General features: G+C 66.1%; 108 protein-coding genes and 2 pseudogenes (2 of these 110 cut by a window edge). 61 read left to right on the forward strand and 49 right to left on the reverse strand.

The features are described from left to right. A protein-coding gene (locus tag B9C43_RS39265; protein ID WP_200825901.1) for an O-acetyl-ADP-ribose deacetylase crosses the window boundary here: on the reverse strand, positions 1-48 show its beginning. The gene continues 489 nt to the left of window position 1, outside the view; the window shows 48 of its 537 coding nt (coding positions 1-48); the start codon lies at positions 46-48; its stop codon lies beyond the left edge, outside the window. A 90-nt stretch (positions 49-138) separates the two neighbouring features. Between B9C43_RS39265 and B9C43_RS39270 the strand changes: the two genes are divergently transcribed. From B9C43_RS39270 to B9C43_RS39275, 3 genes are read left to right on the forward strand one after another with little or no spacing between them, the layout of a single operon-like run. Then, positions 139-591 carry an ADP-ribosylglycohydrolase family protein gene (locus B9C43_RS39270; protein ID WP_235039103.1) on the forward strand — a complete coding sequence of 151 codons (453 nt, stop codon included), beginning with the start codon at positions 139-141 and terminating at the stop codon, positions 589-591. Next, positions 588-833: an ADP-ribosylglycohydrolase family protein gene (locus B9C43_RS58940; protein ID WP_235039104.1), complete on the forward strand. Its 246-nt coding sequence runs from the start codon at positions 588-590 to the stop codon at positions 831-833. Before B9C43_RS39270 ends, B9C43_RS58940 begins: the two co-directional genes overlap by 4 nt. A 16-nt stretch (positions 834-849) precedes the next feature. Then, positions 850-1,728 carry a nuclear transport factor 2 family protein gene (locus tag B9C43_RS39275; protein ID WP_084432340.1) on the forward strand — a complete coding sequence of 293 codons (879 nt, stop codon included), beginning with the start codon at positions 850-852 and terminating at the stop codon, positions 1,726-1,728. A gap of 398 nt (positions 1,729-2,126) precedes the next feature. On the opposite strand, the gene B9C43_RS39280 is transcribed toward B9C43_RS39275, so the two are convergent. Continuing rightward, positions 2,127-2,858: a DUF7873 family protein gene (locus tag B9C43_RS39280; RefSeq protein WP_084432343.1), complete on the reverse strand. Its 732-nt coding sequence runs from the start codon at positions 2,856-2,858 to the stop codon at positions 2,127-2,129. A gap of 46 nt (positions 2,859-2,904) precedes the next feature. Next, positions 2,905-3,453: an AAA family ATPase gene (locus B9C43_RS39285; protein ID WP_084432346.1), complete on the reverse strand. Its 549-nt coding sequence runs from the start codon at positions 3,451-3,453 to the stop codon at positions 2,905-2,907. A gap of 36 nt (positions 3,454-3,489) precedes the next feature. On the opposite strand from B9C43_RS39285, the gene B9C43_RS39290 reads away from it, so the two are divergent. Continuing rightward, entirely contained in the window at positions 3,490-4,317 is an 828-nt protein-coding gene (locus tag B9C43_RS39290) for an urea carboxylase-associated family protein (protein ID WP_084432349.1), read from the forward strand. Here the strand turns inward: B9C43_RS39290 and B9C43_RS39295 are convergent. Next, entirely contained in the window at positions 4,294-4,887 is a 594-nt protein-coding gene (locus tag B9C43_RS39295) for a TetR/AcrR family transcriptional regulator (RefSeq protein ID WP_084432352.1), read from the reverse strand. The genes B9C43_RS39290 and B9C43_RS39295 overlap by 24 nt on opposite strands. A gap of 83 nt (positions 4,888-4,970) precedes the next feature. On the opposite strand from B9C43_RS39295, the gene B9C43_RS39300 reads away from it, so the two are divergent. After that, positions 4,971-5,729: an MBL fold metallo-hydrolase gene (locus tag B9C43_RS39300; protein ID WP_084432778.1), complete on the forward strand. Its 759-nt coding sequence runs from the start codon at positions 4,971-4,973 to the stop codon at positions 5,727-5,729. Here the strand turns inward: B9C43_RS39300 and B9C43_RS39305 are convergent. Continuing rightward, positions 5,726-6,463, reverse strand: coding sequence for a TetR/AcrR family transcriptional regulator (locus B9C43_RS39305; protein WP_051897623.1), 738 nt, complete (start codon positions 6,461-6,463; stop codon positions 5,726-5,728). The genes B9C43_RS39300 and B9C43_RS39305 overlap by 4 nt on opposite strands. 125 nt (positions 6,464-6,588) lie before the next feature. On the opposite strand from B9C43_RS39305, the gene B9C43_RS39310 reads away from it, so the two are divergent. Then, the gene (locus B9C43_RS39310; RefSeq protein WP_033392751.1) at positions 6,589-7,008 is read left to right on the forward strand and encodes a YciI family protein; all 420 of its coding nucleotides are present in this window, start codon (positions 6,589-6,591) and stop codon (positions 7,006-7,008) included. A 43-nt stretch (positions 7,009-7,051) separates the two neighbouring features. On the opposite strand, the gene B9C43_RS39315 is transcribed toward B9C43_RS39310, so the two are convergent. Next, a complete protein-coding gene (locus B9C43_RS39315) occupies positions 7,052-7,297 on the reverse strand; it encodes a DUF2630 family protein (protein ID WP_033392750.1) in 246 nt (81 codons plus the stop codon). An 88-nt stretch (positions 7,298-7,385) separates the two neighbouring features. On the opposite strand from B9C43_RS39315, the gene B9C43_RS39320 reads away from it, so the two are divergent. Together B9C43_RS39320 and B9C43_RS39325 are read left to right on the forward strand one after the other, a co-directional pair. Next, entirely contained in the window at positions 7,386-8,633 is a 1,248-nt protein-coding gene (locus B9C43_RS39320) for a cytochrome P450 (protein WP_084432355.1), read from the forward strand. 210 nt (positions 8,634-8,843) lie between these two features. Continuing rightward, positions 8,844-10,541, forward strand: a complete 1,698-nt coding sequence (locus tag B9C43_RS39325; RefSeq protein ID WP_084432358.1) for an SdrD B-like domain-containing protein — start codon at positions 8,844-8,846, stop codon at positions 10,539-10,541. A gap of 76 nt (positions 10,542-10,617) precedes the next feature. Here the strand turns inward: B9C43_RS39325 and B9C43_RS39330 are convergent, their stop codons facing one another. Next, positions 10,618-11,268 (reverse strand): SRPBCC domain-containing protein, encoded by a 651-nt coding sequence (locus B9C43_RS39330; protein WP_235039105.1) that lies wholly within the window; start codon positions 11,266-11,268, stop codon positions 10,618-10,620. A gap of 233 nt (positions 11,269-11,501) precedes the next feature. On the opposite strand from B9C43_RS39330, the gene B9C43_RS39335 reads away from it, so the two are divergent. Further along, on the forward strand, positions 11,502-12,182 hold the full coding sequence (locus tag B9C43_RS39335; protein ID WP_084432361.1) for a SanA/YdcF family protein: 681 nt from the start codon (positions 11,502-11,504) through the stop codon (positions 12,180-12,182). A 32-nt stretch (positions 12,183-12,214) separates the two neighbouring features. Then, entirely contained in the window at positions 12,215-13,216 is a 1,002-nt protein-coding gene (locus tag B9C43_RS39340; RefSeq protein ID WP_084432364.1) for a neutral zinc metallopeptidase, read from the forward strand. Here the strand turns inward: B9C43_RS39340 and B9C43_RS39345 are convergent. Continuing rightward, entirely contained in the window at positions 13,209-15,224 is a 2,016-nt protein-coding gene (locus B9C43_RS39345) for a prolyl oligopeptidase family serine peptidase (RefSeq protein WP_084432367.1), read from the reverse strand. The genes B9C43_RS39340 and B9C43_RS39345 overlap by 8 nt on opposite strands. Positions 15,225-15,236: 12 nt before the next feature. Next, positions 15,237-16,301: a DUF2293 domain-containing protein gene (locus B9C43_RS39350; protein WP_084432370.1), complete on the reverse strand. Its 1,065-nt coding sequence runs from the start codon at positions 16,299-16,301 to the stop codon at positions 15,237-15,239. Positions 16,302-16,338: 37 nt separating this feature from the next. Between B9C43_RS39350 and B9C43_RS39355 the strand changes: the two genes are divergently transcribed. Continuing rightward, positions 16,339-16,827: a GNAT family N-acetyltransferase gene (locus B9C43_RS39355; RefSeq protein ID WP_084432373.1), complete on the forward strand. Its 489-nt coding sequence runs from the start codon at positions 16,339-16,341 to the stop codon at positions 16,825-16,827. A gap of 92 nt (positions 16,828-16,919) precedes the next feature. Next, the gene (locus B9C43_RS39360; protein ID WP_033392739.1) at positions 16,920-17,351 is read left to right on the forward strand and encodes a CBS domain-containing protein; all 432 of its coding nucleotides are present in this window, start codon (positions 16,920-16,922) and stop codon (positions 17,349-17,351) included. Here the strand turns inward: B9C43_RS39360 and B9C43_RS39365 are convergent. Together B9C43_RS39365 and B9C43_RS39370 are read right to left on the reverse strand one after the other, a co-directional pair. Next, a complete protein-coding gene (locus B9C43_RS39365) occupies positions 17,348-18,133 on the reverse strand; it encodes an arylamine N-acetyltransferase family protein (protein ID WP_200825902.1) in 786 nt (261 codons plus the stop codon). The two genes, B9C43_RS39360 and B9C43_RS39365, sit on opposite strands and share 4 nt — an antisense overlap. After that, positions 18,130-19,683 carry a mucoidy inhibitor MuiA family protein gene (locus B9C43_RS39370; RefSeq protein ID WP_084432379.1) on the reverse strand — a complete coding sequence of 518 codons (1,554 nt, stop codon included), beginning with the start codon at positions 19,681-19,683 and terminating at the stop codon, positions 18,130-18,132. Before B9C43_RS39370 ends, B9C43_RS39365 begins: the two co-directional genes overlap by 4 nt. Before the next feature lie 243 nt (positions 19,684-19,926). Between B9C43_RS39370 and B9C43_RS39375 the strand changes: the two genes are divergently transcribed. The 6 genes from B9C43_RS39375 to B9C43_RS56015 all read left to right on the forward strand — a co-directional run bounded on the left by B9C43_RS39375 (position 19,927) and on the right by B9C43_RS56015 (position 27,502). Next, positions 19,927-22,035 carry an AbfB domain-containing protein gene (locus B9C43_RS39375; RefSeq protein ID WP_084432382.1) on the forward strand — a complete coding sequence of 703 codons (2,109 nt, stop codon included), beginning with the start codon at positions 19,927-19,929 and terminating at the stop codon, positions 22,033-22,035. Between the two features lie 61 nt (positions 22,036-22,096). Then, positions 22,097-25,747: a hypothetical protein gene (locus B9C43_RS57030; protein WP_160097014.1), complete on the forward strand. Its 3,651-nt coding sequence runs from the start codon at positions 22,097-22,099 to the stop codon at positions 25,745-25,747. Next, positions 25,747-26,064 carry a hypothetical protein gene (locus B9C43_RS39385; protein WP_084432387.1) on the forward strand — a complete coding sequence of 106 codons (318 nt, stop codon included), beginning with the start codon at positions 25,747-25,749 and terminating at the stop codon, positions 26,062-26,064. Before B9C43_RS57030 ends, B9C43_RS39385 begins: the two co-directional genes overlap by 1 nt. A 92-nt stretch (positions 26,065-26,156) precedes the next feature. After that, positions 26,157-26,660 carry a TrmH family RNA methyltransferase gene (locus B9C43_RS39390; protein ID WP_235039106.1) on the forward strand — a complete coding sequence of 168 codons (504 nt, stop codon included), beginning with the start codon at positions 26,157-26,159 and terminating at the stop codon, positions 26,658-26,660. A 14-nt stretch (positions 26,661-26,674) separates the two neighbouring features. Continuing rightward, positions 26,675-27,040 carry a hypothetical protein gene (locus B9C43_RS39395; RefSeq protein ID WP_084432393.1) on the forward strand — a complete coding sequence of 122 codons (366 nt, stop codon included), beginning with the start codon at positions 26,675-26,677 and terminating at the stop codon, positions 27,038-27,040. Positions 27,041-27,100: 60 nt separating this feature from the next. Further along, positions 27,101-27,502: a hypothetical protein gene (locus tag B9C43_RS56015; RefSeq protein WP_143446910.1), complete on the forward strand. Its 402-nt coding sequence runs from the start codon at positions 27,101-27,103 to the stop codon at positions 27,500-27,502. 137 nt (positions 27,503-27,639) lie between these two features. On the opposite strand, the gene B9C43_RS39400 is transcribed toward B9C43_RS56015, so the two are convergent. Further along, entirely contained in the window at positions 27,640-28,365 is a 726-nt protein-coding gene (locus B9C43_RS39400; RefSeq protein WP_235039107.1) for a lysophospholipid acyltransferase family protein, read from the reverse strand. A gap of 393 nt (positions 28,366-28,758) precedes the next feature. Here B9C43_RS39400 and B9C43_RS60275 point away from each other — a divergent pair, with 393 nt between their 5' ends. After that, positions 28,759-28,986, forward strand: coding sequence for a ribonuclease domain-containing protein (locus tag B9C43_RS60275; RefSeq protein ID WP_084432395.1), 228 nt, complete (start codon positions 28,759-28,761; stop codon positions 28,984-28,986). Beyond that, positions 28,952-29,479, forward strand: coding sequence for a hypothetical protein (locus B9C43_RS39410; RefSeq protein ID WP_200825919.1), 528 nt, complete (start codon positions 28,952-28,954; stop codon positions 29,477-29,479). Before B9C43_RS60275 ends, B9C43_RS39410 begins: the two co-directional genes overlap by 35 nt. A 764-nt stretch (positions 29,480-30,243) precedes the next feature. On the opposite strand, the pseudogene B9C43_RS39420 reads toward B9C43_RS39410, so the two are convergent. Continuing rightward, positions 30,244-30,705: pseudogene (locus B9C43_RS39420) on the reverse strand (lysophospholipid acyltransferase family protein); the annotation flags it as partial. Here B9C43_RS39420 and B9C43_RS58945 point away from each other — a divergent pair. Both B9C43_RS58945 and B9C43_RS57840 read left to right on the forward strand, forming a co-directional pair. After that, positions 30,670-30,915: a hypothetical protein gene (locus B9C43_RS58945; RefSeq protein WP_235039136.1), complete on the forward strand. Its 246-nt coding sequence runs from the start codon at positions 30,670-30,672 to the stop codon at positions 30,913-30,915. The pseudogene B9C43_RS39420 and the gene B9C43_RS58945 sit on opposite strands and share 36 nt — an antisense overlap. A 192-nt stretch (positions 30,916-31,107) precedes the next feature. Further along, on the forward strand, positions 31,108-31,470 hold the full coding sequence (locus tag B9C43_RS57840; RefSeq protein WP_200825920.1) for a hypothetical protein: 363 nt from the start codon (positions 31,108-31,110) through the stop codon (positions 31,468-31,470). On the opposite strand, the gene B9C43_RS39435 is transcribed toward B9C43_RS57840, so the two are convergent. From B9C43_RS39435 to add, 10 genes are all read right to left on the reverse strand, one after another. Continuing rightward, the gene (locus B9C43_RS39435; protein WP_084432405.1) at positions 31,422-31,652 is read right to left on the reverse strand and encodes a DUF397 domain-containing protein; all 231 of its coding nucleotides are present in this window, start codon (positions 31,650-31,652) and stop codon (positions 31,422-31,424) included. The genes B9C43_RS57840 and B9C43_RS39435 overlap by 49 nt on opposite strands. 6 nt (positions 31,653-31,658) lie before the next feature. After that, positions 31,659-32,507: a helix-turn-helix domain-containing protein gene (locus tag B9C43_RS39440; RefSeq protein WP_084432409.1), complete on the reverse strand. Its 849-nt coding sequence runs from the start codon at positions 32,505-32,507 to the stop codon at positions 31,659-31,661. Positions 32,508-32,587: 80 nt separating this feature from the next. After that, positions 32,588-32,974, reverse strand: coding sequence for an FHA domain-containing protein (locus B9C43_RS58950; RefSeq protein WP_235039108.1), 387 nt, complete (start codon positions 32,972-32,974; stop codon positions 32,588-32,590). 266 nt (positions 32,975-33,240) lie between these two features. Next, entirely contained in the window at positions 33,241-34,533 is a 1,293-nt protein-coding gene (locus B9C43_RS39450) for a vWA domain-containing protein (protein ID WP_235039109.1), read from the reverse strand. Continuing rightward, positions 34,530-35,510, reverse strand: coding sequence for a PP2C family protein-serine/threonine phosphatase (locus tag B9C43_RS39455; RefSeq protein WP_084432418.1), 981 nt, complete (start codon positions 35,508-35,510; stop codon positions 34,530-34,532). The genes B9C43_RS39450 and B9C43_RS39455 overlap by 4 nt, the downstream gene beginning before the upstream one ends. Before the next feature lie 15 nt (positions 35,511-35,525). Beyond that, positions 35,526-37,742, reverse strand: coding sequence for a serine/threonine-protein kinase (locus tag B9C43_RS39460; RefSeq protein ID WP_084432422.1), 2,217 nt, complete (start codon positions 37,740-37,742; stop codon positions 35,526-35,528). Further along, entirely contained in the window at positions 37,739-38,911 is a 1,173-nt protein-coding gene (locus B9C43_RS39465) for a hypothetical protein (RefSeq protein ID WP_084432425.1), read from the reverse strand. The genes B9C43_RS39460 and B9C43_RS39465 overlap by 4 nt, the downstream gene beginning before the upstream one ends. 6 nt (positions 38,912-38,917) lie before the next feature. Then, positions 38,918-39,889, reverse strand: a complete 972-nt coding sequence (locus tag B9C43_RS39470; protein ID WP_084432428.1) for a glutamate ABC transporter substrate-binding protein — start codon at positions 39,887-39,889, stop codon at positions 38,918-38,920. Then, a complete protein-coding gene (locus tag B9C43_RS39475) occupies positions 39,886-41,196 on the reverse strand; it encodes a hypothetical protein (RefSeq protein ID WP_033384786.1) in 1,311 nt (436 codons plus the stop codon). Before B9C43_RS39475 ends, B9C43_RS39470 begins: the two co-directional genes overlap by 4 nt. A gap of 143 nt (positions 41,197-41,339) precedes the next feature. Further along, entirely contained in the window at positions 41,340-42,344 is a 1,005-nt protein-coding gene (gene add, locus B9C43_RS39480) for an adenosine deaminase (RefSeq protein WP_084432431.1), read from the reverse strand. A 168-nt stretch (positions 42,345-42,512) separates the two neighbouring features. Between add and B9C43_RS39485 the strand changes: the two genes are divergently transcribed. From B9C43_RS39485 to B9C43_RS39495, 3 genes are all read left to right on the forward strand, one after another. Then, on the forward strand, positions 42,513-43,871 hold the full coding sequence (locus tag B9C43_RS39485) for an MFS transporter (RefSeq protein WP_084432434.1): 1,359 nt from the start codon (positions 42,513-42,515) through the stop codon (positions 43,869-43,871). Between the two features lie 30 nt (positions 43,872-43,901). Next, on the forward strand, positions 43,902-45,704 hold the full coding sequence (locus B9C43_RS39490) for a Xaa-Pro dipeptidyl-peptidase (protein WP_235039110.1): 1,803 nt from the start codon (positions 43,902-43,904) through the stop codon (positions 45,702-45,704). A 125-nt stretch (positions 45,705-45,829) separates the two neighbouring features. Beyond that, the gene (locus B9C43_RS39495; RefSeq protein WP_033384781.1) at positions 45,830-46,513 is read left to right on the forward strand and encodes a PP2C family protein-serine/threonine phosphatase; all 684 of its coding nucleotides are present in this window, start codon (positions 45,830-45,832) and stop codon (positions 46,511-46,513) included. Here the strand turns inward: B9C43_RS39495 and B9C43_RS39500 are convergent. From B9C43_RS39500 to B9C43_RS39515, 4 genes are all read right to left on the reverse strand, one after another. Further along, positions 46,491-47,309: an alpha/beta fold hydrolase gene (locus B9C43_RS39500; protein ID WP_235039111.1), complete on the reverse strand. Its 819-nt coding sequence runs from the start codon at positions 47,307-47,309 to the stop codon at positions 46,491-46,493. The genes B9C43_RS39495 and B9C43_RS39500 overlap by 23 nt on opposite strands. A 70-nt stretch (positions 47,310-47,379) precedes the next feature. Further along, on the reverse strand, positions 47,380-48,756 hold the full coding sequence (locus tag B9C43_RS39505; RefSeq protein WP_084432443.1) for a glycoside hydrolase family 27 protein: 1,377 nt from the start codon (positions 48,754-48,756) through the stop codon (positions 47,380-47,382). A gap of 10 nt (positions 48,757-48,766) precedes the next feature. Further along, on the reverse strand, positions 48,767-50,941 hold the full coding sequence (locus B9C43_RS39510; RefSeq protein WP_143446912.1) for an alpha-galactosidase: 2,175 nt from the start codon (positions 50,939-50,941) through the stop codon (positions 48,767-48,769). Between the two features lie 18 nt (positions 50,942-50,959). Then, entirely contained in the window at positions 50,960-52,135 is a 1,176-nt protein-coding gene (locus B9C43_RS39515; protein ID WP_235039112.1) for an ROK family transcriptional regulator, read from the reverse strand. A gap of 79 nt (positions 52,136-52,214) precedes the next feature. On the opposite strand from B9C43_RS39515, the gene B9C43_RS39520 reads away from it, so the two are divergent. Next, positions 52,215-54,284, forward strand: a complete 2,070-nt coding sequence (locus tag B9C43_RS39520; RefSeq protein ID WP_084432450.1) for an alpha-galactosidase — start codon at positions 52,215-52,217, stop codon at positions 54,282-54,284. On the opposite strand, the gene B9C43_RS39525 is transcribed toward B9C43_RS39520, so the two are convergent. After that, the gene (locus tag B9C43_RS39525; RefSeq protein WP_084432453.1) at positions 54,271-56,139 is read right to left on the reverse strand and encodes a beta-galactosidase; all 1,869 of its coding nucleotides are present in this window, start codon (positions 56,137-56,139) and stop codon (positions 54,271-54,273) included. The genes B9C43_RS39520 and B9C43_RS39525 overlap by 14 nt on opposite strands. Positions 56,140-56,312: 173 nt before the next feature. Here B9C43_RS39525 and B9C43_RS39530 point away from each other — a divergent pair, with 173 nt between their 5' ends. After that, complete coding sequence (locus B9C43_RS39530; protein ID WP_033384776.1) at positions 56,313-57,359, forward strand: DUF4192 domain-containing protein; 1,047 nt, start codon at positions 56,313-56,315, stop codon at positions 57,357-57,359. A 427-nt stretch (positions 57,360-57,786) separates the two neighbouring features. On the opposite strand, the pseudogene B9C43_RS39535 reads toward B9C43_RS39530, so the two are convergent. Beyond that, positions 57,787-58,833, reverse strand: a pseudogene (locus B9C43_RS39535) (IS481 family transposase). A 131-nt stretch (positions 58,834-58,964) separates the two neighbouring features. Here B9C43_RS39535 and B9C43_RS56020 point away from each other — a divergent pair. The 7 genes from B9C43_RS56020 (at position 58,965) to B9C43_RS39570 (ending at position 62,472) form a co-directional block, all read left to right on the forward strand. Continuing rightward, positions 58,965-59,297: a hypothetical protein gene (locus B9C43_RS56020; RefSeq protein ID WP_143446913.1), complete on the forward strand. Its 333-nt coding sequence runs from the start codon at positions 58,965-58,967 to the stop codon at positions 59,295-59,297. Positions 59,298-59,360: 63 nt separating this feature from the next. Beyond that, positions 59,361-59,711 (forward strand): hypothetical protein, encoded by a 351-nt coding sequence (locus B9C43_RS56025; RefSeq protein WP_143446914.1) that lies wholly within the window; start codon positions 59,361-59,363, stop codon positions 59,709-59,711. A 10-nt stretch (positions 59,712-59,721) separates the two neighbouring features. Next, on the forward strand, positions 59,722-60,162 hold the full coding sequence (locus tag B9C43_RS39550) for a pyridoxamine 5'-phosphate oxidase family protein (RefSeq protein ID WP_084432783.1): 441 nt from the start codon (positions 59,722-59,724) through the stop codon (positions 60,160-60,162). Positions 60,163-60,334: 172 nt separating this feature from the next. Then, a complete protein-coding gene (locus tag B9C43_RS39555; RefSeq protein WP_084432784.1) occupies positions 60,335-60,688 on the forward strand; it encodes an ArsR/SmtB family transcription factor in 354 nt (117 codons plus the stop codon). Beyond that, on the forward strand, positions 60,672-61,193 hold the full coding sequence (locus tag B9C43_RS39560) for an SRPBCC family protein (RefSeq protein WP_084432462.1): 522 nt from the start codon (positions 60,672-60,674) through the stop codon (positions 61,191-61,193). Before B9C43_RS39555 ends, B9C43_RS39560 begins: the two co-directional genes overlap by 17 nt. Then, positions 61,193-61,858 (forward strand): dihydrofolate reductase family protein, encoded by a 666-nt coding sequence (locus B9C43_RS39565; protein ID WP_084432465.1) that lies wholly within the window; start codon positions 61,193-61,195, stop codon positions 61,856-61,858. Before B9C43_RS39560 ends, B9C43_RS39565 begins: the two co-directional genes overlap by 1 nt. 92 nt (positions 61,859-61,950) lie before the next feature. Then, positions 61,951-62,472 carry a GNAT family N-acetyltransferase gene (locus B9C43_RS39570; RefSeq protein WP_084432785.1) on the forward strand — a complete coding sequence of 174 codons (522 nt, stop codon included), beginning with the start codon at positions 61,951-61,953 and terminating at the stop codon, positions 62,470-62,472. Here B9C43_RS39570 and B9C43_RS39575 read toward each other — a convergent pair whose 3' ends face one another. From B9C43_RS39575 to B9C43_RS39590, 4 genes are all read right to left on the reverse strand, one after another. Further along, positions 62,473-63,051 carry a dihydrofolate reductase family protein gene (locus B9C43_RS39575; RefSeq protein ID WP_084432468.1) on the reverse strand — a complete coding sequence of 193 codons (579 nt, stop codon included), beginning with the start codon at positions 63,049-63,051 and terminating at the stop codon, positions 62,473-62,475. It abuts the gene before it with no gap. 161 nt (positions 63,052-63,212) lie between these two features. Beyond that, on the reverse strand, positions 63,213-64,166 hold the full coding sequence (gene galE / locus B9C43_RS39580) for a UDP-glucose 4-epimerase GalE (RefSeq protein WP_084432472.1): 954 nt from the start codon (positions 64,164-64,166) through the stop codon (positions 63,213-63,215). 14 nt (positions 64,167-64,180) lie between these two features. Next, a complete protein-coding gene (gene galK / locus B9C43_RS39585; RefSeq protein WP_084432474.1) occupies positions 64,181-65,338 on the reverse strand; it encodes a galactokinase in 1,158 nt (385 codons plus the stop codon). Further along, positions 65,335-66,030: an iron-dependent transcriptional repressor DtxR gene (locus B9C43_RS39590; RefSeq protein WP_033391425.1), complete on the reverse strand. Its 696-nt coding sequence runs from the start codon at positions 66,028-66,030 to the stop codon at positions 65,335-65,337. The genes galK and B9C43_RS39590 overlap by 4 nt, the downstream gene beginning before the upstream one ends. A gap of 100 nt (positions 66,031-66,130) precedes the next feature. Here B9C43_RS39590 and B9C43_RS39595 point away from each other — a divergent pair, with 100 nt between their 5' ends. Beyond that, on the forward strand, positions 66,131-66,982 hold the full coding sequence (locus tag B9C43_RS39595; protein WP_084432476.1) for a sulfurtransferase: 852 nt from the start codon (positions 66,131-66,133) through the stop codon (positions 66,980-66,982). Positions 66,983-66,984: 2 nt separating this feature from the next. On the opposite strand, the gene B9C43_RS39600 is transcribed toward B9C43_RS39595, so the two are convergent. Continuing rightward, entirely contained in the window at positions 66,985-67,608 is a 624-nt protein-coding gene (locus B9C43_RS39600) for a hypothetical protein (protein ID WP_143446915.1), read from the reverse strand. A 23-nt stretch (positions 67,609-67,631) separates the two neighbouring features. On the opposite strand from B9C43_RS39600, the gene B9C43_RS39605 reads away from it, so the two are divergent. The 3 genes from B9C43_RS39605 to B9C43_RS39615 all read left to right on the forward strand — a co-directional run bounded on the left by B9C43_RS39605 (position 67,632) and on the right by B9C43_RS39615 (position 72,080). After that, positions 67,632-68,807, forward strand: coding sequence for an acetoin utilization protein AcuC (locus B9C43_RS39605; RefSeq protein WP_033391422.1), 1,176 nt, complete (start codon positions 67,632-67,634; stop codon positions 68,805-68,807). Between the two features lie 2 nt (positions 68,808-68,809). Continuing rightward, positions 68,810-71,479: a bifunctional acetate--CoA ligase family protein/GNAT family N-acetyltransferase gene (locus B9C43_RS39610; RefSeq protein ID WP_235039113.1), complete on the forward strand. Its 2,670-nt coding sequence runs from the start codon at positions 68,810-68,812 to the stop codon at positions 71,477-71,479. A 157-nt stretch (positions 71,480-71,636) separates the two neighbouring features. After that, a complete protein-coding gene (locus B9C43_RS39615) occupies positions 71,637-72,080 on the forward strand; it encodes an MgtC/SapB family protein (RefSeq protein ID WP_235039114.1) in 444 nt (147 codons plus the stop codon). A 67-nt stretch (positions 72,081-72,147) separates the two neighbouring features. On the opposite strand, the gene B9C43_RS56030 is transcribed toward B9C43_RS39615, so the two are convergent. Beyond that, complete coding sequence (locus B9C43_RS56030) at positions 72,148-72,468, reverse strand: hypothetical protein (RefSeq protein ID WP_143446916.1); 321 nt, start codon at positions 72,466-72,468, stop codon at positions 72,148-72,150. A gap of 169 nt (positions 72,469-72,637) precedes the next feature. On the opposite strand from B9C43_RS56030, the gene B9C43_RS39620 reads away from it, so the two are divergent. From B9C43_RS39620 to B9C43_RS39635, 4 genes are read left to right on the forward strand one after another with little or no spacing between them, the layout of a single operon-like run. After that, positions 72,638-73,879 (forward strand): bifunctional glycosyltransferase family 2/GtrA family protein, encoded by a 1,242-nt coding sequence (locus B9C43_RS39620; RefSeq protein ID WP_084432481.1) that lies wholly within the window; start codon positions 72,638-72,640, stop codon positions 73,877-73,879. Beyond that, positions 73,876-75,921 carry an ArnT family glycosyltransferase gene (locus tag B9C43_RS39625; protein ID WP_160097016.1) on the forward strand — a complete coding sequence of 682 codons (2,046 nt, stop codon included), beginning with the start codon at positions 73,876-73,878 and terminating at the stop codon, positions 75,919-75,921. The genes B9C43_RS39620 and B9C43_RS39625 overlap by 4 nt, the downstream gene beginning before the upstream one ends. A 51-nt stretch (positions 75,922-75,972) precedes the next feature. After that, positions 75,973-76,683: a response regulator transcription factor gene (locus tag B9C43_RS39630; protein WP_033391417.1), complete on the forward strand. Its 711-nt coding sequence runs from the start codon at positions 75,973-75,975 to the stop codon at positions 76,681-76,683. Then, positions 76,683-78,134: a sensor histidine kinase gene (locus B9C43_RS39635; protein ID WP_084432487.1), complete on the forward strand. Its 1,452-nt coding sequence runs from the start codon at positions 76,683-76,685 to the stop codon at positions 78,132-78,134. The genes B9C43_RS39630 and B9C43_RS39635 overlap by 1 nt, the downstream gene beginning before the upstream one ends. Here the strand turns inward: B9C43_RS39635 and B9C43_RS39640 are convergent. From B9C43_RS39640 to B9C43_RS39655, 4 genes are read right to left on the reverse strand one after another with little or no spacing between them, the layout of a single operon-like run. Next, positions 78,109-78,942 carry a hypothetical protein gene (locus B9C43_RS39640; protein ID WP_084432490.1) on the reverse strand — a complete coding sequence of 278 codons (834 nt, stop codon included), beginning with the start codon at positions 78,940-78,942 and terminating at the stop codon, positions 78,109-78,111. The two genes, B9C43_RS39635 and B9C43_RS39640, sit on opposite strands and share 26 nt — an antisense overlap. Positions 78,943-78,973: 31 nt before the next feature. After that, positions 78,974-80,479 (reverse strand): aldehyde dehydrogenase (NADP(+)), encoded by a 1,506-nt coding sequence (locus tag B9C43_RS39645; RefSeq protein WP_235039115.1) that lies wholly within the window; start codon positions 80,477-80,479, stop codon positions 78,974-78,976. Continuing rightward, positions 80,476-81,300, reverse strand: coding sequence for an NAD-dependent epimerase/dehydratase family protein (locus B9C43_RS39650; RefSeq protein ID WP_084432495.1), 825 nt, complete (start codon positions 81,298-81,300; stop codon positions 80,476-80,478). The genes B9C43_RS39645 and B9C43_RS39650 overlap by 4 nt, the downstream gene beginning before the upstream one ends. Before the next feature lie 51 nt (positions 81,301-81,351). Then, on the reverse strand, positions 81,352-82,152 hold the full coding sequence (locus tag B9C43_RS39655) for an IclR family transcriptional regulator (protein ID WP_051794092.1): 801 nt from the start codon (positions 82,150-82,152) through the stop codon (positions 81,352-81,354). Between the two features lie 208 nt (positions 82,153-82,360). Between B9C43_RS39655 and B9C43_RS39660 the strand changes: the two genes are divergently transcribed. The 8 genes from B9C43_RS39660 to B9C43_RS39695 all read left to right on the forward strand — a co-directional run bounded on the left by B9C43_RS39660 (position 82,361) and on the right by B9C43_RS39695 (position 90,372). After that, positions 82,361-83,665 (forward strand): sugar ABC transporter substrate-binding protein, encoded by a 1,305-nt coding sequence (locus B9C43_RS39660; RefSeq protein ID WP_160097018.1) that lies wholly within the window; start codon positions 82,361-82,363, stop codon positions 83,663-83,665. Continuing rightward, positions 83,662-84,618, forward strand: coding sequence for a carbohydrate ABC transporter permease (locus tag B9C43_RS39665; protein WP_200825903.1), 957 nt, complete (start codon positions 83,662-83,664; stop codon positions 84,616-84,618). Before B9C43_RS39660 ends, B9C43_RS39665 begins: the two co-directional genes overlap by 4 nt. Next, complete coding sequence (locus tag B9C43_RS39670) at positions 84,615-85,520, forward strand: carbohydrate ABC transporter permease (protein WP_084432501.1); 906 nt, start codon at positions 84,615-84,617, stop codon at positions 85,518-85,520. The genes B9C43_RS39665 and B9C43_RS39670 overlap by 4 nt, the downstream gene beginning before the upstream one ends. A 24-nt stretch (positions 85,521-85,544) precedes the next feature. Next, positions 85,545-86,450 carry a 5-dehydro-4-deoxyglucarate dehydratase gene (locus B9C43_RS39675; protein WP_084432504.1) on the forward strand — a complete coding sequence of 302 codons (906 nt, stop codon included), beginning with the start codon at positions 85,545-85,547 and terminating at the stop codon, positions 86,448-86,450. A 3-nt stretch (positions 86,451-86,453) separates the two neighbouring features. Continuing rightward, positions 86,454-87,728, forward strand: coding sequence for a glucarate dehydratase family protein (locus B9C43_RS39680; protein ID WP_084432507.1), 1,275 nt, complete (start codon positions 86,454-86,456; stop codon positions 87,726-87,728). An 11-nt stretch (positions 87,729-87,739) separates the two neighbouring features. After that, a complete protein-coding gene (locus tag B9C43_RS39685) occupies positions 87,740-88,861 on the forward strand; it encodes a hypothetical protein (RefSeq protein ID WP_200825904.1) in 1,122 nt (373 codons plus the stop codon). Between the two features lie 191 nt (positions 88,862-89,052). Further along, positions 89,053-89,343 (forward strand): hypothetical protein, encoded by a 291-nt coding sequence (locus tag B9C43_RS39690; RefSeq protein WP_143446917.1) that lies wholly within the window; start codon positions 89,053-89,055, stop codon positions 89,341-89,343. Between the two features lie 159 nt (positions 89,344-89,502). After that, positions 89,503-90,372 (forward strand): nuclease, encoded by an 870-nt coding sequence (locus B9C43_RS39695; RefSeq protein WP_084432509.1) that lies wholly within the window; start codon positions 89,503-89,505, stop codon positions 90,370-90,372. Here B9C43_RS39695 and B9C43_RS39700 read toward each other — a convergent pair. From B9C43_RS39700 to B9C43_RS39720, 5 genes are all read right to left on the reverse strand, one after another. Then, positions 90,353-91,267 (reverse strand): aminoglycoside phosphotransferase family protein, encoded by a 915-nt coding sequence (locus tag B9C43_RS39700; protein ID WP_235039116.1) that lies wholly within the window; start codon positions 91,265-91,267, stop codon positions 90,353-90,355. The two genes, B9C43_RS39695 and B9C43_RS39700, sit on opposite strands and share 20 nt — an antisense overlap. Before the next feature lie 113 nt (positions 91,268-91,380). Continuing rightward, positions 91,381-93,039: a fumarate hydratase gene (locus B9C43_RS39705; protein ID WP_084432515.1), complete on the reverse strand. Its 1,659-nt coding sequence runs from the start codon at positions 93,037-93,039 to the stop codon at positions 91,381-91,383. 363 nt (positions 93,040-93,402) lie between these two features. Beyond that, entirely contained in the window at positions 93,403-94,380 is a 978-nt protein-coding gene (locus tag B9C43_RS39710) for a sigma-70 family RNA polymerase sigma factor (RefSeq protein ID WP_033391401.1), read from the reverse strand. Positions 94,381-94,612: 232 nt separating this feature from the next. Beyond that, positions 94,613-95,035 carry a D-aminoacyl-tRNA deacylase gene (gene dtd / locus B9C43_RS39715; RefSeq protein WP_033391400.1) on the reverse strand — a complete coding sequence of 141 codons (423 nt, stop codon included), beginning with the start codon at positions 95,033-95,035 and terminating at the stop codon, positions 94,613-94,615. After that, a complete protein-coding gene (locus B9C43_RS39720; RefSeq protein WP_143446918.1) occupies positions 95,032-96,507 on the reverse strand; it encodes a DUF7782 domain-containing protein in 1,476 nt (491 codons plus the stop codon). The genes dtd and B9C43_RS39720 overlap by 4 nt, the downstream gene beginning before the upstream one ends. Positions 96,508-96,563: 56 nt before the next feature. Here B9C43_RS39720 and B9C43_RS39725 point away from each other — a divergent pair, with 56 nt between their 5' ends. Then, positions 96,564-96,935: a DUF3099 domain-containing protein gene (locus B9C43_RS39725; RefSeq protein ID WP_084432789.1), complete on the forward strand. Its 372-nt coding sequence runs from the start codon at positions 96,564-96,566 to the stop codon at positions 96,933-96,935. On the opposite strand, the gene B9C43_RS39730 is transcribed toward B9C43_RS39725, so the two are convergent. The 3 genes from B9C43_RS39730 to B9C43_RS39740 form a co-directional block, all read right to left on the reverse strand. Continuing rightward, entirely contained in the window at positions 96,932-97,786 is an 855-nt protein-coding gene (locus B9C43_RS39730; RefSeq protein WP_084432521.1) for a carbohydrate kinase family protein, read from the reverse strand. The two genes, B9C43_RS39725 and B9C43_RS39730, sit on opposite strands and share 4 nt — an antisense overlap. Then, positions 97,786-98,706 carry a pseudouridine-5'-phosphate glycosidase gene (locus B9C43_RS39735; RefSeq protein WP_084432525.1) on the reverse strand — a complete coding sequence of 307 codons (921 nt, stop codon included), beginning with the start codon at positions 98,704-98,706 and terminating at the stop codon, positions 97,786-97,788. Before B9C43_RS39735 ends, B9C43_RS39730 begins: the two co-directional genes overlap by 1 nt. A gap of 95 nt (positions 98,707-98,801) precedes the next feature. After that, positions 98,802-99,611 carry a sporulation protein gene (locus B9C43_RS39740; protein WP_033391396.1) on the reverse strand — a complete coding sequence of 270 codons (810 nt, stop codon included), beginning with the start codon at positions 99,609-99,611 and terminating at the stop codon, positions 98,802-98,804. Positions 99,612-99,728: 117 nt separating this feature from the next. On the opposite strand from B9C43_RS39740, the gene B9C43_RS39745 reads away from it, so the two are divergent. After that, positions 99,729-99,902, forward strand: coding sequence for a DUF3039 domain-containing protein (locus B9C43_RS39745; protein ID WP_380144756.1), 174 nt, complete (start codon positions 99,729-99,731; stop codon positions 99,900-99,902). A gap of 60 nt (positions 99,903-99,962) precedes the next feature. Here B9C43_RS39745 and B9C43_RS39750 read toward each other — a convergent pair whose 3' ends face one another. Further along, a complete protein-coding gene (locus B9C43_RS39750) occupies positions 99,963-103,055 on the reverse strand; it encodes an efflux RND transporter permease subunit (protein WP_084432531.1) in 3,093 nt (1,030 codons plus the stop codon). 172 nt (positions 103,056-103,227) lie between these two features. Further along, entirely contained in the window at positions 103,228-104,277 is a 1,050-nt protein-coding gene (locus B9C43_RS39755; protein WP_084432534.1) for a YihY/virulence factor BrkB family protein, read from the reverse strand. A gap of 154 nt (positions 104,278-104,431) precedes the next feature. Between B9C43_RS39755 and B9C43_RS39760 the strand changes: the two genes are divergently transcribed. From B9C43_RS39760 to B9C43_RS39800, 9 genes are all read left to right on the forward strand, one after another. Continuing rightward, complete coding sequence (locus tag B9C43_RS39760) at positions 104,432-106,177, forward strand: DEAD/DEAH box helicase (protein ID WP_084432537.1); 1,746 nt, start codon at positions 104,432-104,434, stop codon at positions 106,175-106,177. A gap of 123 nt (positions 106,178-106,300) precedes the next feature. Then, positions 106,301-106,612, forward strand: a complete 312-nt coding sequence (locus B9C43_RS39765; protein ID WP_235039117.1) for an SAV_915 family protein — start codon at positions 106,301-106,303, stop codon at positions 106,610-106,612. Beyond that, positions 106,609-106,905 carry a hypothetical protein gene (locus B9C43_RS39770; RefSeq protein ID WP_084432540.1) on the forward strand — a complete coding sequence of 99 codons (297 nt, stop codon included), beginning with the start codon at positions 106,609-106,611 and terminating at the stop codon, positions 106,903-106,905. The genes B9C43_RS39765 and B9C43_RS39770 overlap by 4 nt, the downstream gene beginning before the upstream one ends. A 1-nt stretch (position 106,906) precedes the next feature. Next, entirely contained in the window at positions 106,907-108,064 is a 1,158-nt protein-coding gene (locus tag B9C43_RS39775; RefSeq protein WP_084432543.1) for a WXG100 family type VII secretion target, read from the forward strand. Then, positions 108,051-108,842 carry a PH domain-containing protein gene (locus B9C43_RS39780; protein ID WP_143446919.1) on the forward strand — a complete coding sequence of 264 codons (792 nt, stop codon included), beginning with the start codon at positions 108,051-108,053 and terminating at the stop codon, positions 108,840-108,842. Before B9C43_RS39775 ends, B9C43_RS39780 begins: the two co-directional genes overlap by 14 nt. A 319-nt stretch (positions 108,843-109,161) precedes the next feature. Then, positions 109,162-110,286, forward strand: a complete 1,125-nt coding sequence (locus B9C43_RS39785) for a sugar ABC transporter substrate-binding protein (protein ID WP_084432550.1) — start codon at positions 109,162-109,164, stop codon at positions 110,284-110,286. 72 nt (positions 110,287-110,358) lie between these two features. After that, positions 110,359-111,135, forward strand: coding sequence for an ATP-binding cassette domain-containing protein (locus tag B9C43_RS39790; RefSeq protein ID WP_084432553.1), 777 nt, complete (start codon positions 110,359-110,361; stop codon positions 111,133-111,135). Between the two features lie 35 nt (positions 111,136-111,170). Further along, on the forward strand, positions 111,171-112,619 hold the full coding sequence (locus tag B9C43_RS39795) for a sugar ABC transporter permease (protein WP_084432556.1): 1,449 nt from the start codon (positions 111,171-111,173) through the stop codon (positions 112,617-112,619). Between the two features lie 5 nt (positions 112,620-112,624). Then, a protein-coding gene (locus B9C43_RS39800; protein ID WP_084432559.1) for an ROK family transcriptional regulator crosses the window boundary here: on the forward strand, positions 112,625-113,533 show its 5' portion. 267 nt of this gene lie beyond the right edge of the window; only the first 909 of its 1,176 coding nucleotides appear in the window; the start codon lies at positions 112,625-112,627; its stop codon lies off the right edge, out of view.

Below are 113,533 nucleotides of genomic sequence, written 5' to 3' on the forward strand. Positions count from 1 at the left end.
CTCGGTGATGTCACCCTTGGCCAGGTGGATATGCCGCGACAAAACCATGACCCGAGATTAGCGTGACCGCCGTGAACCTTGATCTGCGAATCGTCGCACCCGACCCGGGAAGCCTTGTCGAGGTTAGAATTTCCAGTGATGTCACTGGAATCGGCTTATCGATCGTTGGATGGTTTATCTGTCGGGGACGCCCTTGGCGCCCAGTTCTTCATGGTCGGTCGTTCGCTGCCCGCTTTGATCGCGGGAACCCCGCCCGCAGGCGCGTGGGAGTGGACCGACGACACCGAAATGGCCTGCAATCTGATCACCGAGCTGCGTGATCACGGTGCGGTGAACCAAGATCGGCTCGCGGCGGCGTTCGCCGACCGCTGCGAGCCCTATCGGGGTTACGGCGCAGGGGCGTTCACAATCCTGCACAAGATTCGGAAAGGTGTTCCGTGGCGGGATGCCGCCGGCGCCGCCTTCAACGGTGCCGGATCGTGTGGCAACGGCGGCGCGATGCGGGGCGCGCCGTTGGGGGCGTACTTCGCCGACGATCTGGACAAAGTGGTCGAGCAGGCGCGTATGAACTGGGCAACGGGTCTCGGGTGACCGCGCAGGACACCGTGCCGTTCACGTTGTGGGTCGCCGCTACGTACCTCGACGACTACCCGCAAGCGATCACCAGCTGCATCGAGGCCGGGGGAGACGTCGACACCACCGCCGCGATCGTCGGCGGGATCGTAGCGACCCGTGCGCAGATACCGAAGCTGTGGCTTGAGTCCCGGGAGCCACTACCGGAGTGGTCCACACAGGACTGTTACCTCCCGTGTAATGGACGTGGAGTGTCATGATCGACATTCTGCGGGCATGACAAGACGTTTGGTGTTCCTGGCGGTCGCGGTGATGGCTTCGGTGTTGGTACCGGCTGGATCCGCGGCCGGAGGCGCGTTGCCCGGAAACGTCCGGGAATTTATGCGCGCGTACGAGAAATGGGGTGCGGCGCCCACGGTCGAGGCGTACATGGACCTGTTCACCTCAGATGCGACGTTGATGGACAGCGGGCTTGCCGCGCCGATCGAGCGGCCGCGGATCCGGGCGCAGATAGAGGCTGTGCTGAAGGTGATCCCTGATTTCCGGTTCGATCCGTTCACCGTGACGGCGAGCCGTGATGGGAAGATTGCATTCATCGAGGCGCGCAACACGGGCACGGTTCGTGGCAAGACCGTCAGTTTCACCACGATGCACCGGCTTGTCCTTGACGGCTCGAAAGTCCGGCAGGGGCGCCGGTTCTGGGACCAGACTGAGCTGTTCCGGCCCGTCGCGCCGGAGTTGCCGAACTTGTTCGCTGGGCTCGAATCCGCCGATATCACCGAAAAACGCACTGGGCTGAGGGAATGGGCGTGGAACGCCGAGCAGCCGGCCGCTCTCGTCGCCGGGACGAGTTTGCGTGGGCCTGGTCTGACCACGCCGCTTTCCATAAGGGGCGCGATCGCTTACCTTGAGCGGCTCTTCGAGGCAGTCGACTTTGACCTTCGGGCGGGACATGAAGTCCAGCAGGACGGGACCTCGTATCTGGAGTGGGCTGGGACGGCTGAGATCGGCGGCGAGTATCCGCGGACCGTGTCGTTCGGGATCGTGGAACGGTTGAAGCGCAACGGGGAATGGACGCTGTCGTTCGACACGCTCGACATGGTCGCGTCACCGGCGAGGATCGCCGAGCTGCGCGGCTTGATCTTCGGGCTGTGATTTCGGGAGAGCCGGGGGAATTGCCCTCCCCCGGCCCTCTGTGCGCCGCCACTTGGTGCCGCCAGCACGTTTGAAAGGAGCGGATCACGTCTGAAAGCCCCGCGTCCTACGATTGGACCACTGGCCCATGATGGCGGGCCAGGCTGGAGTTGAACCAGCAACTCAGGTGCACTCGTCCGTTCCTGGTCGATCTGGCGATCGACGGCAGAATACTGAAACTGGAGCGATAGTTTGAAATTCTTGGCGAGCACCCGTTGCCTCTGCCTGTTGGGCTACCCGCCCATGTGGTGGGCGGAGGAGGATTCGAACCTCCACTGGTGAGCACTCTGGTCAAACTGATTTTTCAGTCTCAGCTTGCGCTCCTGGCGCGGCACCGACTCTAGCTGATCACCCGCGGCTCAGGCGAACAGATATCCGAAGACCTTCTCGCCGGTCTTCTGCTGCGTGATCTCCGCACCGTTGGCCTCTTCGCGGGCGAACTTCACCGCCTGCTGCAATTTTTCCACTCGCTCGACCAGTTCGTTGATGCGTTTCGCCGGCATCGCACCGGAGAACTTCACGGTCTTCCAGTAGCCGACGGTCACGTCCTCGTAGTACACCTCGACCTGCGCCGGGTGCTTCTCGGTCGCCTCCGCCTTCACGTGGTTGCGCGGGATCTTCTTGGTGCGCACCGTCTGCACCGGCTCGGTTGCCCAGCAGTCGGCCGACGCGTCGTACTCCCAGGACTCGGCTGCGTCCAACCTCGGCAGCTTGCGCACGAACGTCAGCAGGTCGACCAGCTGCTTCTCCAGGAACAGCAGGTAGCTGACCGGGACGTCGGCGAGCAGCGTCTCGCCGTCGATCTTCACGTCCGCCTTCGCCGTGCGGTTCGCCCAGTCCTTGGTCGCGGTCACGTCGAAGAGCCGGGTGAGGATCTCGCCGGTCTTGCGCAGCGTCTCCTCGGCCTTCACCTGGACCTTGGTGGATTCCGCCGGCAGCTGCTCGCCTTCCTCGTCCTTCGGGCGGTAGGTACGGGAAATACCGGAAAGCAGGCCGGACTTCTGCAGTGCGTGGTGCGCGTCGGTCAGTTCCTGGAAGGAGCGGGTCTTGATGCCCTTTTCGACTGCGACGATCTGGTTGAGCTTCGTCAATGAAAAACCTTGTCATACTTGAGAATTTGAAGTTACGTCAAGGCTATCAACGCGAGGCAACCAGTTTTGGCGATTCGGGATCGTTGTTGTCGATGACGATGTCCGCGTGGCTGAGCGGGTCGGCCAGTGCCCGATAGTGCGCTTGCCCGGGCAGATACCGCAATGTGTAGCGTTCTCGCACGGCATCGCCGAAAAGGCCTCCGTCACGGATCAGCGCGCGGCGCAAGGTCTCCTCCGGGCGCACATCCAGGTAGATGCTCAAATCCCAGTACGACCGCAGTTCCGGCCGGAGCAGGAACACTCCGTCGACGATCAGCACAGTGCCCGGACTGCGTGGCTCGAGCAGGTGTGCACGAAAGGCGTCATAGTCGAACGTGTCCTCGTAGTAGCCCTTGGGCGACAACGATCCCTGCCGCCTCCGGATCTCCGGCGGGTTGTGGAAATCGTCCACACTCACCCTGACTACGTTCCGGTCGAGGCGTGCGGCGAGTTCGGAAGCCATGGTTGTCTTGCCGGCCGCGTCGGGTCCGTCGATGGCGACACGGGTGATCCCTGGCGCGGTGATCCGTTGGATGATCCGGTCGAGTACAGGCATCCTGCGTGAGGGTAGTCCCTCGACGATGGAGCGCAGATGGGTTTTCCGCCGGCCGCGTACCAGCCCAAGCCGGGCAGTGTCATCGACGTCGACCGTGCCTTCTACGACCGGCTCGCGACGGGAGCGCGCGAACTGGTCGACGAGTTCGTGGTCCCGATCCGCTCGGGCCGCGCGTGGGAGGTGCCCGCGGGCATGCTGTGCCGGTTGATCACCACACCTGCCGGGCCGCAAGTCGGCGATCTCAACGTCTGGAACAGGCACAACCCGCGTGAACGGCTGTGGGCGGCGCGAACGCGCCAGCTGCAACGCGCTCATGTGACCACGTACGACCGGCTTTGGTCGACATTGCCCTATTTGCGGCCGTTGCTGACGATCACCAAGGACACGCTCGAGTCCTATGGTGTGGACGAAGAAGGCGGCCGGGTGCACGACTTGCTCGGGTCACGCTGTGATCCGTACGTCAACCGGATCCTGACCGACGAGGACTTCGACTTCCACTGTCATTCCAACCTCGTGCGCGCGGTCCTGCCGTACGGGCTGACCGAGTTCGACGTGCACGACGTGCTGAATGTCTTCCAGTGCACCGGGTTGAACGACGAGGACAAGTACTTCATGAAGGCGTCCCCGGCCAAACCCGGCGACTTCTTCGAGTTCTTCGCCGAGCAGGACCTGTTGTGCGCGTTGTCCACGTGCCCGGCCGGTGATCTGTCGATTCCCTTGTGGGGACCGGATGCGCGTGATCCGCTGGAGGTCTGCCGTCCGATCGCCGTCGAGGTGTACCGGCCCGATCCCGGGCTCACCAAGGACTGGCAGCCGCCGGTCAGCTCGGGATATCAAGGGCTACACGGTATCCGGCTGCCCTAGCGTCCTGCGGACCGCGCGCTTGGCGTGCCTGATTGCCGCATGGTCGCCGTGCAGTTGCAACGCCTGGTTCAGGCCCGGTCCGAAAGCGACGATCTCGAACACGGCTTGGTCCACGTCGATGTCCAGCCGCGCGCGGAGCAGTTCCGCGCGCAAGAAGGACCGCCAGCTGCGCCACGATTTCAGGACGGCGTCGTGTACTTCTCCTTCGCGGCCGTCGAATTCCGCCGCCGCGGCCGTGAGCAGGCAGCCGCCGGGCAGTCCGGTGTCGGCGAGGTAGTCGAACCAGTTGTCGCATAAGGCAAGCAGCCGCTGCACGCCTTCCGGCAGGCGCATCGCGGGCTGGATCACCCGTTCCTGGAAGTCGGCGATCACCCGGTGCACAGCGGCCAGCTGAAGCGTCTGCTTGGTGCTGAAGTGGTTGAGCACCCCGGATTTGCTCATCGCCAGCTCGGTGGCGAGCCTGCCGATGGTCACACCCTCGAGGCCGTCGAGCGACGCGATGTCCAACGCGGTGGTCAGGATCGAGTCCTTGGTGTGGCGGGCTTCGGCGGCCGAGCGGCGAGGCGACATGCCGACGACTCTACTTTAGCGATCGACAGGTCGCTATAACGTGCTATAGAGTCCGAACGATCGGTCGCTAAATGGAGGGGATCATGCGTGTACGCAGGCTCGGCTGGGCTGGACTGGAGATCGAATCGGATGGGCAGACCGTGGTCATCGACCTGGTCGCCGAGGCCAAACCCCTGTCGTCGGTGTTGCCGGAAGGCGCGCTCCTCCCTGCCCGGCCGGGTGCGATGGCGGCGTTGTGCACGCACCTGCACAGCGATCACGCGGACCCTGCCGCGATCGAGCAAGTCCTTGCCGAGGGCGGAGTCGTCTTACGTCCCAAGGAGACGAACACCGCGTGGACTGTGCAGGCGGAGATGTGCTTTGCCGCGCGTTCGCTCACTGTCCGGATCGTCCAGGACTGGGAAACCGTGACGGTCGGACCGTTCGGCATCACAGCCGTGCCTTCGGTGGACGGACTCGGCGACCCGCAGGTGAATTGGGTGGTCGCTGCCGGGGGAAGGCGGGTTTTCCACGGCGGTGACACGGTTTTCCATGGGTACTGGTGGGAGATCGCCGATCGCTGTGGTCCGCTGGACGCCGCGTTCCTGCCCATCAACGGTGCCACCGTGAACTTCCCGCACCTGCAGCCCGCGAGCCCGTTGCCCGCGGTGCTCACGCCGGAGCAGGCCGTCGTGGCCGGGATGATTCTCGATGCGCGGCACGTGATTCCGATCCACTACGGCATCGAAGGGCAACCCGCGTACGTGGAAGTCGACGATCCGATCGAGAGCCTCCACATCGCCGCCAAGCAGTACGGCGTCGACATCCTGGTGGCCGAGCCAGGCGTGGAGATCTCCGTCTAAGCGGGCCTACGGCGAGCCGCGCGCTCCTCGATCAGAGCCTCCAGGCCGTCGAGGTAACGGCGCACACCGAATTCACGGCCGTTGTCCCGTGACGCGCCGTTCGCCCCGGAAGTCGCGGCGGTCAAGGCGGGGAAGCGATCGCCGTAGCGGTACAGCAGTTCCTGCATCAGCGGCGTGACCTTCTTGCCCGAGTCCCACGGTTGTGTGCCCGCTGTGGACATCGACTGCGTGTTGCGGATCAGGCCGAAGAGGATGAACACTGCGTCGAGTTGTTCGGCGCCGGTCAGGCCGGTGTCGGCCACCGCGCTCACCGCCGCCTCGATCCAGCCGAGCTCGCGTGGCCCCATTGGACGGTCGCCGAGCGTGGCCCACGGCAGCCATGGGTGCTGCTGCCAGACAACTGCGAGCTGCCGCACGAACTCCTCGAGCTTGCCGCGCCAGCCGCCTGGCACCTCCTGCAGGTCGGGCGGGTCACCGACGGCCAGTTCGATCATCACCGCGAGCAGGTCGGACTTGCCAGAGACGTAACGGTAGAGGGCCATCTTGGTGAATTCGAGCTCGCCGGCCACGCGCTGCATCGAGACCGCCGCCATGCCCTCGCTGTCCGCGATACCCATCGCCACCCGCGCGATGCGTTCGACGCTCAGTGCGGGCTTCGGGCCACGGCTGGGTGGCTCCTTCAGGCCCCACAACAACTCGACGACGCCGGTCTGGTCACCGAAGACGTTCTCCACGCCACCCGCTTTCCTCGTCCGTTTTGTGGGGTTGTCGACACCCTGAAACTGTGTCTAGCATACGCAGCGTCCAGTGGACACAGTTTACGCCTGGTCAACATTTTACTGGTGGGAGCGACAAGCTGATGAAGTTCATGATCCTGATCAGAGCGACAGAGGACATGGAGAACGGCGTCATGCCGAGCGAGGCGGCGCTCACCGAGATGACCGACTTCAACGAGAAACTCGTCAACGCGGGGATCATGATCGGCGGCGACGGCCTGCACCCGAGCGCGAAGGGCGCGCGGGTGAAGTTCGACGGCAAGAAGACCTCCGTCATCGACGGCCCGTTCGCCGAGGCCAAGGAACTGATCGCGGGTTACTGGATCTGGGAGGTCGGTTCGCTGGAGGAAGCCATCGAGTGGGTCAAGCAGGTGCCCAACCCCGACGGCGGGCACGGCGAGATCGAGATCAGGCAGGTCTTCGAGGCCGACGACTTCGGTGACAGCTTCACCGAGGAGGCGCGCGCCAAGGACGCGGCGCTGCGAGCTCGCGCCGGCGAGTAAAAGCGGCGGAAGCCTCGTGCGTGACCACGCACGAGGCTTTTTCTCACTGCAGGTAACCCTCGACTTGCTGGGCCGGGCGGGCCTGGGCGTCATCCGGGTTCTCCCCGGCGCCCCGCCGGGCGCGGCGCTGGCGTAGCAGGTCCCAGCACTGGTCAAGCGATTCCTCAAGCGACTTCAGCTTCGCCTGCTCCTCGGCTGAGTCGATCTCGCCTGCCACGCTGCGGTTGCGCAGATCGTGTTCTTGATCAACCAGGGTCCGGATCTGGCTGAGGATTTCGCGTTCGTTCACAACTTGAGATTAACCAGGTCACCCGGCTCCCGCTTCTCAGCAAGGTTGTCCTAGCCTCAATGCTGTGGGGAGTCTCCGCTCGCGCGTCATGACGTGGTTCGCACGCATCTACCTGAGCCGTGCCCGGAAAAAGGGGTTCGACCTCGGCAAGATGCCCATTCCTGAGCCCGCGTTGATGCCGTTGAAGCGCAACGGCCTCGATCCGGTGCCCGATCTCGGGCAAATGCGCCAGGACACACCGATCGGCAAGCTGCCCATGCCTTTCGGGCTGAACTTGTGGTTGGTCAGCGGTTACGAAGAAGCAAAGGCCGTGCTGAGCAACACGAAGGCATTCAGCAATGACTTCGCTCACTTGACGGGCACCGGTGCGACCAGTGTTCAGCAGAGCCCCGGCGGGCTCGGGTTCGCCGACCCGCCCGTGCACACCCGGTTGCGCAAGCTGCTCACGCCGGAATTCACCATGCGCCGCCTTGCCAGGCTCACGCCAGGGATCAAGGCGATCATCGAGCAGTGCCTCGACTCGATGGACGAGGCCGCGGGCCCGGTCGACCTGGTCGCCGAGTTCGCGCTGCCCATCCCGTCGCTGGTGATCTGCGAGCTGCTGGGCGTGCCGTACGACGACCGCGAGGACTTCCAGCGCCTGGCGATGACCCGGTTCGACCTGTTCAGCGGGGCGGACGCGTCACTGGGCGCGATCTCCGAGTCGCTCGACTACCTGCTCGGCGTGGTCAAGCAGCAACGCGAGAACCCCGGTGACGGGCTGCTCGGCATGATCATCAAGGAGCACGGCGACGAGATCGACGACCTCGAACTGGCCGGGCTCGCCGACGGCGTGCTGACCGGCGGTTTCGAGACCACCGCGAGCATGCTGGCGCTCGGCGCGCTGGTGTTGTTGCAGGACGAGGAAACCTTCAAGCTCATCCACGACAACGACGACGCGATCAATAAATTCGTCGAGGAGATCCTGCGCTACCTGACGGTCGTGCAGGTCGCGTTCCCGCGATTCGCCCGTGAGGACATCGAAATCGCCGGTGTGACCATCGGCAAGGGTGACGTCGTCATCGCTTCGCTGAGCGGCGCGAACCGGGACGAGGTCCTCGGGACCGGTTTGGAGACAGTGAATCCGCACCGGGACCCGACTTCACACCTCGCCTTCGGCTACGGCGTGCACCGCTGCATTGGCGCGGAGTTGGCGAGGATGGAGCTGCGGGCGGCGTATCCCGCGCTGGTGCGCCGATTCCCGAAGATGCGGCTGGCCAAGTCCGCCGACGAACTGGAGTTCCGGAAGGTCTCCATCGTTTACGGCGTCGACTCGCTTCCGGTGTTGCTGAAATAGCTCTGGGTAACATTTTCGGCGCAAGGGGTGTGCACGGTGTCGCGCGGCCCGATAGGTTTCAGGTCAGCAGCTTGGCACGCATTTTTCACCAAGGTGTCACACTCAGGTTGGTTCGCACGCGACGTCGGGGGGCGTTGAGCGCCCTGGGGGTGACCCTGACCACGGGGGTGTCCCTTGTACACGCGTCGACTCAGAACCGGGGCCACAGTGATGATCACTGGGGCTGCCGCTGGGTTGCTCATTCTCGGTACGGCACCGGCTTTCGCCGATCCCACGGCCACACCGTCGGAAACGCCGCCGGAAACAACGACGTCCTCGTCGGTTCCGCCTGAGCCGGAGGCACCGAAAGCCCAGCCGGGCGACACGCCAGTGCCTGCTTCGCCAAAGGCTGCCGCCGCCGCGGTGCCGGATCTGGTGATGGAGCCGTTGACCAAGCCCGCTGGCAAGTACGTCGAGGGCGAGACGTTCACTGTCAGCGTCACGATCGCGAACATGGGCGAGGGCAAAGCCGAGCTCGTCAAGGCCGCCATCAGCGTCCAGCCCGGGGCGAAGTTCGAGGTCACCGACTGGCAAGGCCTCGATCCCGCCGGATCCGGTACGACGTTGGAGCCCAAGGAGAAGCGGCAGCTGGTCTTCAGCGTCCGCGTCACGGAGGCGACGGAAGCCACTGGCCGGATCGAGTTCACCGTCTCGGCGAAGGACGAAACGAACACGACCGACAACAAACAGCAAATACCTGTCGATGTCGTGCCGTGGACCACGAAGGGTGCTCTCAGCGGAACCTTATTCCTGGACAAGGACAACAACGACAGGTGGAGCGCCGGCGAAGGCGTCGCGGGCGTGGACGTGACCGTGGACGGCCCGCGGGTGCGCGGCTTGAAGGTGAAGACCGACGCGAACGGCAGGTTCACCGCCGCGGACTTGTCCGCGGGGGAGTACAAGGTGACCCCGCCGGGCTTGCCGGACGGGTGGTTGGTCAAGCCGGGCAGCATTGTCGTCCGCGGTGCCACCACCGACCTCCAGCTGCGTGCGGTTCGGCCGTTGACCGACACGCTCACCGTGACCGCCAAGTTCAACGAGGGCTCGTACAAGCCGGGCGCCGGTGCCAGCCTGACGATCACGTTGGCGAACGGCGGGTCCAGGGACCTCAGCGTCGTCGCGAGCTGCGACTTCGACCCCGACCCGGAGGGCCCCGGCAAGACCCACCTCGAAGGCACGGACAACTCCTTCTTCTGGGGCAACTTGGTTCCCGCCCAAGCCGGTGTGCCGGTCAAGGCTGGACAGACCGAGACGGTCACGGTCAGGGGAACCGTGCCGGTCAAGGCGATCGAACGCGGCGTCGTGCACATCCACTGCGCGTTCGGTACGAAGGACAACCCGTTCGTCGACGGCTTCCCGCAGGTCTTCGCGCTGGCCAAGGTGCCGGGCATGGACGGCGTGGGCAACGGCCACTTCTTCGAGGACCGCGACGGCGACGGCCAGCCCGCCACGAGCGAGGGCATCAAGGGACTCGTCGTCTCACTGCTCGATCCGTTCGACGGCAAGGTCGTCGCCACGACGACGACCCTCGACGACGGCGGCTACAAGTTCGAGAAAGTCCCCGCCGGCTGGTACATCCCGGTCCTGAAAGGCCCGTGGCAGCTGAAGTACAACGAGTTCCTCGTGATCGCCGCGGACGGATGGGGTGACAAGCGGAAGCTCCAAGTGGTGCCTGGGCCTATGCCGGCACCAGATCCGGTGCCCGCCCTGCCCAAGCACCCGCCAGCCAACCAGGGCACCACGTCGAACGAGACGGTCGCACTGGCCAAGACCGGCGCCAACGTGATCGGCCTGACGATCGGCGGTGTCGCTGTGCTCCTGCTCGGCGTCGGTGCGCTGGTGTTCACCAGGAAGCGTCGCCGTAGCTGATTGACAGTACTTCCAACGTAGCGCTGGGTATCAGATCGACGCGGAGGGTGTGCGCGCCCGGCTCGGATGGAGAACATCACCTCGAATCCAAGTCCGGTACGTAGAACTTCGTCGTGGCCTCGACCGCGGCCGCGACCTGTTCCGGGTCGCCACCAGCGGCGAGATGAGCCTGGCCCCACGCGGCGGCGCTGCGCCGGCTGAACTCGCGACCCTCGGGCGACTTGTCGAACTCGGCCAGGTTCTCGCTCTCGTCGCCGGCCAGGAGCCGGGCCAGGGCGAGCAGACCCAGGTCCCAGCCGACGCCGCCGGCGCCGGGGCCGTAGGTCGGGAAGTAGTGCGGGTCGGCGACCGACGCGTGGATCAGCTCGAACTCGGTGTCGCCGGTCGGGCCCGGGGCTAGGCGCACCTCGACTTCGCTCGTGCCGGGCCAGTCGTCGGCGTCCGGGCCGAAGAGCCAGGACACCTTCAGCAGCCGCGGAGGCTCGCACCGGAGGATCTCGCCGTGCCCCATACCCTCCAAGTCGAACTTCCCGCCCAGCCGGAGATCCCCGGTGACCGGCTTCAACCAGCGGCGCAGCCGCTCGGCGCTGGTGATGGCGTCCCAGACGTCCTCGATCTCCGCGTCGTATCGGCGCCGGAGCTCCACTGTGTACGCCTCGCCGGCTGGCACGCTGCCCTTGCCCATCACCCGCCGTACGGCGGCCAGCTCGTCCAGTACGTCCTTCATGTCATGTCCTCTCGGTTGGTGGATCGGTCCTGCCCGGATCGGTGCGGAACCCGGACGGCTGGCCGAGCGCTCCACTGGCTCGGTGCGTGCACGAAGTGAGAACGTACCGGCTTCGACTTATATAAGTCAACGCTGTAATTCGGGCCTCCATGCGCACGAACGTCGGCGACGCAGATGCGAAGGGGGCCAAGGCCTTCCGGCGCTTGCCAGACGGGTTCTGGTTACATGGGGCCATGGACAAGCGGCGCTGGCGGCGCCTGGCTCTCCGGCTCGGGCTGATCACCGTCGGTGTGGCTGCTGTGGTCATCGGCGGCAGCATGACGTGGTCGTACTCCGCCTCGGCGAACCACCGGTTCGAGGTGGCCGACGCGCCGAGTGCCCCGGTGGCGATCGTGCTCGGGGCCAAGATCCAGGACGATCGTCCGCTGCCGTTCCTGGTCGGCCGGTTGGACGCGACCGTCGACCTGGTCAAGGCAGGCAAGGTCAAAGCTGTCCTGGTGTCCGGTGCCGCGGACGGCACGTCGGGCAACGAGACCAGGGCGATGGCCGAGTACCTCGCCGAGAAGGGCGTGGACCCGAAGGTGGTCGTCGTCGATCCATTTGGCCTCGATACGTACGACACATGCGCACGTGCGGTGCAGGTCTACGGAATTGACCGCGCGTTGTTGGTTACGCAGTCCTATCATCTGCCGCGGGCCGTCGCGCTGTGTCGCACTCTGGGGATACAGGCCGATGGCGTCGCCGCGACCTGCGATTGCTCTGTTTTCAGCCTTGCCCGTAACCGCGCCCGGGAGTGGTTGGCCACGGTCGGCGCCGTTCCCGAGGCGATCTGGAACCGCGCACCGGCGGTACTGTCCACACCAGACGCTGCAGTACGTGACCTGGTCGGGGCACAGCCGCGGGGCAGCCGGTGATGGCATGATTGCTCTGACAAAGAGGGGGAGACATGACTGAGGACGAGCGGCCGCCGCCCGCGGTCGCGAAATCGCCTGAGTCAATGTGGGAACCACTGCCGCGCCCGGAGACCATCCAGGTCGTCGACCAGCGGCGCAACTCTCCGCTGGCGATCATCGCGGTGCTCGGGCTCGTGCTCGTGGTCGTGATGGCCATCGGCGCGCCAAGCACGTTGAAGTTCACCAAGGAGGTAGCCGGCACTCCGTTAGCCGGGCCGTCGGTGGAGAACAAACCGAACGCTGCCGCGGCCCCCACCACCAAGGCGAGCCCGTCGACGGGCAACACGCCGGCCAAGCCGCGCTGGCAGGAGCTCACCGAAGCCAACACGCTGTTGGTCCCTGGCATGCAGCTGCCGCAGATCACCTGCAAACTGCCCGCGTTCGGGCGGTCGGCCGACCAGTTGCGCGGCTACTACGAGGCCATGATCGGCTGCCTCGACGAGGCGTGGAAGCCGCTGCTCGTCCAGTCCGACCACGTCTTCGAGTCGCCGAAGCTCAACGTCGACGACAACCCGACGAGCACGTGCGGCACCCCGGGCAGGCAGGAGGCCGTGGCCTTCTATTGCCCACGGGACAAGGGCATCTTCATGCCCCGCAACCGGGTCATCGAGTCCATGGGCAGCAACCAGGGCGGCCACATCATGGTGCTGGCGCACGAGTACGGCCACCACGTCCAGGCCATGAGCGGGATCAACCACGGCATGGGCCTCAAGATGGTCGGCATGGCGGAGGACGCGGTGGAGTACCTGGAGCTGACCCGCCGGATGGAACTGCAAGCCGACTGCTTCTCCGGCATGTTCATCGGCGCCGCCGGCGGCCGCGGGTCGATCACCAAGGCGCTGAGCAACTCCGCGTCCTCGGCGTTCCGCAGTTCGGTCGCGGACAAGACACACGGCAGCGTCAAACACCAGATCCAGTGGGGCACAGCCGGTGTGAAGAACAACAACACCGCGTCCTGCAACACCTGGCTGGCCCCGTCCAGCGAAGTCAGCTGAGTTTCTCCCAGAGGAACTCGAACACCAGCGCCCACTTGAACGCCAGCTGCTCGTTGTCGGCGGCGGCGCCGTGCCCGCCTTCGATGTTCTCGTAGTAGCGCACGTCGTGACCGTGCTCGCGCATGCGTGCCACCATCTTGCGAGCATGCCCTGGGTGCACCCGATCGTCCCTTGTGGACGTCACGAACAGGATGGGCGGGTAGTCCGCTCCAGTCTGGACATTCTGGTACGGCGAGTACGGCTGGATGTACGCCCATTCCTCGGGTTTACGCGGATCGCCGTACTCCGCCATCCAGGACGCACCGGCCAGCAGCTCGTGGTAGCGCTTCATGTCGAGCAAGGGCACCTGGCACACGATCGCACCGAACAACTCCGGGTAGCGGGTCAGCATGACGCCCATCAGCAGGCCGCCGTTGCTGCCGCCCTGGATGCCCAGCTTGCCCGGTGTGGTGATGCCACGGTCGATCAGATCCTTCGCCACCGCGGCGAAGTCCTCGTACACCAGGTGCCGGTTTTCTTTCACCGCCTGGAAATGCCAGTCCGGGCCGTACTCGCCGCCGCCGCGCAGGTTGGCCACGACGTAGGTCCCGCCGCGCGCCAGCCACGCCCGGCCGACGTGCCCGAGATAGCTGGGCGTCAAGGAGACCTCGAAGCCGCCGTACCCGGAGAGCAAGGTGGGCCGGGAGGCCGGATCCTGTTTGCCGACAACGAAATACGGGATCTTGGTGCCGTCGGCCGAGGTCGCGAAGTGTTGCCGCACCTCGATTCCGGTCGCGTCGAACCGGGCCGGAGCCTGCTTGAGGATTTCCGGTTCGCCATCGATCACGCCGCGCCGCAGCGTCGCGGGCTCGGTGTACCCGCTGGAGTTCATGAAGTACTCGTCGCTGACATCCGGATCGGTGTCGATGATCTCGGTCAGCGCACCCGTTGGCACACCGGCCAGTGGCGCGCGCTGCCAGCCGTCCGGGCCCGGTGTCAGGACTTCGATGCGGCTCTGCACGTCGTGCAGGGTGTTGAGGATGACGTGGTTCTTGGTCCACGTGTGGTACGTCAGCGCGGTGTGCGCGTCCGGTTCGAACAGCACGTCCATTTCCCGCGCACCGGCAAGGAAATCGTCGAACTTGGTGGCCAGCAGGGCACCCGCCGGATATGTCGTCTCGCCGATCGTCCACGGCGAGCGCAGGGTGATCAGCAGCCACTCGCGTTCGACGCCCATCTCGGCGTCCTCGGGAATCTCGATCCGGATCAGGTCGCCGGAATCGCCGCGCAGAAAGCGTTCCGAACGGTAGAAGTCGATGTTGCGGCCGACGAAGTCGCGCTCGTAGCCCGGAGTCGGGTCGTGCGTCGCGTACACCGAGACGTCCTCGGGCTTGCCCTCGAACACCGTGACCGCTTCGGACAACGGCGTGCCGCGCCGCCATTCCTTGACAATGCGGGGATATCCGGACGAGGTCATCGAGTCCGGGCCGAAGTCCGTGCCCACGTACACCCGGTCGGCGTCGATCCACCGCAGGAAGCTCTTGGCCTCCGGCAGTTCGAACCCGCCGGGCACGAACTCGCCGGTCTCCAGGTCGAACTCGCGGACAACGGCGGCGTCCGCGCCACCGCGTGACAGGTTCACCAACGCCAGCCGGTACTCGGGCCGCAGCACGGCGGCGCCGTCCCACACCCAGTTCTCGCCTTCGCGTTGGCCCAACGCATCAACATCCAGCAATATCTGCCAGTCGGGCTCGGCAAGCCGGTACTGCTCCAACGTGGTCCGGCGCCACAACCCGCGCGGGTTGTCCGGGGTCTGCCAGAAGTTGTAGAGGTACTCACCTCGGCGGCGGATGTACGGGATCCGGTCGTCGGCGTCGAACACCGCGCGGATCTCGTCGCGCAGCTCGGCGAAGCGCGCGCTGCCGGTCAGCTCGGCGACCGTCTCCGCGTTGCGCTCGCGGACCCACGCCATCGCGTCGTCCGCGGTCACCTCTTCCAGCCAGAGGTAGGGGTCGTCGTGCTCACTCATGACCCCAGTGTGTCAGTCGCCCCGCCAGGATGCGAGGACCGAGTCGATCTTGAACCGGATGGTGGCCCTTGCCTCGTCACGGTCCACTCCGGACATCAGCAGTTCGTCGTACTCGGTGTCCTCGTGGCGAATCGATGCCACCACCGCCCGGGTGATCGCTTCCTCGTCCAGCGCACGCCCGGCTGCCGAGCGGCCGACGCGTCCGCTGCCGCGTAGCCCGGTGTGTCGCGCGATGGACTCGGCTCGGTCTGATGGGCAATGCGGGAACAAGGTGCCGATCAGGTCGGTCATCTTCGCGATCAGCACGACGTCCTCATTGGCGCGGCGTTCCCGGTCGCGTTCGCGGCGCCGCAGCCGGACTTCCTCGTCCGCCAGGCAGGACTGTTCGGCCTGCTCCAGCGCGGATTCCTCGATCAGGATGCCCTGCCGCTGGTAGCGCTTGCGGCTCTTGTCGAACTTCACCACCACCGCGGACAGCCCGCTGGCCTTCTTCGCGCGCCTGGTCAGCGTGGCGTTCCCGGCGGGCAGGAAGAGCAAATGGTCCATGTCCGCGCAGGTCAGGCAGAGCGAACCGGCGTTGTCCATGATCAGGTACGGGCCGGTGTCCTGGCAGCCCGCGCACGTCCAGTCGGCCTGCGGGATGATCACGACCAGGTCCGGTGCGGTGTTCTGCTTGCGTGTCAGGGTTTCCCGCCGTTTGTCGGATAGCTCCGGCGATGTCCAGTGCATCCGGTACGCCCGTTCGGCCGATTCTTCCTGCCGCGCGGTGAATTTCAGCGGCTTGCGCCCGCGATTGGTTGACACATAAGTGCTTTCGCCGGGCGTGAGGCCTTTCGCGGCTGCCCAGCGCTGGAGGATCTCCCGGGCGTCGGTGAGTTTCTCCGGCCCGACGGCCGCGATCGACTCGAGGGTGTCGACCTGTTCGCGTTCCCAGCGCTCGATCTTGTGCAGCCAGCCCATCCGCCGGAACACGGCGATCGGCGTGACGATCTTCGACTCGGCCAGCTGCTGTTCGGCGGCGGCGGCCACACGGCGTTCGAGTTTCGTGCGCGGCTGAAAATCCGGCCTGAATTCCATCGTGGGCGGCTCCAGGGAGGCGGTAACGTGCCGTGCCATGGTCCCAGCCGTTCGCGTCGCGTCAGCCGCCGAGTTGCCCGCGCTCGGGGCCATCGAACGGGCTGCGGACGGGGTCTTCGCGGCCGTCGGCATCGTGTTCCCGCCAGGCGGCACAGTCATCGGCACCGCGACGGATCCGGCGGACGTGCTGGTCGTGGGGGACCCACCGGTGGCGTTCGCGTACGTCGGGCAGCTTGACGAGCACCTGCACCTGCATCAGATCGCGGTCGATCCAGCGTGCGCGCGGCAGGGGTTCGGAACCGCGCTCATGGAGGCCGTCATCGCTCGCGCAGGCGCACGCGGTGTCACGCTGACGACATTCGCCACCGTGCCGTGGAACGGTCCGTGGTACTCGAAGCTCGGCTTCTCCGTCATGCCTGAACCCGGCCCTGAGCTGGCCGAACTCGTGCGCGAGGAGCGGCTCGGGGGACTGGACGGGCTCGGTGAACGATGGGTGATGTACCGGCCCTCACACATCGGAACATAACGGACACATTCCGTGATCTGTTGCTGATCACCTCAGAGCGCCTAACCTCCTTGTAGGCAGTGTCACACCGGTGGTTGGGATGGAGGCACCTGATGCGGATCGCGGACCTGTTGCGCAGCAAGGGTTCTACCGTGGCGACGGCCGAGCCGGGCACGCCGGTCAGAGAGCTTCTCGCCGCACTCGCCGAGCACAACATCGGCGCGATGGTCGTTCTCGCCGCTGACGAAAGCGTGGCAGGCATCGTCTCGGAACGCGACGTGGTGCGCCGGTTGAACGATCACGGCGCCGCGCTGCTCGAAGCACCGGTCGCCGACATCATGAGCACCGAGGTGTTCACGTGCGGGCCCGACGACTCGGTCGACAGCCTCAGTGTGCTGATGACCGAGCGGCGGATCCGGCACGTGCCCGTGGTGCGGGATGGCCGGCTGGTGGGCATCGTCAGCATCGGTGACGTGGTCAAGAGCCGGATCAAGAAGCTGGAGGAAGACCAGCAGCAGCTCGAGGCCTACATCACCCAGGGCTAGATCCGGTCCCGCAACTGGTCACGTTCGGTGTCGGTCAGCTCGATGCCGAACGTGCCAGGCAGGACGTCCATGACCTCGTCCGTGGTGAGGGTGCGCTTCTCGATCTCGCCGCTCGGCCGTGCCTTGACCAGCTCGTTCCCGACCAGTGCCTGCCGGAACTCCGGGCCGGTCCGCTGGACGACCAACCGCCCGACGAAGTGGGACGTCGGCGCCGTCGCGGTGTAGATGTTGCCCACCTCGTAGTCAACGGGGTACTGCCGTTCAGTGGTGAAGCCGTAGTAGTCCACCCATTTGCCGTCGGTCAACGACTGCAGCACCCACTGCTCCTCGACGCGTGTCAGACGGTACGTCCACGCACCCTGCTGCATCGTGCCTTCCTCGAACGGCATGGGCTCGAGCAATCCGCCGCCACCCCAGCCGACGTCGGTCAGCCACTGCCTGCCGTCGACTTCGGCCACCGCCATCATGTGCGTCCGTGGCCTGGGCGGTCCGCCACCGATACGCGGCCGGGCAAGCAGTCGCTGGACCGGAATGCCCAGCCGGTCCAACGCGGCTGCGTAGAGCAGGTTGTGCTCGAAGCAGTAGCCGCCGCGGTCACGGTCGACCATCTTGGCTTGCAGGCTCGGGATGTCCAGCTTGGGGATGTCACCGAGCACGACTTCGATGTTCTCGAACGGGATGCTGGCCACGTGCCCGGCGTGCACGGACTTCAGCGTCGGCTCGGTCACGCCGATCCGCCGCAGATACGCGTCCAGGTCGAGCTCCTCGGCGCCCCATGTCATTCCCGCCACCCCTGTAGTTCCACGCCGCGCGCCACGTCCACCCGGAAGCCGACGCGGATTTCCCCGGACTTGCCGGGATCCAGCGCCAGCCGCCATGTCAGCTCACCGAGATCGGTGCGCTGCTGGGGTTCGGGCTTGCAGCTGATGTCCTTGACCACGATCCCGTCGTCCCGCGACACCGGGATTTGGTCAAGAACAGTGACTTTTGTCGGACGCTTGCTGTAATTGCCGACGGTGATCAGGTATTCCGCCTCCCGGCGCTTCGTGCCACCGATCACAGCCTTGCCCGCGGTGCGCTTGACCAGTTCGCGCTCGACCCGGATCCGGTCGTCGATGCCCAGGTTCAGCTCGGCTTCCTCGCCGGGTGCCCACGTGTCGAGGGTGGTCGTGCCCACGAACTCGGTGTCGTGGAAGACCGAAGCCTTACCTGGCCGGAGGGTGTGCTCCGAGTTGTTCACGGCGGTGGCTCGAAGGTAGGCGTCGAGGCTTTGTACTGGTGCGGTGACGTGGTCGACCGTGGCGGAGAGGTCGATGACCGCGACCGTCGTCCGATGGGACGTCCCGTCCGACGGGACGGCCACTTGCCTGGCTGGACGGTAGATCGTCGCCGCTTCGCCGTGCTCTGCCTGCATCGCCGAGTATCCGACTGGCGCCGCGGCGTCGGCCATGCCCTGTGCGCCGTAGACCGCCTGCTCGGCGGCCATCATCCTCGGCGCGGGCAGCTGCGGTGCCGGTGGCTGCTGCCGGTCCAGGTACCACGGGTCAAGCTCGGGGATCTTCGCCGAGATCGCCGGCCGCGCGGTGGACAGCGCGAGCTCGCACTCCGGCCAGTCCTCGCCGGTGAACTGGGTGATTTCCGCGTGCCACGTGAGCGTCAAGGCTTCGTTGTCGAGCCGGATGTCGTAGCCGGACGTCCACGAGGCCTCGTTGACCACATAGGACAGTTCGATCTCGACGGTCGCGCTGGCCTTCGTCTCCAGGTCGATCAGTACGGCCTGCCGGTCGGGAGTCTGTTGTGCCTGCAGCGTGGCGAGTTCACGGGTGACTGCCTCGAACTCCTCCTGGACCCTCCGCTGGTGCTCGGCGAGTTCTCGTTTGCGGCCAAGGACTTGAGCGAGCTGGGTGCCGATGGCGTCGGTCAGATCGGCGATGCGGTCCGGCTGGATCTCGTCCTTGGCCAAGGCTTTCGCGAACGTGCCGCCGGCCCGTTGGCCCAGTTTGGACAGTAGCGCGACGCGGCTGTCCTCGACCATGGCGTTGTCGGCCAGTTCTTGCAGCCCGCCGGTCAGCTCGACCAGTTTCCGTTCCAGTTCAACGACTTTGGCGTCGGCCGACCGAGGTTCGTGGCGCATCGCGACTTCGACGCTCAGCACCGTTGCCTGACCGCGGCCGCTGACCCGGACGGAGTCCCGGAGCAGGCCGAGTGGCAACCCGCCTACTTCGACTCGCTGCTGTCCTTGGTCAAGCGCCACTGATGTCCGCCGTGTCACCCGTGCCTGCCCCGGGTACACGGTCACGGCCACGATCGGTGCTTCCACGGTGCTGGTCACATCGCGAGGCTACCGCTTGCGCGCGCCAGGTCCGGTGGATACGTTGTTACGCGCGTGCCGGAGGTGGGCCGGCCATTAACTGGGGGCGATTCTGTGAACGATTTCTCGCGATTTCGGCTGCGGTGTATCCGGCGCAGGGCCATTCGGGGGTAATCGCCTGCTCGCTTTGGGCGCGAGTAGTTCGTTGGGTCCTTTCGCTGGGTGAAGTCTGTCTTTTTCGAACGTACAAGGGTGGGAAAAAGCATGCGAAGATCGCTTGTCTACAGTAGACGGCTCGGCTACGGCGTCGCGTCCGTCGCGATGGTCACCAGCCTGCTCGCGCCTGCGGCGGCCTATGCCGCACCTGCGACGCCGCCGGCGATTCCGCAGGTAGCGGCCGATGCGGCGGCGACCGCGGTGCCGGAGTCCACTGAGGTGGAGAAGGTCCGTGCGGTGCGGGCGATCGAGGTCGGTGAGGCGACCGACGAGTGGCTGATGTTGTCGGACAAGAACTTCGTGTTCCGCGTCTACGACAAGATCAATCCAGGTAAATACCCGCTGACCAGGGCGGAGGCCTACCGGGTTTACCGGATCGTCGTAGGAACGCCGGACGCGCCCGATGCGACCGCGTTCATCCGGACCGGTATTCACGATTTCGTCGACCGCGACCACATCGAATACGCCAACCGGGTGGAAGAAGCCCGCCAGGCCAGGGAAGCCAGGCAGAAAGCGGCTGCCTTCGCGGAGATCCCGGCGGATGCGGCGATGCTGGACGGCAACGACCAGAACTTCGTCTACCAGGTGTGGCGTCGCTCGACTGGGCCGAAGGTCAAAGAGGGCGCCATGAACGCCTGGGGTGGTGACGCGGTGGCGTGGAAGACGTTCATCACTACCACGATCTACACCCTGCACCTCGCCGATCAGCGGGATGCGATTGAGAAGGCCAAGCAGGAGAGCGAGGAGGCCGCGCGGATCTTGGCTGCCAAGCAGGCCAAGAAGAACGCTGCGGCGGTGCTGGGGATCATCGCGCCTGAAGGCTGGCTGACTTTGTCGGATGACAATTTCATCCGGCAGTTGCTGACCACGGCGGAGTTGGCTGATCCTCGGCACGTTGAGGTGAAGAACGCTGCGGATGCCGCGTTGCGCAGCAGTAATCCGGCGGACTGGAAGGCGTTCATCGACACGGGGTTGAAGGCCGCTGATCAGCGGGATGCTGCGCGGGAGAAGGCTATCCGGGAGGAAGCCGACCGGCAGAAGGTTCGTGAGATCAAGGCCAAGGCTGAGGCGGGCCGGGTGCGGCCGCGTCTGGTCGCTGAGGCGAATGCCGCGCTGGCGGGGACTCCGGCTGACGTGACCAAGTTCTTGTCGGAGACGCAGTACGCGGTGTTGAACCAGTCGCTGATGACCACGACGCCGGGCGTCACGGGCTGGTACGTGCACACCGGCGGTGGCGACGCTTGGATCACGCCGGGAACACCCGGCAACGCGGGCGAGACACCTCTTGGCGACGCCACCTGGAAGGTCGTCACCGGTCTCGCCGACGCGAACTGCTACTCGTTCGAGTCCACCGCGCACGTCGGCAGCTACCTGCGTGTCCAGGACTACCGCGTCAAGCTGCACGCCAGCGACGGCAGCGCCGCGTTCAGCACGGCCGCGACCTGGTGCCCGAAGGCGGGCTTGAGCGGGACGGGTGTTTCCTTGGAGTCCAAGGCGCTGCCCGGCCGGTTCCTGCGGCACTACGGCGCCCAGCTGTGGGCGGGTGCCAAGAGCGGCGACACCACGGGTGACCTGAACCCGCACGTGTTCGAGGTCGACGCGACCTGGAACATCGTCGACCCCAACCCGAACGTCACCACTCCGATCATGCTGCGCTGGCACAACGACGACGCGCTGCGCGCCAAGATCGGTAACCCGAAGGCCGCCGAGGTCCACGAGAACGGCGTCCGGTTGCGGGACTTCGAGCGGGGCAGGTTGTACTGGACCCAGGGCACCCAGCCGCGGATGCTGGCCGGCCCGATCATCGCCACGTTCGACGCGTTGGGCCGGTTCACGATCAACGGCACACCCGCCAGGCTGGAGATCGACCAGACGACGGCACCGGACGGCGTCGGCCAGTACGTGCACTACAACCCCGAGCGGATGCTGTCGATCTACTGGTCGCCCACGACCGGCTCGCACTGGGTGCTCGGCGCCATCCGGGACAAGTGGGCGAGCCTTGGCTGGGAGAAGTCGGCACTGGGCTATCCCACGAGCGACGAATACGACATCCCAGGCGGGCGTCGCAGCGATTTCCAGAACGGCTACTCCATCTCCTGGAACGCCACGACCGGCGAGACCACAGTCTTCCGCCGGGTGGTCGTCCCGATCAACTGATTGCAATTCCGCACCGGCCCGGTACCTAGTGCCGGGCCGGTCTCACGCGTGGGAGTCCTTTGTGAAGTTACGCAGCGCTGTGGTGGCGTTCGCGGTGCTCGCCGGTGTGGTCAACCCGGCGGCTGCGGCACCCGAACAGCTGAGAACTGTTGCGATGGCTCAAGATTCCGAGCCGCCGAGACCAATGCCGCCTGATCCGTACAAGGAGTGGGACGGTAAGGCGGGTGTTGCGGATACTGGTGATCCTCGGTTGCGGCAGTTGGTGGCTGACAATGCCGAGTTGGCGGAGGATGTTGAGGTTCGGGATGCTGCGAAGGCCGCGTTGGATGGTGGTCGTGCGGCGATCATGGCGTTCCTCAACACCGGTCTGAAAGAGGCGCAGAAGCGGGCTGCGGAGCGTAAGGCGCGGGTCGCGGCGGAGAACCGGGCGGCGATTGAGCCGTTGCGTGGCACCGGAGGCGCATACCTTCGGGCCGAAGTGGACCGTGTGCTGGCGGGCACTGACTTGGACCGTGTGCAGTTCCTGGCATACGGCCGTTCCATTGCCGAGCAGCGGGATGCTGCGGCGGCGCAGAGTGTGCAGCAGCGGGCGTCGGAGAACCGTGCTCGGGTGCAGATGCTGGTGGGGGTGGGTGGTCCGGAGGTCAAGAGGGCCGCGCAGACCGCGCTGGATGGCGGGGACGCGGCGGTTGAGCAGTTCCTGGCTTCTGGGTATGTGGAGGCGGCCAAGCGGGACGCCGATGCCCGGGAGAAGTTCCTGGCCGATGAGGAAGCTCGGATTAAGGCCGCGGAGGCGTTGTCGGAGTTGGCGAAGAAGTCCGCTCGTGCCAACGAGGCGCGTCGGGTGTTGTTGGTGCAGCACGGTAACGGTATTCGGGCGTTGCAGCGTTCGTCGAATGCGTTGATTCTGGCGGGGAATGAGGCGCGGCGGGCGGAGCAGATCCTGGCTGCGAACACCGCCGGTGGCCAGCACCCGGTCGATGCGTTCGACGGGGTGAAAGCCGAGGTCGCCCGCCAGTGGGGTAATGCACGCGCTGCGGTGGATGAGGCGCAGCGGGCGGCGGTGCAGGCGCAGGTGCAGGCGGAGATCCTGGTGGAGACCGGGTTGCCGTATGGCGCGCAGTGGGCACAAATGGCGTTCGGGATGTCCCAGGCGGCGCGGGCGGCGGTCTCGGCGGTGGAGACGGCGTCGCATTCGATTGATGCGGCGGCGTTTACTGATCAGGCGCGGAATGCTCAGGAGCGGGCGGAGCGGCACGCTGAGCAGGCCAAGAAGTGGCGGGAGACCGCTGAGGCGCATGCGCGGGCGGCGGCGGATTTGGCTGAGGCGGCTCGGGTGCAGATGGAGGCCGCGCGGGACGCGGCAGCCCGGACCAAGGCCGCCCGTCAGGCGGCGGAGGTCGCGGAGGCGCAGGCCTGGGCGGCGGCGGAGCGGACCCGTCAGCAGCGGATCATCGCTGAGCGGGAGGCGGCGACCGCGGCGGCGCAGCGGGCGATTGCTGAGCGGGAGCGGGCCAACGCCGCGGCGGCGCGGGGTCGTGCCGAGCAGCAGGCCGCGGTGGCGCGGGCGATGCGCGGCGAAGCCGAGGCTCAAGCTGGGATCGCGGCCGCGGCGCGTGGGCGTGCTGAGGCGGCGGATGGTGCTGCGGCACAAGCGGAAACCAACGCGCGTGCTGAGGAAAGCAGTGCGGTGGCGAGCCGTGATGCGGCGTACAAGGCGGAGCGCGAGCAGCGTGCGGCGGAGGCGCGTGCGGCGGCGATGGATGCAATGGCCGCGGCTGCACGCGGTGGTCCTCACGCTGAGGCGGCCCAACTTGAGGCCAACAATGCGCGCGGCGAGGCCATGACCGCTGCGGGGGCGGCTGGTGCGGCTCGTAACGCAGCGAACGCGGCGACGGGTGCGGCGGCTGGTGCTCGTGGTGCGGCTACCGAGGCGACGCGTGCTGCGGCTCGTGCTCGCGCGGCCGCGCAGGCTGCGGCAGCTGCGGCTGCTCGGGCGAACGCGGCTGCCAACCGTGCGGAAGCGGAAGCCGCGGCGACGCATGCTGCTGCGCTGCGGGCGAATTCGGCGGCGTCGGATGCGACGTTCCAGGAGGCCAAGGCAGCTGAGGCGGCGCAGAATGCGGTGAACTTGGCCAACCAGGCGGCGTCGGAGGCGATGCAGTCGCAGATGTCGGCTGAGCGCACCAAGGCCGAGGCCGATGCGGCCGCGCATGAGGCGGTGTCCGCTGCGACGCAGGCGAGTCTGGCGTTGCAGGCGGCGTCGGCGGCGAAGTCGTCCTCGCAGGCGATCACCCAACCGGCGAACACGGCGATTGCTGTGGTGGCGCCGTTCACCGGCCAGGACATCGACGCGGATTTCGTGGTCCGGGTGGCCGAGCAGGCTCGCGCAGTCGGCGCCGAGCAGGCCGCAGCAGCCGAACGCCGTGCCGCGGAAGCACTAGAGGCCGCACGACTGGCGCAGGAGGCAGCTGATCGGGCCGCGGCGGAGGTCAAGCCAGCCTATGACGCGGCGGCTGCGGCGGCGAAGTCGTCTGCGGCGGCAGCACGGTCCGCGGCGGACGCGCAGAAATACGCCGCCGAGGCGGCCGTAGATGGTGCCGCGGCACGTGCAGCAGCGGCACGTGCCAACCAAGCCGACGCCCAAGCCCGCGAAGACGCCCGCAAAGCACGGGCAGCGGCCAATGCAGCAGCCAACGACGCAGCCATCGCCGGACGCGCCGCATCGGCCGCGGAAGCCGATGCCGCCGCGGCACGTTCGGCCGCCAGCAGGGCCGAGGCTGACGCCGCAGCCGCCCGAGGAGCCGCGGACCGTGCTGAAGCCGACGCCACCGCGGCAGCGGCTGCGGCCGACAGCGCACAGCAACACGCCAACGGTGCGGCGGAAGCGGCCAAGAACGCTTACGCCGCAGCGGTTGAGGCAGGCAAGGCCGCCGACCGGGCCGAAGATGCCGCGCGCAAGGCCGAAGCGGAACGTCGTAAGCAGCAAGCCGAGAACGGCGACGGCGATCCAGGGCTGTCCGCCGAGGACGAAGCCCGGTTCCTCGCGGACTTGTCGCAGGAAGCGATCGACGAGTACCGGCAGGCCGCCGACATGGCCAAGAAGGGACTCATCGGCTTCATCATCGAGAACGGCGGGCAGATCCTGCTCGACGAGATCGGCTACACCGACGCCAAGAAGTGCTTCGGTGAAGGCGATGTGGCCGCCTGCCTGTGGACAGTGATCAACGTCGGTTCACTGCTGACGCTGATCGCGAAGCTGCCCGCGGTGAGCAAGGCGATCGCCAGGATCGCGGCCGGGCTGGTCCGGTTCCTCGAAGGTTCGGCGGCCGGCACGAAACTGCTCAACACGATCAGGAGCATCGCGGACAAGTACCGCAAACTCCCGCCGTGTGTCGGTGGCAAGGCATCCCGGGCGTTGACCGACGACCCGGATCCCGAGGACTGTCTCGTCACCCCACTGGGCCTTGGGCACACCGGGAAACACAAGAACCTCACGATCAACGAGAAGATCGCGATGGACGAGGTGATGTACGACCCGAAGGCAGGCGAGGTCCTGCCGATCACCCTGAAAGATCCCAGGTGGCCCGCGAAGGACGGGTGGGTGAAGATGGCGCAGGAGGTCAACGGTGTGCGGATCCACTACCTGTTCAACGAAGTGACCGGGCACTACGACGATTTCAAGGTCAAGGCCGTCGGAGATCCAGACTGATGAGCAAGGAAGAAAACGACAGGGCAGCCGTCGAAGGCATTCGCGGCTCCCGGCTGTCTCAGGAATGGCCGCCTTCGGCGTTGCCCGCGGGAACCCGCGTGCGCGTGGTCCACGACCCGGCCTGGAAAGGCCCATGGGCCCGTGAGTTCTACGGCCACATCGACACAACCGGTGCGCCGGAACCGGTTGTGCACGCCCAGGCCCAACCGGGCGAGCTGCAGTACTGGGTGACCTTCGACGAACTCGAGTACGACGCCGACGGCGACGGCCCGTTCCGCAAAGCCCAAATCTGGGGCAGGTACGTACAACCCGCGTAGCGGTGCAGGATTGCCGGTGGCTTCGGCCACCGGCATACTGTGCGGGTGACTATGGTTAAGGAGCACCCCGCGAACAGCGGATGAGCGCCCCAATGTGGGTGCGAACCCCCACGGAAATAAAGCGCCAGCGCCGCCGAAAAGCGCACGCCTGCTGGGACCACCTGATTATCGCGCCCCTCTGGCCCATGCACGGCGCAAACCTCGGCACATTGCTACGAACCTGCGACGCCGTCGGCGCCTGCCTGGCAGTTCCCCGTTTGCCTTGGGTCCCAACGGCACTGGAAATCGGCAACACTCTGCGCAAGCCGTCCTGCGTGCACTGGGTCAACAATCCGATACGGTGGCTGCAAGCTCAACGTGCCTCGGCGGAAATCGTCGGCGTGGAGCTGACCGACGAATCCGTCCGCCTGGCATTCCTACAACCCGCCCGCCGCCGCACGGTTGCGGTGTTGGGCAACGAACGTACCGGAATTCCGCCCGAGGCAACGGAATTACTGGACCTTGCCGTGGAAATCCCCATGGTCGGCACGGGTATGAGTTTGAACGTTGCCGTCGCCGGATCGCTTGTCGCGTATAAGCTCTCAGGCCTCGTCTGATGTGGAGTGACAGAGTGGAACGAATCGGACCACATGTGCTGCCGTCATTACTGGTCGAGTTGGTCAATGCCGGGCGCTGGCGTACGCCCGACGACGAGGACTTGCTCCATGCGGTGTTCACCGACGAACCTCAGAGCGCCTGGTTCTACGGATTGGCCGACATGACGCGGCAGAACGAGTTCTTCCACCGGATGACGCCCGAGGATGCGTTCAACAACACCGGGATCGGCATCGACCCGAACCACGCGGTACTGATCGGTGACCTAGGCGCGGACATGCCGATAGCCCTGGACTACCGGACGAGTGCCACCTCGCCCCGGGTGCTCTATCTCGCGGAACCCGGATGGATCGAAGTCGCCAAGGACTGGCGAGTTGACTAACTATATCAACGTTTATCGCACGAATTCCGGTTTCGTGCACGGTGCGCCAGGTGGCGCGCCATGATCGACCTTTCGAAGGTGATTGAGAACCTTATTCTGTACCGTTCGATGTGGACATCAGACTCTGTTGGCCGCATTGCGGTTAATCTGGCACGGAGACTGGGTGGATCGATGGATTGGGACGCAGACGCGGGAGAGACGTGGGCAAGTGTAATAATCGACGATCGCAGGGTTGCCATTATTTCGACCGCGCTCCCGCTAGCTTTCTCGGCAGAGGATGTAGACTGGAACCCGGAAGAACGTGCAGAGGTTAAATCGATAATACCTGTCAGTTCATTTGACGCTGCGATTTTTTGCTGTGATACTACGATATTGACCCGCGCGTTTGGAAGCCCGGACAGGCTTGAATTGGTCGATCATGGAAGGTTTTCTGCAGATGATCTGTGGTATGCCACGATCTGAACTGATTCCGGATCGTCAGTTGTAGCAGAGGCGCGTACGACACTGAGGTGGTCTCAACGAATTTCGCGTAGTCCGGCCGTACTTCGAAATACGTGATAGTGAGTGTGGCTTTGACGATGTCGCCGATCTTGGACAGGTTATCGGACGTCGCGAGCAGCGGCCTCTTCCGGAGTGGGCGCGGTACCGCCGAGGTGGGCGGGCAGCCACCATGGATCATCAGCGGCCTGCGGTGTGTCCGGGTAGTCGCGCTGGGCTTGGTCGAGCAGGGCGGTCATCCGGGCGCGCAGGTCTTGGGTGAGGGCGTCTTGGTCGTCCTGCGGCGTTGGGTAGAAGGGTTCGCCTGCGCGGATCAGGATGGGGACGTGGCGCTGGGTGAGGTTCTTGGGGTGGCCTTTGGTCCAGAGGCGTTGGCTGCCCCACACGGTCATCGGGATTACCGGGACGCCTGCTTCCGCGGCCATCCGTACCGCGCCGGTTTTGATGCCCTTCACGGTGAACGACTGACTGATGGTCGCCTCGGGGAACACCCCGACCACCTCACCGGCCCGCAGCGCGGTTACTGCTTGCTGGTACGAGGCTTGGCCTGCGTCCCGGTCGACCGGAATGTGGTGCATGCCACGCATCAGTGGCCCGGCGATGCGGTTGGCGAAGATCTCTTGTTTGGCCATGAACCGGGTCTTGCGATTCACCGGCAGCCCGGCCAGCCCACAGAAGATGAAGTCCAGGTAGCTGACGTGCGTGCACGCGAGCACCGCGCCGCCGCTCGCCGGGATGTGCTCGGCACCCTGCACGTCCAGCTTCAGATCCAGCACGCGGAACAGGGTTTTGCAGGCCAGGATGACCGGCGGGTACACGAGCTCCACGGGAGCCTCATTTCGTCGAGTGTTGTCCGTTTCGTGCGGATACTCCTTCCCATACTCCCAGCCGGGACGCTCAACCGTGGGCCGCTGTGGCGCTCAGCACTCTTAGCCCGTCGTCGCCATGATGCAGTCGACGAAGCGCAAGGTGGCTTCGGCCACCGGCGTTCTATGCGGATGTGGTTCCACACCTGCCGCGAGTTCTCCCCGCCCTCGAGACCGACAACGCCTAGCATTTCGGACGCCGTCCAAGGCAACGGAATTACTGGGCTTGGCTGTCTGATGTGGAGTGGCTTTTGATTTGATCGCGACGCGAGTCCGCCGTGTTGACTTGCGATCAATGATTTGGTTGTCGTGCCGCTCCAATTGGACTGAAAACCGTCATGCCAACCCACTGTAGTGGCACGGCAGGGCGGCAATCGCGAGCGGTCGGGTACTTATAGCGGTCAAGGATTGCCAGCGGAATCACCACGTTACTATGTCGAGACTGACATACTCCCCACGTCACCAGGAGGTAAGCGTCCGGAAAGTGGGCGGTTGGTCTTCGGCGCCAGGGGAGAAGTATGGTATACCGGTCACTACGATGATGGCTTTGTGCAGATTAGAGGGCCGCACTGTGGATGTTAATGAACCGGGAGCGCCGCCGTGGGTGCCGGAAGGAATGTCTCTGAAGCCGTGGATTCAGCTGGCAGACATTTTTCCGTGGCTTCCACTGCGCCCTTATTTTTTGGATGACGAGAAAGAAGCGGAGCTGCTCGCCGGATTGCGTTCGTCTGGCTTTATGATCATTGATGTTCAGTGCAACTTCGAACTCGATGACGCGGAACGAGAGTTTCTGTCGGCGTTGAGTCCGAAATTTGGCTTCGATCATTGTCGGGTGGATGCCTGGTCGGCCTTTTCTGTTCGAATCGACGAGATGCTGAAGGCTGTCGACGAGTCCCCGGTAGCTGTGGTAATCCAAGGTCTGGACGAGTTGGTTCGCCGTGATATGCACACATTTGTGAGATGTGTGTCCAACCTGATATCGACTACCGAGAACTTGGGTTACTTGGATTGGCGTGCCAGTCGTCAGGTCGAATACTTCTTTATTGGCAGGTTTGCGTCCAGTCGTTTGGTCTAGCTTGTGTTATCTCTTGTGTCGGTAATGGGGGCCGTCTCGATTCCGGCGGGAATGATTATCGAAGCGGGCCAGGAGGATAAAATGATCGATCGTTGGCATCCGGCTGCGCCTCCGTGGGCTACTGACGGGCTCGTGCGAAATTGGGTGGCCCCTAGTCAAGAGCTTCCGTGGCTTCCGCTGCGGCCGTATCTCGTAAAGAACGAACGTCTCGTTGAACTGGTGGCAGGTTTGGAGTCGGTCGGCTTTCGCGTTGTTCGAACAGATGTTGACGTCGAGTCGGCCGACGTGGAAAATAATCTTCTTGTGGGTCTCTCCCAATCTCTCGACTTAAGCCTGCTGGGAGCTGGGCATTGGTCGGCCTTCGCTGACCGTATGATCGACTTGAAACGGTCCGATGGGCCGCCTGTCGCTGTTGTGATATCCGGCTTGGACGCGGTGGCTTCGCTTGATGTATACCGATTTACCAGGTGTGTAACGAATCTTTTGACAATCACTGACGGTTTGGGGGCTCAGGATGCATCGGCCGGTAGACAGGTCGAGTACTTTTTCGTCGGTAGTTAAATAGGCCTTTCGAACCCGCATTGCCACCTAGCATGAGGGGGTGTGTTTCATGCTATTATCGGCGCGGGTGGCACTGGGGAAATGCTGACGACTTTGGCTGTATCGCGTCGGTGACCGGGATACCATTGCGGGTGTCGCTTTTAGCAGAACGATTCTGAAGCGTCACCGCTGAGATGGTTTGAGGACCGCTTCCGTGCGTCCGGCTATCGGAGGTCGCAAGTAGCGGCCTCTTCAGGTGTGGGGGCGGTGCCGCCGAGGTGGGTGGGCAGCCACCATGGATCATCAGCGGCCTTGGGTGTGTCTGGGTAGTCGCGCTGGGCTTGGTCGAGCAGGGCGGCCATTCGGGCGCGCAGGTCTTGGGTGAGGGCGTCTTGGTCGTCCTGCGGGGTTGGTTGGAAGGGTTCGCCTGCGCGGATCAGGATGGGGACGTGGCGCTGGGTGAGGTTCTTGGGGTGGCCTTTGGTCCAGAGGCGTTGGCTGCCCCATACCGTCATCGGGATGACCGGGACGCCTGCTTCCGCGGCCATCCGTACGGCGCCGGTTTTGATTCCCTTGACAGTGAATGACTGGCCGATGGTCGCCTCGGGGAACACCCCGACCACCTCACCGGCCCGCAGCGCGGTTACGGCTTGTTGGTACGGGGCTTGGCCTGCGTGCCGGTCGACCCGGTGCGTGAATCGGTGGCACCGCTTCGTGTCATCGTCTCTAATCAGGGCTTCTTCACCGACGACGACTACTACACGGGGCGGAAGTTGACGGCCAAGATCCTCAGTCGTGTCGAGGACGGACCTCATGTACAGCCGCAACGGCGGGACGCCGACGCGGCGGCGTTGTCCTACCCAGTTCCGCACATCGTGGGCGCCGGATCACTTTGAGATCAGTGGGGATTCTCGGTATCGGCGGTTCTGGACCGGTGGTCTACGTCGATGAGGACCGGGTACCCAGACAAGTCGGGCGGTCCTTCGAGGAGTTCTTGGGCATTCGGTATTGATTGAATGGTGTAATGGCTGGTGGCGTACAATATAACCTTTTACAGCCAAACTGCGTTGGAGGAGCCTGAATCGGCCATGGCCAGGCTCTTGCTCGAGATGACGAACGCCGGGACATGCGTTCTTGCCTCCGGGCGCTCATTCGGCGCAGGGTGGACGCACGCTGGCTTGCATCTTGAGTCGGAGTCTGCCGAGAATGCCGTCCTGCTCGAGGTCCGCAACGACGCGCAGATTGTCCAGGCGATGATTCGTGAGGTCGAATGTGAGGACTTCTCTGGGCGGGTCAGGCAGGCGAACACGGTGTTCACGCTGACCTTGGTGGGGACGGACGTCAATTGGGGGCTCGTGCGTGCGGTGTGGCAAGGGATCGAGGCTCTGTGGCCCACAGTTGCCTACGATGAGGCTTCCGGGTTCGATGTCGGCGTCGACATGATCGGATGAGCAGCCCTTCGGAAGTGACTGGTGAGGTCGTGCCAAGTGGGTTCTGGGATGGTGAGGGTGCCTGCGGTGCGGTTCTTGGTGTCGCGAATCGCAACGATGCCCGGGGTGCAGGCGACTTCGACGCAGGCGGACTCAGTGCCGCTGTAGCTGGACTTGCGCCAGCGGGCTTTCTCAAGATCCATTTTGTCTCAGCTTCTGTCATAGTGGGCTGCCTTGTCGGCCAGGAAGTTCACCGATTCGAGTGGTCCCAGCGCTGTCTTCATCAGCGTAGTGGTCGCCTGGTGGAACGGGGCTACGTCTTCTGGCTGATCGATGAAGCCCGATGACCTCTTGTGCTCCAGCAGGACGATTGGGCGGGCCTTCGGGAACTCGAGGGTGATGAATGAGCCGTCCAGGCCGGTGTGGGCGCCGCGAGCGAAGGGGATCACACGCACCTCGATATTGGGATATGTGGCCAGGGTGATGATGTGGCGTAGTTGTGCGGCCATCACATGTGGGTCGCCGACGGGGCGGCTGACGGCGGCTTCGTCGATGATCGTGAGGTACTGCGGAGGGCGGGGCTGGGTCAGGATTCGTTGGCGGCCGATTCGCGTCGCCACGAGCGATCTCATTGTGGGCCCTGGAACCTGGCCAGCCATCATGAGTTCGCGGATGTACTCCGGGGTTTGCATCAGACCTGGGATTCGGAGCATCGCGATTTCGACGATGCGAGTTGCCTCGGACTCGAAGTTGATCAGTGCCCGCAGGTGCTTGGATGGCGCCGCATCCGTTGTCTCCCACCACTCCGGCAGGTCTGCTTCGCGGGACATCGCGAGTAGTCGCTCTCGTTCCGCACCTGTCACTCCGTAGGCCACCAGCAGCGCTGACATGTCTTCCGGCGTGACGACTCGGTTTCCCCGCTCCATCCGGTTCAGGCTCGCCGGCGACATGCCTACGCGCCTGGCTGCGTCGCGCGTGTTCAGGCCTGCCGATGTACGGAGGTCTTTCAACTCTGCCGCCAGGCCTCGGATCCGGGCTGTTCCGCGCTTCTTTGTCATGCGCGGATTCCATCGCTTCCGCCACCTGCCCCGCCATTACACGATTGGGGCAGGTGTCTCCCTCGGTGGGACGAGACTCCTCAGTCCGCGTGCAGCGTTATCGTCGTCCAGGCTCCGATGTGGACACGATCACCGTCTTCCAATGTCCTGGGGGTGTTGGGTTTCAGCATGTCCCGCCGGTAGTTCAGCGTCGTTCCGTTGGCGCTGTTGATGTCCACGATCGCCCAGCCGCCATCTGCTTCCGCCACCAGCAACGCATGTAACCGGGACACTCCCGGGTCTTCCGGTGGCCCGGTCAGGTCGATGTCCGGTTGGATTCCTCGCGTCGCGCTTCGCCGCCCGATGCTCACCTGCTCGCCGTGCAGTTCGAAGTGACGGTCCGGGCAGTACGGCGGGAACATGATCGTGTCCGCGTCCGGTCCTCCGTCCGCTTTCACGCTCTCGTAGTACTTCCGGTCCGCCGACACCACCACTGACCATGTACGTGCAGTGGTGACCGGCGGCGGTTCTTCCGTAGCGACAGCAGGAGCGGAACGGGGTTGGGGTGTGGCGAGCGAGTCCGCGCCGCAGTCCTCGCAAAACCTGTCATCCAGGGGCGCGCCGCAGGACGGGCACTCGCGGACCTGCACTGGCTCCGGTGCCACTTCGGCCACCGGTGTGGGTGAGGACGCGGCGAGGCCGCAGATCTCACAAAAGCCGTCTTCTCCCCATGAGTGTTCACACGTCGTGGACATCAGTCCTCCTCGGACTTTCTGCCGACGCGTTTGGTCACCTGCGATCTGCTTTCCAGCGTCATCGCGTCGACCGCCGCCACTTCACGCTTCAGCCGGATCGTGCCGTGCGCGGGGTCCACCACGTCCACTACTTTCGCCAACAGCTTCGCCGTGTCCTCATGGCCGGATTCGTGGGCCAGTTTCACCGCACGCCCCAGCTTCGCCGTCGCCGTTTCGATCTGGCCGGCTCGTTGGGCGTCCAGGCCTTCCTCGATCACCGATGCCAGTTCCGCTTGGCCGGTGTAGTGGGCCACTTCCGGATTGATCTTCGTCGACAACGCCGTGTCGTCGGTCCACACCGCCAGGATTTGGCCTTTGCCAAGCACGTCCCCGGTTGGCGAGACCAGGCTTACGCGGCCAGCCAGCATCTTGTCGCCGATGTTCGCCGGGTTCACTTGGATGCACACGTGGTAATCGCGGCTTTCCGAGCCCCACGCTCCGGTCGGGTAGTCCCCGCTTCGGGGCGCGGACTCCACGCGACGCCCAGTCAGATCGGTTAGGGTCGGTTCGACCTGCTTGACGAACTTCACCGTGGCACCTTGCGGCGTCCACAACCGCAGCGCCACGTCCGCGATCTCCTTGCCCATCGCGTTCGACGTCATCGCGCGGAAGTCCGCTTCCAGACCCGACGGCTCCGCCACGATGTCCACCGTGCCCAGCAACGCCGTGGAGATCTTCCGCAATTCCTTGACTTCCCAGTCCGTTCCGACGCCACGGCAGTCGCAGACGAAACTCCCGGTGACCGTTTCCAGGATCCGCTCGAGCTTCTTCGGGCGCTCGTGCACGTTCTGGCCGTCGGTCAGCAGGATCGCGTGCCGCAACGGGTTCTGCTGAGTCGCGAACAGCTCACGCGCCAGCAGAAGCCATTCGCCCATCGCGGTTCCGCCGTCGGCACGCAACGCGCTCACCGCGCGCTTGGCTTCCTCGCGTGACAAGGCCGTCGCTGGGCGCATGCCGAGCCGAGGCGGGTACACCAGGTCGGCACGTTCCGAGCCGGACACCACGGCGAAGTTCACGCCGTCGCGCAACGCGTCGATCGCCGCGTTGGTCGCGACCTTCGCCGCGGCGAGCTTGGTCGGTGGGTGCTGCATCGAACCCGAGGTGTCGATGATGATCACTTCGGCGGCTTGGGCGTCCGACGTCACTGCCGGAGTAGCGTTGCCCGAAGCCGTGACTGTCACGATCGCGTTGACCTCCGCCGCTCCCTGCGGCAGATACTCGTTCTGGTAGACCTCGATCTGAAAATCCGTCACGGCACTCTCCCCTCCCAAGGAACCACCACAACGGTGATGTTGTCGTGCCCGCCGAGCTCATTGGCGATACTCGTCAACTCGGCCGCGACTTTCAACGGTTCGGCGTCCGCGACCTTCGCCGCCAACGACTCCGCGTCCGGCAGGTAGTTCCACAGGCCGTCACTGCACAACAACAGCCTGCCCGGTGCCTCCGGCTTGAGCACCGTCACGTGCGGCGGCGCCTGCTCGGCGTCCGCGCCGACCCAACGGGCCAAGGCGTGCGCGTTCAGGCTCGCCGACGCCTCTTCCTCGTCCATCCCGGCCGCGACCAGCTGCGCCACCAACGTGTCGTCGGTGGTCAGCCTGCGGGAGGGCACATCGGGGGAGGAGGACACCCAATAAGCCCTGCTGTCACCGATCCAGCCGACCGTGATCTCCGAAGGCGTCACGACGGCCGAGACGAACGTGCACGACGGCGCTGTTTCCGGAGAGTTCGGGCGCGCCAGTTCGCTGGTCGCCGCATAGGCCGCCGCGGCGCCATCCTCCGTCGCCGAACGCGGGGAAGAGCCGGAGAGCAGTGAGTCCACAATGGACTCCAAGGCCGCGTCGACCGCTGTCTGGGACGCGGAGTCCGCTCGTTCCGTCGAGCCGACGCCGTCGCACACCACCGCGACAACCGTTTGCGGCGAGCCCAACGGACCCACCACGCCGAAGGCCATGGAATCCTCGTTACGCACCCGCGCCCTGCCGCGGTCACTCACCCCGGCCACCAGTTCGAGGTCGTACTCCATCCGGTCCCGTCCGGCCGGCTGGGCCCGGCCGCACGTCTCGCAGAACCCGTCGGCCGCCACCGCGGAACCGCAGCCGACGCACCCGGCATCGCCGACGCGGCCGATCGGCCCGCCGGACGGTGTCCTGCGCAACTGCAGGCTGCCGCCGCAGTTCTCGCAGTAGCGGTCGGTCGCCTCGGCAGGCTCTCCGCAGTCAGGGCAATTCACGTGCTGTTCTCCCGCTCAGATCCAGGTCTTCGGCCGGATCCGGTTGGCGTGGTCGACCAGCGCGATGCGCTCCCGGCGGGTGGCGGCCTGCCGGGCCAGGGTCCGATACCACTTCTCCAGGCCGCGCCGGAGATCGTCTTCGACCAGCCGGCATCCCAACACCGTTCCAGATGCGCCCCGCGGCCCGCCACGGACCCACGAGTACGCGGATTCCAGCAGGTCACGAGATGCTTGGGCGCGCCGCGCGTCGTCAAGTTCCAACCCGGCCAACTGCCCACCGGCCACGACGAGATCCTGCTCGGTCAGCCCGTCCGAGCGGGAGATCCCGGTCCGCGCCTTGATCGCGGCCAGTTGCGCGGCGAGGTAATGACTCGATGTGTCCGGCACAGAATTCAAGACGTCCACGGCCTCATGTCGTTCCCCCTTGGCCAGCAAAGCTCGCGCAAGGCCGAACGCCGCGCTGATGTACGACCTGTCCGTGCGCCACACCGCCCGGTAGTACCGGTCAGCGTCGGCCATGTCCCCCGAGGCCTCCGCGCACGCCGCGATCGCCAGTTTGGGCGCGGCCTCACCAGGAAGGATGTCGTACACGGTCTCGAACGACATCCGCGCCTGCGGGGCGTTGTGCGCGGCCAACGCGGCAAGCCCACGGTGCCACGGCAACCGCCAGTCGCCGGGCTCGCATTTGGCCGAGTTCAACGTCTTCTTGGCGGCCATCTCGTCGCCGATCTCGACGTACGCGCGCGCCAGCCGCAGTTTCACCTCCACGCTCTGCATCGGCGCGGTCTTCAGCTCCTTGATCAGCTCCTCGGTGCTGTCGGTGGCGATACCGGCGAGGAACCCCGCACCGGGGTCGGCCGCGTCGATCCGCGGGATCGGCAGCGACATCGCGATCTCGGCCATCTCCGGGGTCTTCTTCCCGATGCCGAAGGTGCGGCGTTCCGCGGTGAACTCGACCGAGATCCCCGGCCGGGGCTGGCCGTCCTCGGTCGCGGCCACCTCGCGGAACACGCCCTCCAGTTGGTCGCGCATCTCCTCGGCGGACCCGAAACGCTGTGCCGGATCGTTGTGCGTGGCACGCAGAAGCAACCGGTAGTACGACTCAAACTCGCCCAGCAACGGCTGTTCTGCCGTCCCGGGCAGCGAATTCTTGTACGTGGCGTGGAAATCGAACGGGAACGTCATCACGGCCAGGGCACGCCCGACCGTGTAGACATCCGTCACCGGCGACGGAAGTTCCTTGCCCACCTCGGGTGCTTGATACCCGGCCGTGCCGTAGATCGGGCTGTCCTCGTCGTCGACGTGCCGCACCGCGCCGAGGTCGATCAGCTTGAGCTGTTCCTCGACCTGGATCACGTTGTCCGGCTTGAAATCGCAGTACACCAGGCCGATCCCGTGCAGGTAGCCCAGCGCGGGCAGGATCTCGAGCGTGTACGCGATCGCCTGGGTCAGCGGCAGGCACGCGGTCTGGTCGCCGTTGGTGCGCAGCTGTTTGATCATGTCCTTGATGGACTCGCCGCCGACGTACTCCATCACGATGTAGCCGGTGGTCGACTCGCCGTGCTGGTGCTCGACGAAGTTGAAGATCCGCACGATGTTCGGGTGCTCGACCTGCGCGAGGAACCGTCGTTCGGCCATCGCCGCGGCCATCGCGTCCGCGTCACCGGTGTCCAGCAGGCCTTTCAGCACCACCCAGCGGTCGGCCACGGCGTGGTCCAGCGCCAGGTAGATCCAGCCGAGCCCGCCGTGCGCGATGCACCCGAGCACCTCGTACTGCCCGGCGACGACGTCACCGGCCTTGAGCTTGGGCGTGAAGTCGAAGTGGTGCCCGCATTTCGCGCAGAACCCGGTGACCCGGCCCGGCCTGCCTTCCCTGCCCCGGCCGACCTTGGCGCCGCACTTGCTGCAGAACCGTTTGTTCTCAGGGACTTCCGGGTTCTCCAGTACCGCTTCCCGCGGATCGCGTTTGGGCACAATGGGAACGTCCACGATGCCGCGGCCAAGCAGCCCGCGCCTGGTAGATCGCGTCGCACCCCGGCGGGACCGGGAGGTCGGGCCGCTGCTGCTGGACGTGGGCGTGCTCCACGCGGTCGGCTTGCTGGCCGACGAAGTCCGTACCGAAGATGAAGCCGTGGCAGCGGTTGCCGGAGACGGAGCTTCCAGACCGCACGTGTCACAGAAGCCGTCGTCGTCGATCGACCCGTCGCACCCCGAGCGCGGACAACTGGTCATGACGCACTCCTCTTGTCCTGCAGTGCTTGCTGGTACCGGTTGACCGCGCGAGTCGCGGCAGGAAGGTCACAGGGCGACGTGTACAGCACGCCGTGGGCTATCCGGTGCAGTTCGGCGAGTTCGAGGTCTTCGGCGTGGCCGAGCCGGTTGGCCTTGGCGCGATACGCCTCCAGACGGCCACGCAACTCCAGCCGTCGGTCCAACAGTCCGGTCCCCAGCCGCAATTGGGTACGGGCCTCGGCAAGGGCACTGGTCGCGTCCCGTTCCAGCTCTTCCAAGCCGGTCGCGAGTTCACGCCACTGCCCGGCACGCCATAGCTCTGGTAACTCAGCGAGCCGCGCACGCAGTGGGGCGACTGCTTCGGTGAGTCGTGGTAACCCGGGAGAGGCGATCTTCTGCATCACGATGGCGTACGCGACTTGCGCCTCCTCGTACGCGGCGCTGACCTCACCAAGCAACGCCTCAATACGAGCCATACGGTCGTCGAACGTGTCCTTGGCTGACGACAGGCGGCTCAACCGTGCACGAACGTCGGCCAGTTCGCTCGCCACACGTTGCGGCGGTCTGGCCGTATCGATGGCCATCGGATCCGCCAGGGCCAGCTCGCGGATCTGGGCGAGTTCCGCGTCGATCTTCGCCAGCGCGGGGTCGTCGACGCCGAGCGACGCAGCCAGCGCGGACACCGACCGCAGCTCCATTTCCAGGGGGTCGATCTGCTGGATCGTCGTGGTCCACGCGGTGTCCGCGGCGGCCAGCACCTCCGTGATCGCCTTGTAGGCGGCCTTCATCCGCTCGACGAGCTCGGTCAGCGTGACGCTGTCGACCACCATCGCCGGACCGGTCAGGCTGCGTTGGTCGATCGGCAGCTGCTGCGCGTTCAACTCGACGACCGGGTCGGTCAGCAGCGTCGTCAACGAGCCGAGGTCTCGACGGTCCAGCATGTCCTTGGCCAGCTCGACCATCCTGCGGTGCACGTTGAACTGTTCCCACAACACGGTCATCGCCGAACTGGCCTCAGCCCACCGCTGTTTCGTCAGCCCGGTCAGCGTGGCGTTGCGCAGCAGCTGATGACCGGCATGGGTGTCCATCGCGACAAGGGCGTCGGCCATCCGGTCGCTTTCGGAGCTGAGCCGCTGCAGTGCGCGGTCCGCCTCCTCATGGCTGAACACGGCCGATCAATCCTTGTACCGGGGCACAGGCGGGGCGGGCGGCGGTCCAGGGATCAGGCCGTCCAGCCAACGGTCGTAGGAGCTGCGCCACGTGCCGTTGGCCCGTGCCTGCTCCAGGACACCGTTGACAAACCGGACGAAATCCTCGTTTCCCTTGGGAATGGCCATCCCGTACGGCTCGGCGGCCACGGAGGGGCCGACGACCTCGGTGTAGCGGTCCTGCGCGGCCATGCCCGCCAGGATCACGTCGTCGGTGGACACCGCGTCGACTTGGCCCTGCTGCAGCATCACCAGGCAGTCGGTCCAGTCCGACACGGACACGCCGATCGGCTTGGACGGCGCGTTGGCGATGTTGCGCAAGGAAGTCGACCCTCTCGACGCGCAAACTCGCTTGCCGCCCAACGAGTCCATGCCGGTGAAGCCGGAGTTCTTCTTGACCAGCACCTGTTGCTGTGCCTCGTAGTACACCGCGGAGAAGTTCACGTCCACCAGCCGGTCGCACGTGATGCTCATGGTGCGCACCACGATGTCGACGTCACCCGCCTTCAACATCGGGATCCGCTGGTCGGACGTGATCGCCCGGAGCTGGATGGCGTTCGGGTCGCCGAACAGCGCGGCCGCGATGGCACGGGCCATGTCGATGTCGAAACCCTGGATCTCGCCGGTGAACGGGTCGCGGAAGCCCATGTGGTAGGTGTTCTGGTCCACGCCGACGCGCAGCTTCCCGCGCGCGACGATCTTCGCCATCGTCGAGTCCGCAGGCATGCCGCCCGGCGTGGGCATCGGGTTCAACGGCCGCAAACTGGCCAGTTTGTCGCCGCATTCCTGCACAGCGGCGGACGGTGGCGCGGTCATGTCGGCGGCGTTCGCCGGCTTGGGCACCACAGCACTGACAGTGGGGATCGTCGTTGTGCCCGTCGTGGACGTACAGCCCGCCAACACCGTGACGGCTGCGGCCAGCACCAGTGCGAGTCTCATCTGTACTCCTTCAGGCGCTGCCAGATCCCCGCCGTTGCCCCGACTGCGACGACGATGGCCAGCAGCGACACCACCACAACTGTGCCACCTAACGCGTCACTTGCGTCCGCTACGCGAGCGTTGAACGTGGCCCTCGTCCGGTCGATCGCCTCCCGTAGGTCCGTGTCGAGGTTGTCGACCGCTGTGCCGGAGCTTTCCGGGACAGGCGCGATCGCCAGCCGCACGGCGGCGGTGTAGTTGCCGCCGTCGTCCTGCCTGCGGATTTCTTCGTGTGCCTTGGCCCATGCCGCGCTGTTCGCCCGCGCCGAGGCGATCTCCTGGCTGACCGCTCCGTCGGTCACCTTGGACCCGGCCTCGTTGAGCAGCCCGGTCAGCTTCGTGCTCACCTGGACGTAGTCGTCCTGGTAGACCTTGCCGGTGCCGCGGGCGACGAGCGTGAGCGTCTCGTCGGCCCGGGCCTGCAGGGTCGCGATCCTGGCCCTGGCGAGCACGTCGACCTGGGAAGACCCCTCGACCCGGCTGTCGTCCACGCTCGAGATCACGCTGAACGTCGCGATGGACACCCACAGCAGCGAGATCACCGCGGCGCCGGTCGCGGCGACCAGGCCGACGTTGAACACGCGGTTGCTTCGCTGCCGGACGTACACCTGGGCGACGACCAGCACGCCGAGCACCGAGAGGCCGAGCAGCAGTTCGGCGATCGGGAACCCGCCCGCGCGGTCCTGGTCGGCGGACACGCGGGTGACTTCGGCGTCGTAGAGTTGTTGCGCCGCAGGCAAAAGCTGCGTCCGCATCAGGTTCGAGGCCTCACGCTGGTACGCGATTCCCAGCGGCAGGCCCTGGCGGTTGTTCACCCGCGCGGTCTCGACCAGGCCCGTGTAGACCGGCAGCTGGCCGGAAAGCGTGGCCAAGGGGCTGTTCGCGGCCGTCACGTCGCTTGTTTCGCGTGCCGCGACGGCGATCGCGAGGGCGTTGCTGGCCTGCGCGATGTCCTGCTCGTACCGGGCTCGCACGGCGGGCGGCTCAAGGCCGCCGGCCAGGAACGCGCCGCTCGCGGTGGCGTCCGCGTCCGACAGGCCCCGGTAGATCTCCTGCGCGGCCACGCTCAGCGGGCCGCTGCGGCTGGCCAGGTCCTCCAGGGCCTGGGCCCGGCGCTGCACGCTGACCGCGCTGAACACGCCCGCGGTCACGCCGACGACGATCAGCAGCAACGCGAGCGCGCCCAGCACGCCAGGTGTTGTCCGTGCCAGGTCCGTGACCTGACGTAACGGTCCGTTCTTCAACGCTCGATGGCTCGTGATCGTCATCCAGGGTCACCCGTGAACATGCCGCGACCACACCCCTCGCTACCCGGTTAACGCCCCGTTGCCGGTGATGATCCCCACAGTAACCCGAGGTGTGAACGGATGAGCTCAGATCGCAGCAACACCGGTGCCCCGATGTGATCCGCCTACTTCCCGAGCAGGGCCTTGATCTCGGCCAACAGGGCCTTTTTCACCTCTTGCGGAGCGTAGGAGGCTGCTACGCCGGTGCTCGCCAGCTCGGCAAGCTGGGCACGGTCGAAGGTGAACACTTCGTGACAGAGCAGGTACTCGTCGTTGAGCGTCGTGTGGAACATGCCGGGATCATCGGTTCCCAGGACGACTGGCACGCCCGCGGCGATGAGGTCGGGCAACGGGTGGTTCTCGATCGCGGCCACGGCTTTGGTGCGGATGTTGGACGTCGGGTTGACCTCCAGGGGGATGCGGTGCTCAGCGAGGTAGCTGACCAGCCGCGGATCCTGGATGGCGCTCGTGCCGTGACCGATGCGTTCGGCGTGCAGCTCGTTGATGGCCGCCCAGATGGTCTGCGGCCCGGTCGTCTCGCCCGCGTGAGGCAGGCAACGCAGCCCGTTGTCGGCAGCGACCGCGAACTGTTCACGGAACCATTCGCGCGGCACACCGATCTCCGGTCCGCCGAGGCCAAGGCCGACCGTTGCTTCCGGGCGGTGGTTGAGCACCCAGTCAAGGGTCGTCGGGCCGGCCTCCTTGCCAAGAAAGCCGTCGATGTCGAAGACCCAGGCGAATTCGACGCCGTACTGCTGCTTGGCGAGAACGCGTGCCTTGTTGAGGGTCTCGGTCAGCTCGTCCGGCTCCATCTCCTTGTTCAGGTGGGCTGTCGGCGTGACGGTGACCTCGGAGTATCGGATGTTGCTGGCGGCTTGGTCGCGCGCGAGGCCCAGCAACAGCGCGAGGACGTCCTCGCCGGTCCGGACGATGGAGTCGACTTTGACGTAGTTGTCGATGAAGTGCGCGAAGTCGTGGAACTCGTAGAAGTCGCGCAGTGCTTGCTCTTCGGTGGGCACACCGCGGTCAGGGTGGCGGCGGGCGAGCTCGAGGACCGTTGGGATCGAAGCGGATCCCACCAAATGGACGTGCAGTTCGACCTTGGGCAGCGCGGCGACGAAGTCTTTCATGACTCGGGAAGTCCTTGTGGTAGCCGGGAACAGACACACGTGTACTGCGGGCGTGCGTCAGCTAGGGAGCGAGGTCACCCCGCTCGTGGTCTTCCCCGTACAACGGAAATTCCGGCATGTGCCCAGCATAGGGTTGACGTCAAGAGTGATCAGTACTGAGATGCCACAATGGACTCACTGGAGCGGCCGTTCGGGGACGTCACGTGGCGTAAGGCAGCTAGGCGGCTGGTGCCGTACCTGGGGTTGCTGTACTTCATCAACTATCTCGACCGGGTGAACATCGGCTTCGCCGGCCCGGCCGGGCTGTCGAAGGAACTGGCGCTGACCGCGACCGCGTTCGGCTTCGCCTCAGGCATCTTCTTCATCGGCTACCTGATCCTCGAGGTGCCGAGCAACCTCGCGCTGCACAAGTTCGGCGCCCGTCGGTGGATCGCCCGCATCATGATCAGCTGGGGTGTGGTGGCGACGGCGACCGCCTTCGTGCCGAACGCGACCGTACTGATCATCCTGCGGTTCCTGCTCGGCGTGGCGGAAGCCGGCTTCTTCCCCGGCATCATCCTGTATCTCACATACTGGTTCCCGGCTCGTTACCGCGCTCGGATGGTCGCGTGGTTCATGGTCGCCATCCCGGTCTCCAGCGCGATCGGCGCGACCATCTCCGCGTTGCTGATCCGCCACGGTGAAGGCGTTTTCGGCTTGAGCGGCTGGCGGTTCATGTTCCTCGTCGAGGGCCTCCCGGCGATCCTGCTCGCGTTCGTGACGTGGTTCTTCCTGACCGACCGGCCCACCGAGGCGAAGTGGCTCACGCCTGCCGAGGGCAAGTGGATGCAGGAGCAGCTCGACGCCGAGCGGGCCAAGACCGAACAACAGCACCATTGGCCGTTGCGCAAAGCCCTGACGCACGGCCGGATCATCGGTCTCGCCTTCGTCTACTTTGGAAACGTCTACGGCCTGTACGCGCTCGGGTTCTTCCTGCCCAGCATCATCGCCGGGTTCCAGCAGCAGTTCGGCACCACGTTCTCGATCGTCGAACGTGGACTGATCACCGCGGTTCCCTATGTCTTCGGCGCGGTCGCGATGGTCTTCTGGGCACGGCACGGTGACCGGACGGGCGAACGTGTCTGGCACGTCGCGCTGCCGATGATCATCGGTGGCGTCACGATCCCGATCGCGTTGTACCTCGGCAGCCCGTTCGCCGTCATGGTCGCGGTGACCGTCACCGCGATCGGGATCTGCTGCGCGCTGCCCACCTTCTGGGCGTTGCCGTCGACATTCCTCGCGGGCACGGCGGCCGCGGGCGGCATCGCGCTGATCAATTCACTGGGCAACGTCAGCGGGTTCGTGGCGCCGTACATCACGGGCGGCCTCGAGGACTTGACCGGGTCTCAACGAACCGGTCTCTGGGTCGTCGGTGGCGTGATGATCGCCGGTGCGTTGCTGGCGATCGCGTTGAAGGCGGCACCGGGCAAGAATGCGACTTCCGGCGCCTTGACTGAAGAGTCCGGCACGGTGAAGGGTGCTGACTGACCTGGTCTGAGACTCTCTTTGGGGGTTGTCGTGCGGCGCGTACTCAGCGTGCTGGCAGCGGTTGCCGTAGCACTGCCTGTAATCCCTGCGTCCGCGCAAGCGGCGCAGGGACCTGTTTTCAAGGACGGTCAAGCACAGCCGGTGTTCGACCCAGCCGACATCGTCCGCGACAACGTATGGGTGACCGCGCCGGTCGACAGCGACCGTGATGGCAAAGACGACCTAGTACACGTCGAGGTGGTCAGACCCAGGGCCACCGAACAGGGTCTGAAGGTTCCGGTTGTCTACCAGGCATCCCCGTACTACGCGGGCGGTAACGACGTCGCGAACCACAACGTGGACGTCGAACTGCATTCGCCGACATGGCCGGGGCACCACCGCAACGGCACAGCCGGTGACGAACGCGTTGCCGCGGCCGTCGGCCCGAACCCGGCCATCACATGGCGTTACGAGCAGTACTTCACCGCGCGTGGGTTCGCGGTGGTGTACGCGGAGTCGTTGGGCAGTGGTCAATCGACCGGCTGCCCGACCTCCGGCGGCCGCAACGAGACCATCGGCGCGAAGTCCGTTGTGGACTGGTTGAACGGCAGGGCCAAGGCACGCGACGCCAACGGAACCGCGGTCAACGCCAAGTGGACCACCGGAAGCGTCGGCATGATGGGCGTTTCCTACAACGGAACGCTGCCGAACGCCGTCGCCACGACCGGTGTCCGTGGCCTGGACGCGATCGTGCCGATCGCCGCGATCTCCAGCTGGTACGACTACTACCGCCAGGACGGGGCCGTCGTCGCGCCGGGCACGTTCCAAGGCGAGGACCTCGACGTGCTCGCCGAGTACGTCTACACCCGTGCCGACAAGGAGATCTGCAAGCCGATCATCGAGGAGATCCGGCAGAAGCAGGACCGGATCACCGGTGACTACAGCGCGTTCTGGCACGAGCGCAACTACCTCAAGGACGTGCACAACGTCCGCGCAGCGACCCTGGTCGTGCACGGGCTGAGCGACTGGAACGTCAAGGACCTGCACGCCGAGCAGTGGTACGAGGCGATCAAGAAGGTCGGTGTGCCGCACAAGATCTGGTGGCACCAGGGTGCGCACGCGGACCCGTACAACATCCGCCGCGAAGAGTGGCTGGTCGCGCTGAACCGCTGGTTCACGCGCTACCTGTACAAGCAGCAGAACGGCGTGGAACGCGAACCGCGTGCGACCATCCAGCGTGAGGACAAGTCCTGGATCGAGGAAGCCGAATGGCCCGCGCCGGGCACCGCTGATGCCTCGCTGTACCTCGGCGCCGGTGGCACGGCCCGAGGCACTCTGGGCACCTCACCGACCCACCGCCAGGGCGTGGAGTCGCTGACCGACGACGCGACCAAGACCGCTGAGACGCTCGTCAACGCGGCCAGCTCGCCGCACCGCCTGTCGTACTCGACGGGCACGACCAAGAAGGACGTCCGGTTGTCCGGCCGGGGCAAGGTGGACCTGCGGGCCTCGTTCAGCCGTCCGGCGGCGAACATCACCGCGCTGCTGGTCGACCGGGCACCCGACGGCACCAGCAAGATCGTCACCCGGGGCTGGACCGACCCGCAGAACCGGCTCAGCCCCTGGCTGACCATCCCGGTCACGCCGGGGCGCGAGTACTCCGTCGAGGTCGAGTTCGAGCCCAAGGACTACGTCTTCGCGGCCGGTCACAAGATCGAGTTCGTGCTGTTGTCGAGTGACTTCGATTACACCCTGCGGCCCAAACCAGGCGCCGGGATCTCCCTCGACGTCGACGAAACCAGCCTTGACCTGCCGATTGTCGGTGGGAAGAAGGCGCTGCGGGAAGCGTTGTAAATCTTCGCCGCGTTGATGTTCTCAGTGGCGGGCATGCCTCGCGCTCAGCTGATGTTCAGCTGACCAAGGGACCCTGACAGTACGCGGCTGTCGGGGGCCGCTTGGCAGAGGTGGAGGGGCGCGACATGCTGCGCAACGAGGTGATCAGCTGGGACACCGCCAGCCGTCAGGGCGGTAGGCAGTTCAACGCGGACGCGGTCGGCGCGTCCAGGGACGGCGAGAGCGTGGTCTTCGCTCTCGCCGACGGAATCGGCGACTCGATTTGGGCGGGTGAGGCCGCCAGGGTCGCCTCAGGCGTAGCGGCCCGCACGCCCACGGCTGCGGGTCCCGTCGAAGCGGTACTGGCGGCTCAGCGCGCGCTGGAAGCCCTGAACACGGGCTCCGACGCGGTGCTTGTGGTCGCGATGCCGTACGCCGACGGCTATCAGGTCGCGTGGGTCGGAGACGCACGGGCGTACACGTGGGACGGCGTCTCGCTGGAGCAGGTGACGTCCGACCAGACCATGGCCGAGTACTTCCGGCTGCACGACTCGGTGCCTACGCCTCGGATGGAGCACGTGGTGACGAACTCACTGCGGACGACCTCCGAGGAGCGCATCGGCCGGGCGACCGTGACCGACTTCAAGAGCCTGCTGCTGTCCAGCGACGGCGTGCACAAGGTCGTTTCCCCGGAGACGATCCAGGCCGTGCTGGCCGAGCAGGGCACGACCACACTGTCCCGTGTGTCCACTTTGGTGGAGACCGCGATGGTGCTCGGCGGCAAGGACAACGCCACCGCGCTGCTGGTCACCAGTCACGAAGCCGAATGATCCAGTCGAGTGCTTCGGCGGAGCGGTTGAGCACGGAAATGTGACCGTCTCCTGGACTGCGCCGTAGTTCGGCCGTCGGGCATTGGGCGGCCAACCACACGCTATGACTCACGGGGATCATCCGGTCCTCGTCGCCGTGGAGCAAAAGCGTCGGGGCTGTTATCCGCGCAGGATCACAGCCCCACGGCGTGACATAGGCAATGTCGTCGTCGATCAGCCCATCCGGCCCCGCTGCGACCGCCGGGCCGACAACATCGTTGAGCCACGACTGCGAACCTGACAGTGCGTGGTGGTCCGCGGCGGTGAAAACCTCGGGATCGAATTCGGCCGACGCCTCATGTCTTTCCTTCGCCTCCCGCCCGGCTGTCGCGGCTCGGAGCGAGGCGGCACTGTGCATCCCGCCGAACCAGTCGAGTCCTTCGGCGTCAAAAGGAGCGACTGTGGCCATCGCGGCGACGGCGATCACCCGGTCTCCCAGCAGGGCGCCACAGGCGACCGCATGCGAGCCACCACCGGAGTGACCCATGACGGCGAACTCCTTGATGCCCAAGGAGTCAGCGACCGCGCTGACCAATCCTGCCGCAGAGCCGACAGTTCTGCCAGGTACGGGTGTGGACGTGCCGTAGGCCGGTCGGTCGTATGACACCCAGCGGATGCCGCGGGTGTTGGCGAGTGGTGGGGGAGGTGTCCCGAGATTCGGTGTGCCGTGGTGCCAGAACACCGTCAGGTCTGCCGGGCCAGTGTCGTAGATGTGCAGAACCTGCCCGTTCGGCAGGTTCAGGTCCCTTTCGATCACTGGGCCGAGAGTACGAGAACGCCGGTATGCGCGCGCAGGCAAGCAGCGCATACCGGCGTAGCTTTTCCGGTTACCAGACCTTCAGCAGTTTGGTGCCGTGCGGCGGGATCGTGGCTTCGAATCCGTCGCGGTGCTTGCCGAGGTACTTGTCCGCCCACACGTCACGCACGTGCTTGCGGCCGTCAAAACCGAAGTCCTGCCAGTTCGCCCGGACGGTCTTGGCCTCGGAACCGAGGTTGAACAACGCGACGGTGTACGAGCCGTCCTTGTTGCGTGCCCACCAGACCGGCTGGTCGGTGTTCGGGTCGACCGGCTTGGCCGGGCGGCCCTGCTGGTTGAGCGCGAGCACCTCGCGGTTGGTCAGCAGCTTCACACCCAGATCGTCCAGTTTGGTCACATCGTCGCCGACGTACAGCGGGGACGCGGTGATCGCCCAGAACGTCATGTAGCTGTAGCGCTCGTCGACGGTCAGGCCGTCCATCTCACCGTTGCCGACGTTGAGCGTGTCCAGGTCGTGCCAGCCGCCCGGGCCGGAGTGCTGGATCCACGGCGGCAGGTCCTTCCACCGGTCGTTGACCGAGCTCTCCCACGTCACCAGGGTCGAGCAGTAGCACTCGACGTCGGTGTCGATCCGCCAGCCGTTCGAGGAGGACTTCCAATCCTCGATGTAGTTGATGTCGATCGACCACGAGATCTCGATGTGCACCTTGCGGCCGGTCTTGTCGAACGCCTTGCGGTACGCGGCGATCTCGTCGCGGTTGTCGTACTGCGGGCCGCTCTTCCACGAGCCGGGGCCGACACCGTCGATCTTCAGGAAGTCGTAGCCCCAGTCGGCGAACATGGTCGCGATGGAGTCGATGTACTTCTGCGAGCACGGGTTCGAGAAGTCGATCTTGTACGAGCTGTCCCAGCCGTTGGTCGTCCGCTTGTCCGGGTAGACCAGGTCGTGGGTGCTGCAGCCGGGTGCGTCCTTGACCGGGAAGTCACCGTTGTCCACGACACCCTTGGCCAGCCCGACCGGGATGTAGATACCCGCCTTGAGGCCCTTTTCGTGGATGTAGTCGGCCATCCACTTCATGCCACGCGGGAACCGCTCCTTGTTCGGCGTGGGGCGGCCGTACTCGTCGTAGCCGAAGTTCCAGGCCCAGTCGGCCCACCAACCGGCATCCATGTTGATGTACTCGTAGCCGTAGCGCTTGAGCTTCGAGGCGACGGCGTCGGTCTGCTTGATGACGTTGGCCTCGCTCAGCCAGCTGTAGTCGCCCTTCGGGTTGAGCCCGGGGTACTTGCTGGACTGCATGCTCCAGCTGCTCCAACCCATGTACGGCAAGGCAGCCAGCTTGTCACGGCCGTAGCCGCTGTCGGCCTCTGGTGACGCCGATGCGGGAACCGTGACGGTGAGCGCGAGCGCCGCACCGAGCAGGTAGGTGAGTGGTCTTCTCAGCATTGGCCCTTCCCTACGAGTTGATCTTGAAGATGACCGCGTCCTCGCTCGGCACGGTGATCTCGGTGCGGCCTCGGGAACTGAACGTGTTGCCGGACCACAACTCCGTGAAGGTGTTGCGGTTCTGCAGACCGATTCGCTCCGGGTCGATCTGGAACTTGCGTGGACCCGACTTGTCGAAGTTGAACACGGCCAAGTACGTGTCGTTGCCGTTGTGCGACACGTACATGTTGTTGGCCTTGAAGCCGGTGTCCCCTTCGACCGGGCGGAACGTCCGGCCGATCTTGGCGATCGCGTTGATCCGCGGGTTGTTCAAGAACTTCTCGGCGCGGCGCTTGAGCTCCGGGTCACCCTTGGCGCTGTAGTCGTCGCTGATCAGGTAGACACCCGTGATCACGGCCGAGGTGACCCTGGCGCGGTTGTAGTTCTCCGGCCAGATCCGCGGCTGCGCCGGGTTCGTGCCGTCGAACAGCAGCGCCTTGTTGTCCTTGTCGTAGTAGTAGTTGCCGAACTGGATGTGGTCGCCGTCGTTGTACTCGTAGACCTCGTCCAGCCACCAGCCGTAGGTCACCGAGTTGAGCAGGTTCTCGGTGCTCTTCTGGTACAGGTCCGGCTTTTCCTCGTGCCAGTTGTTCATCGAGCCGTGCACGTCGCACGAGATCCGCCGGGCGTTGCCGTACTGGCCCATGAACAGCGGCGAGATCGCCAGGTCGATGAAGGTGTCCGGACCGGCCCAGTCGACGACCTTCTTCATCCCCTTGTGGAACGCCTGAAGTCCGGTGTGGACTGCCGGGTCGTACCAGCTGTCGGACTCCAGCATGCCGTGCGTGAAGAAGTCCATCTTCACGTAACGCACGCCGAGCTCACGGAACTTCGTCAACGCCAACCGGGAACGGTTGAGCACGCCAGGGTTCGTCGGGTCCAACGCCCAGCCGCCGTTGAGCATGATCGGCTCACCGTTGGCCTTCAACGCCATCTGCCGCAACGTCTGGTTCGGACAGCCGTCGCACAGCGCGGTCCCGCCGATCTGGTTGTCGATGCCTTCCTTCCAGAAGTTGGTGAACGGCTGGAAGTACAGCGCGGGCTCCTGGCCGTTGGCCTGCACGTGCGCGACGTAGTCCTCGACCTTCTTCCAGCTGGTGCCCGGGCTTTCGAACTGCCACTGCGGGTCCAGCATGGCGTCCCAGTACGAGTCGATGCCCACGTAGGGCTTCGTCTCGCCCTTGAACTCGGGCAGTTTCTGGGCGATGAAGTCGCTGGTCTCGTTCATCAGCGCGGGGTTGGCGACGGTCGAGCCCAGTCCGCCCCACGAGTTGTAGCCGAACGGTGTGCCCTTGTTCCACGTGCGGGTCCCGGTGACCTTGGCGTTCGCGCGGCCGAAAGTCTCCATGCCGGTGCGCCAGTCGTCGAAGTAGCCGACCATCATCCGTGGCGACGTCACGGTCGTGCCGGAGATCGGGCGGTGTGGCAGGGAATCGCGGTGGTGCTGGTACTTGTTGTCGGCCGTGCCGTAGTCGTACTGGTAGTCCGTCAGACCGGCGGTGACTTCGAGCCGGTCGAGCTTGCCACGACGGCCCTGCGCGGTGATGCCGGACTTCCAGGTGTCGTGGTCGATCGAGCCGAACACGAACCCGCGCCTGCTGGTGTCGTCGAAGACCGTGGTCACCTCGAAGCTGCGCTGCTTCGGCGTGACGTCGTTGATGGGCTTGGACTCGTAGCGGACCCACGCGTCGTTGTCGACCGGGACCAGCAGCATCCGGCGGTCACCATTCGTACCGATGTCCACGCCGCCGGGGGAGTCGACCACGATCGGGCTGATCTTGTTCGTGGTCAGTGTCGTGCCGGACGACAGCTCGACCTGGACGAAGAAGTGGTCGGGTCCGTCGAACGTGAACTTCTGCTTGAACGTCGGCAGGCCGTAGCGCTGACAGGTGACTTCGTTCGCGCGGTACCGGCAGGCGTTGCGATAGTCCTTTGTGGAAATCGTGCGATCGCCGAGCTGCACCTCGCTGGTGAAGTCCTTGATCCGCTTGGCACCACGCCAGTAGACGTCGGCGGTGCCCTTGCTCGTCTGGTAGACGACTCTCAGGTTGCCTTGGCCGAACGAGGCCGTCGAACTCGCTTCGGCCGGGCTGACCAAGCCGGCCAGCAACAGCAGCGATAAACCGGCTACAACACGTCTCTTCATTGAGGCGCCCGACTTTCTCTAAGAGATGAACAGCGTCTGCACGGCAATGGCCGCCGCGCCACGTGCCCACTCCTCGAACGGCAGCGGGCGGAGAATGAGTTCGCAGTGCGCTGCGGCGCCGAACGCCTGCGTGGCGAAGGTTTCCCGGATCTCGTCGGCGAACAGGTCGTACGCGTCCAGCCCTTCACCGGACACGATGATCCGTTCCGGGCCGACCAAGTTCGCCATCGAGGCCAGGCCACGGCCGATCGCGACACCCGCCCTGGCGAACACTCGCCGCAAGGCGGCGTCGCCGAGCCGGGCGCCCGTGATGACCTCTTCCATGGTCAGCCCAGGCTCGCCGGTCGCTGTCCTGGCTTGCGCCACGATCGCGTCGGTCGAGGCGATCGCTTCGACGCATCCGGTCGCGCCGCAGTGGCACAACGGGCCGTCGCCGAAGACCGGGATGTGCCCGATCTCGCCCGCGACACCGTGCGACCCGGTCACCACGCCGCCGTTGACCACGAGCCCGCATCCGATCCCGGTGCCCAGCGTGACCAGGGCGAACGAGTCGGCGCCGACGCCGTTGCCGAACCAGCGTTCGGCCACGGTGATCGCCTTGACGTCGTTGTCGACCGTGATCTCCAGGTCGGTCTTGCCGGTGTTGATCTTTTCGGCGAGCAGGCCGGCCAGCGGGACGTCTCGCCAGTGCAGGAAAGGGGAGTACCGGACAAAGCCGGACTCCCGGTCGACGTCGCCCGCGACGGTGACGCCGACACAATGCGTGCGCTGCTTGTACGCCTTGGACTCGGCGAGCAGCTCGGTGACCATTTCCGAGACACCGTCCACCACCGCGTCGACTTTCCTGGACGGCAGCTGGTGGAACTTCGTGACCAGGATCTGCGACCGCAGATCCGTGACCACTCCGATCAGTTCCCGGTCGGTGATCTTGACGCCGAGGAAGAACTCGCGATCGGTACGCAGGTCCAGCGGGCTGGCCGGGCGTCCGACACCGCCTTGCGCCGAGTCCATCTCGACCAGGTATCCGGCCTCGATCAGGGGCCGGGACGCCTTGGTGACCGCCGCCGAGGACAGGCCCGTGCGGCGAGCCACGTCCACCCGCGACACCGGGCCCTGGGTGAGGACCGTGGTGAACACGGTGGCCGCCGCCGGACTGGTGACCGGCGCCCGCCCGCTCTGGCGTCGTGGCGTCATGCTTCGGTAGCGTAGGTTTCATAAATTAACTTCGTCAAGAAACTAAGTCCTTCCAGGCAGGAAACGCGAGGTCCGCCGCATGGCTGAGGTGATCTTCGACGCCGACCAGCGACTCTGGCTGCTGACTACGGCGACCACGTCGTACGCGCTGCGGCTGGACGACTCGGACGTGCCCAAGCACGTCTACTGGGGCCCGGCGCTGACCATCGGGCAGGCCGCGTCGATCAAGGTCCCGGTGCTGTCGAAGATCAGCAGCGTCGACGGGCTCACCGACGAAGAGCTCCTGGTCGAAGGCGGATCCCGGTTCGACGCGCCGTCCCTGCAGGTGAAGTTCTCCGACGGGACCCGTGCTTTCGAGTGGAAGTACGTGGACTACACCGTTGACGACGGCCACCTGGCGATCCGCTTCACCGACCGGCACTATCCGCTGGAAGTGGTGCTGCACTACTGGATCGGTGCGGGCACCGACGTGATCGAGCGCTGGACGACCCTGCGGCACACGGGTACGGACGACCCGATCACGTTGCTGCGTACCGATTCCGCGTCGTGGTTCCTGCCGTACCGCTCCGGGTATCAGGTCACGCACACCATCGGCGGCTGGGCCAGCGAGTTCCGGACGCAGCAAACGCCTGTGCCGTATGGCGAAACTGTGTTCACGAGCCGTCGTGGGACGTCCAGCCACCAGGCGAACCCGTTCCTTTTCGTTCATGCTGGTGACGAGGTGTGGAGCGGTGCGCTCGCGTGGAGCGGTTCATGGCGGATCACCTTGCGCCACACGGCCAACGGGCAGACCAGCTTCACCGGCGGCTTCGGGCACGAAGGCCTTTCCTGGCGGCTGAACCCGGGCGAAGAGTGGGAAACGCCTGTGTTCGCAGGGCTTTACACCGCTGACGGGCTTGAGGCCGCGTCCCGGCGTTGGCATGCCTATGTGCGTGACCACGTGTTGCCGCACGCTGATGAGACTCGGCCGATCGTCTACAACTCCTGGGAAGCGACGGAGTTCGACGTCAACGTCACCAACCAGAAGAACCTCGCCGCACGGGCGGCCGAACTGGGCTGCGAACTGTTCGTGATGGACGACGGCTGGTTCGGTGGCCGTACGCACGACGCTGCTGGGCTCGGCGACTGGACCGTGAACCTCTCCCGGTTCCCCGGTGGCCTGAATCCGCTGATCGCCGAGGTGCATCGGCTGGGCATGCGGTTCGGCCTGTGGGTCGAGCCGGAAATGGTCAACCCGGACAGCGAGCTGTACCGCCAGCACCCGGAATGGGTGATGCACATGCCGAACCGGACGCGCACGACCATGCGCAACCAGCTCGTGCTGAACTTCGCGCGGACGGATGTCGCGGAGTGGGCCCACAAATGGCTGGACCAGCTGGTCGGCCAGCACGAGATCGACTTCCTGAAGTGGGACATGAACCGCTCCTTCAGCGAAGCGGGCTGGCCGGCGGAAGCAGACCAGGACAGGCTGTGGCTCGACCACGTCCGGCACGTCTACGCGATCATCGACCGGTTGCGCGCCGACCACCCCGGCCTGCGCATCGAAGCCTGCTCGGGTGGCGGCGGCCGGATCGACCTCGGCATGCTCGCCCGGACCGACCAAGCCTGGATCTCCGACAACACGGACGCCTCGCAGCGCATCGACATTCAGCGCGGCTACAGCCTGGTCTACCCGGCACGCACGATGTCCGCGTGGGTGACCGACAGCCCGAACCCGTTCACCGGCCGGGTGGTGCCTCTGGCTTTCCGGTTTCACGTGGCGATGGCCGGAGTCCTCGGCATCGGCGGCAACCTGCTGAACTGGTCTTCTTCCGACCTCGCCGAAGCCAAGGAATTGTTGGCGCAGTACAAGGAAATCCGGCACGTCGTGCAGCACGGCGTACAGCACCAACTGTCCGCCGGGCCTATCACGGGCGTGCAGTACGTCCTGGGCGATGAGGTCGTCGTGCTGTTGTGGCGGCCGACGGTGAACTTCGGCCTGCCGCAGCTTCCCGTCCGCCTCAAGGCTTTGAACCCCGCTGCCCGGTACAGCACCGGCTCCGCCGAGTACGACGGAGCCGTGCTGCTGCACCACGGGTTCGAGCCTGAACTGCCTGCCGGTGACTACGCCAGCACGATGCTGCACTTCACCGAGGTCACGCCTTCCTGACCTCGACCTCGTTGGTGGTGTGGTTCAACAGGATCACGAAGTCACCGCGGCGCGTGGCCTGAACGCCTTCAGGTAGTCCACTAAGGACCGGTGAGACGGCCGCACCCGCGGTGACTTCGTTCATCAGGCTCCGCATGGCCTCTTCGTCGAGGCGCGTGCCGAGATACCACGCGACACCGCTGCCGAACTCGTTGCGGGTCAGCGCGGGACCGAAATCGAAGCTGCCCTTGACCGCCGCGGTCTCCGGTTCGATCTCTTCCGACCACAGGGTTCCGGTCGCCGCGCTGCCCAGGACCTCGACCGTGATCTCGTCCTGCAGCGGCCGGAATTCGGGGATCTTGATGCCGAGCATCTCACGGAACGGCGCCGGGTAGCCGCCGAGGTGGACGCGGTCGTTGCCGTCGACGATGCCGGAGAAGAACGACATCAGCAGGTGTCCGCCGGAGCGGACGTAGTTGGTGAGGTTCGCCGCGTCCTTGACCAGATACAGGTTCGGGACCACGACGAGTTTGTACTTGCTCAGGTCGGCGTCCGGGTGCACGACGTCGCAGCCGATGTTGGCTTCGAACAAGGGCGTGTAGTGGCTCAGTAGCGCGCCCGTCTGCGTCAGCGCTGTGGACGGATGGGAGTCCAGTTCCAGGGCCCACCAGCTGTCCCAGTCCAGGATCAACGCCACCTCGTTGTCCGGCTGCGTGCCGAGGATCTCGGAGTATTGCTGGAGTTCCGCGCCGAGGGCTGCCACTTCGCGGAAGGTCCGGCTGTCCGGTCCGGCGTGCGGGACCATGCCGGAGTGGAACTTCTCCGCACCGCCTTGCGACTGACGCCATTGGAAGTACAGGACCGCGTCCGCACCATGGGCGATCGCCTGCCAGCTCCACAGGCGCATCTGGCCGGGGGCTTTGACCGCGTTACACTCACGCCAGTTCACCGCACTCGGCGCTTGCTCCATCAACATCCACGGCTGGCCGTTGCGTGTTGACCGGATCACGTCGTAGCTCAGGCCCGCCAGGATATGGGCCTTCTTGTCGAACGGGTCCGGGTAGGAGTCGTAGCTGACCACGTCGACTTCCTTGCCCCAGGCGTACAGGTCCAGGGTCTTGGCCAGTGGCACGTGGTTCGTCGTGACCGGGGCGTCCGAGTGGCGGCGGATGACTTCCTTTTCCCGCTTGAAGCATTCCAGCAGGGCGTCCGAGGAGAACCGGGCGAAGTCCAGCTGCTGCGTGGGATTCGCGAACGTCGGGGCGCTGCGGGGTGGCAGGATCTCCTCGAAGCTGTCGTAGCGCTGGGACCAGAACTTGGTCGACCAGGCCTCGTTGAGGGTTGTGATGTCCTGGTAACGGTTTTCCAGCCAGCCACGGAAATCTTCCGCCGACACGTCGCAGTAGCAGGCGCGAGTGTGGCAGCCGTATTCGTTGTTGATGTGCCATAAGGCAAGCGCTGGATGATCGTGGTACCGGCTCGCTACTTGGTCGACGAGCCTGGCCGCGTGGTCACGGTAGATCGGGCTGGACGGGCAGTAGGCCTGCCGTGCTCCGGGCCAAAGCCTTGTGCCGTCGGCCTTCTGCGGCAACGTTTCCGGGTGCAGCCTGGCCAGCCAGGGCGGGGGAGAGGCCGTCATCGTCGCGAGGCAGGCCGCGATGTCTGCGTTCGCCAGATTGTCCATCACGCGGTCGAACCAGCCGAAGTCGAACTCGTTCGGCCGCGGCTCCACCTCGGCCCACGAGAAGATGCCGACGCTCACCATCGACACGCCCGCCTGGCGCATCAGCCGGATGTCCTCGGCCCACACGTCTTCGGGCCACTGCTCGGGGTTGTAGTCCCCGCCGAAGGCGAATCTGTCCAGCGGCCAGCGCATGCATCTCCTTAGGTAGGACGTCCTACATCCATCCGGCGGCAGAATACACCAGATCCCCCACCCAGCCGCCTAACCAAGATCAACAAAACCCCACCTGTCCACAATAAGCGGTTGTCCACAGCGCCCAACCCAGACATCTGCCCGAAAACCCCACCCATCGGCAGAGTGAAAGCATGCAAACACAGCACCGCCCCCGAATAGCGATCCGCGACACCGGCGAACTGATCGCCGCCGTCCCCTACCTGCTGGGCTTCCGCCCAGCTGAGTCCGTGGTGATCTGTGTATATGCGGGCGCGACCCGCACGCAGCTGAGACTGTGCCTGCGTGCCGACATACCGACGCCTGACCTCTACTACTCACTGGCCGAACAACTCAGAGACCCCGTACTGCGCGCCAATTCCTGTGGCGTGTCGGTGATTGTCGTCTGCGAAGGCGAGGTGAGACCGCCAGAATCCTTGCCGCACAAGAAACTCGTCGATGCGATCGGCGCGGTCTTCGCCGCGTCCGGTGTGCTCCTGCACCACGCGTTCTGGGTGCCCGCGATCGAAGAGAACCTCACATGGTGGTGCTACACGGATCTGGAATGCAACGGACTGGTCCCCGATCCAACCTCGTGCACGCTGGCGGCGACAGCCACCGCGATGGGAGTGGTGACGTATGACAGCAAAGAAGAACTCCGCACAACGCTGGAACCAACGGATCGTGCCCCGCTCGCGGAACGGGCCGAACGCATCGAGGCCGCGGCGAAGCTGAACCAGGACGAAGCCCACGGCAGGCGACTGCTCGAAGAGTTGATCGAAGAAGCACGGGAGGGAACATGGACACTCAGCGAGGAACGACTCGTCGACTTGGCGGTAGCACTCAGCAACGTCCGCGTCCGCGACGGATGCCTCCGCCCCGAAGTAACCAGCATCGGCCACCCCATCGAACAAGTCTGGACCGAACTCACCCGAGCACTACCCGCCCCCTACCGCGCACAACCAGCCTGCCTGCTCGCCCTCACAGCATTCCTGCGTGGCGACGGCGTCCTGGCAGGAGTCGCGATCGACGTAGCCCTCCACGCCGACCCCGAACACAGTTTTGCGAATCTGATGCGTACGTCATTGGATTTCGGTCTACCGCCCGACGCCGTAGCAAGCGCCATCGCCGAATCCTTCCTCCAACCAACCCCTCCCGAACCTCCCGAACCTCCCGACGAACGTGGTGTCCCGACCAACTAGCCGACGCTCAACCATCACCTCGATCCAGCGGTCGAATGTCCCGCTGCTCCTGGATCCCGGTCGCACTCCTGTGAGTGTGGTGCCTGGCTCGATGGGCTTCGGTCTCCAGTCCGTGATGGCGAGTGCCATGTGGAGTTTCCTCCAGCCATTCCCTGCCGAACCTCCCGAACATGCCCGCGCGGACGGGCTCGAACCACGAGCGGCATCGTTGAGCAACGAGGGTGGCGGTGGCCCGGCCGGGGCTGATCACCGGTCTCAATGAAGGACTCCAGATCCATGGTCAGGACAAGGCGTCCCGCGCAGGGCCACCACCACAACGTACCTGCCATCGCACGGTTTCAGCTCAGTGCCCGAGGCCCCAGGCGTCGCCAGGTGACGGCGGAACACACGTTGAGCGAACCCCCGGACGGACCATGCAGCCGATCTCTCAGAAGACCTGCGGTGGTCGTGTTAGGAATAGGCTTTCGTAGGCCGCCTCGGGGCGTTCGACTGTTATTAGGTTGGGAACGCGGCTGGCGGGTGGTTTGCCTGCGAGTGCGGTGTGGCCGTGGTGATTGTCGGTGTACAGGCATCGCGGGAGCGCTGCTCGTCGTTCGGTTTCTGTCTGGTCGGGGCGGGTGTAGGCCGATTCGTCGAGCGGGGTGCGGTTGACGCGTTCGACTTTGCCGTTGGTCTGGGGACGGCGAGGGCGCGTGCGTTTGTGGGTGATACCTGCGTGGCGAGGGTGTCGCGCCGGAGGTGTGAGCGGTAGCAGGATCCGTTGTCGGTGAGGACACGTGATGAACGGTGATCCTGTTGGCGTGGAAGAACAGTTGGGTTCGTTGCCAGTATGCGGCCGCGGTCTGCTGGGGCTCGTCGGTGAGGATCTCGGTGTAGGCGTGCCTGCTGTGGTCGTCCACGGCGTTGTGCAGGTAGCTGTGGCCGAGGTTGGCCCGCCGGCGCCCCTTGCGGGGGTGGGCCGGGTCGCGGTGTGCGGAGCTGTTGCGGTGGCCCGCTGTGCGGCCGTGGACTGTGTGGCCGCCGCCGTCCGGGGATGTTGCCCAGCTTTGTGATGTCGAGGTGGATGAGATCGCCTGGTGCGGGATGTTCGTAGCGGCGGATTGGTTGGCCGGTGGCCCGGTCGACATGCCGCAGCCGGGCGAGCTGGTAGCGGGCCAGTACCCGGTGCACGGTGGACGGGGAGAGGCCGAGGTAGGCGATGCGGGCCGGTCCCCCTCGGTGGTCGAGCCGGATTGTGATGATCCGGCGTTCCCGTCGTGCGGGTGTGCGGTTCGGGCTGGTATGCGGACGTGAGGACCTGTCATTCATTCCCGCGGGGGCCTGTGCGCGGTAGCGGTCGGCTCATCGTGTCGCGGTGCTCACCGATATCTGGAAATCGGTCTGCGGCCTGACGCAGAGACCACCGGTCATCGACGACACACTGGGCCAGGCGCAGCCTGCCCAGCTCGGTCAGTGGTGCGTTGGCGTGAGGAATGAGGGGCTTCCAGGGTCGCCGGTGCAGATGTCGCAATCCACCCCGAACCCGGAGGCCCTCGTTCATTCCAAGATCATCCGGCCACATGTCGCCAAAGCGTTCGCAACGCCCTATGTCAGTACAAGTAGCCAATGCTCAACCATCGCCTCGATCCAGCGATCGAATGTCCCGCTGCTCCTGGATCCTGGATGCCGTTTGTGAGTTTATGCCTGGCTCGACGGTGGCGTGGACACGAAAAGTTCCTGTTCACGATGCGGATGTCCTTTTCTGACAAGGCGATCCGCCGCGTGATGTCATCGCAGGGACAGGAGACGTTCTTCGCCGGCCATGTCGCGGCGTGCATCGAACTGGGCTGGGCCGGCCGGTGTGATCCATTACGACAACTTCTCCACCGCGCGAACTTTGGTGCGGAAAACCTGGTGGTATTCCATGGTTCGACCGAGGTCGCACGACACCCCGGTTGACCACCGGACCACTGTCTCCAAGTCCTGGTCGGGAAACCAGGCGCGTTGTGCGGGGCGGCCGTCTTGGTCCAGGCGCGGGAGAAGGGCTGGTTCACCGCCACCCGCCACGCGTTTTGGGCCGCCGCCCGCGCCAAGCATGTCGACCCAGCTGGCACGCGGCTGCTGATCGAGGTCCTGCTGCACCGGGGAAGTCGTGCTCGGTGGCTGGGGCGGATGCGCCATGTGGACGTGGTCGTCGGCATCCGCGTCGCGTTGGAGTCCGGGTCGATCTCGCCGGACGTGGTGACGATCGAAGCCCGCACCGGCACCAGCAAGTCCCCACCCGCTCATCTGGCTGGCATTGCCGCCGCGGAAGCCGGATTCCGCAAGGTGAAGCCAAATCAGAGTGCCGCATTGCGCTGTTGTGTGGGCTAGCGTGATCCGCATGTCGTTGGCGATGACGGTTGAGGAACGCCAGGACTTCCTGGCGCAGGTGCACGTCGCGGTCGTGGCCGTGGCTGACGAGGACGGTCGCGCGCCGTTGGCCATCCCGCTCTGGTACGACTACCGCCCCGGCGGCGAGGTCGCCCTGATCACCGAGCGGGAAGGCCGCAAGACCGCCCTCATCCGGCGCGCTGGCCGGATCACCCTGTGCGTCCAGGGCACCGTGCTTCCCTACCAGTACGTCTCAGCCGAGGGTCCGGTCACCGCGATCGAGGACACCGTCACCGTCGAGCAACGCTGGGCCCTCGCCAGTCGCTACCTCGGCCCGGAAGGTGCCGACGCTTACATCGAAAGCACCCCCGGCTCCACCGAACGCATGGTCCGCATTCTCATGCGCCCCGAGCACTGGCTAACCCGCGACTACACCAAGGTGTCCACCTAGCCGCGCCCGTTCCTCTGCGCACGCGGATCGCCGAACCTCTCGAAGATCCCCAGTGCTGGCGGTGGCCCGTTCCATGCCGCCGGTCTTCCACCTGCCTTGGAGTCGCTGCAGGTCAGCACCGCTCGTGAGGCGGTTCGTTGACGCATTCCGATATAGGCATATGATGGCCGCCATGGCACGAGCGGCGACGACCTCGGACGCGTTCAACGCGATCGCCGAGCCGCTGCGGCGGGAGATCCTGGTCCTGCTGCGGGGCGGCGAGCGGCCGGTGACCGAGCTGGCGCGGAATCTGGGGATGAGCCAGCCGCAGGCGTCCAAGCACCTGCGGGTGCTCCGGGAGGTCGGGCTGGTGCGGGTCCGCGAGGCGGGCAAGCAGCGGCTGTACGGCCTGGACGCCCGCGGGCTGCGGCCGGTGCACCAGTGGCTGGGCGGCTTCGAGCGGTTCTGGAGCGGCAGCTTCGACCGGCTGGACGAGTACGTGCAGGACGTGAAACAGGAGGAATCACCGGATGGCGACGACCAGTAGCGGCGGCGAGCCCGAACACGCGACCGCGGACCGCGAGATCGTGATGTCCCGGGTCATCAGTGCACCACGGGAGCTGGTGTTCGAAGCGTTCACGCAGGTCCGGCACCTGTCGCGGTGGTGGGGACCGGAAGGGTTCTCCACCACCACGCGGTCCTTCGAGTTCCGTGTCGGCGGGGCCTGGGACTTCGTGATGCACGGGCCGGACGGGACCGACTACCAGGAGTGGATCACCTGGCGGGAGATCGTCCGGCCGGAGCGGATCGCGCTGCTGCACGGCGAGTCCCACGACGACCCCAACGCCTTCGAGTCGGTCCTGGCTTTCGAGCCGGTCGGTGACGAGACCCGGATCGTGATGCGCACGGTGTTCCCCACCAAGGAACTCCGCGACGAAGCGGTGGAGAAATACCACGCGGTCGAAGGCGGCGAGCAGACCCTGCGCAACCTGGCGGCCTACGTCGCCGAACTCGCCCGGAACGAGACCACCCCGACGGGAGCGGAAAGCTGATGGCCGGGAAGGTGTTCTTCAGCGTGACGATGTCGCTCGACGGTTTCATGGCACCCGAGGCCGTGCCAGTCGAGGACGCCTTCTCGCCCGAAAAGCGGGATGACCCGGGCGTCAGGCGCTGGATGTCGAAGTGGGCGCGACTGCAGGCGTGGGCGTTCCCGCAGCGCTGGTTCCGGGAGAACCTCAAGCTCGGCGAGGGCGGCGAGGAAGGCGTCGACAACGACATCGCCCGGGCGACGTACGAGCGCACCGGCGCGAGCGTCATGGGCAAGCGGATGTTCGACCTCGGCGAGCAGTCATGGCCGGAGGAGGCCCCGTTCCACACCCCGGTCTTCGTTGTGACCCACCAGAAGCGTGACCCATGGGAGCGGCCGGGCGGCACGACGTTCCATTTCGTCAACGACGGCATCGAGAGCGCGCTCGACCAGGCCCGCGACGCCGCCGGCGACCGCGACGTCCGCATCGCCGGTGGCGCCGAGACGATCCAGCAGTACCTGGACACCGGCCTGCTCGACGAGTTCTCGGTGACGCTCGCGCCCGTCCTGTTCGGCACCGGCATCCGCCTGTTCGACCGTGTGGACCCCGACCGCCTGACGCTGAACCAGGTCCGCACCGCCGCCTCGAACCGCGTGACCCACCTGACCTACACCGTCAGCAAGCGGTAGCCAGCGCCACACCAGCCGGCTGAGCACGCTGGGGATGGTTGATGCTGGTGTGTGACGGGGCCGAGCTCGGGTTACTCGTGGAGGGGCACGCGATGGCGTCGGGAATCGAAGCAGTCCTGCGGAATGCAGAACATGGTGATGTCGCGGCCATCTGCCGGTTCGGCGACGCGCACATTCGATGCCACTACGAGCCGCTGATTGGTGCGCGGGCTGCGGATGAGCAAGTTCGCAGGTGGTGGAACGAGACGGTCATCGGTGCTGCTGTGGCTGAGGGTTTGGTGGTCGTCGCTGAGGTGGACGGGCAGCTTGTTGGGGTTGGGCAGCGCGGCCGTAGGGGAGACGACCACGTGATCTACAAGCTTTACGTCCACCCTCAGCATCGCGGTCGTGGACTAGGTCCTCAGTTACTTCGTGCGCTCATCAGTCGGTTGCCCGCTGGCGCTGAGCGGCTTTACATCGAGCATTTCGTGGGCAACGAGCGTGCGGGCGACTTCTATGAGCGAGAAGGCTTCACCGTGCAGCGGATCGAACCTAGTCGCACGAGCGATCCCGCGCTTGGGGTGATTTGGCGTGCCCGGCGGTTGGGTTCACCACCGCAGGAAGCAGAGCGATGATCAGATCCTCAGCGTGGGCCGGTAGATGAGTTCCTGGGTGCGGCCGTCGAGCGTCCGGCTCTCGATCAGCTCGAGGTCGAAATCGGCCGCGTCCTTGAAGATCGGGTCCACTCCGGTCTGGCCGGTGATCACCGGGAAGACCGTCACATGGACACGGTCGACCAGACCGGCGGCCATCAGCGCCCGGTTCAGCGACAGGCTGCCGTGCGAACGCAACGGCACGTCGGACTCCTCTTTAAGGCGGGCGATGATGTCGACGGCGTCGCCGCTGACGACGGTCGCGTCCGGCCAATCGAGCGGTTCTTGCAATGTGCTCGACACAACCGTTGCTGGCAGGTTCCTCATCCGGGTGACCCATGGGTCACGCACGTCGGATCCCTCGGTGCTTGAGGCCAGCATCTGCACGGTGGCCCGGAACGTGGTGGCCCCGAAGACCATCCGATGCTCCTCGCTGTACAAGGCGAGGCGGCGGTCGAGCAGCTCGGGGCCTTGCTTGCCCCAGTAGCCGCCCCACCGGCCGGTGTGGGAACCGAAGCCGTCGAGGCTGGAGAAGACGTCGAAGGTGTAGGTCGCGGTCATGGTGCTCTCCTCGAGTGCGGTGGATCAGGTCTCACCCTGGCTACGAACTGGCTCGACGCCGTTCGACACCACCGCGAAAAAATCTTGGATGCGACCAGTCGAGGCCCGGAAAACGCCGAGGCACCCGTGGCTCGTGCCACGGGTGCCTCGGGTAACGGTGTCTAGCGGGACTGGGTGAAGGCCCAGGCGTCCTGCACGATCGTGGCGATGTCGGCCCGCTCGGGCTTCCAGCCCAACTCGGTGCGGGCACGCTCACTGGACGCCACGAGCACCGCTGGGTCACCGGCGCGGCGGGGGGCGACCTTGGCGGGGATTTCATGGCCGGTGGCTTCCCGGCAGGCTTCGATGACCTGCAGGACCGAGAAGCCGGTGCCGTTGCCCAGGTTGTAGATCGCGTGCTTGCCCGCGGTCGCGTTCTCGATCGCCAGCAGGTGCGCGTCCGCGAGGTCCGTGACGTGGATGTAGTCGCGGATGCAGGTGCCGTCCTCGGTGGGCCAGTCGTCGCCGAAGACCTGGATGTGCTCGCGCTGGCCGGTCGCGACCTGCAGCACCAGCGGGATCAGGTGGGTCTCGGTGGCGTGCCGCTCGCCGTAGCGGCCTTGGGCGCCTGCGACGTTGAAGTACCGCAGGCTGACTGCTGCCAGGCCGTGGGCCGCGGCGTACGAGGTGATCATGTGGTCGACGGCCAGCTTGGTGGCGCCGTAGGTGTTCGTCGGGCGGGTTGGCGCGGTCTCCGGGATGGGGACCTCGTCCGGCTCGCCGTAGACCGCCGCGGTCGACGAGAAGACCAGGCGTGGGGTGCCGTGCTCACGCATGGCGTCCAGCAGGCGCAGCGTGGTCACCACGTTGCCGTGCCAGTACTTCGCCGGATCCTGCATGGACTCGCCGACCAGGGACTTGGCCGCGAAGTGCAGCACACCGTCGAAGCCCTCGCCCAGCACCGTGCTCGCCACGTCGGCGAAGTCGGCCTGGATCAGCCGGCAGCCCTCGGGCACCGCGTCCGCGTGCCCGGTCGACAGGTCGTCCACCACGACGACCTCATGGCCTGCCTCGACGAGCCGTGCGGAGCAGTTGCTTCCGACGTACCCAGCACCGCCCGTGACGAGCAGCTTCACTGGTGAACCACCTTTCAACGATCTTGCCCGGCACCCGCTGAGGGCACCCCCGTGAACATCCGTGGCGCGGTGAACGACCGCTTGGCGAAGGCCTCGGTGACCGCGGCCTCGACCTCGGCGCGGGCGTCGCCACGAACCAGCGCGATCGCCGACCCACCGAAGCCGCCGCCGATCATCCTGGCACCCAGGGCACCGGCGGCTTCAGCCGCCTCCGCCGCCACGTCCAGTTCGTCGCACGACACGCGGTAGTCGTCACGCAGGCTGGCGTGCGAGGCGCTGAGCAGCGGGCCGATCTCCGCGTACTTGTCCTGCTTGAGCAGGGCCACGGTCTGCAGCACACGGTCGTTCTCGGTCACGACGTGCTTGACGAGCGGGCGCAGCTCCTCGGGGAGCTTGGCCAGCGAACCGTCGAGCTCGTCTAGGGAGACGTCACGCAGGGCTGGGATCCCGAGGATCTCGGCGGCCTGCTCGCAGCCGCGGCGGCGGGCGCCATAGCCGGACTCGGTGTGCGAGTGGCTCGCACGAGTGTCGATGACGAGCACCTCAAGGCCGTGCCGCGACGCGTCGAACGGAACCTGCTCGGCCTCGCCGGAACGCACGTCGAGGAACAGCACGTGCGCCTCGGTGCAGTTCAGCGACGCCGTCTGGTCGAGAAGACCCGTTGGGGCGCCGACGAAATCGTTCTCGGCCTGTTGGATCCACTTGGCGATGTCGCTAGTGGACTGTGTCGAACCGGCCAAACCCAGTAGCGCCAAGGCAGTCGCGCATTCGAGCGAATGCGACGAGGACAGGCCGGCGCCCGCGGGCACGTCACCGGCGATCACCAGGTCGGCGCCGGCGCTGATGCCCTGCTGGCGCAGCACCCACGCCACCCCGGAGGGATACGCGGGCCAGCCGGAGATCGTGCCGGGCGCCAGGTCGGAAATCCGGACCGGGTCGGCTGTCTCGGCACGGCCGCGGTCGTGCAGCGTGGACACCTTGATCGTGTCGTCGTCACGAGGGGATGCGGCGACGGCGGTGCGATGGGGGATGGCGAAGGGCAGCACGAAGCCGTCGTTGTAGTCGGTGTGCTCGCCGATGAGGTTCACGCGGCCAGGCGCTGACCACACACCGGCCGGAGACCGGCCGTGCAGTCGCTCGAACGCCTCGGCCGCTCGCGCGGCCTGGTTCACTCGGACCGCACCAATACCGCGTGCAGCACCGAGGGCTCCAGCTGGACGGAGTTGCCCGCGCCGCTGACCTCGATCAGGTTGCCGTCACCCTTGGACGGGCCCACGTTGACGCTCTGGCCGGGCAGCAGGCCGACCGACCTCAGCTCGGCCATCAGGTCGGGGTCCATCTGCACGTGCTCGGCGATCCGGCGGATCTCGACCTTGCCGCCGCCCCGGCGGGCCACCTCGTCGATCCGGACCAGTTCGGCCTCGGCGGGCGGGGCGGGCTCGCCCTCGCCCAGCTTGTCCAGGCCGGGGATCGGGTTGCCGTACGGCGAAGTGGTCGGGTTGCCGAGCAGCTTGACCAGCTTGCGCTCGACCGCCTCGCTCATCACGTGCTCCCAGCGACATGCCTCGCTGTGCACGTGCTCCCATTCCAGGCCGATCACGTCGACCAGCAGGCGCTCGGCGAGGCGATGCTTGCGCATCACGGCGATCGCCAGGTCACGTCCGTGATCGGTCAGTTCGAGGTGACGATCGTCGGCGACCACGAGCAGGCCGTCGCGTTCCATCCGGCCGACCGTCTGGCTCACTGTCGGGCCGCTCTGCCCGAGCCGTTCCGCGATCCGTGCGCGGAGTGGCACCACACCTTCTTCTTCAAGCTCGTAGATGGTGCGCAGGTACATCTCTGTGGTGTCGATGAGCTCGTTCACGCCGCTACCCCTTCGTCGGCGTCTATGGTAGTCGCACCCCCCGACAGTTCCGGCGCCCGTCACGTGGCCGTCACCGGCTGTCGCGGGCCAGGATGGAGAGGTGCGCGCACTTGTCTCCACTTCGGAACTGGCCGATTCGCTGAACAATTCCCAGCCGCCCGTCCTGCTGGACGTCCGGTGGGTGCTGGGCGGCCCGCCTGGGCGGGAGTCCTACGTGGCCGGACACCTGCCCGGCGCGGTGTTCCTCGACCTGGACGCCGACCTCGCCGCGCCCCACGACAAGCAGACCGGCAAAGGCGGGCGGCATCCGTTGCCCAAGCCGGAGGACCTGCAGGAAGTCCTGCGTGCCGCGGGCGTGCGCGAGGATTCGGCGGTGGTCGTCTACGACGGTGGCAACGGCTCCGTCGCGGCTCGCGCTTGGTGGTTGCTGCGCTGGGCGGGTCACTCGGACGTGGCTGTCCTCGACGGTGGTTACGCGGCGTGGGAACAGGAAGGCCGCCCGGTGACCACGGAAATCCCGCAGCCTGAACGCGGTGACATCGTTGTCCGGCCGGGAGCGATGCCCACGGTCGACGCCGATGGCGCGGCGGACCTCGCCCAGAGCGGTGTGCTGCTCGATGCCCGTGCGCCGGAACGGTATCGGGGCGAGACGGAACCGATCGACCCGCGCCCTGGGCACATTCCCGGCGCGGTGAACGCGCCATTCGCCGGCCACATAAACCAGGAAGGCCGGTGGCTGCCCGCGGCCGAACTGGCGGACCGGTTCCGTTCACTGGGCGTGCATCAGGGAAGCGAGGTCGGCGCCTACTGCGGTTCGGGCGTCACCGCTTCGTCGGTGGTGCTGGCTCTCGAAGTGGCCGGGGTGACCGATCCGGAGCACCCGGCCGTGCTCTACCCGGGTTCGTGGTCGGAATGGTCGTCGGATCCGCAGCGGCCCGCCGAAACAAGCTGACTTCAGCTGTTGCCGGGAAGCTTGCCGAAGACGTGCCGTGCGAGCTTCTCGACGGTGGTGCAGATCGGTTCGGCCGGACCGGACAGCACCAGGCTGACCCACAGCACCCGGAACTTGACCGACTGGTCGTCGGTGAGTGCGATACGCAGGTCGCAGGTGGTGTCGATGGTGGTGAGCCGGAACGCGCTGTTGCCCTCGAACGTCGTTGACTGTGTGTTCTCGGCGTCCAGCGACTCGTGCAGCACGATCATGGCCACGCCAGCCGGAGTGCCGGACCGGTCAAGGGTGTAGCTGCAGAAGCCTTTGTCCTCAGGTTCGGCGGTGGCGGTCGTACCGGTGAGGCGACCGACGTCGGTGGGTGTCACGAACGTGGCGCACGCTGGGGCGGTGGTCAGGGTCTTGCGCTTGGCGATGGCGAGCGGCGGACCCGACGTGGTGGTCGTCGGCAGGCTGGGGCGCGTGGTGTGCGTGGGATACGACGGTTCGGTGGTGGGATAGGGCGGTTCCTCGGTCGTCGTGATCACCGTGTCGCCTGGCGCGGCGGCGACTGGCGTCCCTTCCGTGGGCTGGGTACAGGCGGCAGTCAGCGAGACGAGTGCTACGCCGCACACGAACCGTCGGATCACGAGGATCAGACTAGTGTTGTCCCATGGGTACGCCAGCCGCTGTCGTATGGGACCCCGCACTTCTCGGTTACGACCTGGGTGGGGATCATCCGTTCAACCCCGTCAGGCTTGAGCTGACCATCGAGTTGGCCACGCAGCTCGGTGTTCTGGACGGCGTCGAGTTTCTGCGCCCGGAACTCGCGCCGGACGAAGAGATCGAACGAGTCCATGATGCGGAATACATCGCCGCGGTCAAAGAAGCCCCGATGGTCGGCTGGGATGTCGGCCACGGCCTGGGTACGCCGGACAACCCGGTGTTCTCGAACATGCACGAGGCCTCCTCGCTCGTGGTCGGGGCAACGCTGTTGGCCGCGCAGAAGATCGCGTCCGGTGCCACGAACCGTGCCGTCAACATCGCCGGCGGCCTGCACCACGCGATGCGCGACCGCGCAGCCGGGTTCTGTGTCTACAACGACTGTGCCGTAGCCATTTCCTGGTTGCTGGACAACGGAGCTGAGCGAGTCGCTTACATCGATGTCGACGTGCACCACGGCGACGGGACGCAGGCGGCGTTCTACAACGACCCGCGCGTGTTGACGATCTCCTTGCACCAGAGCCCGATGACGCTTTTCCCTGGCACCGGCCGGGTGACTGAACTCGGCGGCCCGGACGCGCAAGGCACCTCGGTGAACATCCCGTTGCCGCCGTTCACCCGTGACCCGGCTTGGCAGCGTGCGTTCCACGCCGTGGTTCCCTCGCTGCTCAAGGAATTCCGGCCGGATGTCCTGGTCACCCAGTGCGGTGTGGACACTCACGAGGAGGACCCGCTCGCGGAGCTGTATCTCAGTGTGGACGGTCATCGCCAGACGTATCGGACACTGCGGACACTGGCCGACGAGTACGCGGGCGGCAAGTGGCTGTCCATGGGCGGTGGCGGTTACCAGTTGCTGCGGGTGGTGCCCCGGTCGTGGACGCACCTGATCGCGACGGTTCTCGACCGCGACGTCGAACCGTCGACGCCCCTTCCGCACGACTGGGTGAACAACGTCCAGCGTCGCGCGCCGAACGCGATCCTGCCGCGCACGATGACAGACGAGATGGATGTCAGCTTCGAACCGTGGGACGGCACCGTCAGCGAACCGGTCGACTCGGTGATCCGGGACGTCCGGCACGCGATCTTCCCGTTGCACGGTCTCGATCCGGACGACCCACGGGACTGAACGTGACAGACTTCGATCCTTACGACTACCCGCGCCGCTGGGAGGCGGACGTGGTGCTGTCGGACGGCGGCACCGTCCACCTGAGACCGATCACGCCGGACGACGCCGACCGGCTGGTCGCGTTCCACGGCCGGTTGTCCGAGCGGACCAGGTACTTCCGCTACTTCGGGGCGTACCCGCGGATCCCGCCGCGGGATCTGAAACGGTTCGTCACGCTCGATCACCACGACCGGGTGGGTTTCGCGGCGATGCTGGGCGACGACATCATCGCCGTGGGCCGGTATGAACGCCTGCAGGGCAGCGATCAGGCCGAGGTCGCGTTCGTGGTGGAGGACGGCCATCAGGGCCGGGGCATCGGGTCGATCCTGTTGGAGCACTTGGCCGCCGCGGCTCAGGAGAGCGGCCTGAATCGGTTCGTCGCCGAGGTGCTCGGCGAGAACGGCCAGATGGTCCGGGTCTTCAAGGACGCCGGGTACCAGATCAGCCGTGCGCTCGAGGACGGCGTGATCCACCTGGAGTTCGCGATCGACCCGACCGAGGAGTCGGTGGCGGTCGCCCGATCCCGGGAACAGGCCGCCGAGGCGCGCAGTGTCCACAATGTCCTGCACCCCAAGTCGGTCGCGGTGATCGGGGCGTCGACCGATCCGACGAAGGTCGGCTACGCGGTACTGACGAACCTGCTCACGGCGGACTTCGCCGGCCCGGTGTTCCCGGTCAACGCCGAACACCCGGCAGTCCGGGGCGTTCGCGCGTACCGCAGGGTGCTGGACATCCCCGACCCGGTCGACCTCGCGGTCGTGGCAGTGCCTGCCACGAGCATCAACGAGGTGATGGACGACTGCCTGGCCAAAGGTGTCAAGGCCTTGGTCGTGGTGACGTCCGGGTTCAGCGAGATCGGCGACGAGGGCCGCAGCGCCGAGCAGAAACTCGCCGAAGAGGCCAGGGCACACGGTATGCGCGTGGTCGGCCCGAACGCGCTCGGCGTGGTGAACATGGACCGCGCTGTGCGGCTGAACGCGAGTCTGGCGCCGAAGCTGCCTGGCTTGGGGCGTACGGGTTTCTTCTGCCAGTCGGGTGCGCTGGGGACGGCGATTCTGGCCGACGCGGCGGCGCGTGGCCTGGGGCTGTCGACGTTCGTGTCGGCGGGCAACCGGGCGGATGTGTCCGGCAACGACTTGCTGCAGTACTGGATGACCGACCCGGCAACCGATGTGGTCTTGTTGTACTTGGAATCCTTCGGTAATCCAAGGAAGTTCGCCCGGCTGGCGCGCCGACTCGGCCGTACGAAACCGATTGTCGCGGTGAAGTCGGGGCGCAATGCCGTGTCGCCCGCGTTGGCGGCCACGTCGGTCCAGGTCGACGAGCCCAGCGTGCAGGCGGTGTTCGAACAGGCCGGTGTAATCAGGGTCGAGTCACTGGCCCAGCTGTTCGATACCGCGCTTTTGCTTGCGCACCAGCCGTTGCCGGAAGGCAGCCAGGTCGCGGTGGTCGGCAACTCGACGGCCATCGGTGTGCTCGCCGCTGACACGGCATTGGCCCAAGGCCTCGAACTGGCCGGGGAGCCGGTCGACGTCGGGCCACAGGCGAGGCCGGAGGAGTTCGCGGCCGCGGTCCGGGAAGCCTTGCTGCGCGAGAACGTCGACGCGTTGGTCGTGGTCTTCGTGCCGCCTTTGGCTGTGCCGGGAACCGCTTACGCTCGTGCGCTCAAGGAAGCCGTCGCGGATTTGGCCGAAGGACAAGGAAAACCGATCGTCTCGACCTTCCTGGCCGCCGAGGGCGTTCCGGCCGAGCTCGCCGTGCCGGGACCGGACGGTTCGCCGGGACGTGGGTCGATTCCGTCTTATCCCAGCCCTGAACGGGCTGTGCTGGCCCTTGCCAGAGTCACCAGGTACGCCCGCTGGCGGTCAGCGCCACGCGGGACTCTCGTCCGCCCGCACGGCATCAAACCGGACGCGGCCCGCGAGCTGGTGCAGTCCGTGATGGACGGCGGAGCCGAGTGGCTGACCGACACCCAAGTCGTCGAGCTGCTGGGCTTCTACGGCATCGAAGTGGCGCCCTTCAAAATCGTCAGCAGCCCGGACGAAGCCGCGGACGCGGCCGAGAAACTGGGCTTCCCGGTCGCGGCGAAGGCGTCGAACTCGTTGCTGAAGCACCGCTCCGACCTGGTGGGCGTGCGGCTGGACATCAGCAGCCCGGAGACGATGCGGGCGGCATACACCGACCTCCGCCAGGTGTCCGGTGTGGACACCGTGTACGTGCAGCGGATGGTCGCCAAAGGCACTTCGTGCACGATCGGCCTGCAGGACGACCCGTCCTTCGGCACGCTGGTCTCGTTCGGACTGTCCGGTGTGGTCAACGACCTGCTGGGGGATCGGGCATATCGGTCGATTCCGATGACCGACGTGGACGCGGCGGGCTTGGTCCGCGCGCCGAAAGCGGCACCGCTCCTCGCGGGTTACGGCGGCAGTCCCATGGCGGACCTCGGTGCGCTGGAGGATCTGGTGCTGCGAGTCGCGGCGCTTGCCGAGGACGTGCCCGAAGTGCGCAGGCTTGAGCTGGAACCCGTTGTGGCGTCGGAATCCGGCGCGAGTGTCGTCTATGCCCGTGTCGCGGTCGGCCCGCCGCCGTCACGGCATGACACCGGGCCGCGGCGGCTGAGGACCATGAACTAGACCACGTGGGGTGGACAGGTCCTACGTGGAGGGTGTCTACTGAACGACGGCCTGAAGGAGGTGAGCCGAGTGTCCGCTGATGGAAGTAGTTGCCGATACCTCGCGGGCTCGGCTCGACGCTAAGCCGACCCGCGGACAACCGTGGGGAGGTCGCGTGATGACCACTGTGCAGATGTCTCTGGGCGAGATGGGCCTGCGGATCGCGGCCGGGGTTGGTCTCGGCGCGCTGATCGGGTTCGAACGTCAGTACCGCGCCCGGATGGCCGGGATGCGGACGAATGCATTGGTTTCGGTCGGGGCGACGTTGTTCGTGTTGCTCTCGGCGCACGGGTTCGGCGGCATGACGGACGCCGACCCGACCCGGGTGGCCGCGCAAATCGTGTCAGGGATCGGGTTCCTTGGTGCTGGCGTGATCCTGCGTGACGGCGCCAGCATCCGAGGGCTCAACACAGCCGCCACTTTGTGGTGCTCGGCCGCGGTCGGTGCGCTGGCCGGAGCCGGACTCTACGTCGTCGCGGCCATGGGAGCGGTGACCGTGCTGGGCACGAACATCGTGTTGCGTTGGGCGGCAAGGAAAGTCGATCGGCAGAACGGGGACTGATCCCCGCGACCACGTAAGTGCTCCGGGCCGGCAGGACGATCCGGAGCACTCACGTGGTGCAGGGCATTCACCTTGGTGGGTGGGGGCTCGCTCCCGCCGCCAGACTGAACGAGCCCCCGTCTAGGGAGGGATCAGCACGTGCTGGATCCCAGTGGGGTGCAGCGGGCCGCCCGGCGGGGATCCCAGTGCCGCCGGACACGAACCCGCTGCTCATCGCACCCCCGGTGCGGTTATGTCGGGACAGTGTCACCGCCAGCGGTACGAAGACCGCGGCCGTGACCACGACCTGCACACTTGGCTCGGCAAAGGTGAGCGCAGTGGCGAGAACACTCGCGAGAACGCCCGCGACGACAAGCATCGCGAGGGTCACACGCTCATGTGTGCGCATCTGGCTCCTCCTCGTCGAGGACCGTGGCGGCAGGGTGAATGAAAGTTAAGGCACAAAACCGGCCTGGGTCAAGAATGTGACTTGAGTTCATGCACGTGAACACACGCTCCCAGGTTACTTTGAGCTCACGCCCAGGGTGCTCGCGGTTACACCCGGCATACCTGATGGCATGACCGGCACCCAAGCCTCCCCCAGGCCCCCAGGGGGTCCTGCGGCGACGAAGACCGTCACGGTCGACGTGGTCGTCCCCGTGTACAACGAGGAACGCGCGCTGCGTGGCTGCGTCGAGGTCCTGAAGACCTACTTGGCCGAGCGGTTTCCGTTCGAGTGGACGATCACCATCGTCGACAACGCCAGCACCGACGGCACGCTGCCGATCGCCACCGAGCTGGCGGAAGCCGACGACCACGTTCGTGTGCTGCACCTCGACGAGAAGGGGCGAGGCCGGGCATTACGCACCGCGTGGCAATTCAGCGACGCCGACGTCGTCGCGTACATGGACGTCGACCTGTCCACTGGGCTGGATGCCTTGCTGCCGTTGGTCGCACCGCTGGCCAACGGTCACTCCGACATCTCGATCGGCTCGCGCCTCGCGCCGGGAGCCAGAACCGTCCGAGGGCCCAAACGTGAGCTGATTTCCCGCTGCTACAACGCACTCATCAGACTCAGCCACGGCGCGAAGTTCTCCGACGCGCAGTGTGGCTTCAAGGCCGCGCGCACGGACGTGATCCGTCCGCTGCTGGACCACGTCCGGGACGACAACTGGTTCTTCGACACCGAGTTGCTGCTTCTGGCCGAGCACAACGGATTGCGTGTGCACGAAGTCCCGGTCGACTGGGTGGAGGACGTCGACACCCGCGTGAAGATCGGATCGACAGCGCTGGAGGATATCCGCGGGCTGATCCGGGTCGCCCGCGCCAAGGCAGGTGGGACCGCACGTGTGCGGGATCTGCCGCAGCGTCCGGAGCCCAGTCCGGCGCATCCGGACGCCGTCGTGTCCAGAAGGGACACCGGTCTGGTCTGGCAGCTGTTGTCATTCGGCGCCATCGGCGCGGTGTCCACGGCGGTCACACTCGTGTTGTACGCGATGTTCAGGTCGGTGATGAACCCGTTGGCCGCCAACCTGGTGGCGCTGATCGTGACGACGATGTTCAACACCGAGGCGAACCGCCGGTTCACGTTCCTCGGCGCGCGCGGGTCGTCGAGCCGGGTGCATTTCCAAGGCCTGATCATCTTCGGGCTGTACTACGCGTTCACGTCGGCCGCGTTGCTCGTGCTGCATTCCACTGTGGCCGAACCGAGCCGGATTCTTGAGCTCACCGTGCTGCTCGGCGCGTCGCTGCTGGGCACGGTCGGCCGGTTCGTGCTGCTGCGCGGATGGGTTTTCAAACAGGGAAAGGGAAAAATATGACCGCCGCTGCTGTCAGGCACGCGGACGACACGGACGTGACGATCACCGAGCGACGAACGTCGACATGGCATCGTTATGCCCTCGCGGGGATCCTCTTCGTGGGTGCCGTTCTGTACGCGTCCGTGCTGTGGAGCGGAAGCTGGGGCAACACCTACTACACGGCCGCGATCAAGTCGATGTCGTTGAACTTCACCAACTTCGTCTTCGGGTCGGTCGACCCGGCCGGAGTGGTCACAGTGGACAAACCGCCGCTGGCTTTGTGGCCGCAGGTGATCTCGGTGTGGATCTTCGGCTATCACGGCTGGTCGGTGCTGCTGCCCCAAGTGATCGCGGGCGTCGCGGCGATCTTCCTGCTGCACCGGACAGTCCGGCTGTGGGCGGGGGAGAACGCCGCCCTGGTCGCCGCGTTGATCTTCGCCTTGACGCCGATCACCGTGGTCACCAACCGGACCAACAACACCGACACCATGCTCGTGCTGATGCTCGTCGCCGCGGCATACGCGTTCACCCGTGCGATGAAAGCAGTCGAGCCGCGCACGAGGACGAAGTGGTTGTGGTTCGCGGCTTTCCTGATCGGCTGTGGGTTCCTGGCCAAGATGCTCGCCGCGTGGATCGTCGTTCCGGCGTTCATCGCCGCCTATCTCGCGGGAAGCAAAGCCGGTTGGCGTCGCAAGGTCTTCGACATTGTCGGTGCGGCAGTGGTTCTGTTGGTCAGTTCACTGTGGTGGGTGGCCCTTGTGGACCTGTGGCCGGGGCAGAAGCCGTACATCGGTGGCAGTACTGACGGCACAGCACTGGACCTGGTGCTCGGCTACAACGGACTCGGCCGAGTGTTCGGTGGTGAAGGGCCAGGCGGCGGTGGCGGTGGAAGAGTCGTTGTCGGCGGCGGCGGTGGGCCTGGTGCTGCCAATGCCGCGTTCGGCGGTGAGGCCGGTCCTGGCCGGATGTTCGGCGAGGCGGTCGGTGGTCAGATCAGCTGGCTGCTGCCGCTGGCCCTCATCGCGCTCGTCGCGGCCGCGGTGTTTGGGTTCCGCCGGTTCCGCAGGTTCGCTCCCGCGGACACCGCTCAGCGTGCCGGTTGGACGCTGTGGGGCGGTTGGCTGATCGTCAACGCCCTGGTGTTCTCCTTGCAGGAAGGCATCTTCCACCCGTACTACACGACTGTGATGGCGCCCGCGATCGGTGCACTGGTCGGCGTGGGATCGGTGTGGACGGTCAAGATGTACCGGGAGCCCAAGGGGCTCAGCTGGCTGGTGCTCCCCGCCAGCGTCGCGGTCACGGCCGCGTGGGCCTGGGTACTGATCTCACGGGACACGGCATGGAACGGCTGGCTCAGGTGGGCAGTTCTCGGTGTCGCGGTGGTCGCGATCCTGGTTCTGGTGCTGCGTAAGGCCAAACGAGTGGCCATTGTGCTCGGTGCGGTTGCTGTCTTGCTCGCTCCGAGTGTGTGGTCGGGCGCCGGAGCGTTCGCGTCCACCGGCAACCCTGGGATTCCCATGGCTGGACCGGCAGCGAACAACGCCGGTGGCTTCATGCTGCGGCTGCCGCCTGGCGTGACGACCCCGCCGCCCGGCATGGTGCCGCCGCAAGGCGGTGGCGGCCCAGGTGGTCCTGGTGGACGGGCGACCGGCACGCTCACCGCGGACCAGCAGAAGATCGTGGACTACGCCAAGGCGAACTCGGGCGGCACCGAGTACCTCATGGCCATCGAGGGCGGGGCACAGGCCGCCGCGCCGTACATCATGGCCACCGACGAGAACATCGTCAGTATGGGCGGCTTCAGCGGCCGCGACCCGGCACCGACCGCGGAGCAGCTCGCCGCGTGGGTCAAGGAGGGCAAGCTAAAGTTCGTCCTCGTCGGTGCCCGAGGCGGTGGTGGCCGCCCGGCTGCCGGCGGCGGAACCGGTGGCAGTGCGGGTGGTAATGCTGGTGGTGGCGGGATGTTCGGCCAGCCGTCGGCGACGTCCACATGGGTCCAGGACAACTGCAAGCCAGTGCTCACCGTGGGCAGCCAGCAGCTTTATGAGTGCACCGGCGGATGACTCACAGAATGTTCCCAGGTTGTTCCCAGGTTCGTCGTTGACGCTGGTCAGGTGGACTCCCAGCAGGCGACCGTGCTCGTGGTCGACGACGAACCGAACATCCTGGAGCTGCTGTCGGCCGCGCTTCGGCTCAGCGGGTTCGTCGTACACGCGGCGGACTGCGGGGCCGAAGCGCTGGCCGCGGCCCGGCGGGTGCGGCCGGACATCGTGGTGCTCGACGTGATGCTGCCCGACACCGACGGCTTCACCCTCGCCCGCAACCTGCGCACGGTGCAGGACCGTCTGCCCGTCCTCTTCCTGACCGCACGTGACGCGCTGGCGGACCGGATCGCGGGCCTGACCGCGGGCGGCGACGACTACGTGACCAAACCCTTCAGCCTGGAGGAAGTGGTCCTGCGCCTGCGCGCGATCCTGCGTCGTACCAACGGAGGCACCGAGATGCCACGCGACGACGGCACATTCCGCTACGCCGACCTGATCCTGGACGAGGACGCCCACGAGGTCTACCGCGCGGGCAAGCTCGTACAGCTCTCGCCGACGGAGTTCAACCTGCTGCGGTACCTGATGGTCAACGCGGAGCGGGTGGTCAGCAAACCCCAGATCCTCGACCGGGTCTGGAACTACGACTTCGGCGGCGACGGAAGGATCGTCGAGTCCTACATCAGCTACCTGCGCCGCAAGATCGACTCAGTGCAGCCTGCCCTGATCCACACCATCCGCGGCGTCGGCTACTCGTTGAGACTGCCACGGGACGAGCGCTGATGGCCTGGGGACGGCCCTGGACGCTGCGGATGCGACTGGTCGTGGCGATGCTCTTGCTCACGACGGTCGCACTCGGCGTGATCGGTGTGTCCAGTGTGGTGCTGATCAGGGAATCGATGATCGCCAGAATGGACGATCAGCTCAAGGAGCTGGCCAAGCGGCGCCCGCCACGACTCCTGCCACCCCCGTCTGGCGATGAAGCGCCGCCCCGGCGCAACTCCGAAGGCCTGCCGACCGAGTTCACGGTTTTGATCTTCAGCCCCAACGGGATGCTGGAGGCCGGCAATCCCAACGTCGGCCCGGCGCTGCCGGTCAGCAGTCCCGCAGCGCTCGCGCCGATCCTCGACCGCCCGTTCATCGCCGAGGACAAGCAAGGCGGCTCGCCGTGGCGGGTGCTGATCACGCATCGGCAGACCCCCGATGGCCTGGCCACCATCATGGTGGCGCAGTCGCTGGAGACCACGGAGGCGACGGTGACCAGGCTGATCTGGATCGAGGTCGGTGTCGGGGTCGCGCTGCTGATCGCCATCGGCGGCGTGGGGTTTTTGCTGGTACGCCTGGGCTTGCGGCCACTGACCAAGATCGAGGGAACCGCGGGGCACATCGCGGGCGGTGACCTCGACCGCAGGCTGGAGTCCGACTCGCGGACCGAAGTCGGCAGGCTCGGCGGCGCACTGAACACCATGGTCGGCAGGCTCTCTTCGGCGCTGCGCCAACGTGAACAGTCCGAGACGCGGCTGCGGCGGTTCGTCGCGGACGCCTCCCACGAGCTGCGCACCCCGCTGACGTCGATCCGTGGCTTCGCGGAACTGCATCGGCGCGGCGGAGCGCCCGAACGGGCCGATGTGGACAGGTTGATGAGCCGCATCGAGGGCGAGGCCATCCGGATGGGCCTGCTGGTCGAGGACCTGCTGATGCTGGCCCGGCTGGACCAGGAACGCGCGCTGGACCTGACCGAGCTGGACATCCGGACTCTGGTGGAGGACGCCGTGCACGATGCCAGGGCCCGTGACCCGGAGCGCGAGTTGATCGTGGAGTGCGCGCGCAAGCCCATCCGCGTGACAGCGGACGAGCACCGGATGCGTCAGGTCATCACGAACTTGATCAGCAACGCGATGACCCACACACCCCAGGACGCCGCGATCCGGGTTCGCGTCGGCCTGCCGGCCAACCGCAAGCAACCACCCGTCGCCATAGCCGGCGCTCTGGAGCACTACGGCCGGGTGGTGCTCGAGGTCGTCGACGAAGGGCCTGGAATTCCCCTCGAGGCCGCGCCGAACATCTTCGACCGGTTCTATCGCGTGGACGCGGCCCGGTCGCGCACACGCGGCGGAACCGGGCTCGGCCTGGCGATCACAGCGGCCATCCTGGAGTCCCACGGCGGCCGGGTCGAACTGCGAACCGCGCCGGGGGAGGGCGCCCGGTTCACGGTGCTGATGCCGTTGCCGTGAACCGAGCGGCCGCGATGGGCCGCTGTGCGACGGTGTAAGTCCCGGTTGAGGACGTGTTGACGCTCCACCGGTACCGCGTGAACGCCCCAGTGGAATCGGAGACGTAGAACATCATGTGCCCGAACCCGACGCCCTCACGGTCGTTCACGCCGTCGATGAGCCGGATGTCCGGGTACGCGTGATAGTTCCCGACGCCAAGAACCCCATGCGGATCCGACGTGCAGTCGATGACCTCGACCGCGTACTGGGTCTCCCCGGGGAAGTTCAGCGAAGAGCTGGGCGCGACATAGGTTCCCTTGATCCGCCGGACCATGACGATGTGCCCGGTCTGCGTGGGTTGCCCGTTGTTGTTGTCGATCGCGATGAAGTCCCCGGCGCGCAAGTCGGCCAGCCGGGGGATGGAGAGCCACCCGGAGACGCCGCGAGCGAAGCCCTGGCGGTACTGCCGGGCATTGGGGCTGCGTGACCCGAACTCGGCCTCGAAGTGCTCGGGAGTGGCCGACGGATAGGTCCGGCGCAACAGACCGGTCAGGAACGACGCGCACTGCGACTGGTTGAACCACGTCGAGGGCTGCCCGGGTGTGCCCCACGTGAGCACGTTCGGCGTCCCGTCGTCCTTGTAGTTGTTGTTCTCCCGCGGGCAGGACGGCAGGTTCAGGTACTGCGCGAACGTCTCCGCCTCGATCACGTGCGGGACCGTGGGCAGGTAAGGGTCCGCGGGCAAGGCGGCCGCGGAAGCCGGGACACTGCTCGACGCGGCGAACACCGCACCCGCGCCGAGCAGGACCCGTCTGGATAAGGACGTCATATTCCCAAGTTAGAGGCTCCGGCGGAGCCTGTTAATGCTTGGCGAGCACTCCGTCCCGGCGTCGGGTGATGCCGAGCGGGTTGGCGTCCTGCAGCTCCGGCGGGAGCAGCTCGTCCGGCCACGTCTGGTACGTCACCGGCGAGAGCCAGCGGTAGATGCCGGGCACGCCGATCGAGGTGTGGATCGCGTTGGTCGTCGCGGGCCACGGACCGCCGTGCTGCATCGCCCACGCCAGCGCGATACCCGTCGGCCAGCCGTTGTAGATCAGCCGTCCCGCGATCTTGTGCAGTTCGGCAGCCACGGCCGCGGCTTCCTTGTTCTCCGACGGCGACGCGTGGACCGTGCCGGTCAACGTGCCGGGCAGCTTGGCCAGCACTGGCAGCACGTCCGCGACGTCCGAGTACGTCACGATGATTCCCGAAGGCCCGAAGTTCTCCTCGGTCAGCTTCTCCAGGTTCGCCACGAACGTCTCCAGTGGCACGGAGAACAGCGCGGGCTTGCCCGCCCATGCCTCGTCCGGCGCGTTGCCGGTCGCCACCAGCGCGACCAAGTCGCTGTTGGACAACGCTTCCACGTGCGAGCGGTACGAGTCGCACATCCGCTCGTTGAGCATCGCGCCGCCGTTCGAACCGGCGACGGCCTTACCCAGTTCGTCCACAATGGACGAAGGGGCGAACACCAGTCCCGGGTTGGTGCAGAACTGGCCGACGCCCATGGTCACCGACTGCGCGAAGCCCGCCGCGATCTCCTCGGGCCGCTCGGCAGCCGCGCCGGGCAGGATCACCGTCGGGTTCACGCTGCCCAGCTCGCCGTAGAACGGGATCGGGTCCGGCCGGGAGTTCGCCAGGTCGTACAGCGCCCGCCCGCCGCCGATCGAGCCGGTGAAGCCCGCGGCCTTGACCAGCGGGTGCTGCACCAGGCGGACACCGGACTGAGTGCCGTAGATGACCGAGAACAGACCCTCCGGTGCGCCACCTTCAGCCAGCGCTGCCGTGACAACGCGAGCGGTCTCCCGCGTGGTGTTCGGGTGCGCGGAGTGGCCCTTCACGACCACCGCGCAACCAGCCGCGAGGGCCGAGGCGGTGTCGGAACCCACTGTGGACAGGGCGAACGGGAAGTTGCTCGCCGAGTACACCGCGATCACGCCGATCGGGCGCAACACGCGCCGCACGTCCGGCCGCGGCGGGATGATGTCCATGTTCGGCGAGTCGATCATCGCTTCGACGTAGCTGCCTTCGCGCAGAACGTCCGCGAACATCCGCAGCTGGTTGGTCGTGCGCTTCAGCTCGGTGGTCAACCGGGGCACGCCCAGCGCGGTCTCCGAGTCGCAGACGCTGATCAAGTTCTCGGAGTTCTCGTCCAGCCGGTCGGCCACCAGGTCGAGCACCCTCGCCCGATCCTGCGCACTCCAGCCCGACCACACCTCGAATGCCGAGTGCGCGGCCTCGCAGAGCCGGTCCACCTCGGTGTCCGAAGTGGCCTCGAGCGGGTCGCCGAACGGCTCACCCGTCCTCGGGTTGTAGCCCTGCACACTCACCGTCCTGCCTCCTTCACAGCTGTGTTGAAGTCCGGGCCGCACCATGCGCCGCCCAGGTAGCGCGCGGCGTACGAGTCCGGGTCGAGTTCGCCGTGCCGCGCGAGCACTTCCTCGGCGTACGCCTCGGAGTCGTCCTGCGACTCGAAGCCGAGCTTGCGGGCCTCATCCAGGGAGAACCACCGGCGGGTGTTGTCCGAGACGCCCCAGACGATCCGGAAGCCCGGCTCCGGCGTGGCCAGGCACGCTTCCAGCAGCCGGGCGCAGTCGGCGGGCGACAGCCACGTCGAGAGCATCCGGACGTCCTTGGGCTTCTCGAAGCACGATCCGATCCGGACGCAGATCACGTCCATGCCGTACCGGTCGACGTACATGCTGCCCAACGCCTCGACCGCGACCTTGCTGACGCCGTAGTTGGTGTCCGGGCGGGGGAATTCGTAGTCACCCGCTTCGCCGTCGGCCTTCTTGACGTAGCCGACGGCGTGGTTGGAGCTGGCCAGCACGACGCGCTTGACGCCCTGCCTGCGCGCGGCTTCCAGGACCACGTAGGTGCCGTTGATGTTGACGTCCAGGATCTTGGACCAGACCTGTTCGAGGCTGTGCCCGCCGAGATGGATCACCGCGTCCACGCCCGCGCAGGACTTCTCCATCGCGTCCATGTCGGTGATGGACGCCTGGATGATCTCGGTTTGCTCGCCGTCGGCCGCGGCGGGCAGCTCCGCGATGTCCAGCAGCCGCAGTATCCGATCGTCGGCGGCAAGCCGAGGGCGCATCAACGTCCCGACTCCGCCTGCCGCACCGGTGATCAGGATGCGTTGGGTCACGTTCTTCTTTCCCTTTCGGTTCAAGCGGCGCCTAGGAATCCAGCACAGGGGTCAGCGACCGAACTGGCGAAGCAGCTCGGTGATCGTCTTCGCACCTTCGAGCAGCGCGGTGACTACTTGGTTCTCGTGGTCGGTGTCCAGCCTGCCCAGCGGCACCGAGCAGCTGATCGCGTCGATCACCGGGTTGCGGTACGGCAGCGCGACGGCGAAACAGCCGAGTCCGGGCGTGTTCTCCTCGCGCTCGTGCGCGTACCCGGCCACCCGGAACTTGGCCAGCTGCTCGTGCAGTGCGGCCTTGTCGACCACAGTGTTCGCCGTCAACGGGCTCAGTTTCTCTGGCAAAATGGAGTCGACTTCCGCCGCCGGACGTTCGGCCAACAGTGCCTTGCCGAGGGAGGTGGAGTGCGCGGGCAGCCGCCGGCCCACCCGGGACACCACGCGCAGGTGGTGCTCCGACTCCCGGCTGGCCAGGTAGACGACGTCGGCGCCGTCCAGCCGAGCCAGGTGGACTGTTTCGTTGACCTCGCGGCGCACGTGTTCCATCACCCGGATGGCCACCTGTACGACCGGATCGTGGTCCAAATAGGACGTACCGACGAGCAGGGCGCGCACGCCGATGCCGTACGTCCCGCTGGCGGGCTCCACTTCCACCCAGCCGCGTGCGACCAACGTCTGCAACAACATGTAGAGGCTGGACTTCGGATAGCTCAGCTCATGGTGCAGCTCAGTCAGCGTCAGCCTGCGCTCAGAGGACGCAAGCGCCTCAAGCAGTTCGACGGTCCGGTCGGCCGACTTCACGGCGGCCGGGCGGGTGGGCTGGCTTGCCGTTTCTCGGGCTGGTTCGACCGCCACTTGGGTCCTCCTTTGGCAACAACCCCGTCACGCGTCCTTGACAGTAGTCGTGCTCGATTCTTACAGTCCCGGTCGCGGGTTCACAAGTACGACCGAACTTCGCATATGTGAAAAGAAGCGCCCCTCAGCAGGTCGGAGTGGTCCAATGCCGGACACCGCAGTCTCGCGCTCGTCTCTCAGATCGTCTGTCACGTCACGTGGTCTCAAGGTGACCGCGGCCGCCACAGCTTTCGCTGCGGTGTTGACCGGGTGTGGCACATCAACATCTCCTTCCGCCCCGCAAGGCGATCCGAACGCACCGCTTGAGGTCTGGACTCGCAGCCAGGAGTCGGCTGCAAAGGTTTACACGAGGATATTCGACGAGTTCACCAAGAAGACCGGCCAGAAGGTGGAGTACAAGGCCGTCTTCAACGATTTCGACAAGCAGATCCAGCAGCGGGCCGCCAACAAGGACCTGCCGGACCTGGTCATCACCGACACCGGCTCGCTCGGTGTCTTCACCCAGCAGGGCCTGGTCGGCGAGGTCGACCGCAATTCGATCGCCGGCTCCGCCGACGTCAGCGAGCGGGCGTGGGGCAACGCCAAGACCGCGGACGGCAAGTTCCACGCGGTGCCGTGGTCAACGCAGGCGAACGTGACGCTGGTGCGCAAGGACTGGCGCGAGAAGCTGGGCAAGCCCGTGCCGACCACGCACGAGGAGCTGCTCGACCTGGCCAAGGCCTTCACCACGCAGGACCCGGACGGCAACGGCCAGGCCGACACCTACGGCATCCTCGCCCCGGCGACCACCGACCGCGGCTACACGCTGTGGTGGGCGTCGAACTTCCTCTGGCAGGGCGGCGGCGACGTGCTGAAGGACAACGGCGGCGGCAAGTTCGCGGTGGCCATCGACTCGCCGGAGAGCCAGAAGTCGGTCGAGTGGATCCGCGGCCTGTTCTGCGACAGCAAGGTGATGAACCCGAACGCGCTGACGCTGACCACCAACGACGCGCACCCGCTGTTCGAGACCGGCAAGGTCGGCGTCTACACGACCGGCCCGTACATGTTCAACCGGTTCGACAAGAACCTCGGCAAGGACAAGTACGAGGTCATCCCCTCGCCGAAGGGACCGGGTGGCGACACCGTGCTCGGTGAGGGCGAGGACATGTACATCATGGCCGGCTCGCCCAACCCCGCGGGCCAGAAGAAGCTGGTCGAGTTCATGCTCACGCCGGAAGCGCAGCAGATGGGCATGAAGGTGCAGTCCGGTGAGACCCCGGTGGTCCGCTTGCCGGTGAACAAGAACGTCGACGTCAAGACCGTGCTCAACGACCCGCGCTGGGACACCACCAAGCAGGTCTACGAGTCGGCCGGTCGCCCGTTCCCCGCGGTGCCGAACTTCCAGCCGTTCCGGCAGAAGACCTCGGAGTCGCTGAACAAGATCTTCACGTGCACCACGGACACCAAGGCCGAGCTGACCAAGCTCGCCGGTGAGCTGAACAAGGAACTGTCGACGCAAGGCATCAAGCAGTGACGGTTGCGCACGAAGCGACCGCTGCCCCGGGCGAGACCAAGCCCGCCCGGGGCAGCGGTGTCACCGCGCGTCCGCCCAAGCGGAACAGGTCATGGCGGTCGTTGATCCCGTGGCTGTTCCTGGCGCCCGCGCTGCTGTTGTTCCTCTACTTCAAGTTCATCCCGATGGCCGAGGGCATCCGGCTGAGCCTGTACAAGGTCCAGCCGTTCCTCGGCGACATCTTCATCGGGATGGACAACTACACGTCCGTCCTTGAGGACACCGCGTTCCAGGAAGCCGCGTCCCATACGGTGATCCTGGCGTTCGGCCAGACGTTCGGCGCGATGCTCGTCGGCTTCTTCCTCGCACTGTTGCTCGAGGGGCAGGCCAAATCGCTGTGGTTCGTGCGCTCCGCGGTGTTCCTGCCGGTGGTGGCCGCGACCGCGGTCGTCGGTGAGATCTGGCGGGTGCTGTACTTCCCCGACCCCAACGGGTTCCTCAACGAGGTGCTTTCCTGGGTCGGTGCCGGTCCGTCGACCTTCCTCGACCACCCGGACACCGCGCTGACGTCGGTGATGATGGTCGGGATCTGGAAGCACGCGCCGTACGACATGGTCTTGATCCTCGCCGGTCTGGCCGGGATCGACCGGGAGCAGTACGAAGCCGCGGCGATCGACGGCACCAACGTCTTCCAACGCCTGTGGTACGTCACCCTGCCCGCGTTGCGGCCGGTGATCACGATTCTGCTGACGCTGGCGGCCATCCGCGGTCTGCGGGTGTTCACCGAGGTGTACGTGCTGACCGGCGGTGGTCCCGCCGGAGCGACATCCGTGTGGATGACAACGGTGTTCTCGCGAGGCTTTGAGAAGAACGACATCGGTGTGGCATCGGCAGCGTCCGTCATGCTGTTCCTGGTGACGTTCTTGCTCACGGTGGTTGTGCAGGTGTGGCGGCGAGCGAGGGAGAACCGATGAGTACTCGGGTCGAAACCCGGCGCAGGCCTGGGGTCTCCTCGCGGCTGGACACCGCGCTTGGCTGGTCAACCGCGCGCAACGCCTACGTCAGCAGGGGTATCCGGATCCTGCTGTGCACGCTGGCCGTGCTGATCTTCACCGGACCGTTGATCACGGTGTTCTCCGGTGCGTTCGACGTCAACCGGGATCCGACGCAGCTGTCGATCCTGCCGAACAACCCGACACTGCAGAACTACGAGGAAGCCGGCGCCAAGAACATCTGGGGCTACTTCGCCAACTCGTTGTTCATCGCGGGCGGCGCGTTGCTGCTGCAGCTGCTCGTCAGTGTGTTCGCCGCGTATGCCATGGCGCGCAAGAAGTTCCGTGGCCAGGCGATCATCCTGCTGCTGATCCTGACGACGATGATGCTGCCCGAGGAGGTCATCGCGATCCCGCTGTCGCTGGTGATCGGTGACCTGCCGGTGTTCGAGCTGAACCTCAGGGGGACCCTGCTCGGGGTCATCCTTCCCCTGGGTGCCTGGGGGTTCTCCATCTTCGTGATGACGGAGTTCATGAAGGAGATCCCGGTCGAGCTGGAGGAGGCGGCCAGGGTGGACGGCGCCGGTGAGCTGCGGGTCTTCGCGCAGATCATCCTGCCGCTCTGCCGGCCGGCGCTCGCCGTGATCGCGGTGTTCGGTTTCAACATGATCTGGGACCAGTACCTGCTGCCCCGGATCGTGGCCAATGACCCCGCCGACTACACGCTGACCGTCGCTTTGGCGGACTTGCGGTCGGATATCGAGGTGGGGCCGGGCATCGTGCTGGCAGGCGCGCTGCTTGCGCTGGTACCCAGCCTGATTGTGTACCTGTCGCTGCAGAAGTCGTTCCTGCGTGGGATAACCACAGGTGCGGTCAAGGGTTGATCGCCGGTCGAGATTGAGGTCAGTATGCAACTGGATGGAGTGCTGTTCTTCCCGGTGACGCCCTTCGATGCCGCTGGGGGAGTCGCCGTGGACGTGCTGGCCGAGCACGTCAAGCACGGTGTCGCCGCCGGACCCGGCGGCGTCTTCGTGGCGTGTGGGACGGGCGAGTTCAACGCGTTGGACGTGGACGAGTTCGAGCAGGTCGTCAAGGTCGCGGTGGAGGCAACCGCGGGCCGCGTGCCTGTGTTCGCGGGCGCGGGTGGACCCGTGCCGCTCGCGAAAAGGTTTGCGGCGGCAGCGAAGTCCGCGGGCGCGGACGGTTTGCTGTTGCTGCCGCCCTACTTGGTTTCCTCGCCGCAGGCCGGTCTTGTCCGGTTTGTCGAGGAGGTGAGCCAGGCAAGCAACCTTCCTACGATCGTCTACCAACGTAACAATGCTGTGTTCACCCCGGAGTCGGCCGTACAGGTTGCTTGCCTGCCCAACGTCATCGGGTTGAAGGACGGCCTGGGTGACATCGACCAGATGCAGCGGATCGTGCTGGCCATCCGGTCGCAAGTGGACAAACCGTTCCAGTTCTTCAACGGGCTGCCCACCGCGGAGCTGACCGTGCCCGCGTACCGCGGCATCGGCGTGGATCTGTACTCCTCGGCGGTGTTCTGCTTCGCGCCGGACATCTCGTTGGGCTTCTACAACGCCGTGACTTCCGGCGACACCGCGAAGATCAACCGGCTGCTGACGGACTTCTACTGGCCGCTGGTCGAACTGCGTGACAAGGTGCCCGGCTACGCGGTGTCCCTGGTGAAGGCGGCGGTCACCAAGACCGGGCTGGACGTCGGCGGCGTCCGCCCGCCGCTGGTCGACCCGGCACCCGAGCACCTCGAGGAACTGGACCGGATCATCGCCGCCGGACGGGCCGCTTTGGAGGACTGACAGGTGAAAATCACTGAGATTGTCCTTACCCCAGTAGCGTTTCGTGATCCGCCACTGCTGAACTCGGCCGGTGTGCACGAGCCGTGGGCGCTGCGCACGATCGTCGAGATCCACACCGACGAAGGCATTTCCGGTGTCGGCGAGACCTACGGCGACATCGCGCACATCGAGCGCCTGCAACAGGTCATACCGTCGCTGATTGGGCTGGACGCGTTCGCGCTCGGCCCGATGCACCAGCGCGTCGCCGCTGCGTTGGAAGGTGTGACCGGCTTCGACACGCACGGACTGACCGGGAAGTTCTCCGCTCCGGGCACGATCGACCGGGTGTACTCGCCGTTCGAGGTCGCTTGCCTTGACATCCAAGGCAAAGCGATCGGCCGTCCAGTGGTCGACCTGCTTGGTGGCGCGGTGCGGACCGAGATTCCGTACAGCGCCTACCTGTTCTACAAGTGGGCCGGGCACCCCACGTCGAAGCTGGGGGATGAGCAGCCGGACCAGTGGGGTGCGGCGCTCGACCCGGCCGGTGTGGTGGCACAGGCCAAGCAGCTGATCGACGAGTACGGGTTCAAGTCGATCAAGCTCAAGGGCGGGGTTTTCCCGCCAGAGCAAGAGATCGAGGCGATCAAGGCGCTGCGTGAGGCGTTCCCGGGGACACCGCTGCGGCTGGACCCGAACGCCGCGTGGACACCGGAGACCGGCATCAGAGTCGCTCAGGAACTGGACGGGATCGTCGAGTACCTGGAGGACCCATCGCCGGAGATCGAGGGCATGGCCGAGGTCGCCAAGGTCGCGCCAATGCCGTTGGCCACCAACATGTGCGTGGTCTCGTTCGAGCACCTCGCGCCCTCGGTGGCGCAGAACGCCGTCCAGGTCATCCTGTCCGACCACCACTACTGGGGTGGGCTGACCCGGTCGGCCAAGCTCGCGGCGATCTGCGAGACGTTCGGCATCGGCCTGTCGATGCACTCCAACTCGCACTTGGGGATCAGCCTCGCGGCGATGACACACCTGGCCGCGGCCACGCCGAACCTGACCTACGCGTGCGACACGCACTATCCGTGGAACGCGGCTGACGACGTGGTCAAACCGGGTGTGCTGTCCTTCAAGGACGGTTCACTGACCGTGCCGTCGGGTCCGGGCCTCGGCATCGAGCTGGACCGGGATGTGCTGGCGCGGCTGGCCGAGAACTACCGGACGTGCGGGATCCTCAAGCGCGACGACACGAGCTACATGCAGAAGTTCAACCCCGAATACGAGAAGAGGCGTCCGCGGTGGTGAACCCTTCTGGGGTGAAGAGCGTCGCTCACGTCTATCCCTGGGATGTCGTAGGCGATCCTGACGCGGCGGCGCGGTATGCCTCGCTGGGTGTGGACGCGGTCGCGCTGGCGGCCTCGTACCACACCGTGCGGGCCGCGACCCCGCTTCACCCGGAGCACCGGCTGATCGACGCCCGGCACGCGGCGTTCTACCTGCCGGTCCGCGAGGAAGCATGGCAGGGCAAGCGCTTGCGCCCGGCCGAGCCTTCGTGGGTGGCGGCGGACTCGTACCGCACCGCGCGTGACGCGCTGAAGGCCGCCGGGCTGCCGGTGTACGCGTGGACAGTGCTGACGCACTCCAGCCGCCTCGGCGATCTGCACCCGGACCTGACCGTGGTGAACGCTTTCGGCGACCGGTACCCGTACGCGCTGTGTCCGTCCAACCAGGACGTCGTGGAGTACTGCCAGACCCTGGTCGAGGAGATCATCGCGCTGGGCTCGCCGGACGGGATCATCCTCGAGGCGTGCGGCGCGCTCGGCTTCGTGCACGGCGGCCACCACGAGAAGACCGAGGGCTCCGACTGGGGCCCGATCCGGCAGAAGCTCGCTTCGGTGTGCTTCTGTGCCGGGTGTTCCGCCAAGTACCCGGACGCTTCCGCACTGCGCTCGCAGATCCGGGAGGCGATCGACGCGGGCGAGCCCGACGAGATGCCACTCGACTCGTCGATCGCCGAGATCCGTGCCTCAGTAGCCGGTGACCTGCGGAAACGTCTGGTGAACCGGATCAGGGAACTCGCGCCGGACATCCGCGTGATCGTGCACGCGAACTCCGATCCGTGGGCGACCGGCCCGTTCGCCACGGTCGCGCCCGAGCTGGGCGTCAACGTGGACGCGCTGGTGGCGATGGCCTGGCCGGGGCCCGCGGCGAGCGCACCGAACATCCAGGCACTGCGCAAGATCGCCCCGGACAGTCGGATCGCCGGGTACGTGCTGGCGCTGCCGCCCAAACCGATCGACGGGCAGGCGATGCTCGCCGAGATGCGGGCACTGGCCGAGGAAGGCGTCGAGGAATTCCACCTCTACCACGCCGGACTCGCCTCAGGCGCCAGGCTCGACGCTGTCCGTGAAGCTGTGAACGCGCTTCGTGCAACCTGACCCGTAGGTGGTTCCGTCCTTGGTGCATGAGACACCTAGCGACAGTCGGAGCCAGTGTGCTGCTTGCGCTGAGTGCCGCGTGCGGTGCTCAGACCCAGACTGGCTCCGCTCCACCACCGTCAGCTTCAGACCTGCCGAGCGAGTCCACGTCACCGTCTGAGCCGGAACTGCCTGGTGAGGGTGCCAAACTGGTGACCAAGGTCGATGCGGCCAAACTCCCCGAGGGCTACCCGAGAAAAGTGTGGACCGAGGGTGACGGCAGCAGACTGGGCGTCACCGCCCAGGAAGGCGGCTGCAGCAGAGCCAGCGTCGAGATCGGTGAGCAGAGCACGGACAAAGTCGTGCTGACGCTCGTCGAGACCTCGCCGGCGACCGAGCAGATGTGCACGATGGACATTCGCTATCCGGTGTTCACCGTGAACCTGAACGCACCGCTGGCCGAACGCCCGGTGATCCTGGACTACCAGCAACGCAAGGTCTGACTTCCATCCGATAGATGCCCAGGGCCGGTATGCCCCACCGGCCCTGGGCATTCCCTTTTGGGCAGTGTTCACTACTGCATTTGGGTGAGTGCCATAACTGTTTTCCCAGTTCGGCGATACGTGGGCATAGGGGAGTATCAGCCGAGGGAGAGCGTCACCATGGCCATGTTGGTGATTGAAGGTACTTTCCGGATCGTCGGGGCACGGCCGGACGGCGACTCCGTCCGGTTCTATCCGAACAACCTCGACGACTGGAACAAAGTCGAAGGCGGGCGCAAGGTTCGCCGCAACAAGAGCGGCGGTGCCCAGTTACGGCTGGACGGCATCGACGCGTTGGAAACCCACTTCCGCACCGAGGACGGCGAAACCCACCAGCCGCCGCGGTTCGCGGACGCGGCTTCGGCCGAACTGCTGGATTTCCTCGGGTTCACCGATGTCGTGCGTCGCGAGAAGGACGGCACGGTCACGGCGTCTGAACCGTTGCAGGCGCCCGGTTACATCTTCACGCGGACCGCGGACATCTACGGTCGTTGTGTCGCGTTCGCGGGCAAGGGCGAGGCGCCGGGCAAGAGCGGCACGAAGATCCACGTTGACGTGCCGATGATCCAGCGGACCGTGAACTACCACCAGCTCGCGCACGGCCTGGCGTATCCGACCTTCTACCTCAAGCTGTTCCCGGACCTGCGGGCGTCGATGGCGGAGGCCGCCACGGCTGCTCGTGCCGGGCATTTGGGCTTGTGGCCCAAGGACGTCACGCAGACCGGCGGCCGGATCGCCGAGCCGCGGTCGCTGGCCGAGGACTTGGTCATCATGCCGAAGTTGTTCCGGCGCCTGGCGGACTACCTGGCGTTGAACGACGGCGACCTGTCGCTCGGCGGGTTCCTCGACTTCCTCGACCAGAAGGACGACCGGCTGTTCATCCTGTCGACCGGGCACTGGACGAGCTTCGACACGATCGTCGAAGTGATCGACGACGACACCGTCCGGCTGACGGTGCCGCCGGAGGACATCATTTTCGAGGAGAAGTAACGGCTTGCGCGATCGCGACCTGCATCGGCTGCAGGACGTGCTCGCCGTCATCGATGTCCCACAAGGAGTTCTGCAGCGCGCGGCCGGCTGTCCAGATGGCCGCGCGCTCGCGGTCGAGCTCGAGTGCCTCGGTCATCAGGTCGAAGCGCCTGAGCACGGCCTTGGTGACGTCACCGGTGGCCACGATCTCGTCCCACCGGTTGTCCAGCACGGGCATGATGTCGAAGCCGGGGTCGCCGACGAGCGGCTTCGGGTCGATCGCCAGCCACGGCTCACGGTCGGCGGCTAGCACGTTGTCGTAGTGCAGGTCCCAGTGCAGCAGCCGGTCGCCGGGTTCGTCGAGGACTTCTTCCACTGCGGCTGCCCAGTTCTTGAGCATCCGCTGTTCGTCCGGATCGGACAGTTCCGGGATGGCCTCGGGCGTGTTCGCGACCATTTTGGCCGCGATGTCCTTGAGGTGCCGGATGTTCTCCGGTCCCGGGACGCTGACCAGCCGGGCCAGGATCCCGGCGATGATCTCGGTCGCCGCGAAGTCGTCCGGCATCGCCGACAGTGGACGGTGCTCGTCGAGGCGTTCGAGCAGCATCGCGCCGGTGTCCTGGTCGTGGTCGAGCAGCCGGACAATGCCGTCGCCGTCCCAGATCCGCAGCCCGACCGGCTCGCCTTCGTGTTCCCAGTCCACCGGCTGCAGCTTCAAAGCCGCCTTCTCCCCGTCCTTTTCGACGGGAAGAACGAGGGAAGCCATGCCGTGCATGGGTTTGCCGTCGAGCTTGAGCTGCCACTGCTCCAACATCCGCTCAGCCAGTCCCGGCAGCCCAGCCAGCCACTCCTCGGGAAAATTGTCTCGAAGGGACTCGGCCAACGCCTCCGGCACCCGGATCACCCGCGTGTCCACCTTTCCGACACCATGAAACGCACATTCCGGCACCATGTTTTCGCACTCGCCGCTCGCGCGCGAGGGAATTTCATGGTGCCGGAATGGTGGACACGGCGTGCTTGGCGGGCTGGTTACTTCCGGAAGCTGATCTGCAGGGTAGGTGCCGAGGTCTCGGCGAAGAAGTCGTTGCCCTTGTCGTCGACCACGATGAACGCGGGGAAGTCCTCGACCTCGATCTTCCACACCGCTTCCATGCCGAGCTCCGGGTACTCCAGCACGTCCACCTTGCGGATGCAGTCCTTGGCCAGGCGGGCGGCCGGGCCACCGATCGAACCGAGGTAGAAGCCACCGTGCGACTGGCACGCGTCGGTCACCTGCCGGGACCGGTTTCCCTTTGCCAGCATGACAAGCGAGCCACCGGCTGCCTGGAACTGCTCCACATAGGAGTCCATCCGGCCCGCCGTGGTCGGCCCGAACGAGCCGGACGCGTAACCCTCCGGGGTCTTGGCCGGACCGGCGTAGTACACCGGGTGGTCCTTCATGTACTGCGGCATCGGCTCGCCCGCGTCGAGGCGCTCCTTGATCTTCGCGTGCGCGATGTCGCGGGCGACCACGAGCGGGCCGGTCAGCGAAAGCCTTGTCTTCACGGGAAGTTTGGACAACGTCTCGCGGATCTCGGCCATCGGGCGGGTCAGGTCGATCTGCACGACCTCTTCGGACAGATCCTCGCCGTGGATCTCCGGCAGGAACTGCGCGGGGTCACGCTCAAGCTGTTCGATGAACACTCCGTCGGGCGTGATCTTCGCCTTCGCCTGACGGTCCGCGGAGCAGGAGACCGCGATGCCGACCGGGCAGGACGCGCCGTGCCGGGGGAGCCGGATCACGCGCACGTCGTGGCAGAAGTACTTGCCGCCGAACTGCGCGCCGATCCCGAACTGCCGGGTCATCTCCAGCACCTGCTGCTCGAGGTCGACGTCGCGGAACCCGTGTCCCAGCGCGGATCCCTCACGCGGCAGGTTGTCCAGATAACGCGCGGAGGCGAGCTTGGCGACCTTCAGGTTGTGCTCGGCGGACAGGCCGCCCACGACGATCGCGAGGTGGTACGGCGGGCACGCGGCCGTGCCGAGGCTGCGCAGCTTCTCGTCGAGGAACTTCGCCAGCCGGTTGGGGTTCAGGACGGCCTTGGTCTCCTGGTACAGGAAAGTCTTGTTCGCGCTGCCGCCGCCCTTGGCCATGAACAGGAAGTCGTAGCGCGGATCCGTGCCCGGCGCGTTGTAGAGCTCGACCTGTGCGGGCAAGTTCGTGCCAGTGTTGCGCTCGTCCCAGAACGTCACCGGTGACATCTGCGAGTAGCGCAGGTTCAGCTCCTGGTACGCCTCGAAAACACCGCGCGACAACGCTTCCTCGTCGATGCCGCCGGTCAGGACGCCTTCGGTGCGCTTGCCGATCACGATGGCGGTACCGGTGTCCTGACACATCGGCAGCACACCACCGGCGGAGATGCATGCGTTGCGCAGCAAGTCCATCGCGACGAACCGGTCGTTTCCGGACGCCTCGGGGTCGTCGACGATCGCGCGCAGCTGAGCCAGGTGTGACGACCGCAGCAGGTGCTGGATGTCCTTGATGGCCTCCTTGGCCAGCAGGGTCAGCACATCGGGGTGGACTTCGAGGAACTTGCGGCCCGCGGCTTCGACCACTCGGACACCCTCCGAGGACACCAGCCGGTACTCGGTCGTGGTGTCGGGGGCGAGCGGGAGCACGTCGGTGTACTGGAACGAGGTGGTGGTCACGCGGGCTCCTTTGCGCGCGGTCGGGAACTTCCCGTGACGTTACCGTTCGCGCGCAGACACACCGTGGCGACCTGGTGTTGTTTTCGATCACACGACTGTCCGGACCGCCCGTCACGGGCCGGCGGAATCGCACCCCTGTGATCCCGCCGGCCGTGACGTGCGGAGCTGGTCCCCAGATTCCCAGTGACTTTCCCCGGACATATCGGAAGGCCGCGCCAGCCCCCGACCGCCGCGACCTCCCGGGGAAAGCGATTACGCACGGTCAACCGACGAGCGCATCGCGTAGTCTATGTTTCGCCCGACTAAGTATCGTGACGTAACTCACTTCGCACTAGTGCCGTTCGGGTGACCTGCATCACTTCGTCAGCTCGCGTACGCCCGGAGCTTCTCCGCGCGCTCGCCCTGGCGAAGCTTCGACATGACCTCACGCTCGATCTGACGCACCCGCTCGCGGGACAACCCGAAGCGCTTGCCGATCTGGTCGAGGGTCCTGGGCTGGCCGTCATCGATGCCGTAACGAAGCCGGATCACGTGCTGCTCACGCTCATCCAGCGTCGCCAGTACGCGACGGAGGTCGTCCTGCAGCAGGCCGGAGATGACCGCGCCCTCGGCGTCGGTCGCCTCGGAGTCCTCGATGAAGTCACCGAGCGGCGCGTCTTCCTCGGCTCCGACCGGCATGTCCAGGCTGACCGGGTCACGGGAGTGGTCAAGCAGGTCGGCGACCTTGCTGACGCTCAGGCCCGACTCCTTGGCCAGCTCCTCGTGCGTGGCCTCGCGGCCGAGTTGCTGGTGCAGGTCGCGCTTGATCCTCGCCAGCTTGTTCACCTGCTCGACCAGGTGGACTGGCAGCCGGATGGTGCGACCCTGGTCGGCCATGCCCCTCGTGATGGCCTGCCGGATCCACCACGTGGCGTACGTGGAGAACTTGAACCCCTTGGTGTAGTCGAACTTCTCGACCGCGCGGATCAGACCCAGGTTGCCTTCCTGGATCAGGTCGAGCAGCGGCATGCCGCGCCCGGTGTAGCGCTTGGCCAGCGAGACGACCAGCCGCAGGTTCGCTTCGAGCAGGTGGTTCTTGGCCACGTGCCCGTCGCGGATCAGCGACTTGAGGTCCATCCTGCGCTGGGCAGGCAGCTGCGGGTTGGTCTCCAGCATGTGCTGGGCGAACACCCCGGCTTCGATCCGCTTGGCCAGGTCGACCTCTTGGGCGGCGGTCAGCAGTGCGGTCTTGCCGATCCCGTTGAGGTACACGCGAACCAAGTCGGCCGCTGGTCCCTGCGCGTCGAGGTCCAGTTCGGCGGCTTCAGGAACATCGCGGTCAAGAGTCTGCGGGACGGTCATCGGACTCCCTCCCCCTGTCTCGGGCTGGCGGTGGCTCGTGTCACGACCTACGAACCACGGTCCGTCTGGGACCTTGCTGCCCGTTGGTTGGACACTAGAGAAAACGTGAGCGGATCGAGATTCGTTCCCGCTTTCTCAAACTGGATGACGTCGGTACCGGCCAACCGGTTGCGCCGCAGAGCCTGAGATATTCCTGAGAGAAGCCCACTGTCCACAGTGGCTGAGAAAATCCTTAGATTTCGACGAGGACGGTGAACGGACCGTCGTTCACGCTCGTTACTTCCATCATGGCCCCGAATTCGCCCGTTTCTACATGAGCTCCCCGATTGCGCAGCTCGTCGACGACTGCTCCGACAAGGGGTTCCGCCTGCTCGGGGCGTGCGGCGCTGATCCACGACGGGCGCCGACCCTTACGGGTTTCCCCGTAGAGGGTGAACTGGCTGACCACCAACAGTGGCGCGCCGGATGTGGCACATGACTCTTCGTCCCGCAAAATGCGAAGCTCATACAGTTTTCGGGCCATGATGGCTGCCTTTTCGGGCGTGTCGTCCGTATGCACGCCCAGCAATACCAACAGGCCCGCTTTGATCGACCCGACGATCCGACTGTCCACAGTCACACTGGCGCTCTTCACGCGCGCCGCGACGGCTCTCATGCCGGCACCAGCATCCCGTGCCGGACAAGCTCGTCCACCAACGGAAGCGCGGCCACGACGAGTGCGTCGGTGGGCACGCCGTGTGCCGCCGCGAGCAGCTCCAGCAAGTCTCCCAACGGCAACAGACCGCGACAACCCGCGAGCAGTGCGCGCACGAGCTCGTCGATTTCGTGTTGCCACCCGGGCCCGTCGGTGCGGTGCAGGCGGCGGACGACGGCCTCCCACCCTTCGTCGCCGGGTGACGAAACCTCTTCGAGGACAACCGATTCGGCCACCTTCAAGTGCGCTCGAAGCAGAGCGTCAGGTGACGAATGCGCTCGCAGCCAGTCGATCCGGTCCAACCAGCCCGCGGCTTCCTGGCCGAGCGGGTCGTCGAACGCGTGCCGCAGGTCCTCGCACACGATCCGTGGCTCGCCGTCGGTCCGTCGCAGTGTCACGAAACCGAAGCCCACTCCGGCGACCTTGTTCTCCGCGAACCAGTCCAGCCACTTCGACGCGCGCGCCGAGCCTTCCGCCGACCGCGGGTCGATGCCCGCGTCCCGTAGCCACGTGCCCACGTAGAGGTCCGGATCGGCGACGTCTCGTTGCACGAACCACGCGTCCACACCGCCGGGCAGCCACGAGCTGACTCGCTCCTGCCAGTCCCGGCCGGGCAGATGCAGCCAGGACGCCAGCAACTGGCCGACGCCGCCCCGCGTGAGGTATTCGGGCAGTGCCGCGATCACGAGCGCGCTCGCGTCGTCACCGGCGAGCCCGGAGTCGCGGTACGTGTAGTCGACCCGGGACGGCCCGACCACGAATGGTGGATTGCACACCACTTGGTCGAAGCGGCGGCCGGTCAACGGTTCGAACCATTTGCCTTGCCGCGTCTCGACGTCCAGTCCGTTGATCCGGAATGTCGCGTTTGCGAGCATCAACGCGCGGGCCGACAAATCAGTCGCCGTAATGCTTCGGGCGTGCCTGCTGGCGTGCAATGCCTGTACGCCACAACCGGTCCCCAGGTCGAGCACTGTTCCAACCGGACGGCGGATGGTCGCCCGGGCGAGGCTCAACGACGCGTGCCCGACACCCAGCACGTGGTCGACCGGTACCTCGGAGCCGAGCTGGTCGGAATCCAGGTCCGCGAACACCCACCACGAACCTTGGTCATCGCCGTACGGGCGTACGTCCAGCCCGGCGCGTACTCGGTCGTCACTGACCCGCACGAGACCGTTCGCGACCGACTCCGGCCACGGCAGGACGGCCTTGACCTCCTGCTCGGGCAGTTCGTCACCGAGCAGGAAAAGCCTGACGAGCGTGCCCAGCTCGGCGCCGTCCTTGGTCGCGCGGCGGGCGGGCTCCGGCTCGCCGCGACCCAGCGCGGCGTGCGCGGACTCGCCGATCAGGCGCAGTACTCCATCAGCGTCGTAGCCGGCGCGCTCGAAGGCGTTCCGCAGAGCGGAACAGAACTCTGGGGAAAGATCATCGGCCACAGGCGGAATAATTTCACGGCGGGGGCATGCTGTCGCTTCGGGCCTTCAGTGGCAGGATGAGAGGTGGAGGTGGTGCCGTGAAGAGCACAGGGAACAACCCCGATGAGCGCGGCGACACCCCGGTTCTGATCACCGAGGCCGCGCCGTCGTTCGACGAACAACACGCCGCACGGAAACGCAAGTACATCACCATGATGGCCCTGCGCCTGCCGTGTCTGTTCCTGGCGTTGATATTCGCGCAGATCTCGTGGTGGCTGGCGCTTGGGTTCCTGCTGTTGTCGATCCCGCTGCCGTGGGCGGCCGTGCTGATCGCCAACGACCGGCCGCCGCGCAAGGCGCAGCGGTTCAAGCGCTACAAGCGCGAACAGGGTGTGCCGAGCGCCGAGGTGCTCGAGCGCTCGAACAACCACCAGGTCATCGAGGGTTAAGTCAGCGGGATCGCGCCGATCCCGGTGACCACTTTCGTGGCCGCGCTGACCCCTGCCCGCAAGGCCACTTCGGGCGTCTCATCGGCCAGCCACGCCGCCAGGAAACCAGCGTTGAAGGCGTCGCCGGCGCCCGTGGAATCCATACAGGACACTGATTCGGCCGGGACGCGGATCGTCCCGGAGCGGTCGGTCCAGCTGACGTCGCCGGCTCCGGCGGTGGCCGCGACGGCGGTGACGTAGTCCAGCAGGTGATGGCCCGCGGACAGCAGAGCGAGCTCCTCTTCGTTGGGCAGCAACAGATCGACGCCCTTGATCCAGTCCAGAAACGCCCCGGGATCAGGGATCAGCGCGGCCGACTGCGGGTCGACAGACGTGGTCAACCCGTTGTCGTGAGCGGCTTTCAACATCGCCAAGCCCGCGTCGCGAGATGCCGGATCCAGCAGGACGTAGCCCGACAAATGCAGGTGCCGCGCGGTTTTCAGCAGCTCCGGCCGCAGGTCGTCGGCCTGCAGCCACGCGCCGGCACCGTGGTCCGGCAGCATCGTGCGCTGCCCGCTCTGGTCGACCATGATCACGACACAGCACGTCGCGGCGTTCGGATCGATCGCGAGTTCACACCGCACACCGGCGGCCGCGAGGTTGCTGAGCACCTGACGGCCGGCCAGGTCGTCGCCAATGCGCCCCACCAGCACGACGTCCGCGCCCTCATTGGCCAGCCACGTCGCGGTGTTCGCGCCCGCGCCGCCCATCGTGACCCGCACCTGGGCCGAGGTGTCGCCGCCGTAGACAACCTCGCTACTCGGCAACACCATCACGTCGAGGCCGGCGTCCCCGACCACGAGGACTGTCATCAGCGTTCCGCCAGGTCGGCGGCGATCTGCGCGGCGAGCGTGACGTTGGCCACGACCAGGGCCTCGTTGGCGTCAAGGCTCACACCACTGCTGGCGGTGTGGAAGTGCTCAAGCAGGACCGGGGTGACGTCACGGCCCTGGACGCCCCGCTCGTCGAGCAGCTTGACCCCGTCGGCCAGCAGCTGGTCGTGCAGCTCACGGTCCATCTCGTACTCCGGCGGAATCGGGTTCGCCAGCAGAATGCCCGCCTGACCCGGCACCTGCCAGTGCGCGTGCACGACGTCGGCGGCCTGCTTGGGCGTGTCCACCCGCCAGGACAGTGCGTACGCGGATTCCCGCAGGTAGAAGCCGGGGAAGTGGTCGGTCTGATAGCCGATGACCGGAACCGAGCGGGTCTCCAGCAGCTCAAGCGTTGCCTCGATGTCGAGCACGGACTTCACCCCGGACGACACGACCAGAACCGGAGTCTCAGCAAGAGCGTCGAGGTCAGCCGACACGTCCCAGGAGCTGTGCTTCCCCGGAAGCGGAAGGTGAACGCCACCGAGCCCGCCGGTGCCGAACACACCGATGCCCGCCGCGTGCGCGATGGCAGCCGTGCTCGCGACGGTGGTGGCGCCGTCCTGATTCATGGCGATCGCCGGGCCGAGATCCCGCTTCGAGAGCTTGACCAAGCCGGAATCGGCCGCGCAGAGCCGGTCGAGCTGCCGCTCGTCCAGCCCGACCCGGATCTTGCCGTCGAGAACCGCGATCGTCGCCGGCACCGCGCCAGCCTCCCGCACGACGGCTTCGAGCCGCTCGGCCACCTTGCGGTTGCGGCCAGACGGCAAACCGTGGGAGAGGATCGTGCTTTCCAGGGCGACAACACCCCGGCCCGCCGCGAGCGCGGCGCGTACTTCGTCAGCGATGGCGATGATGGTCACGGGACGCCATTCTTTACGGGCGACCGGGCAGCGGTCCACTTGCGTCCCGCCCGATGGGCAGCGAGGACTGCCCGAAGATTCATCTCACGGGACCCTCAGTCGAAGATGGCGCGTGGCCTGGCGACTTCGCGGAGCCAGCCCTCGATCTGCTGTTCCCAGTTCGTCGCGCCGACCCTGGCGTAGTCCACGGGAAAAGCGCCCATGAACGGGCGAGCCTGTGGTCCGAGCCCGCTGCCCTTGCCGACCCGGACCTTCTTCTGCACGTCCAGCACGACCTGCATGCCCGACGAACCCGCCAGGAAAGTCACCGCGACCTCGAGGAATGCCTGCGCGAAAGCCGGGCTCGGGGCGAAGCGGATCTCCTGGTAGAACGGCAACTGCTGGTCGAGCCCGGTGATCTTGTTCTTCTCCAGCGCACCCGCCCGGAACTGGAAGCCGAGCCGGGCGAACGCGTCGAGGATCCGGTGCTGTGCGGGCAGCGGTTCGATCGCCACCGCGTCGATGTCCTGCGGGTCGGCCATGGATCCGCCCAGGTCAAGCGCGGTTTGCAGGCCGATCGCCATGCCCGTTAGGTGCTTGCCGAGCACCGTCGTGATCGGCGTTTCCCACGGCAGGTGCACCTCGAACGGCACGGTCAGTGTCTGCCCTGCTCGCACGACCGCGTTGCTGGCCAGGTTGATGTTCTGGAACGGCATGTCCACCAACGACACGTCACCGCGTGCGTCGGCCTGCTCGACCCTGGCGAGCAAGGTCACGCCGAGACCCTGCACTTCTTGATCGACCTGGCCGCCGACCAGCATCACCTGGCCGCGCAGCGGCCCGCCCGGCCGGACGCTGTGGTCGATCAGCTGTGCGTCGACCTTGGCACCGCCCTGCCCGAAACTCGCCAGCACCTTGGAGAACATGCGCGCATCTAACCAGGATCGGCCCGGGTTTGATGCAGAATTGGTCTCGTGAGTACCTCCACCCAGACGCTGCCTGACGTCGACACCAAGGATTCGACTGGTGACGACACCCCGAAGATGTTCCACTACGTGCAGAAGAACAAGATCGCCGAGAGTGCCGTGATGGGCACCATGGTGGTCGCTCTGTGCGGCGAGGTGTTCCCGGTGACCCGCTCACCGAAGCCGGGCTCGCCGGTCTGCCCCGAGTGCAAGCGCATCTTCGACTCGCTGGACCCAGGCAAGCAGTCCTAAGTCTTCGCACGCGAAAGGGCACCTTCACGAGGAGTCGTGAAGGTGCCCTCTCCTGCGTTTCTAGTCCACGCCTGCCGGGATCCGCTCCGCGGGAGCCGGATTGCGCCTGGCCTGGCGCCGGTTGCGTGACCGCTCTTTGACCCGCTCGACCATCGTGTAGAGCGTCGGCACGAGCACCAGCGTCAGCAGCGTCGAGCTGACCAGGCCGCCGATCACGACCAGCGCGAGCGGCTTACCGATGAACGCGCCCTCGCCGGTCACGCCGAGTGCCATCGGCGCCAAGGCGAAGATCGTCGCCGCCGCGGTCATCAGGATCGGCCGCAGCCTGCGCCTGCCGCCCTCGACCACCGCCTCCTGGATGCCCATTCCTTGCCTGCGGTACTGGTTGACCAGGTCGATCAGCACGATCGCGTTGGTCACCACGATGCCGACGAGCATCAGCAACCCGATCATCGCGGGCAGGCCGAGCGCGGTGTCGGTGATCAGCAGCAGGCCGAACGCGCCGGTCGCCGCGAACGGGATGGACACCAGCAGGATCAACGGCTGCACGAAGCTGCGGAACGTGGCCACCATGATCGAGAACACGATCACGATCGCCGCGAGCAACGCCAGCCCGAGGTCACCGAACGCCTCCTGCTGATCCGCGCTCACCCCACCGATCGCGTACGTCGCACCGCCGCCGAGCGTGAGGCCCTTCAACGCGGCGTCCAGCTCTCGGTTGACCGTCCCGAGGTCCTTGCCGACCGGCTTGGCCGTCACGCTCGCGCTGCGCTCGGAGTCACTGTGCTTGATCAGCACAGGGCCGTCGACGGTCTGCACATTCGCGATCCGTTCGAGCGGCACCACGCCGGTTGGCGTGACCAGCGGCAACGCCCTGATCGCGGCGACGTCCTTCGGCGGCGTGCCCGACCGCAGCACGATCTGCTGACGCTCACCCGCGATGGACACCTCCGCGACCGGGAACCCAGCGATCGCCTGGCTGGTCAGCTGCCCGACAGCGTCCGCGGTGAGGCCCGCGGCCGCGGCGGCGCGCTCGTCCACATCGATCTGCACCCGCGGCGCGCTCACCGCCAGATCGCTTGTCACTTCGGACAATCCGCTGACACCCGCGACCTTCTGGCGGACCTGTTCGGTCGCGGCGCGCAACGCCTCGTCGGTCGGTGCTGTGACATTCACCCTTACGTCGGTGCTGCCGAAACCGCTTGCCTCGGCACCGAACTTGACCTCACCGACGCCCGGACGACTGGCCAGCTCACCGCGGAGCTTCTCCTCCAAAGCCTTGGTGTCCGTGCCTTTGCGCACCGTCACCTGGAACTGGTTCTCCGACGACACCTGCCCGCCGAAGCCCGGCTCCGACCCGATCGTCACCTGGTACGCCTCGACCTCACTGGTCGACGCCAGCACGCTCTCGATCTTCTTCGCGGCTTCGTCACGGGTGCCGATGCTGCTGCCCGGAGCCAGTTTCTGGCTGACGTTGACGCTGGTGGAGCCGGAGCTGTCGAGGAAGTTCGTGTCCAATCTGGACAGCAGGCCGAACGTGCCACCCAGTATCACCACCGCGATCAGCAGGGTGGTCCACCTGAACCTGGTGGCGAACCTGATCACCGGGACGTAACCGCGCTGCAGCACGCTGCGCCGTTCCTTGGCCTCGGCCCGTTCGCGGATCGCGGTGACGTTCTCGCCTGCCTTGGGCGGCTTGAGGAACCAGTACGCCAGCACCGGCACGATCGTCAGTGACACGAGCAGGGAAGCCAGCAATGCCACCGTGATCGTGATAGCGAATGACGAGAACAGCTGTCCGGGCAACCCGCCGACGAACGCGATCGGCAAGAACACCGCGACCGTGGTCAGCGTGGACGCGGTCACCGCGCCGGCGACCTCCCGCACACCGTCCAATACCGCGCGTTGTTTGCCTTCGCCGTACGCCAGATGTCGTTTTATGTTCTCCAGCACCACAATCGAGTCGTCGACCACCCGGCCGACCGCGATCGTCAACGCGCCCAACGTCAACAGGTTCAGCGACAGATCGCCCGTCCACAACGCCAGCAGCGCCACGAGGACCGACAGCGGGATGGACACCGCCGTGACCAAAGTGGACCGTACGGACAGCAGGAACAGCAGGATCACCAGGACCGCGAACCCGAGACCGAGCAAGCCCTCGGTGGTCAGCCCGTTGACCGCTTCTTCGATGTACGGCCCCTGGTCGAAGATCACGGTCAGCTCGGCGCCTGTCGTCTGCCGCAGGCTGTTCAGCTTGTCCTGCACTGCCTTCGAGATCTCGACCGCGTTGCCGTCGGTGGTCATCATGATCGCGATGCCGAGGCTGGGCTTGCCGTTGGTCCGCGTCACCGACGTCGTCGCCGCCAGTTGCGGCTCGACCGTCGCCACGTCCGCGAGCCGCACCGGCTGGCGTTGACCCGCCAAGTACATGTTCCGCAAGGCATCCACGGACTCGAGCTGCCCGCCGACCTGAACGGTGAGCGTCCGGTCGCCCTCCGTGAGCGCGCCTGCCGGAACGGGTTTGCCAACGGACTGCAACGCCGTGACCAACGCGTTCGGCTGCACACCCGCCACCGCGAGCTTGCCGTAATCCAGCGTGATCGTGACGGTTTCCTTGGCGGCGCCGGTGACGTTGACGTCGCGCACGCCCACGATCTTCTTCAGCTCCGGCACGGCTTCGGCGGCCAATTGGTCCGCGAGTTTCTGCTGATCCCCGGTCGTGCCTGCGGCCAGCACCATCGCGGGAAAGTCCGACGTGCTGCCCGCGTTCACAGTCGGCCGGACGTTCTGCGGCAGTTGCGTGCCCAGCCGGTTGATTGCCTGCTGCATACGGTCGACGGTGCGGTCCATGTCCGTGCCGAACTTGAACTGCGCCACGATCGACGCGACACCCTCGGCCGAGTCGGAACTGGTCTCCTCAAGCCCTTCGATGCCCTGCAGGCTGCCCTCGATCGGCTCGGTGACCTGTGCGGCGACCGAGTCCGGTGCGGCACCGGGATACGGCGCGACGATCACCGCGGTCGGCGGCTGGATCGACGGGAACAGCTGTTGTTTCAACGAAGGCACGGCGAACAGGCCGAACCCGATGATGGCGAGCGTGATCAGGGCGATCAGGCTTCGGTTGGCAAGGCTTAATCGCGCGAGCAACCACACTGCGGTCGTCCCCCTCCAGGAAATGAGAGGAGCCTGCGCCGGACGGGTTGCCCTCCCGCGCCGACGCAGGCTCCTGCAAACACATCGCCCGGTGCCCCTGGGGCGATGTCCCAGAGCCTGTCACAGGCCGCGCGTGTGAGCATGCACCTATGGCGTGACTTTCGAGTCGTTCCTAGGGATGAGTTTGTGTTGGCCGCGAGGATGACTCCGTCCGGCTGACATCCTGTGCACCCTCTGTGGTGACGTTCTCGGAACGGATGTGCTCGGCCACCCGCTCCATTTCCAGCCGCCGCCACCGCCGTCGTTGCCGGCTGGTCATCTTGGCAGGCCACAACTCCTGGATCGCGGCGTTGAAATGCGCACCGAGGACTATGGCGAACCCGATGAAGAAAGTGAACAACAACAACGCGATCGGAGTGGCGAGCGCGCCGTACGTGTAGCCGGTCGTGGTGATCCACTCGATGTACAGCCGCAACAGGCTGCTGGACAGCATGAACACGGCAACCGCGAGCACAGCGCCGGGCACACCACGGTGCCATGGCAGTTTCCGTGGCAGCGCGAGCTTGTACAACGTCGTCACCGCGAGCAACGCGAGGATGCCAAGAGTGGGGTAGTACAACAGGTCCACGTAGAAGGAGACCTGTTCCCGCCATGACGCCGGGAAGAAGTTCGGCAGGATGTCCGGGCCGAGCGCCAGCAGCGGCAACCCGACGATCAGGCCGACCAGGCTGACCATGTACAGCAGCAACGCGAAGATCCGCTGCCACAGCGGATTGCGCACGGTGTACTGGTCGTGCGCGGAGGTGATCGCGTCGACGAACGACGCCATGGCCGACGAGCCCGCCCACAGCGAGATCAGGAAACCGATCGACACAACCTCGCCACGCCCGGTGCGCAGGATGTCCTCGACCGTCGGCGTAACGATGTCGCGGACCACGTTGTCGCTGAAGATCGTGAACGAGAACCCGACGATCCGGTCCTGCACTTGGTCGAGGATGTGGGGGCCGAACCAGCCGGACACGAAACCCAGGCTGCCCAGCAGACCCAGCAGCAGCGGGGGGAGCGAGAGCGTCTGCCAGAACGCCGCTTCGGCTGCCTCGGAGAAGATGCTGCCGTCCCACGCGCGTTTGAAAGTGCGTTTGACCAGCCCACCAGGACCACGGCGTGGTGCCACGCCGTTGGCCGCCTGTGGATGCCCGTCGCTCATAACAGTCTCAAGCATGGTCCATGGACCGTGATTTGGCCGACTCGACCCGCCTGTTGAGCAGCGACCGCGCGGCACGCCCGGCGGGCGGAAGGTAGGCTGCGAGAGCCCTCAACGAGTCCAGCGGGACACGCCCTGAGGGCATTCGTGTGCGAAAGGAGCCGAGAGTTACGTGGTAGCGCCCGACTACGCACCCCCGGCCCCGCCAGCGTCACCAGCCCAACGCCCGCTGCGTGCGTGGCAGCGGCGTGCGATCACGAAGTACCTCACGGCCAAGCCAAAGGACTTCCTCGCGGTGGCGACGCCGGGTGCCGGGAAAACGGTGTTCGGCCTGCGGCTGGCGTTGGAGCTGCTGGCCGACCGGACGGTCGAGTCGATCACGATCGTGGCACCGACCGAGCACCTGAAGCACCAGTGGGCGGCCTCGGCTGCGAACTTCGGCATTCCGATCGACTCGAACTTCAGCAACGGCCAAGGCCAGACCTCCCGGGACTACCGCGGTGTGGCGGTGACGTACGCGCAGGTGGCGGCGCACCCGACGTTGCACCGGGTGCGGACGGAGAACCGCAAGACGCTGGTGATCCTCGACGAGATCCACCACGGCGGCGACGCGAAGTCGTGGGGTGACGCGATCCGCGAGGCCTTCACGCCGGCGGTGCGACGCTTGGCGCTGACCGGAACACCGTTCCGCAGCGACGACTCGCCCATCCCGTTCGTCAACTACGAACCCGACGTCGGCGGCTCGATGCGTAGCGTCTCCGACCACACGTACGGCTACGCCGACGCGCTGCGCGACGGCGTCGTGCGCCCCGTCATCTTCATGGCGTACTCCGGCGAGGCGTCCTGGCGCACGAGCGCGGGGGAGGAGTTCACCGCGCGCCTGGGCGAACCGATGACGCAGGAACAAACCGCACGCGCCTGGCGGACCGCCCTGGACCCCAGCGGCGAATGGATGCCCGCGGTCCTGAACGCGGCGGACGTACGGCTGCGGCAGCTGCGCGCCGGTGGCGTGCCCGACGCAGGCGGCCTCGTCATCGCGTCCGACCAGACCACAGCCCGTGAGTACGCCCGGATCCTGCACAAGACGACCGGTGAAGAGCCGACGGTCGTGTTGTCCGACGACCCGAAGGCCTCCGGCAACATCCAGAAGTTCTCCGAGTCCGACGACCGCTGGATGGTCGCGGTCCGGATGGTGTCCGAAGGCGTCGACGTCCCGCGCCTGGCCGTGGGCGTGTACGCGACCAGCGCCTCAACCCCGCTGTTCTTCGCCCAGGCGGTCGGCCGATTCGTGCGAGCAAGGCGCCCGGGGGAGACCGCGAGCGTCTTCCTGCCCAGCGTGCCAGTGCTGCTGGAGCTGGCCAGCCAGATGGAAGCCCAGCGCGACCACGTCCTGGGCAAGCCACACCGGGAGAAAGACGGCTGGGACGACGAGCTGCTGGCAGCGGCCAACCGGACCGAAGACGAACCAGGCGAAGAAGAGAAGGCGTTCACCTCACTGGGTGCGTCGGCCGAACTCGACCAGGTCATCTACGAAGGCTCGTCCTTCGGCACGGCGGCAGGCGTCGGCTCCGAGGAGGAACAGGACTACCTGGGCCTGCCCGGCCTGCTGGAACCCGAGCAAGTGCGGACTTTGTTGCAGCAGCGGCAGGAAAAGCAGCTGGCTTCCCGCTCTCGCAAACACGCCGAGCAAGCCGCCCGGCCCGCGGCGCCCGCCGAGAACCGCCCGCAGACCGTGCAAGAGCGCCTGACCGGCCTGCGCAAGGAACTCAACACCCTGGTCGCGATGTTCCACCACCGCACAGGCAAGCCCCACGGCGTCATCCACGGCGACCTCCGCCGCCAATGCGGCGGACCGCCGACAGCCATGGCATCGGTCGAACAACTCGAGGAACGCATCGCCACCTTGCGCTCCTGGTGAGGACTTGACATCCCCTGGTCTGTTCCGTGACAGATAGTCAGACGTAGATCACTGATCGTGAGATCTGTGCTCTAATCGGTCGCGAACAGTCACGGAGACCAGCATCAGGGGAGGTGCGAATCCGTGAGTTCGCCGCGTGAGGCCACCACAACGCCGATACCTGCCGAGTTCCCGCCTGTCGTGTACTTGCCGGTGGCTGAGACAGTCACTGACGCATCGTTCGCGCAGATCGAGTTGAGGCGAACCAAAGACGGCCGGATGGCGCTGCTCGCATACTCGGCGCTGGACCGGCTGCACACGTGCTGTGGACGGCAGCAGCCGTGGATCGTGATGCCGACCGCCGCACTCGACGAGGTGCAGCGAGCCTATCCGTTCCAGCTTCTTCTCCTTGACGTGATCATTCCGGAGGACAAGCGGCATGGCGGTGGCACGTGAGCCCGCCGGTGGATTCGGAAGTGGACGCGGGTGTTCTCGACGGCATCGCGAGCACACTGCGCAGAACCAGTGCGGAAGTCGACGCGGTCGGCAACTCGGTTCCGGCGGCGCCTGACGCGGGCGATGGGACTCCCGCGATCGTGGGAATCATGGCGCGTCTGGTGGACAACGCGGGGCAGTTGGTGATCGGCGCCGCCGCTGCCGCCGAGGCGGTCGCGAAGGGCAATTCCCGATACCAGGAGAACGAAGCTGCGACCGCCGGGAACCTGAACAACGCAGGCGGAACGGGCTGACATGCCGATCGACACGAGGATCGCGGGCAATCCCGAGAGTGTTCGTGGCGTCTCGCATTGGCTCAGAGGATCACTGGCCAAGGAGCTATCCGAGGCCGCGAGCCAGATCTATGCCGCGCGCAACCAGGCCGACTCCGGCTGGCGCGGCGCTGCCAGTGCGGCATTCCGCGCCAAGATGACTGACGGCGCGCAGAAGACAGACGGGCTGGCGACCGCCGCTTCCGACGTAGCGCAGAAATTCGACGACTTCGCGGCGCAGTTGCATCGAGCGCAGGAGGACATGAGGACGGTCCGGGCGAATGCGGCGGCGGCCGGGCTGAAAGTGGACGGGGACACGATCCTGGAGCCAGGTCCGCCACCACCCACGCCGCCTGCGGCAGACGCAGCCACTCCTGAAGCCGTCAAAACTCACGACGATGCCGTGTCAGCGCAACGGATCCACGCGGCACAGGTGGACGCGTACAAGGCCGCGGAAAAGGGTGCCGAGGCGGCGCGGATCGTCGCCAAACTGGCCGCCGACACACTGAAGAACGTCCTCAACGACGTGTCCAGCAAGTGGTTCCTGGTCATCGGAGACTTGGCGAACGGCGCAGGCGGCACGCTGGCCGCGGCCCATGCGTCGATCCTGATGCAGCAGTCCAAGCACCTGGCGGGCGAGGCGGCGAGGTACTTGGAGATGGCCAAGACCGCGCCCGCGGGGTCCTCGGCGGCGACGATCTACAGGGACTTCGACGCTTCCCGGGTGGCGGCGCACAGCGCAGACGAAGCGGCTGCCGCAGCCGCGAAGACCGAGGCGACCGCGGGACGAGTCGGACTGAAAGTGGGCGGCGCGCTTGCCGTGGCGGGTGTCGTGTACGACGTCGTGGCCACGGACAAACCCGTCGGCCAAGCGATTGTTTCCGGTGCCGCCGGGTTCGGAGCTTCGGTCCTGGCAGGCGCCGTGATCGGGACGGCGATCCCGGTTCCTGTGGTCGGCACCGCACTCGGCGCGGTCGGCGGCGCGTTGGCCGGCTTGTTCACGTCCGGTGCCGTTGACGCGATCTACCAGAACGGAATCGGAACGGTTGGCGACGCCATCGAAGCTGGTGCGGCCACGGTCGCGAACGCGGCCAAAGCCGTCGGCGGAGCACTGGGAGACGCCTGGGATGCCATCTTCTGACCGGTTGCCGTGGCCTGCTGAGTGGCCGCACCATTCGGGCCGCCGTTATGTGCCTGGCATCGTCCTGCTCGTCCTGTTCGGGCTCGCCGCGTTCGCGGCGGGCCTGGGATTTGTTGCGATCGGCGCTCCCGGCGGGTTGAAGTACGGCTCCTTCGCCGCACTCCTGTTCATGTTCGGCGCTTTCTTCATCTACTACACCCGAGTCCGAAGGCCAGCCGGCTACGCGGACGTGCGGTCCGGTAACCAGGCGACGGAAGTGCGGTATTCGCTGGTCGCCTTCGTTTGCCTGATCGCGCAGATGGGCTGCTTCACCGCGCTCTTCGTGTTCGCCGTCGTGGATTACGCGCGCCACGGGATCACTGCGGCGGCTATCGCGTTCGGGGGACTGGGCTTGGGGGTGGCGACATTTGTTGTGGGTGTGCTGTCGGGGCGGGTTCGGCGTGGTCGGCTGACGTTGTCCGCTGACGGGATCGAGCAGCGCGGGTGGACCTTCTCGTCGTTCCTGCCTTGGGAGGCGTTCGCCGGGGTGAAGGCCGCCTACAACGGTCGACCCGAGGTCCTCGTCATCGCCTACGCCAACGCTGAGTGGCGGAAACAGCAGGTCGTGCGGTTCTGGAAGATCGACAGGCTGCCGCCCGTTCCCATGATCGAAGTCGACTGCGCCCAGTTCGCCGTGCCACCCGAGGGCCTGTACGCACTGCTCAAGCACTATGTCGAGCATCCCGAGGCGCGGACCGAACTGGGCACCGACGCCGTCCTCGCCCGACTCCGCCGGTGAGGTGTCCAACAAACCCCAGTTTGTTGAAGGGCAACCCACATTGTCGGTATTTGGTGTTTCATACCCCACTGCCGACAACAAATTAGGCCGGGGTTCGGGACACTTGACGTCCGATTTGTCCGCCTCGGTCGAGTTGATCACTCACCAGCCGTAGTGAGGTCGTCACTGTTCAGGGGGTCGAGGCCCTTCGGTTACGTCGTCGTTGCCACTTCGTATCCCACAAAAGCTTCTGAATCGAATCAGTGTGCTTCCAGTCACGTGGGTACCGGGCATATGTTGTGGCGCACAACATTTTCGAGTCCCACTGGAAGGACGACGAATGCGTAGCAAGACCCTTGCCCTCGCCGCCGTGGGTGCGGGTGTCGCCCTCGTGCTCTCTGCTTGCGGGGCCAACGAGGCACCGGCGCCCGGTGGCGGTGGCTCCACTCCGGGGGCGTCCGCTCCGTCAGGCGGCGGTACCAAGATCGGCGTCATTCTGCCGGAAACCGCCTCCTCTGCCCGGTGGGAGGGCTTCGACAAGCCGATGATCCAGGAGGCCATGAAGGCGGAGGGGCTCGAGGCCGACGTACAGAACGCCCAGGGCGACACCGCCACCTTCACCCGGCTGGCCGACGGCATGATCAGCCGAGGCGTGAAGGTCCTCGTGATCGCGTCGATCAACAGCGAGCTCGGCAAGACCGTCGCCGCCAAGGCCGCCAACGCCGGCATCCCTGTCATCGACTACGACCGCCTCAACCTGGGCGGCAGCTCCAAGTACTACGTCTCGTTCGACAACACCAAGGTCGGTGAGCTGCAGGGCGCGGCCATGGCCGAGGCGCTGAAGAGCAAGCCGGGTGCGCAGGTCATCGAGATCGAGGGCGCGCCGACGGACAACAACGCCACGTTGTTCCACGCCGGTCAGCAGAAGGTCCTCAAGCCGCTGTACGACGCGGGCACTCTCAAGCTGGTCAAGTCCCAGCCGATCGACAACTGGGACAACCAGAAGGGTGGCCAGCAGTTCGAGCAGATCCTGACGCAGAACGGCGGCAAGGTCGACGGTGTCGTCGCGGCGAACGACGGTCTCGCCGGCGCGGTCATCACCGTTCTGAACAAGAACGGCCTGAAGGTCCCGGTCACCGGTCAGGACGCCACCGCGGCAGGCCTGCAGGCAGTGCTTCGCGGCGACCAGTACATGACTGTGTTCAAGCCGATCAAGCAGGAGGCCGAGGCTGCCGCCAAGCTGGCCGCCGCCCTCGCCAAGGGTGACACCGCCGCCGCCGACGCGATCGCCACGCAGACGGAGAAGGACCCGACGGGCAACCGCGACGTCAAGTCCGTCCTGCTGACGCCGCAGACGATCACCAAGGCGAACGTCAAGGACGTCATCACCGCCGGTTACGTCAAGGTCTCCGAGGTCTGCACCGGCGATGTCCAGCCGCTGTGCGCCCAGGCAGGCATCTCCTAGTTCGCCCGATCTCCGGGGTGGGTGCCTGCCCCCGACTGGCACCCGCCCCGGTTCCATCACGGAGTACAAACCATGAGTAGTGATCCGATCCTCGAGATCAAGGGTCTCAACAAGAGCTTCGGTCCGGTCCACGTCCTGCACGACGTGGACTTCACTGTGCGAGCGGGTGAGGTGACCGCACTCGTCGGTGACAACGGCGCCGGAAAGTCCACTTTGGTCAAGTGCATCGCCGGGATCTACGGTCACGACTCGGGAACCGTTACATTCCAGGGCAACGAGGTGCACATCCGCGGGCCGAAGGACGCCGCGCAACTGGGCATCGAGGTCGTGTACCAGGATCTCGCGCTGGCCGACAACCTCGACATCGTGCAGAACATGTTCCTTGGCAGGGAACGTGGTTCGCGATGGATGCTCGACGAGGCCGCGATGGAGAAAGCCGCGCGCGAGACACTCGCGTCGCTGTCGGTCCGCACGGTCAAGTCGGTGCGTACGCCGGTCGCGTCGCTGTCCGGTGGTCAGCGGCAGACCGTAGCCATCGCCAAGGCGGTGCTGTGGAACAGCAAGGTCGTGCTGCTCGACGAGCCGACCGCCGCGCTGGGTGTCGCGCAGACCCGTCAGGTGCTCGACCTCGTCCGCAGGCTGGCCGAGCAAGGCCTCGGTGTCGTGCTGATCAGCCACAACATGGCGGACGTCTTCGAGGTCGCCGACCGGATCGCGACGCTCTACCTCGGCCGGATGGTGGCCCAGGTGCCGACGAAGGAAGTGACGAACACCCAGGTGGTCGAGCTGATCACCGCCGGACGGTCCGGTGAGCTTGGCCTCGCCCGTCCCGACACCGTGACCATCTGACGCCGACCGCCTGAAATACGAACTGGACCCCACGCATGACTGAGAAGCCTTCCGCCACCGGCACGCACAGCGCGCCGGAGGAAGCGAAACGCGCCGGTGCGATCTCCGACTTCGGGATCGACACCACTTCGAAGACGACCAGCGAGGCGATCGGCGACTACTTCGCCAAGGTGCGCGGCGGTGAGCTCGGCTCGTTGCCCGCCTTGGCAGGCCTGGTCGTCCTGGTGATCTACTTCGCCACGCAGTCCGAGTTCTTCCTGTCGCTCAACAACATCGCGAACCTGTTCCAGCAGGGCGCCAGCACCGTGATCATCGCGATGGGCTTGGTGTTCGTGCTGTTGATCGGCGAGATCGACCTTGCCGCTGGTACGGCATCAGGTGTGTGTGCCGCGGTCATGGCGTTGCATGTCGTGCGCAACGGCAACCTGTTGGGCGGCATGGGCGGCACGGTGTTCTACGTGTTCTGTGCGCTGCTGGTGGTGGCGCTCGGGCTCGGCCTGCTGATGAAGATCTGGGCAGGCGCGGCGTTCGCGTTGGTCGCGCTGCTCATCACGTTGGTCGGTGTGCCCGCCAACGCATGGCTGGAGATGCTGCTGGCGATCTCCGTCGGCGCGTCGATCGGCTGTGTCACCGGCTTCCTGGTCGCCAAGATCGGTATGCCGTCGTTCGTGGTGACGCTGGCACTGTTCATCACCTGGCAGGGCGTGATCCTCAAGCTGATCGGCCAGGGTGGCACGCTGCCGATCAGCTCGGAATCGCCGACGCTGAACGCGGTCGCCAACGGCAACCTGAGCATCTCGGGCAGCTGGATCTTCTGCGTGATCGCGGTCGCCGGATACGCGGCCGTCACGCTCGGGCAGCACTTCAAGCGGCTCAACAGCGGCCTGGTCACCCAGCCGACACCGATCGCGCTGGCCAAGGTCGCCGCGATCGCCGTGCTGGCCATCGTCGGTACGTACGTCTTCACGATCAACCGCTCGCAGAGCGCGATCGTGATCGAGGGCGTTCCGTACGTCGTGCCCATCGTGCTCGGCATCATGGTCATCGGGTTGTACGTGCTCAACCGCACCCGCTACGGACGGCACATCTACGCCGTCGGTGGCAACTCGGAAGCGGCCCGCCGTGCCGGTATCAACGTGTCCAAGATCCGTGCCAGCGTGTTCGTGGTGAGCTCGGCGCTCGCGGCGATCGGCGCGATCGTGTACTCGTCGAAGGTCGGCTCGGTCGACCCGCAGGCCGGTGCGCTGAACACGCTGCTGTTCGCCGTTGGTGCGGCCGTCATTGGTGGTACGTCGCTGTTCGGTGGACGCGGCCGGATCACCGACGCGGTCATCGGTGGCACGGTCATCGCCATCGTGCAGAACGGTCTCGGCCTGCTGAACTACGGCGCCGCCGAGATCAACATCATTACTGGCATCGTATTGCTGGTCGCGGCCACGGTCGATGCGTTGTCGCGCCGTCGTGCGGCGGCTGCCAAGTCCTGATCGCCGTGACTACTTCGCCGACCGCGGGGGCTCGGCCCGACGAGGTACGCAGGCACAACAGGACAGCACTGTTGCGACGCCTGCACATCGACGGGCCGTGCACCCGTGCGGCGCTGACCACGGAACTAGGACTCAACCGCAGCACGATCAAGGCGCTGGTGGACGGCTTGGCCGAAGCCGGCGTGGTGGAAGAGCGAGTGCCGCTGCAACGCAGCGGCGCTGGCCGCCCATCGCTGCTCGTCCTGCCCCAACCACACGCGGCCGTCGTTCTCGCGATCGACATACGCGTCGAAGGCGTCGCCATTGCCCTGGTTGGCCTCGGTGGGCAGATCCTCGGCCGTAACAGCTGGAACCTCTACGGACGCGCCAGCCAGCCCGACGAGGTCGTCGCACACATCGTGGACTCAACCCGTTGGCTGGTCGGTGAACTCTCTGTCGAGACGGCCGCGGTTGGCGTGTCCGTGCCGGGTGTGGTCCGTGGGTCTGACGGGCTCGTGCACGAGGCGCCCAACTTGCACTGGACCGACATCCCGTTAGGGGAATGGCTCTCTACGGGCCTGGGAATGCCCGTACGACTGGGGAACGACGCGGAGCTCGGTGCGTTGGCCGAGCACGTCCGCGGCGCCGCCCGTGGCGCATCTGACGCGGTGTACGTGTCGGCTGATGTCGGCGTCGGCGGTGGCGTGATCTCCAACGGCTCGCCGATGCGCGGAACAAGCGGATACTTCGGCGAAATCGGGCACATGGTGGTCAAGCCCGGCGGAAGGCCGTGCTACTGCGGAAGCCACGGCTGCTGGGAGACCGAAATCGGCGAGGCCGCGATGTGCAGGGCGCTGGAACTGCCCGAGGGCTCGCCGCGCGGCGCGATCGTGGCCGCGTTGAAGGAACTGTCCGCGCACTCGTCACTGGCGCGC

The organism is Kibdelosporangium aridum (assembly GCF_900176515.1).
GTDB lineage: Bacteria > Actinomycetota > Actinomycetes > Mycobacteriales > Pseudonocardiaceae > Kibdelosporangium > Kibdelosporangium aridum.

What these genes read in the sequence shown, in the direction of transcription:
- B9C43_RS39270 (WP_235039103.1), top strand. Translation starts at nt 139, where the DNA reads ATGTCACTGGAATCGGCTTATCGATCGTTGGATGGTTTATCTGTCGGG.
- B9C43_RS39275 (WP_084432340.1), top strand. Translation starts at nt 850, where the DNA reads ATGACAAGACGTTTGGTGTTCCTGGCGGTCGCGGTGATGGCTTCGGTG.
- B9C43_RS39285 (WP_084432346.1), bottom strand. Translation starts at nt 3,453, where the DNA reads ATGCCTGTACTCGACCGGATCATCCAACGGATCACCGCGCCAGGGATC.
- B9C43_RS39290 (WP_084432349.1), top strand. Translation starts at nt 3,490, where the DNA reads ATGGGTTTTCCGCCGGCCGCGTACCAGCCCAAGCCGGGCAGTGTCATC.
- B9C43_RS39295 (WP_084432352.1), bottom strand. Translation starts at nt 4,887, where the DNA reads ATGTCGCCTCGCCGCTCGGCCGCCGAAGCCCGCCACACCAAGGACTCG.
- B9C43_RS39300 (WP_084432778.1), top strand. Translation starts at nt 4,971, where the DNA reads ATGCGTGTACGCAGGCTCGGCTGGGCTGGACTGGAGATCGAATCGGAT.
- B9C43_RS39310 (WP_033392751.1), top strand. Translation starts at nt 6,589, where the DNA reads ATGAAGTTCATGATCCTGATCAGAGCGACAGAGGACATGGAGAACGGC.
- B9C43_RS39320 (WP_084432355.1), top strand. Translation starts at nt 7,386, where the DNA reads ATGACGTGGTTCGCACGCATCTACCTGAGCCGTGCCCGGAAAAAGGGG.
- B9C43_RS39325 (WP_084432358.1), top strand. Translation starts at nt 8,844, where the DNA reads ATGATCACTGGGGCTGCCGCTGGGTTGCTCATTCTCGGTACGGCACCG.
- B9C43_RS39330 (WP_235039105.1), bottom strand. Translation starts at nt 11,268, where the DNA reads ATGAAGGACGTACTGGACGAGCTGGCCGCCGTACGGCGGGTGATGGGC.
- B9C43_RS39335 (WP_084432361.1), top strand. Translation starts at nt 11,502, where the DNA reads ATGGACAAGCGGCGCTGGCGGCGCCTGGCTCTCCGGCTCGGGCTGATC.
- B9C43_RS39340 (WP_084432364.1), top strand. Translation starts at nt 12,215, where the DNA reads ATGACTGAGGACGAGCGGCCGCCGCCCGCGGTCGCGAAATCGCCTGAG.
- B9C43_RS39345 (WP_084432367.1), bottom strand. Translation starts at nt 15,224, where the DNA reads ATGAGTGAGCACGACGACCCCTACCTCTGGCTGGAAGAGGTGACCGCG.
- B9C43_RS39350 (WP_084432370.1), bottom strand. Translation starts at nt 16,301, where the DNA reads ATGGAATTCAGGCCGGATTTTCAGCCGCGCACGAAACTCGAACGCCGT.
- B9C43_RS39355 (WP_084432373.1), top strand. Translation starts at nt 16,339, where the DNA reads ATGGTCCCAGCCGTTCGCGTCGCGTCAGCCGCCGAGTTGCCCGCGCTC.
- B9C43_RS39360 (WP_033392739.1), top strand. Translation starts at nt 16,920, where the DNA reads ATGCGGATCGCGGACCTGTTGCGCAGCAAGGGTTCTACCGTGGCGACG.
- B9C43_RS39365 (WP_200825902.1), bottom strand. Translation starts at nt 18,133, where the DNA reads ATGACATGGGGCGCCGAGGAGCTCGACCTGGACGCGTATCTGCGGCGG.
- B9C43_RS39375 (WP_084432382.1), top strand. Translation starts at nt 19,927, where the DNA reads ATGCGAAGATCGCTTGTCTACAGTAGACGGCTCGGCTACGGCGTCGCG.
- B9C43_RS39385 (WP_084432387.1), top strand. Translation starts at nt 25,747, where the DNA reads ATGAGCAAGGAAGAAAACGACAGGGCAGCCGTCGAAGGCATTCGCGGC.
- B9C43_RS39390 (WP_235039106.1), top strand. Translation starts at nt 26,157, where the DNA reads ATGTGGGTGCGAACCCCCACGGAAATAAAGCGCCAGCGCCGCCGAAAA.
- B9C43_RS56015 (WP_143446910.1), top strand. Translation starts at nt 27,101, where the DNA reads ATGATCGACCTTTCGAAGGTGATTGAGAACCTTATTCTGTACCGTTCG.
- B9C43_RS57840 (WP_200825920.1), top strand. Translation starts at nt 31,108, where the DNA reads ATGGCCAGGCTCTTGCTCGAGATGACGAACGCCGGGACATGCGTTCTT.
- B9C43_RS39435 (WP_084432405.1), bottom strand. Translation starts at nt 31,652, where the DNA reads ATGGATCTTGAGAAAGCCCGCTGGCGCAAGTCCAGCTACAGCGGCACT.
- B9C43_RS39440 (WP_084432409.1), bottom strand. Translation starts at nt 32,507, where the DNA reads ATGACAAAGAAGCGCGGAACAGCCCGGATCCGAGGCCTGGCGGCAGAG.
- B9C43_RS39460 (WP_084432422.1), bottom strand. Translation starts at nt 37,742, where the DNA reads ATGACCAGTTGTCCGCGCTCGGGGTGCGACGGGTCGATCGACGACGAC.
- B9C43_RS39470 (WP_084432428.1), bottom strand. Translation starts at nt 39,889, where the DNA reads ATGAGACTCGCACTGGTGCTGGCCGCAGCCGTCACGGTGTTGGCGGGC.
- B9C43_RS39475 (WP_033384786.1), bottom strand. Translation starts at nt 41,196, where the DNA reads ATGACGATCACGAGCCATCGAGCGTTGAAGAACGGACCGTTACGTCAG.
- add (WP_084432431.1), bottom strand. Translation starts at nt 42,344, where the DNA reads ATGAAAGACTTCGTCGCCGCGCTGCCCAAGGTCGAACTGCACGTCCAT.
- B9C43_RS39485 (WP_084432434.1), top strand. Translation starts at nt 42,513, where the DNA reads ATGGACTCACTGGAGCGGCCGTTCGGGGACGTCACGTGGCGTAAGGCA.
- B9C43_RS39495 (WP_033384781.1), top strand. Translation starts at nt 45,830, where the DNA reads ATGCTGCGCAACGAGGTGATCAGCTGGGACACCGCCAGCCGTCAGGGC.
- B9C43_RS39505 (WP_084432443.1), bottom strand. Translation starts at nt 48,756, where the DNA reads ATGCTGAGAAGACCACTCACCTACCTGCTCGGTGCGGCGCTCGCGCTC.
- B9C43_RS39510 (WP_143446912.1), bottom strand. Translation starts at nt 50,941, where the DNA reads ATGAAGAGACGTGTTGTAGCCGGTTTATCGCTGCTGTTGCTGGCCGGC.
- B9C43_RS39515 (WP_235039112.1), bottom strand. Translation starts at nt 52,135, where the DNA reads ATGACGCCACGACGCCAGAGCGGGCGGGCGCCGGTCACCAGTCCGGCG.
- B9C43_RS39520 (WP_084432450.1), top strand. Translation starts at nt 52,215, where the DNA reads ATGGCTGAGGTGATCTTCGACGCCGACCAGCGACTCTGGCTGCTGACT.
- B9C43_RS39525 (WP_084432453.1), bottom strand. Translation starts at nt 56,139, where the DNA reads ATGCGCTGGCCGCTGGACAGATTCGCCTTCGGCGGGGACTACAACCCC.
- B9C43_RS39530 (WP_033384776.1), top strand. Translation starts at nt 56,313, where the DNA reads ATGCAAACACAGCACCGCCCCCGAATAGCGATCCGCGACACCGGCGAA.
- B9C43_RS56020 (WP_143446913.1), top strand. Translation starts at nt 58,965, where the DNA reads ATGCTCAACCATCGCCTCGATCCAGCGATCGAATGTCCCGCTGCTCCT.
- B9C43_RS39550 (WP_084432783.1), top strand. Translation starts at nt 59,722, where the DNA reads ATGTCGTTGGCGATGACGGTTGAGGAACGCCAGGACTTCCTGGCGCAG.
- B9C43_RS39555 (WP_084432784.1), top strand. Translation starts at nt 60,335, where the DNA reads ATGGCACGAGCGGCGACGACCTCGGACGCGTTCAACGCGATCGCCGAG.
- B9C43_RS39560 (WP_084432462.1), top strand. Translation starts at nt 60,672, where the DNA reads ATGGCGACGACCAGTAGCGGCGGCGAGCCCGAACACGCGACCGCGGAC.
- B9C43_RS39565 (WP_084432465.1), top strand. Translation starts at nt 61,193, where the DNA reads ATGGCCGGGAAGGTGTTCTTCAGCGTGACGATGTCGCTCGACGGTTTC.
- B9C43_RS39570 (WP_084432785.1), top strand. Translation starts at nt 61,951, where the DNA reads ATGGCGTCGGGAATCGAAGCAGTCCTGCGGAATGCAGAACATGGTGAT.
- B9C43_RS39575 (WP_084432468.1), bottom strand. Translation starts at nt 63,051, where the DNA reads ATGACCGCGACCTACACCTTCGACGTCTTCTCCAGCCTCGACGGCTTC.
- B9C43_RS39605 (WP_033391422.1), top strand. Translation starts at nt 67,632, where the DNA reads ATGGGTACGCCAGCCGCTGTCGTATGGGACCCCGCACTTCTCGGTTAC.
- B9C43_RS39615 (WP_235039114.1), top strand. Translation starts at nt 71,637, where the DNA reads ATGACCACTGTGCAGATGTCTCTGGGCGAGATGGGCCTGCGGATCGCG.
- B9C43_RS56030 (WP_143446916.1), bottom strand. Translation starts at nt 72,468, where the DNA reads ATGCGCACACATGAGCGTGTGACCCTCGCGATGCTTGTCGTCGCGGGC.
- B9C43_RS39620 (WP_084432481.1), top strand. Translation starts at nt 72,638, where the DNA reads ATGACCGGCACCCAAGCCTCCCCCAGGCCCCCAGGGGGTCCTGCGGCG.
- B9C43_RS39625 (WP_160097016.1), top strand. Translation starts at nt 73,876, where the DNA reads ATGACCGCCGCTGCTGTCAGGCACGCGGACGACACGGACGTGACGATC.
- B9C43_RS39635 (WP_084432487.1), top strand. Translation starts at nt 76,683, where the DNA reads ATGGCCTGGGGACGGCCCTGGACGCTGCGGATGCGACTGGTCGTGGCG.
- B9C43_RS39640 (WP_084432490.1), bottom strand. Translation starts at nt 78,942, where the DNA reads ATGACGTCCTTATCCAGACGGGTCCTGCTCGGCGCGGGTGCGGTGTTC.
- B9C43_RS39670 (WP_084432501.1), top strand. Translation starts at nt 84,615, where the DNA reads ATGAGTACTCGGGTCGAAACCCGGCGCAGGCCTGGGGTCTCCTCGCGG.
- B9C43_RS39675 (WP_084432504.1), top strand. Translation starts at nt 85,545, where the DNA reads ATGCAACTGGATGGAGTGCTGTTCTTCCCGGTGACGCCCTTCGATGCC.
- B9C43_RS39695 (WP_084432509.1), top strand. Translation starts at nt 89,503, where the DNA reads ATGGCCATGTTGGTGATTGAAGGTACTTTCCGGATCGTCGGGGCACGG.
- B9C43_RS39710 (WP_033391401.1), bottom strand. Translation starts at nt 94,380, where the DNA reads ATGACCGTCCCGCAGACTCTTGACCGCGATGTTCCTGAAGCCGCCGAA.
- dtd (WP_033391400.1), bottom strand. Translation starts at nt 95,035, where the DNA reads ATGAGAGCCGTCGCGGCGCGCGTGAAGAGCGCCAGTGTGACTGTGGAC.
- B9C43_RS39725 (WP_084432789.1), top strand. Translation starts at nt 96,564, where the DNA reads ATGAGAGGTGGAGGTGGTGCCGTGAAGAGCACAGGGAACAACCCCGAT.
- B9C43_RS39730 (WP_084432521.1), bottom strand. Translation starts at nt 97,786, where the DNA reads ATGACAGTCCTCGTGGTCGGGGACGCCGGCCTCGACGTGATGGTGTTG.
- B9C43_RS39740 (WP_033391396.1), bottom strand. Translation starts at nt 99,611, where the DNA reads ATGTTCTCCAAGGTGCTGGCGAGTTTCGGGCAGGGCGGTGCCAAGGTC.
- B9C43_RS39745 (WP_380144756.1), top strand. Translation starts at nt 99,729, where the DNA reads ATGTTCCACTACGTGCAGAAGAACAAGATCGCCGAGAGTGCCGTGATG.
- B9C43_RS39755 (WP_084432534.1), bottom strand. Translation starts at nt 104,277, where the DNA reads ATGCTTGAGACTGTTATGAGCGACGGGCATCCACAGGCGGCCAACGGC.
- B9C43_RS39775 (WP_084432543.1), top strand. Translation starts at nt 106,907, where the DNA reads ATGCCGATCGACACGAGGATCGCGGGCAATCCCGAGAGTGTTCGTGGC.
- B9C43_RS39780 (WP_143446919.1), top strand. Translation starts at nt 108,051, where the DNA reads ATGCCATCTTCTGACCGGTTGCCGTGGCCTGCTGAGTGGCCGCACCAT.
- B9C43_RS39785 (WP_084432550.1), top strand. Translation starts at nt 109,162, where the DNA reads ATGCGTAGCAAGACCCTTGCCCTCGCCGCCGTGGGTGCGGGTGTCGCC.
- B9C43_RS39790 (WP_084432553.1), top strand. Translation starts at nt 110,359, where the DNA reads ATGAGTAGTGATCCGATCCTCGAGATCAAGGGTCTCAACAAGAGCTTC.
- B9C43_RS39795 (WP_084432556.1), top strand. Translation starts at nt 111,171, where the DNA reads ATGACTGAGAAGCCTTCCGCCACCGGCACGCACAGCGCGCCGGAGGAA.